At 70.8% G+C, this 115,343-nt stretch carries 99 protein-coding genes and 1 tRNA gene (1 of these 100 running past the window's edge); 18 read left to right on the forward strand and 82 right to left on the reverse strand.

Going from position 1 to position 115,343, the window contains the following annotated elements:
- Window positions 1–221: 221 nt before the first annotated feature.
- Entirely contained in the window at window positions 222–1,148 is a 927-nt protein-coding gene (locus ITJ69_RS08355) for a heme o synthase (protein ID WP_111083966.1), read from the reverse strand.
- A 445-nt stretch (window positions 1,149–1,593) separates the two neighbouring features.
- Between ITJ69_RS08355 and tkt the strand changes: the two genes are divergently transcribed.
- The 6 genes from tkt (at window position 1,594) to pgl (ending at window position 9,896) form a co-directional block, all read left to right on the forward strand.
- Window positions 1,594–3,687, forward strand: a complete 2,094-nt coding sequence (gene tkt, locus ITJ69_RS08360) for a transketolase (RefSeq protein WP_123671736.1) — start codon at window positions 1,594–1,596, stop codon at window positions 3,685–3,687.
- A 127-nt stretch (window positions 3,688–3,814) separates the two neighbouring features.
- On the forward strand, window positions 3,815–4,927 hold the full coding sequence (tal, locus tag ITJ69_RS08365; RefSeq protein WP_194672537.1) for a transaldolase: 1,113 nt from the start codon (window positions 3,815–3,817) through the stop codon (window positions 4,925–4,927).
- Window positions 4,927–6,525, forward strand: coding sequence for a glucose-6-phosphate isomerase (locus ITJ69_RS08370; protein ID WP_194672538.1), 1,599 nt, complete (start codon window positions 4,927–4,929; stop codon window positions 6,523–6,525). The genes tal and ITJ69_RS08370 overlap by 1 nt, the downstream gene beginning before the upstream one ends.
- A gap of 22 nt (window positions 6,526–6,547) precedes the next feature.
- Window positions 6,548–8,086: a glucose-6-phosphate dehydrogenase gene (gene zwf, locus ITJ69_RS08375; RefSeq protein WP_194672539.1), complete on the forward strand. Its 1,539-nt coding sequence runs from the start codon at window positions 6,548–6,550 to the stop codon at window positions 8,084–8,086.
- Window positions 8,083–9,027 (forward strand): glucose-6-phosphate dehydrogenase assembly protein OpcA, encoded by a 945-nt coding sequence (locus tag ITJ69_RS08380; RefSeq protein WP_111083961.1) that lies wholly within the window; start codon window positions 8,083–8,085, stop codon window positions 9,025–9,027. The genes zwf and ITJ69_RS08380 overlap by 4 nt, the downstream gene beginning before the upstream one ends.
- 98 nt (window positions 9,028–9,125) lie before the next feature.
- Window positions 9,126–9,896, forward strand: a complete 771-nt coding sequence (gene pgl, locus ITJ69_RS08385) for a 6-phosphogluconolactonase (protein WP_111083960.1) — start codon at window positions 9,126–9,128, stop codon at window positions 9,894–9,896.
- Window positions 9,897–10,348: 452 nt separating this feature from the next.
- Here the strand turns inward: pgl and ITJ69_RS08390 are convergent, their stop codons facing one another.
- The 11 genes from ITJ69_RS08390 to uvrB all read right to left on the reverse strand — a co-directional run bounded on the left by ITJ69_RS08390 (window position 10,349) and on the right by uvrB (window position 24,571).
- Window positions 10,349–10,717 (reverse strand): RNA polymerase-binding protein RbpA, encoded by a 369-nt coding sequence (locus ITJ69_RS08390; protein ID WP_027465686.1) that lies wholly within the window; start codon window positions 10,715–10,717, stop codon window positions 10,349–10,351.
- Window positions 10,718–10,720: 3 nt separating this feature from the next.
- Window positions 10,721–10,972 (reverse strand): preprotein translocase subunit SecG, encoded by a 252-nt coding sequence (secG, locus tag ITJ69_RS08395; RefSeq protein WP_017887256.1) that lies wholly within the window; start codon window positions 10,970–10,972, stop codon window positions 10,721–10,723.
- Window positions 10,973–11,080: 108 nt separating this feature from the next.
- Window positions 11,081–11,860: a triose-phosphate isomerase gene (tpiA, locus tag ITJ69_RS08400; protein WP_123294452.1), complete on the reverse strand. Its 780-nt coding sequence runs from the start codon at window positions 11,858–11,860 to the stop codon at window positions 11,081–11,083.
- A complete protein-coding gene (locus ITJ69_RS08405; RefSeq protein ID WP_123294371.1) occupies window positions 11,857–13,074 on the reverse strand; it encodes a phosphoglycerate kinase in 1,218 nt (405 codons plus the stop codon). Before ITJ69_RS08405 ends, tpiA begins: the two co-directional genes overlap by 4 nt.
- Before the next feature lie 3 nt (window positions 13,075–13,077).
- Window positions 13,078–14,082 (reverse strand): type I glyceraldehyde-3-phosphate dehydrogenase, encoded by a 1,005-nt coding sequence (gene gap / locus ITJ69_RS08410; protein WP_111083958.1) that lies wholly within the window; start codon window positions 14,080–14,082, stop codon window positions 13,078–13,080.
- Between the two features lie 280 nt (window positions 14,083–14,362).
- Window positions 14,363–15,343, reverse strand: a complete 981-nt coding sequence (whiA, locus tag ITJ69_RS08415; RefSeq protein WP_111083957.1) for a DNA-binding protein WhiA — start codon at window positions 15,341–15,343, stop codon at window positions 14,363–14,365.
- A 75-nt stretch (window positions 15,344–15,418) separates the two neighbouring features.
- Complete coding sequence (gene rapZ, locus ITJ69_RS08420; RefSeq protein ID WP_111083956.1) at window positions 15,419–16,318, reverse strand: RNase adapter RapZ; 900 nt, start codon at window positions 16,316–16,318, stop codon at window positions 15,419–15,421.
- 103 nt (window positions 16,319–16,421) lie between these two features.
- Entirely contained in the window at window positions 16,422–18,515 is a 2,094-nt protein-coding gene (gene uvrC, locus ITJ69_RS08425) for an excinuclease ABC subunit UvrC (RefSeq protein WP_194672540.1), read from the reverse strand.
- Window positions 18,516–21,542 carry an excinuclease ABC subunit UvrA gene (uvrA, locus tag ITJ69_RS08430; protein ID WP_228505224.1) on the reverse strand — a complete coding sequence of 1,009 codons (3,027 nt, stop codon included), beginning with the start codon at window positions 21,540–21,542 and terminating at the stop codon, window positions 18,516–18,518.
- A gap of 49 nt (window positions 21,543–21,591) precedes the next feature.
- A complete protein-coding gene (locus tag ITJ69_RS08435; RefSeq protein WP_194672541.1) occupies window positions 21,592–22,509 on the reverse strand; it encodes an SDR family NAD(P)-dependent oxidoreductase in 918 nt (305 codons plus the stop codon).
- Window positions 22,499–24,571: an excinuclease ABC subunit UvrB gene (gene uvrB / locus ITJ69_RS08440; protein ID WP_323743075.1), complete on the reverse strand. Its 2,073-nt coding sequence runs from the start codon at window positions 24,569–24,571 to the stop codon at window positions 22,499–22,501. The genes ITJ69_RS08435 and uvrB overlap by 11 nt, the downstream gene beginning before the upstream one ends.
- A 193-nt stretch (window positions 24,572–24,764) precedes the next feature.
- On the opposite strand from uvrB, the gene ITJ69_RS08445 reads away from it, so the two are divergent.
- A complete protein-coding gene (locus ITJ69_RS08445; protein ID WP_132100318.1) occupies window positions 24,765–26,093 on the forward strand; it encodes an MFS transporter in 1,329 nt (442 codons plus the stop codon).
- Window positions 26,094–26,383: 290 nt separating this feature from the next.
- Here ITJ69_RS08445 and ITJ69_RS08450 read toward each other — a convergent pair whose 3' ends face one another.
- From ITJ69_RS08450 to ITJ69_RS08475, 6 genes are all read right to left on the reverse strand, one after another.
- On the reverse strand, window positions 26,384–27,601 hold the full coding sequence (locus ITJ69_RS08450) for an acyltransferase (RefSeq protein WP_194672543.1): 1,218 nt from the start codon (window positions 27,599–27,601) through the stop codon (window positions 26,384–26,386).
- On the reverse strand, window positions 27,598–29,109 hold the full coding sequence (locus ITJ69_RS08455) for a class I adenylate-forming enzyme family protein (RefSeq protein ID WP_194672544.1): 1,512 nt from the start codon (window positions 29,107–29,109) through the stop codon (window positions 27,598–27,600). Before ITJ69_RS08455 ends, ITJ69_RS08450 begins: the two co-directional genes overlap by 4 nt.
- 22 nt (window positions 29,110–29,131) lie before the next feature.
- Window positions 29,132–30,175: a BPSS1187 family protein gene (locus ITJ69_RS08460; RefSeq protein WP_194672545.1), complete on the reverse strand. Its 1,044-nt coding sequence runs from the start codon at window positions 30,173–30,175 to the stop codon at window positions 29,132–29,134.
- Window positions 30,172–30,774 (reverse strand): dephospho-CoA kinase, encoded by a 603-nt coding sequence (gene coaE / locus ITJ69_RS08465; RefSeq protein ID WP_194672546.1) that lies wholly within the window; start codon window positions 30,772–30,774, stop codon window positions 30,172–30,174. Before coaE ends, ITJ69_RS08460 begins: the two co-directional genes overlap by 4 nt.
- Before the next feature lie 91 nt (window positions 30,775–30,865).
- Window positions 30,866–32,344, reverse strand: a complete 1,479-nt coding sequence (gene rpsA, locus ITJ69_RS08470) for a 30S ribosomal protein S1 (protein ID WP_111083948.1) — start codon at window positions 32,342–32,344, stop codon at window positions 30,866–30,868.
- 160 nt (window positions 32,345–32,504) lie between these two features.
- Complete coding sequence (locus tag ITJ69_RS08475; protein ID WP_194672547.1) at window positions 32,505–34,184, reverse strand: DUF885 domain-containing protein; 1,680 nt, start codon at window positions 34,182–34,184, stop codon at window positions 32,505–32,507.
- A gap of 89 nt (window positions 34,185–34,273) precedes the next feature.
- Between ITJ69_RS08475 and ITJ69_RS08480 the strand changes: the two genes are divergently transcribed.
- The gene (locus tag ITJ69_RS08480) at window positions 34,274–35,059 is read left to right on the forward strand and encodes a VOC family protein (RefSeq protein WP_194672548.1); all 786 of its coding nucleotides are present in this window, start codon (window positions 34,274–34,276) and stop codon (window positions 35,057–35,059) included.
- 37 nt (window positions 35,060–35,096) lie between these two features.
- On the opposite strand, the gene polA is transcribed toward ITJ69_RS08480, so the two are convergent.
- Window positions 35,097–37,739: a DNA polymerase I gene (gene polA / locus ITJ69_RS08485; RefSeq protein ID WP_228505226.1), complete on the reverse strand. Its 2,643-nt coding sequence runs from the start codon at window positions 37,737–37,739 to the stop codon at window positions 35,097–35,099.
- Between the two features lie 128 nt (window positions 37,740–37,867).
- Here polA and ITJ69_RS08490 point away from each other — a divergent pair, with 128 nt between their 5' ends.
- Window positions 37,868–38,236: a PaaI family thioesterase gene (locus ITJ69_RS08490; RefSeq protein WP_111084165.1), complete on the forward strand. Its 369-nt coding sequence runs from the start codon at window positions 37,868–37,870 to the stop codon at window positions 38,234–38,236.
- Between the two features lie 46 nt (window positions 38,237–38,282).
- Window positions 38,283–38,657, forward strand: a complete 375-nt coding sequence (locus tag ITJ69_RS08495) for a VOC family protein (RefSeq protein WP_194672549.1) — start codon at window positions 38,283–38,285, stop codon at window positions 38,655–38,657.
- Between the two features lie 12 nt (window positions 38,658–38,669).
- Here the strand turns inward: ITJ69_RS08495 and ITJ69_RS08500 are convergent, their stop codons facing one another.
- The 6 genes from ITJ69_RS08500 to ITJ69_RS08525 all read right to left on the reverse strand — a co-directional run bounded on the left by ITJ69_RS08500 (window position 38,670) and on the right by ITJ69_RS08525 (window position 43,292).
- Window positions 38,670–39,140: a GNAT family N-acetyltransferase gene (locus ITJ69_RS08500; RefSeq protein ID WP_185094185.1), complete on the reverse strand. Its 471-nt coding sequence runs from the start codon at window positions 39,138–39,140 to the stop codon at window positions 38,670–38,672.
- A gap of 205 nt (window positions 39,141–39,345) precedes the next feature.
- Complete coding sequence (locus ITJ69_RS08505; protein ID WP_071291723.1) at window positions 39,346–39,951, reverse strand: ANTAR domain-containing response regulator; 606 nt, start codon at window positions 39,949–39,951, stop codon at window positions 39,346–39,348.
- Between the two features lie 35 nt (window positions 39,952–39,986).
- Window positions 39,987–40,068, reverse strand: a tRNA-Leu gene (locus tag ITJ69_RS08510).
- A gap of 53 nt (window positions 40,069–40,121) precedes the next feature.
- On the reverse strand, window positions 40,122–41,300 hold the full coding sequence (locus ITJ69_RS08515) for a GAF domain-containing protein (RefSeq protein ID WP_194672550.1): 1,179 nt from the start codon (window positions 41,298–41,300) through the stop codon (window positions 40,122–40,124).
- Window positions 41,301–41,352: 52 nt separating this feature from the next.
- A complete protein-coding gene (locus ITJ69_RS08520; protein WP_194672551.1) occupies window positions 41,353–41,751 on the reverse strand; it encodes a DUF779 domain-containing protein in 399 nt (132 codons plus the stop codon).
- A complete protein-coding gene (locus tag ITJ69_RS08525; RefSeq protein WP_123294335.1) occupies window positions 41,751–43,292 on the reverse strand; it encodes an aldehyde dehydrogenase family protein in 1,542 nt (513 codons plus the stop codon). The genes ITJ69_RS08520 and ITJ69_RS08525 overlap by 1 nt, the downstream gene beginning before the upstream one ends.
- Before the next feature lie 182 nt (window positions 43,293–43,474).
- On the opposite strand from ITJ69_RS08525, the gene ITJ69_RS08530 reads away from it, so the two are divergent.
- Window positions 43,475–44,014: an HdeD family acid-resistance protein gene (locus ITJ69_RS08530; RefSeq protein WP_194672552.1), complete on the forward strand. Its 540-nt coding sequence runs from the start codon at window positions 43,475–43,477 to the stop codon at window positions 44,012–44,014.
- A gap of 3 nt (window positions 44,015–44,017) precedes the next feature.
- On the opposite strand, the gene ITJ69_RS08535 is transcribed toward ITJ69_RS08530, so the two are convergent.
- The 17 genes from ITJ69_RS08535 to ITJ69_RS08615 form a co-directional block, all read right to left on the reverse strand.
- Window positions 44,018–45,112, reverse strand: coding sequence for a VIT1/CCC1 transporter family protein (locus ITJ69_RS08535; RefSeq protein WP_194672553.1), 1,095 nt, complete (start codon window positions 45,110–45,112; stop codon window positions 44,018–44,020).
- Window positions 45,113–45,594: 482 nt separating this feature from the next.
- Window positions 45,595–47,040: a pyruvate kinase gene (gene pyk / locus ITJ69_RS08540; protein ID WP_123294333.1), complete on the reverse strand. Its 1,446-nt coding sequence runs from the start codon at window positions 47,038–47,040 to the stop codon at window positions 45,595–45,597.
- Between the two features lie 157 nt (window positions 47,041–47,197).
- Window positions 47,198–48,655, reverse strand: coding sequence for a glutamate synthase subunit beta (locus ITJ69_RS08545; protein WP_131846522.1), 1,458 nt, complete (start codon window positions 48,653–48,655; stop codon window positions 47,198–47,200).
- A gap of 53 nt (window positions 48,656–48,708) precedes the next feature.
- Window positions 48,709–53,226, reverse strand: coding sequence for a glutamate synthase large subunit (gene gltB / locus ITJ69_RS08550; RefSeq protein ID WP_194672618.1), 4,518 nt, complete (start codon window positions 53,224–53,226; stop codon window positions 48,709–48,711).
- 202 nt (window positions 53,227–53,428) lie between these two features.
- The gene (gene lgt / locus ITJ69_RS08555; RefSeq protein WP_123294331.1) at window positions 53,429–54,427 is read right to left on the reverse strand and encodes a prolipoprotein diacylglyceryl transferase; all 999 of its coding nucleotides are present in this window, start codon (window positions 54,425–54,427) and stop codon (window positions 53,429–53,431) included.
- A gap of 98 nt (window positions 54,428–54,525) precedes the next feature.
- Window positions 54,526–55,320 carry a tryptophan synthase subunit alpha gene (gene trpA, locus ITJ69_RS08560; RefSeq protein WP_194672554.1) on the reverse strand — a complete coding sequence of 265 codons (795 nt, stop codon included), beginning with the start codon at window positions 55,318–55,320 and terminating at the stop codon, window positions 54,526–54,528.
- Window positions 55,317–56,531 (reverse strand): tryptophan synthase subunit beta, encoded by a 1,215-nt coding sequence (gene trpB / locus ITJ69_RS08565; protein ID WP_123294329.1) that lies wholly within the window; start codon window positions 56,529–56,531, stop codon window positions 55,317–55,319. The genes trpA and trpB overlap by 4 nt, the downstream gene beginning before the upstream one ends.
- A 64-nt stretch (window positions 56,532–56,595) precedes the next feature.
- The gene (gene trpC, locus ITJ69_RS08570) at window positions 56,596–57,381 is read right to left on the reverse strand and encodes an indole-3-glycerol phosphate synthase TrpC (RefSeq protein ID WP_194672619.1); all 786 of its coding nucleotides are present in this window, start codon (window positions 57,379–57,381) and stop codon (window positions 56,596–56,598) included.
- Window positions 57,382–57,397: 16 nt separating this feature from the next.
- Window positions 57,398–57,637, reverse strand: coding sequence for an HGxxPAAW family protein (locus tag ITJ69_RS08575; RefSeq protein ID WP_159571188.1), 240 nt, complete (start codon window positions 57,635–57,637; stop codon window positions 57,398–57,400).
- The gene (locus tag ITJ69_RS08580; protein WP_123339700.1) at window positions 57,634–58,299 is read right to left on the reverse strand and encodes a Trp biosynthesis-associated membrane protein; all 666 of its coding nucleotides are present in this window, start codon (window positions 58,297–58,299) and stop codon (window positions 57,634–57,636) included. Before ITJ69_RS08580 ends, ITJ69_RS08575 begins: the two co-directional genes overlap by 4 nt.
- Window positions 58,296–59,840 carry an anthranilate synthase component I gene (locus ITJ69_RS08585; RefSeq protein ID WP_194672555.1) on the reverse strand — a complete coding sequence of 515 codons (1,545 nt, stop codon included), beginning with the start codon at window positions 59,838–59,840 and terminating at the stop codon, window positions 58,296–58,298. Before ITJ69_RS08585 ends, ITJ69_RS08580 begins: the two co-directional genes overlap by 4 nt.
- Window positions 59,837–60,283, reverse strand: a complete 447-nt coding sequence (hisI, locus tag ITJ69_RS08590) for a phosphoribosyl-AMP cyclohydrolase (RefSeq protein ID WP_131879622.1) — start codon at window positions 60,281–60,283, stop codon at window positions 59,837–59,839. The genes ITJ69_RS08585 and hisI overlap by 4 nt, the downstream gene beginning before the upstream one ends.
- Window positions 60,284–60,326: 43 nt before the next feature.
- Window positions 60,327–61,112: an imidazole glycerol phosphate synthase subunit HisF gene (gene hisF, locus ITJ69_RS08595; RefSeq protein WP_323743070.1), complete on the reverse strand. Its 786-nt coding sequence runs from the start codon at window positions 61,110–61,112 to the stop codon at window positions 60,327–60,329.
- Entirely contained in the window at window positions 61,109–61,948 is an 840-nt protein-coding gene (gene hisG, locus ITJ69_RS08600) for an ATP phosphoribosyltransferase (protein ID WP_194672556.1), read from the reverse strand. Before hisG ends, hisF begins: the two co-directional genes overlap by 4 nt.
- A 70-nt stretch (window positions 61,949–62,018) precedes the next feature.
- Window positions 62,019–62,282 (reverse strand): phosphoribosyl-ATP diphosphatase, encoded by a 264-nt coding sequence (locus ITJ69_RS08605; RefSeq protein ID WP_111084162.1) that lies wholly within the window; start codon window positions 62,280–62,282, stop codon window positions 62,019–62,021.
- 59 nt (window positions 62,283–62,341) lie between these two features.
- Complete coding sequence (gene rpe / locus ITJ69_RS08610) at window positions 62,342–63,001, reverse strand: ribulose-phosphate 3-epimerase (protein WP_194647834.1); 660 nt, start codon at window positions 62,999–63,001, stop codon at window positions 62,342–62,344.
- A gap of 47 nt (window positions 63,002–63,048) precedes the next feature.
- Entirely contained in the window at window positions 63,049–63,651 is a 603-nt protein-coding gene (locus tag ITJ69_RS08615; RefSeq protein ID WP_194672557.1) for a TetR/AcrR family transcriptional regulator, read from the reverse strand.
- Window positions 63,652–63,713: 62 nt separating this feature from the next.
- On the opposite strand from ITJ69_RS08615, the gene ITJ69_RS08620 reads away from it, so the two are divergent.
- Complete coding sequence (locus ITJ69_RS08620; protein WP_111083923.1) at window positions 63,714–64,367, forward strand: NAD(P)-dependent oxidoreductase; 654 nt, start codon at window positions 63,714–63,716, stop codon at window positions 64,365–64,367.
- Window positions 64,368–64,383: 16 nt separating this feature from the next.
- On the opposite strand, the gene ITJ69_RS08625 is transcribed toward ITJ69_RS08620, so the two are convergent.
- Together ITJ69_RS08625 and ITJ69_RS08630 are read right to left on the reverse strand one after the other, a co-directional pair.
- Window positions 64,384–65,961: an RsmB/NOP family class I SAM-dependent RNA methyltransferase gene (locus tag ITJ69_RS08625; RefSeq protein WP_228505232.1), complete on the reverse strand. Its 1,578-nt coding sequence runs from the start codon at window positions 65,959–65,961 to the stop codon at window positions 64,384–64,386.
- On the reverse strand, window positions 65,958–66,893 hold the full coding sequence (locus ITJ69_RS08630) for a methionyl-tRNA formyltransferase (protein WP_123937801.1): 936 nt from the start codon (window positions 66,891–66,893) through the stop codon (window positions 65,958–65,960). Before ITJ69_RS08630 ends, ITJ69_RS08625 begins: the two co-directional genes overlap by 4 nt.
- Before the next feature lie 96 nt (window positions 66,894–66,989).
- Here ITJ69_RS08630 and ITJ69_RS08635 point away from each other — a divergent pair, with 96 nt between their 5' ends.
- Window positions 66,990–67,445 carry a DUF4383 domain-containing protein gene (locus ITJ69_RS08635; protein WP_123339707.1) on the forward strand — a complete coding sequence of 152 codons (456 nt, stop codon included), beginning with the start codon at window positions 66,990–66,992 and terminating at the stop codon, window positions 67,443–67,445.
- Window positions 67,446–67,655: 210 nt separating this feature from the next.
- On the opposite strand, the gene ITJ69_RS08640 is transcribed toward ITJ69_RS08635, so the two are convergent.
- From ITJ69_RS08640 to ITJ69_RS08705, 14 genes are all read right to left on the reverse strand, one after another.
- Entirely contained in the window at window positions 67,656–69,662 is a 2,007-nt protein-coding gene (locus ITJ69_RS08640) for a primosomal protein N' (RefSeq protein WP_194672558.1), read from the reverse strand.
- Window positions 69,663–69,670: 8 nt separating this feature from the next.
- Window positions 69,671–70,882 (reverse strand): methionine adenosyltransferase, encoded by a 1,212-nt coding sequence (gene metK, locus ITJ69_RS08645; RefSeq protein ID WP_194672559.1) that lies wholly within the window; start codon window positions 70,880–70,882, stop codon window positions 69,671–69,673.
- Window positions 70,883–70,887: 5 nt separating this feature from the next.
- Window positions 70,888–71,151 carry a DNA-directed RNA polymerase subunit omega gene (rpoZ, locus tag ITJ69_RS08650; RefSeq protein WP_114849971.1) on the reverse strand — a complete coding sequence of 88 codons (264 nt, stop codon included), beginning with the start codon at window positions 71,149–71,151 and terminating at the stop codon, window positions 70,888–70,890.
- A gap of 27 nt (window positions 71,152–71,178) precedes the next feature.
- The gene (gmk, locus tag ITJ69_RS08655; RefSeq protein WP_416354928.1) at window positions 71,179–72,147 is read right to left on the reverse strand and encodes a guanylate kinase; all 969 of its coding nucleotides are present in this window, start codon (window positions 72,145–72,147) and stop codon (window positions 71,179–71,181) included.
- The gene (pyrF, locus tag ITJ69_RS08660) at window positions 72,144–73,028 is read right to left on the reverse strand and encodes an orotidine-5'-phosphate decarboxylase (protein ID WP_323743071.1); all 885 of its coding nucleotides are present in this window, start codon (window positions 73,026–73,028) and stop codon (window positions 72,144–72,146) included. The genes gmk and pyrF overlap by 4 nt, the downstream gene beginning before the upstream one ends.
- Window positions 73,025–76,318 (reverse strand): carbamoyl-phosphate synthase large subunit, encoded by a 3,294-nt coding sequence (gene carB, locus ITJ69_RS08665; protein WP_132100300.1) that lies wholly within the window; start codon window positions 76,316–76,318, stop codon window positions 73,025–73,027. Before carB ends, pyrF begins: the two co-directional genes overlap by 4 nt.
- Entirely contained in the window at window positions 76,318–77,517 is a 1,200-nt protein-coding gene (gene carA, locus ITJ69_RS08670) for a glutamine-hydrolyzing carbamoyl-phosphate synthase small subunit (RefSeq protein WP_123671707.1), read from the reverse strand. Before carA ends, carB begins: the two co-directional genes overlap by 1 nt.
- Window positions 77,514–78,077: a hypothetical protein gene (locus tag ITJ69_RS08675; RefSeq protein WP_131846507.1), complete on the reverse strand. Its 564-nt coding sequence runs from the start codon at window positions 78,075–78,077 to the stop codon at window positions 77,514–77,516. Before ITJ69_RS08675 ends, carA begins: the two co-directional genes overlap by 4 nt.
- Window positions 78,074–79,432, reverse strand: a complete 1,359-nt coding sequence (locus ITJ69_RS08680) for a dihydroorotase (protein ID WP_123294317.1) — start codon at window positions 79,430–79,432, stop codon at window positions 78,074–78,076. Before ITJ69_RS08680 ends, ITJ69_RS08675 begins: the two co-directional genes overlap by 4 nt.
- A complete protein-coding gene (locus tag ITJ69_RS08685; RefSeq protein ID WP_123294316.1) occupies window positions 79,429–80,388 on the reverse strand; it encodes an aspartate carbamoyltransferase catalytic subunit in 960 nt (319 codons plus the stop codon). The genes ITJ69_RS08680 and ITJ69_RS08685 overlap by 4 nt, the downstream gene beginning before the upstream one ends.
- Window positions 80,388–80,987: a bifunctional pyr operon transcriptional regulator/uracil phosphoribosyltransferase PyrR gene (gene pyrR, locus ITJ69_RS08690; protein ID WP_111083911.1), complete on the reverse strand. Its 600-nt coding sequence runs from the start codon at window positions 80,985–80,987 to the stop codon at window positions 80,388–80,390. Before pyrR ends, ITJ69_RS08685 begins: the two co-directional genes overlap by 1 nt.
- Window positions 80,988–81,011: 24 nt before the next feature.
- Window positions 81,012–81,464: a transcription antitermination factor NusB gene (nusB, locus tag ITJ69_RS08695; RefSeq protein ID WP_123294314.1), complete on the reverse strand. Its 453-nt coding sequence runs from the start codon at window positions 81,462–81,464 to the stop codon at window positions 81,012–81,014.
- A gap of 11 nt (window positions 81,465–81,475) precedes the next feature.
- Window positions 81,476–82,039 carry an elongation factor P gene (gene efp / locus ITJ69_RS08700; RefSeq protein WP_111083909.1) on the reverse strand — a complete coding sequence of 188 codons (564 nt, stop codon included), beginning with the start codon at window positions 82,037–82,039 and terminating at the stop codon, window positions 81,476–81,478.
- 90 nt (window positions 82,040–82,129) lie between these two features.
- Entirely contained in the window at window positions 82,130–83,821 is a 1,692-nt protein-coding gene (locus ITJ69_RS08705; RefSeq protein WP_134193843.1) for an ABC1 kinase family protein, read from the reverse strand.
- A 437-nt stretch (window positions 83,822–84,258) separates the two neighbouring features.
- Between ITJ69_RS08705 and ITJ69_RS08710 the strand changes: the two genes are divergently transcribed.
- Window positions 84,259–84,438, forward strand: a complete 180-nt coding sequence (locus ITJ69_RS08710; protein WP_123671703.1) for a hypothetical protein — start codon at window positions 84,259–84,261, stop codon at window positions 84,436–84,438.
- A 7-nt stretch (window positions 84,439–84,445) separates the two neighbouring features.
- Here ITJ69_RS08710 and ITJ69_RS08715 read toward each other — a convergent pair whose 3' ends face one another.
- On the reverse strand, window positions 84,446–85,060 hold the full coding sequence (locus ITJ69_RS08715; RefSeq protein WP_131920070.1) for a deaminase: 615 nt from the start codon (window positions 85,058–85,060) through the stop codon (window positions 84,446–84,448).
- 412 nt (window positions 85,061–85,472) lie between these two features.
- Here ITJ69_RS08715 and ITJ69_RS08720 point away from each other — a divergent pair, with 412 nt between their 5' ends.
- Window positions 85,473–86,786, forward strand: coding sequence for an LLM class flavin-dependent oxidoreductase (locus ITJ69_RS08720; RefSeq protein WP_207906699.1), 1,314 nt, complete (start codon window positions 85,473–85,475; stop codon window positions 86,784–86,786).
- On the opposite strand, the gene aroB is transcribed toward ITJ69_RS08720, so the two are convergent.
- The 9 genes from aroB to ITJ69_RS08765 form a co-directional block, all read right to left on the reverse strand.
- Entirely contained in the window at window positions 86,783–87,880 is a 1,098-nt protein-coding gene (aroB, locus tag ITJ69_RS08725; protein WP_194672560.1) for a 3-dehydroquinate synthase, read from the reverse strand. The two genes, ITJ69_RS08720 and aroB, sit on opposite strands and share 4 nt — an antisense overlap.
- Window positions 87,877–88,374 carry a shikimate kinase gene (locus ITJ69_RS08730; protein WP_194672623.1) on the reverse strand — a complete coding sequence of 166 codons (498 nt, stop codon included), beginning with the start codon at window positions 88,372–88,374 and terminating at the stop codon, window positions 87,877–87,879. The genes aroB and ITJ69_RS08730 overlap by 4 nt, the downstream gene beginning before the upstream one ends.
- A gap of 89 nt (window positions 88,375–88,463) precedes the next feature.
- On the reverse strand, window positions 88,464–89,684 hold the full coding sequence (aroC, locus tag ITJ69_RS08735) for a chorismate synthase (protein WP_123294309.1): 1,221 nt from the start codon (window positions 89,682–89,684) through the stop codon (window positions 88,464–88,466).
- A gap of 43 nt (window positions 89,685–89,727) precedes the next feature.
- Window positions 89,728–91,314: an endolytic transglycosylase MltG gene (mltG, locus tag ITJ69_RS08740; RefSeq protein ID WP_228505234.1), complete on the reverse strand. Its 1,587-nt coding sequence runs from the start codon at window positions 91,312–91,314 to the stop codon at window positions 89,728–89,730.
- 89 nt (window positions 91,315–91,403) lie between these two features.
- A complete protein-coding gene (gene ruvX / locus ITJ69_RS08745; RefSeq protein WP_173168791.1) occupies window positions 91,404–91,847 on the reverse strand; it encodes a Holliday junction resolvase RuvX in 444 nt (147 codons plus the stop codon).
- An 8-nt stretch (window positions 91,848–91,855) separates the two neighbouring features.
- Window positions 91,856–94,513, reverse strand: coding sequence for an alanine--tRNA ligase (alaS, locus tag ITJ69_RS08750; protein ID WP_194672561.1), 2,658 nt, complete (start codon window positions 94,511–94,513; stop codon window positions 91,856–91,858).
- 80 nt (window positions 94,514–94,593) lie between these two features.
- Window positions 94,594–94,776 carry a hypothetical protein gene (locus tag ITJ69_RS08755; RefSeq protein WP_111083901.1) on the reverse strand — a complete coding sequence of 61 codons (183 nt, stop codon included), beginning with the start codon at window positions 94,774–94,776 and terminating at the stop codon, window positions 94,594–94,596.
- A 132-nt stretch (window positions 94,777–94,908) separates the two neighbouring features.
- The gene (rpsD, locus tag ITJ69_RS08760; protein WP_111083900.1) at window positions 94,909–95,538 is read right to left on the reverse strand and encodes a 30S ribosomal protein S4; all 630 of its coding nucleotides are present in this window, start codon (window positions 95,536–95,538) and stop codon (window positions 94,909–94,911) included.
- 223 nt (window positions 95,539–95,761) lie between these two features.
- Entirely contained in the window at window positions 95,762–97,114 is a 1,353-nt protein-coding gene (locus ITJ69_RS08765; RefSeq protein ID WP_111084157.1) for a replication-associated recombination protein A, read from the reverse strand.
- Window positions 97,115–97,243: 129 nt separating this feature from the next.
- On the opposite strand from ITJ69_RS08765, the gene ITJ69_RS08770 reads away from it, so the two are divergent.
- Both ITJ69_RS08770 and ITJ69_RS08775 read left to right on the forward strand, forming a co-directional pair.
- A complete protein-coding gene (locus ITJ69_RS08770; protein ID WP_194672562.1) occupies window positions 97,244–98,062 on the forward strand; it encodes a peptidylprolyl isomerase in 819 nt (272 codons plus the stop codon).
- A gap of 113 nt (window positions 98,063–98,175) precedes the next feature.
- Window positions 98,176–99,408 carry a DUF349 domain-containing protein gene (locus ITJ69_RS08775; protein ID WP_194672563.1) on the forward strand — a complete coding sequence of 411 codons (1,233 nt, stop codon included), beginning with the start codon at window positions 98,176–98,178 and terminating at the stop codon, window positions 99,406–99,408.
- A 99-nt stretch (window positions 99,409–99,507) separates the two neighbouring features.
- Here the strand turns inward: ITJ69_RS08775 and ITJ69_RS08780 are convergent, their stop codons facing one another.
- The 5 genes from ITJ69_RS08780 to ITJ69_RS08800 are packed head-to-tail and all read right to left on the reverse strand — an operon-like array spanning window position 99,508 to window position 102,761.
- A complete protein-coding gene (locus ITJ69_RS08780; protein ID WP_123937788.1) occupies window positions 99,508–100,470 on the reverse strand; it encodes a bifunctional riboflavin kinase/FAD synthetase in 963 nt (320 codons plus the stop codon).
- 8 nt (window positions 100,471–100,478) lie between these two features.
- A complete protein-coding gene (locus ITJ69_RS08785) occupies window positions 100,479–100,925 on the reverse strand; it encodes a hypothetical protein (protein WP_123339724.1) in 447 nt (148 codons plus the stop codon).
- A gap of 45 nt (window positions 100,926–100,970) precedes the next feature.
- The gene (locus ITJ69_RS08790; RefSeq protein WP_123937787.1) at window positions 100,971–101,336 is read right to left on the reverse strand and encodes a hypothetical protein; all 366 of its coding nucleotides are present in this window, start codon (window positions 101,334–101,336) and stop codon (window positions 100,971–100,973) included.
- A complete protein-coding gene (gene truB / locus ITJ69_RS08795; protein ID WP_131920066.1) occupies window positions 101,333–102,292 on the reverse strand; it encodes a tRNA pseudouridine(55) synthase TruB in 960 nt (319 codons plus the stop codon). The genes ITJ69_RS08790 and truB overlap by 4 nt, the downstream gene beginning before the upstream one ends.
- Window positions 102,293–102,314: 22 nt before the next feature.
- Window positions 102,315–102,761 (reverse strand): hypothetical protein, encoded by a 447-nt coding sequence (locus ITJ69_RS08800; protein WP_159571142.1) that lies wholly within the window; start codon window positions 102,759–102,761, stop codon window positions 102,315–102,317.
- Between the two features lie 22 nt (window positions 102,762–102,783).
- Here ITJ69_RS08800 and ITJ69_RS08805 point away from each other — a divergent pair, with 22 nt between their 5' ends.
- Window positions 102,784–103,704, forward strand: coding sequence for an A/G-specific adenine glycosylase (locus tag ITJ69_RS08805; RefSeq protein ID WP_416354929.1), 921 nt, complete (start codon window positions 102,784–102,786; stop codon window positions 103,702–103,704).
- Window positions 103,705–103,776: 72 nt separating this feature from the next.
- Here the strand turns inward: ITJ69_RS08805 and rbfA are convergent, their stop codons facing one another.
- The 9 genes from rbfA to ITJ69_RS08850 all read right to left on the reverse strand — a co-directional run.
- The gene (gene rbfA / locus ITJ69_RS08810; RefSeq protein ID WP_123294301.1) at window positions 103,777–104,241 is read right to left on the reverse strand and encodes a 30S ribosome-binding factor RbfA; all 465 of its coding nucleotides are present in this window, start codon (window positions 104,239–104,241) and stop codon (window positions 103,777–103,779) included.
- A gap of 111 nt (window positions 104,242–104,352) precedes the next feature.
- Entirely contained in the window at window positions 104,353–107,205 is a 2,853-nt protein-coding gene (gene infB / locus ITJ69_RS08815; protein ID WP_123339727.1) for a translation initiation factor IF-2, read from the reverse strand.
- 73 nt (window positions 107,206–107,278) lie between these two features.
- On the reverse strand, window positions 107,279–107,590 hold the full coding sequence (locus ITJ69_RS08820) for a YlxR family protein (protein WP_111083891.1): 312 nt from the start codon (window positions 107,588–107,590) through the stop codon (window positions 107,279–107,281).
- A 66-nt stretch (window positions 107,591–107,656) separates the two neighbouring features.
- Entirely contained in the window at window positions 107,657–108,652 is a 996-nt protein-coding gene (nusA, locus tag ITJ69_RS08825) for a transcription termination factor NusA (RefSeq protein WP_111083890.1), read from the reverse strand.
- Between the two features lie 159 nt (window positions 108,653–108,811).
- Window positions 108,812–110,563, reverse strand: coding sequence for a proline--tRNA ligase (locus tag ITJ69_RS08830; RefSeq protein WP_123937785.1), 1,752 nt, complete (start codon window positions 110,561–110,563; stop codon window positions 108,812–108,814).
- Window positions 110,564–110,956: 393 nt separating this feature from the next.
- On the reverse strand, window positions 110,957–112,090 hold the full coding sequence (gene ispG, locus ITJ69_RS08835) for a flavodoxin-dependent (E)-4-hydroxy-3-methylbut-2-enyl-diphosphate synthase (RefSeq protein WP_123938104.1): 1,134 nt from the start codon (window positions 112,088–112,090) through the stop codon (window positions 110,957–110,959).
- A 74-nt stretch (window positions 112,091–112,164) separates the two neighbouring features.
- The gene (locus tag ITJ69_RS08840) at window positions 112,165–112,725 is read right to left on the reverse strand and encodes a cysteine hydrolase family protein (RefSeq protein ID WP_159571136.1); all 561 of its coding nucleotides are present in this window, start codon (window positions 112,723–112,725) and stop codon (window positions 112,165–112,167) included.
- Window positions 112,722–114,194, reverse strand: coding sequence for a purine-cytosine permease family protein (locus ITJ69_RS08845; RefSeq protein ID WP_194672564.1), 1,473 nt, complete (start codon window positions 114,192–114,194; stop codon window positions 112,722–112,724). The genes ITJ69_RS08840 and ITJ69_RS08845 overlap by 4 nt, the downstream gene beginning before the upstream one ends.
- 24 nt (window positions 114,195–114,218) lie before the next feature.
- Window positions 114,219–115,343 carry the 3' portion of a M50 family metallopeptidase gene (locus tag ITJ69_RS08850; protein ID WP_194672565.1) on the reverse strand. It continues 210 nt past the right edge of the window, so only the last 1,125 of its 1,335 coding nucleotides appear in the window; the start codon falls outside the window, past its right edge — the gene reads right to left on this strand; its stop codon occupies window positions 114,219–114,221.

Genomic DNA, 115,343 nt, shown 5'->3' on the forward strand with positions numbered 1-115,343 from the left:
CCCGTGGCGGCGCCGCCACGGGCCTCCCGGCCGCCTGGTGGGCACGTCCACGGCCGCGCCAGGTCCCGTACTGACCCGCAACGACGTCCTCGACGTCGTACGACGTCGAGGACGTCGCATCCCCGCGCGCGCAACCGTCGCGCACGCGCACCAACGACGAAGGCGACGCCGTACGACATCGAGTTCGTCGTACGACGTCGCCCAGTGGCGGCCCGCAGTGACTAGAAGGTGAAGACCTGCGGCAGCAGCGGGTCGATGCCCACGGCGATGAAGAGCAGCGTCAGGTACGTGATCGAGCTGTGGAACACACGCATCGGCTGCACGTGCTCGACGTGCTGGATCGCCCGCGAGTACAGCCGGTGCGACTCGACGACGAACCAGATGCCACCGGCCAGTGCGACCACGGTGTACAGCGGCCCCATGTGCGCAACGGGGATGAGCAGGAGCGAGCAGACGAGCGTCGCCCAGGCGTACAGCACGACCTGCAGGCCGACGACGGTGCGGCCACGGACCACAGCGAGCATCGGGACGTCGGCGGCGTCGTAGTCGTCGCGGTACTTCATCGACAGCGGCCAGTAGTGCGGCGGCGTCCACAGGAAGATCACCATGAAGAGGATGACCGGGGCCCACGTCAGCGACCCGGTGACGCCCGCCCAGCCGATGAGCACGGGCATGCAGCCGGCCGAGCCGCCCCACACGATGTTCTGCGGGGTGCGGCGCTTGAGCCACAGCGTGTAGACGAACACGTAGATGAGGATCGCGATGACGCTCAGGGCCGCGGCGAGCCAGTTCACCAGGAACCCGAGCACCGCCGTCGACAGGACGCCGAGGATCCACGAGAACACGAGGGCTTCGCGGTCCGAGAGCTCACCGGTCACCAGCGGGCGGGTGCTCGTCCGCTTCATCAGGCGGTCGATGTCACGGTCGATGTAGCAGTTGAAGGCCGACGCCGAGCCAGCGGACATCGCCCCGCCCAGCATCGTCCAGAACACGAGCCAGAGGTCCGGCACGCCACGCTCGGCCAGGAACATGGTCGGCGCGGTGGTCACGAGCAGCAGCTCCATGACCCGCGGCTTGGTCAACGAGACGTACGCACGGACCTTGCGGGACAGCGTCGATCGGGGTCGATCGGTGTCGGGCCTGGTCACGGTGGCAGTCGGCAAGGGAACCTCAGTCTGTTCGCATCAGCTCGCACACTCGGTGGACGACTGCGGCGGCGTCCGGGCATGCGCTGACCCGGAATGTCCACGGGTCGTCGACAGTTTACGTGATGGAAGCGCCGCGATGATGCCCCGCTCCCCCATCCCGTGCAGACATCCCGTGCAGAACGACGGGCGGCGGAGCACGACACGCCCGGCGGACGAGGGCCCGGGTGACCCGACTCGTGAACATCGGGCGTCACCTGAACCCCTTCTGAGTGGCTGGTCACTATGCTGGACCTGCCCTCCCGCAGTGCGCGCCCCGATGACGTCGGCCGCGATGAGCCGGTCGGCCGCCGCTAGACGGCGACACGACTCGGCCCCGGGATGGCCACATGTCCGTGCGATGGCACGAGCCCTCGCACATGTCGCATCAAGAAGGGTCAACATCCAAGTGGCTGAATTCACCTGGGACGCCATCGACCGGAAGGCCGTCGACACGGCCCGCGTTCTCGCCGCCGACTCGGTCGAGGCCGCCGGCAACGGTCACCCCGGCACCGCGATGAGCCTCGCGCCGCTCGCACACCTGCTCTTCCAGAAGGTGATGCGTCGCGACCCGAGCGACTCCACCTGGATCGGCCGCGACCGCTTCATCCTCTCCGCCGGTCACGCCTCGATCCTGCAGTACGTGCAGTTCTACCTGCACGGCTACGGCCTCGAGCTCGACGACCTGCAGCACCTGCGCAAGTGGGGCTCGAAGACCCCGGGTCACCCGGAGTACGGCCACACCGACGGTGTCGAGATCACCACCGGCCCGCTCGGCCAGGGCCTCGCGTCCTCGGTCGGCTTCGCCTACGCCCAGCGCTTCGAGCGCGGCCTGTTCGACCCGGAGACCCCGGCCGGCCAGTCGCCGTTCGACCACTTCACCTACGTGATCGCCGGTGACGGCGACATGCAGGAGGGCGTGACGAACGAGGCGGGCTCGCTCGCCGGCCGTCAGCAGCTCGGCAACCTGATCGCGTTCTACGACTCGAACCAGATCTCGATCGAGGACAACACCGACATCGCGTTCTCGGAGAGCGTCCCCGAGCGCTACGAGGCGCTCGGCTGGCACGTCCAGATCGTCGACTGGAAGAAGACCGGCGAGTACTCCGAGGACGCCGTGGAGCTCCACGCCGCGATCGAGGCCGCCCAGCAGGTCACCGACAAGCCGTCGCTCATCGTCCTCAAGACGATCATCGGCTGGCCGTCGCCGACCAAGCAGAACTCCGGCAAGATCCACGGTTCGGCGCTCGGCGCCGACGAGATCAAGGGCCTCAAGGAGGTCCTCGGCTTCGACACCGCGAAGACCTTCGAGGTCGCCCCCGAGGTCCTCGAGTACACCCGCGGCGCCGTCGCCAAGGGCCAGGCGCAGCACGCCGAGTGGCAGAAGACCTTCGACGCGTGGGCTGCTGCCAACGCCGACAAGAAGGCGCTGTTCGACCGCGTCAACGCCAAGGAGCTCCCCGCGGACCTCGAGGCAGCACTGCCGGTCTTCCCGACCGACAAGGCCGTCTCGACCCGTGCCGCCTCCGGCAAGGTCATCAACGCCATCGCGCCGCTGATGCCCGAGTTCTGGGGTGGCTCGGCCGACCTCGCCGAGTCGAACCTCACCACGATCGAGGGCGCCAAGTCCTTCGGTCCGGCCGAGGCCTCGACGTCGACGTGGAGCACCGACCCGTACGGCCGCGTGCTGCACTTCGGCATCCGCGAGCACGCCATGGGCTCGATCCTCAACGGCATCGTCCTGCACGGGAACACCCGCCCCTTCGGCGGCACGTTCCTGATCTTCAGCGACTACATGCGTCCGGCGGTCCGTCTCGCCGCGCTCATGGGCGCCCCGGCGATCTACGTCTGGACCCACGACTCCGTCGCCCTCGGCGAGGACGGCCCGACGCACCAGCCGATCGAGCAGGTCTCGTCGCTCCGTGCGATCCCGGGTCTCGACGTGGTCCGCCCCGCCGACGCCAACGAGGTCGCGTACGCCTGGCTCGAGATGCTCAAGCACACCGACCGCCCGGCCGGCATCGCGCTGAGCCGTCAGAACCTGCCGGTGTTCGAGCGTGGCGAAGGCGACGCCTCCGGTGAGGTCTTCGCCTCGGCGAAGAACGTCGCCAAGGGTGCGTACATCCTGGCCGAGGCGCCGAACGGCACCCCGGACGTGATCCTCATCGCGACCGGTTCCGAGGTCCAGATCGCCGTCGAGGCCCGTGAGCAGCTCAAGGGCGAGGGCATCAACGCCCGCGTCGTGAGCGCACCGTCCATCGAGTGGTTCCGCGCCCAGTCCGAGAACTACCAGGACCAGGTGCTCCCGAAGGACGTCACCGCTCGCGTGTCGGTCGAGGCCGGCATCGCCATGAGCTGGCGCGACATCGTCGGCGACAAGGGCCGCAGCGTCTCGATCGAGCACTTCGGTGCCTCGGCCGACTACCAGACGCTCTTCAAGGAGTTCGGCTTCACGACGGAACACGTCGTGGCCGCCGCGAAGGAATCCATCGCGGCTTCCTGACCCGCAGGGGCCGGGTCCGGTTCGCCGGATCCGGCCCTTCTGCCGGGAGGCGCGGTTCGGCTCCGCCACGCGCCCCCGGTCCCCCAGACCCCGGCCATCAGGCCGATGAAGGAAAGAAGAGAAACACATGGCTGAGAACACCCCCACTGCCGCCCTCTCCGCGGTCGGCGTGAGCATCTGGCTCGACGACCTGTCCCGCGAGCTCCTCGAGACCGGCAAGCTCACCGACCTCATCGCACAGAAGAACGTCGTCGGCGTGACCACCAACCCGACGATCTTCGCGTCGGCCCTTGCCAAGGGCGAGCGCTACGACGCCCAGGTCAAGGAGCTGGCCGCCGCCGGCACCGACGTGACCGAGGCGATCTTCGAGATCACCACGCAGGACGTCGCCAACGCGTCCGACGTCTTCAAGCCGATCTACGACGAGACCAAGGGCTTCGACGGCCGCGTCTCGATCGAGGTCGAGCCGGGCCTCGCCCACGAGACCGCCAAGACCATCGAGCAGGCCAAGTTCCTGTTCGACAAGGTCGGTCGCGAGAACGTCCTCATCAAGATCCCCGCAACGGTCGAGGGTCTCGAGGCCATCACCGAGGTCATCGGCGCGGGCATCTCGGTGAACGTCACCCTGATCTTCTCGCTCGAGCGCTACCGCGCCGTCATCGACGCCTACCTCGGTGGGCTCGAGAAGGCCAAGGCCGCCGGCCACGACCTGTCGAAGATCCACTCGGTCGCCTCGTTCTTCGTGTCGCGCGTCGACTCCGAGATCGACAAGCGCCTGGACGCCGTCGGCACCGACGAGGCCACGGCCCTGAAGTCGAAGGCCGGCATCGCCAACGCGCAGCTCGCCTACCAGGTCTGGACCGAGGCGTTCGCCTCCGAGCGCGCCCTCGGCCTGCTCGAGGCCGGTGCGAACACGCAGCGTCCGCTCTGGGCCTCGACCGGCGTCAAGGACCCGTCGCTGCCCGACACGCTCTACGTGACCGAGCTCGCCGCCCCGAACACCGTGAACACGATGCCGGGCAAGACGCTCGACGCCACGTTCGACCACGGTGAGATCCACGGCGACGCCATCGCCGGCACCTTCGACGCCGCGCAGCAGGTCCTCGACCAGCTCGCCGCGCAGGGCATCGACTACGACGACGTCGTGGCGCTGCTCGAGAAGGAGGGCGTGGACAAGTTCAACGTCTCGTGGGGCGAGCTCGTCGACACCGTGAAGACCGCGCTCGAGGGCGCCAAGTAGTGACGGTTTCCATCGCTGCCAGCGGCGATGCCGCGCGGGCCATCGACTCGGTGGTCCCGCGGCTCGTCGCTGACCTGGTGGCCTCGGGCATCACCGCCCAGGACCCCGAGCTGTGGGGACCGGACGCCGAGGCCGAGGCGTCCAAGCGCCTCGGCTGGGTGGAGGCCGTCTCGGTCTCCCGCCCGCTCGTCGCCCAGATCACCGCGCTGCGCGAGTCGCTCCGTGCCGAAGGGGTCGACCACGTCGTCCTCGCCGGCATGGGCGGCTCGTCGCTCGCGCCGGAGGTCATCACGCGCACCGCCGGCGTCCCGCTGACGGTGCTCGACTCGACCGACCCCGCGCAGGTCCGTGCCGCCGTCACGACGGACCTCGAGCGCACCGTGCTCGTCGTCTCGTCGAAGTCCGGCTCCACGCTCGAGACCGACTCCCAGCGCCGCGTCTACGAGCAGGCGTTCCGCGACGCGGGCATCGACCCCACCGGCCGCATCGTCGTCGTCACCGACCCGGGCTCCGCGCTCGAGGCCGCCGCGATCGACGCCGGCTACCGGGTCTTCACTGCCGACCCGACCGTCGGCGGCCGCTACTCAGCGCTCACCGCGTTCGGTCTGGTGCCCTCCGGTCTCGCCGGAGCGGACATCGCCGAGCTGCTGGACGAGGCCGACGCCATCTCCGCGCTGCTGTCGGTCGACCTCGACGAGAACCCCGGGCTCGTGCTCGGTGCGGTCCTCGCCGGCACCGACCCGCTGCGCGACAAGATCGCGATCGTGCCGGACGGCACCCACATCGTCGGGTTCGGCGACTGGGTGGAGCAGCTGATCGCGGAGTCGACCGGCAAGAGCGGACGCGGCCTGCTGCCCGTCGTGCTGCACGCCGACTCCCCCGAGGTCTCCGCAGCCCTGCCGGACGTCCAGGTCATCCGCCTGGTCGGTTCGCGCGAGGACGAGCGCCACGTCGCCGAGGGCGAGGTCGAGATCACCGGCACGCTCGGTGGTCAGATCCTCGTCTGGGAGTACGCCGTCGCGGTCGCCGGGCGGTTGCTCGGCATCGACCCGTTCGACCAGCCCGACGTCGAGGCCGCCAAGGTCGCGACCCGTGCGCTGCTCGACGACCGTCCCGCGCCTGCGGAACCCGCGTTCACCGAGGACGGCATCGCCGTCTCCGCGACGCCCGGACTGCCGGTCGGGACGACGCTCGCAGAAGCCGTGACGGGCCTCCTGTCCGAACTGGACGCCACCGGCTACGTGGCGGTGCAGGCGTACGTCGACCGCACCACGAACCGTGACCTCGAGACGCTCCGCGACGCCCTGGCGGCGCGCACGCGTCGGCCGGTCACCTTCGGGTACGGCCCGCGGTTCCTGCACTCGACCGGGCAGTACCACAAGGGCGGACCCGCCACGGGAGTGTTCCTGCAGATCGTGGCGGACGAACCGGACGACCTGGCGATCCCGGGTCGGCCGTTCACGTTCGGCCAGCTCCTCCAGGCCCAGGCAGCGGGTGACGCGAGTGTCCTCGCGCAGCACGGCCGCCCGGTCCTCACCCTCACGACGTCGGACGTGCGCGCCGCCACCGCGGCCATCGCCTCCGCCGTCTCCCACTGACTCGTAAGGAGTTCACCGACTCATGTCACCGGTGGCAATCACCCCGGAGCACAACCCGCTCCGGCTGCCGACGGATCGTCGACTGAACCGGATCGCGGGACCGAGCACGCTCATCATCTTCGGCGTGACGGGCGACCTGTCACGCAAGAAGCTGATGCCGGCGGTCTACGACCTGGCCAACCGGGGGCTCCTGCCCCCGGGGTTCGCGCTCGTCGGCTTCGCCCGTCGCGACTGGGAGGACCAAGACTTCTCCCAGCTCGTGCACGACGCCGTCAAGGAGCACTCCCGCACCCCGTTCGACGAGGACGTCTGGCGTCAGCTCGAACAGGGCATCCGCTTCGTCCAGGGCTCGTTCGACGACCCCGAGGCGTTCCTGCAGCTCAAGCAGACCGTCGACGACCTGGACGCCGAGCGCGGGACGCTGGGCAACCACGCATTCTACCTGTCCATCCCGCCGAAGATGTTCCCGGTGGTGACCGAGCAGCTGAAGCTGTCCGGCCTCACCACGAAGCGCGAGGGCTCGTGGAGCCGCGTGGTCGTCGAGAAGCCGTTCGGCTCCGACCTCCGCACCGCGCGTGAGCTGAACGCGATCGTCGAGAGCGTCTTCGCGCCCGACGACGTGTTCCGCATCGACCACTACCTCGGCAAGGAGACCGTCCAGAACCTGCTGACGCTCCGGTTCGCGAACCAGATGTACGAACCCATCTGGAACTCGAACTACGTCGACCACGTGCAGATCACGATGGCCGAGGACATCGGCGTCGCGGGACGTGCCGCGTACTACGACGGCATCGGCGCGGCGCGCGACGTCATCCAGAACCACCTGCTGCAGCTCCTCGCGCTCACCGCGATGGAGGAGCCCGTCTCGTTCAAGGCCGCCGACCTGCGCGCCGAGAAGGAGAAGGTGCTGTCCGCCGTGCGGCTGCCCGAGGACCTGTCGACCGCCACGGCGCGTGGACAGTACGCCGGCGGCTGGCAGGGCGGCGAGAAGGTGCTCGGATTCCTCGACGAGGCCGGGATGAACCCGGAGTCCGGCACCGAGACGTACGCCGCGATCAAGCTCGACATCGCGACCCGTCGCTGGCAGGGCGTCCCGTTCTACCTGCGCGCCGGCAAGCGGCTCGGGCGCCGTGTGACCGAGATCGCGATCGTCTTCAAGCGCGTCCCCGAGGACGTCTACGGCAACTCGCAGTCCCCCCTTGGTCAGAACGCGCTCGTGATCCGCGTCCAGCCGGACGAGGGCGTCACGCTCCGGTTCGGCTCGAAGGTCCCCGGCGTCGGCACCCAGGTGCGCGACGTGACGATGGACTTCGGCTACGGCCACGCCTTCACCGAGGCATCCCCCGAGGCGTACGAACGACTCATCCTCGACGTGCTGCTCGGTGACCCGCCGCTGTTCCCGCGGCACCAGGAGGTCGAGCTGTCCTGGAAGATCCTCGACCCGATCGAGGAGTTCTGGGCCACGCAGGGCCAGCCCGAGCAGTACCGTCCCGGCACGTGGGGTCCGGCGTCCGCCGATGCCCTGCTCGCCCGCGACGGCCGGACCTGGAGGCGTCCATGAAGATCGACCTGCCGAACACCACGGTCTCGAAGATCCAGAAGAAGCTGGTCCACATCCGCGAAGAGGGCGGCGCCGTCGCCCTCGGTCGTGTCCTGACGCTGATCATCTCGACGGCCCTCGGCCACGAGGAAGAGGCGATCGAGGCGGCGAACGAGGCGTCCCGCGAGCACCCGATGCGCGTGATCATCGTGTCGAAGAACGACGGCGACACGAAGTCGCCTGGCCGTCTCGACGCGCAGATCCGCGTGGGCAGCGACGCGGGCGCCAGTGAGGTCATCGTCCTCCGCGCCTACGGCGAGACCGCGACCGACGAGGAGAGCCTGGTCACGGGCCTGCTCCTGCCGGACGCCCCGGTCGTGGCCTGGTGGCCGCAGACCGCGCCGTCGCAGCCGTCGGCCTCGGCACTGGGCCGCATCGCCCAGCGCCGGATCACCGACGCCGCCGCGCAGAAGGACCCGAACGGGGCGATCGAGGCGCTCGGTGCCTCGTACGTTCCGGGCGACACCGACTTCGCGTGGACCCGACTGACCCTGTGGCGGAACCAGCTCGCCGCGGCGCTCGACCAGCCGCCGTACGAGCCCATCACGGGCGTCGAGGTGACGGGCGCGTCGGACAGCCCGTCGACGATCCTGCTCGCCGCGTGGCTGCAGCTCCAGCTCGAGGTGCCGGTGACGGTCACCACGTCGCCGCGTGCAACCGGGTCGAGCGGCATCCACGGCGTCAAGCTCGTGCGCGAGTCGGGCACCATCGATCTCGAGCGTTCCCTGGTGGACGTCGCGACGCTCTCGATGCCCGGTCAGCCCACGCACGACCTGTCGCTGCCACGCCGCAACCTGCGTGACTGCCTGGCCGAGGAACTCCGTAGACTCGACCCGGACGTCCTCTTCGGAGACGTCGTCAAGCACGGGGTTCCCCAGCTGCGCGAGACCATCGCCCGCTGAGCACCCCACAACGGTCGGGCCGCCTGTCTGGTGCAGGCGGCCCGACCGGACCGAAGGCGGTCGTACGACCGGTCGGCCGCCACGAACACGGGAGTCACGTGACCAACGAACGGCGGGTGCTCGTGCACCCGGACAAGCAGGCCCTCGGCGCTTCGGTCGCCGCACGCTTCATCACCAAGATCATCGACGTGCTCGACGAGCAGGAGCGTGCCGACATCGCGATCAGCGGTGGCTCGGTGTCGTCCCTCGTCCTCGCCGCGATCGGCCAGTCGCCGGCGCGCGAGAGCGTCGACTGGTCGAAGGTCCACGTCTGGTGGGTCGACGAGCGCTGGGTGCCGGCCGGTGACGCCGACCGCAACACCACGGGGACGCAGACCGACTTCTTCGACCACGTCGACATCCCGGAGTCGAACATCCACCCGATGCCCGCGTCCGACGCCGGCATCGACATCGAAGCGGCCGCGCTGCAGTACGAGCGCGAGCTGCAGGACGCCGCGTACGAGGGTGCCGTCGCTCCGCGCTTCGACATCACGCTGCTCGGTGTCGGCCCCGACGGGCACACCGCGTCGCTCTTCCCCGAGTTCCCGCAGCTCACGGTCACCGACCGCGCCGTCGTGTCGGTCGACGACTCCCCGAAGCCGCCGCCGCAGCGCCTGACGGTCACCTACCCGGTGATCAATGCCTCGCAGCGCGTGTGGGTCATCCTGTCCGGTGCCGAGAAGGCGTCGGTCCTCGGGCTCGCCCTGGCGGGCGCCTCCGTCGAGGACGTCCCCGTGGGCGGCGTCCAGGGTCGCAAGCGCACCGTGTTCTTCGTGGACCAGGACGCCGCGCGCGACGTCCCCGAGAACCTCATCGCGTCGACGTACTAGACGCGCGTCCTGCCTGACGGGAGGCCCGGTGCCAGCTGGCACCGGGCCTCCCGTCCGTCTGTGGTCGCTCCCACCGCTCCCGCCGCCGCCCCACACCCGCTGGCCGGCGCCGAGCGGTCAAGAAGTGTCGCCTGAACGCGCCCCGGGCGACAGAAACCGCCGCCGCAGCGAACCGCACGCGGCATGTCGTGACCACTCGGCGAGCCGGCTCTCCGCGCGGCACCCGGCAACCGAACGATTGCGACACCCCGCCGACACGACGCCGAGCGGTCAAGAGCTGTCGGCTGCGGGCGTCGCAGGCGACAGAACGTGCCACCACCGCGAGCCGCATACGGCGCGTCGTGACCACTCGGCGAGTAAGCCCCCGCGCGGTGAGCACTGCCACCCGCCCCCACGACGCACGAAGGCCCCCACACCATCGCGGTGTGGGGGCCTTCGTGCGTGTTTGGGCGCTACGCCTTCTTGGCCGCGGTACCGCGACGCTCGCGGAGCTGCTGGAGCGCGTCCTCGAGGAGCTGCGCTGCCTCTTCCTCAGTCCGACGCTCCTTCACGTACGCGAGGTGCGTCTTGTATGGCTCCGTCTTGGAGACCACGGGAGGGTTCTCCTTGTCGCGCCCGGCGGGGAGCCCGCTCGACGGCGAATCGACCGTCTCGGGGATCTCTTCGTCCGGGAGGTTGGCGGCGAAGTACCGCACGACCTCGTTGCCGAGGGCGTCCCAGTACGAGATCGCCACACGCTCGGCCTGGACCCCACGGTCCTGTTCGCCCATCGGTCCGGCGCCGACGCGGGACCCTCGGATTGCACTGCCTCCGCTAGCCATGGATCAGACCCCCGCCGTGAACTTGTTGATGAGACCGAGCACGATGATGGAGACGATCCAGACCAGACCGAGGATCACCGTGATGCGGTTGAGGTTGCGCTCGGCGACGCCGGACGCCCCGAGGTTGCTCGTCACGCCGCCACCGAACATGTCGGAGAGGCCGCCACCGCGGCCCTTGTGCAGGAGGATGAGGAGCGTGAGCAGGAGGCTCGTGATTGCGAGCAGGACCTGCAGCACGACGGAGAGTATCGCCACGACGTACCTTTCGTGTCAGTCAGCCGTACCAGTGTACCGGCCGCGCGGGGCACGGCCGGTACACGGACGGGAGTGGTGCGGACTACAGCCCGACGACAGCCGGTGTGGCTACAGCCCGACGTGCTGGCGGAACCGGGCGATCGCCGCGAACTCCTGCACGTCGAGGGATGCGCCGCCGACGAGGGCGCCGTCGATGTCGGGCTCACGGAGGAACCCGGCGATGTTGCCGGACTTGACCGAACCGCCGTACAGGACGCGCGTGTCGGCAGCGGCCTGGTCGCCCCAGGCAGCAGCGATGCCGCGACGGATCGCGGCGCACTCGTCCTGCGCCTGCTCGGCGGTGGCCGCCTGGCCGGAACCGATCGCCCAGACGGGCTCGTAGGCGACGACGATGTCGGACGGCTGCACGGCGTCGAGCACGACGCGGAGCTGCTCGACCGGCACGACGCCGGCGCCGCGCTGTTCGCGCTGCTCACCGGTCTCGCCGACGCAGACGACCGGCACGAGGCCGTGCTTGACTGCCGCGGCGGTCTTGGCCGCGACGACCTCGTCGGTCTCACCGTGCAGCGTGCGCCGCTCGGAGTGTCCGACGATGACGTACTGCGCGTCGAGCGCCGACAGGAACGCGCCGGAGACGTCGCCGGTGTAGGCACCGGAGTCGTACTGCGACAGGTCCTGCGCACCGAAGTGGATCGGCAGCTTGTCGGCCGAGATGAGCGTCTGCACGCTCCGCAGGTCGGTGAAGGGCGGGAACACCGCGACCTCGACGTCCTCGAAGTCGTGGCGGGCGTCCTTCAGGGTCCAGGCGAGCTTCTGGACCGTGGCGATGGCCTGGAGGTGGTCCAGGTTCATCTTCCAGTTGCCGGCGATCAACGGCGTGCGGGTCATGCGGACCACCCCAGTGCTTCGAGACCGGGAAGCGACTTGCCCTCGAGGAACTCGAGGCTCGCACCGCCACCGGTCGAGATGTGCCCGAACTGGTCGTCCGAGAAGCCGAGCGAGCGGACCGCAGCGGCGGAGTCGCCACCGCCGACCACACCGAGGCCGTCGACCTCGGTCAGGGCCTTGGCGACGGTCTTCGTGCCGGCGGCGAAGGCCGGGAACTCGAACACGCCCATCGGGCCGTTCCAGAACACCGTCTTCGAACCGGACACCGCCGACGCGAACCGCGCCGCCGTCTCCGGGCCGATGTCGAGGCCGATGCCGTCGGTGCCGAACGACGACGACTCGATCGCGTCGGCCGCCACCGTCTCGTGCGCCGCGTCGGCGGAGAACCCGGAGGCCACCACGACGTCGGTCGGCAGGTCGATCGTCACGCCGAGCTCCTTCGCCCGCGACAGGTACTCGCGGACGACGTCGAGCTGGTCGGCTTCGAGCAGCGACTTCGCCACCCCGTGGCCCTGGGCCGCGAGGAAGGTGAAGAGCATGCCGCCGCCGATGCACAGCGTGTCGACCTTGGGCAGGATGTGGTCGATGACGCCGAGCTTGTCGCTGACCTTCGAGCCACCGAGCACGACCGTGTACGGCCGTTCCGGCGAGGAGGTCAGGCGCTCGAGCACCCGCAGTTCGGTCTCGATGAGCGAACCGGCTGCGCTGGGCAGCGCGGACGCGAGTTCGTAGACCGAGGCCTGCTTGCGGTGCACGACACCGAAGCCGTCGGAGACGAAGGCGTCACCGAGAGCCGCGATGCGGTCCGCGAAGGCGGACCGCGCGGCAGCGTCCTTCGAGGTCTCCTCCGGGTTGAACCGGAGGTTCTCGAGCAGCAGGACGTCACCGTCCTCGAGGGCCTCGGCGGCTGCGGTCGCCTCGTCGCCGACGGTCTCGCCGACGAACGTGACCTCTTTGCCGAGCAGCTCGGAGAGCCGCTGGCCGACCGGCGCGAGCGAGAACTCCGGCTTGGGTTCCCCGTCGGGGCGGCCCAGGTGGGAGATCACGATGACGCGCGCGCCGGCGGTGATGAGGGTGTTGAGGGTCGTCAGGGACGCCCGCACGCGGCCGTCGTCCGTGATCGTGCCGTCCTTGAGCGGGACGTTCAGGTCACAACGGACGACGACGCGCTTGCCGGCAAGGTCGCCGAGGTCCTCGAGGGTGCGGAGGGCCATGTGTTACAGACGCTCGCCGACGTACTCGGTCAGGTCGACGAGACGGTTCGAGTAGCCCCACTCGTTGTCGTACCACGAGGTGATCTTCACGAGACCGCCGATGACCTTGGTCAGGCCGGAGTCGTAGATCGAGGAGTGCGGGTCCGTCGTGATGTCGGTCGACACCAGCGGGTCCTCGCTGTAGAGCAGGATGCCCTTGAGCGGGCCCTCTGCGGCCTCCTTGTACGCGGCGTTGATCTCGTCGACGGTGACCTCGGACTTGGTCTCGAGGGTGAGGTCGGTGATCGAGCCGGTCGGGACCGGGACGCGGAGCGCGAAGCCGTCGAGCTTGCCGGCGAGCTCCGGCATGACCTGGCCGATGGCCTTGGCGGCACCGGTCGAGGTCGGGACGATGTTCAGCGCGGCCGCACGGGCACGACGGGGGTCCTTGTGCGGTCCGTCCTGCAGGTTCTGGTCGGCGGTGTAGGCGTGGATCGTGGTCATGAGGCCACGCTCGATGCCGAACTTGTCGTTGAACACCTTGGCGAGCGGCGCGAGGCTGTTCGTGGTGCACGACGCGTTCGAGATGATGTTGTGGTTCGCCGGGTCGTACTGGTCCTCGTTCACGCCGAGGACGATGGTGACGTCGTCACCGGTGGCCGGGGCGGAGATGATGACCTTCTTGGCGCCCGCGTCGATGTGCTTCTGCGCATCGGCGGCCTTGGTGAAGAAGCCGGTCGACTCGATGACGATGTCGACGCCCAGCTCGCCCCAGGGGAGGTTGGCGGGGTCGCGCTCCGCGAGGACCTTGATGGCCTTGCCGTCGACGACGATGTTGTCGCCGTCGAGCTCGACGGAGACGCCGAGACGACCCGTGATGGAGTCGAACTTCAGCAGGTTCGCCAGCGCGGCGTTGTCGGTGAGGTCGTTCACCGCCACGATCTCGAGGTCGGAGCCCTTCGCGAGGGCGGCCCGGAAGAAGTTGCGGCCGATACGGCCGAAGCCGTTGATACCGATCTTGACGGTCAATGGATCTCCTGGTGGGTGTGGAGCGCCCGAGGGGCGCTGCTTTCGGAGGGCGCTGGCCCTGTCGGGCCCGCGTGTGGTGGACGATACGCCCCGTAACGTCGCCGTAACGACCCTAGCAGTCGGACCCTGCCAGGCAGTGCGGTGTGACGGTCCGTCCGGACGGTCGTCCGCAACGTCCGGAACGACGTCGGTGCGGCCCGTGGGCGCCCCCACAGAACGGACGGGAGGCGCGGTGCCAGCTGGCACCGCGCCTCCCGTCATGCAGGTCGGACGACCCGTCTCAGACGCCCTCGAGCTCCTCGGGGACGCTCGCTTCCGTCCCGGGGATGCCGAGGTCGGACGCGCGCTTGTCGGCCATGGCGAGGAGTCGGCGGATGCGACCGGCGATGGCGTCCTTCGTCATGGGCGGGTCGGCGTGCTGGCCGAGCTCGTCGAGCGACGCGTCGCGGTGCTGCAGGCGCAGCGCGCCGGCGTACTGCAGGTGGTCGGGGACCTCGTCGCCGAGGATCTCGAGCGCGCGCTCGACGCGGGCGCAGGCGGCGACGGCGGCCTGCGCCGAACGGCGGAGGTTGGCGTCGTCGAAGTTGACGAGGCGGTTCGCGGTCGCACGGACCTCGCGACGCTGCCGCATCTCCTCCCAGTCGGCGGTGGTGCGGGCGGCGCCCATCACCGTGAGCATCTGGCCGATGGCCTCGCCGTCGCGGATGACGACGCGGTGGACGCCACGGACCTCGCGGCCCTTCGCGGCGACGCCGAGACGCGACGCGGCGCCGACGAGGGCCATGGCGGCCTCGTTGCCGGGGCACGTGACCTCGAGCGCTGCGGCCCGGCCCGGGTCGGTCAGGGTGCCGGAGGCGAGGAACGCACCGCGCCAGATCGCGGCGAGGTCCTCGCGGTTGCCCGTGGTGAGCCGGTTCGGCAGCCCGCGGACGGGGCGACGACGGGCGTCCATCAGACCGGTCTGGCGTGCGAGGGTCTCCCCCGCCTCGAGCACGCGGACCAGGTAGCGGGTGCCACGACGGGACGACGCGGACGAGCCCACCGACGCCTCGCTGCGGACGCCGTACAGCTCGGCGAGGTCCTTGCGGACCCGGTGCACGATGATCCGGGTGTCGAGCTCCACCTCGACCGCGATGCGGCCCGAGATGACGTGCAGGCCACCCGCGAACCGGAGGATCGTGGCCAGTTCGGCGGCGCGGACCGTGTTGCGGTTCACGGCGACCCTGGCCAGTTCGTCCTTGACCTCGGCAGTCAACGGCACAGCATCATTCCTAACGTTCATCTGGTGGTCCCGCGATTCCGGCGGCACGTACGTGGGGAGCGGCCGGAGGGACGGTCACTCCCGGCCGAGATCTCGGTTCTTCACACGCACGGCGACGCCAGGCATCCCGCGGAGGAGGTTCGCCAACTCGGCGACGATGGCGACCGAGCGGTGCTTCCCGCCGGTACAGCCGATGGCGATCGTAGCGTGTCTTTTGTTCTCGCGCTGGTACCCCTCGAGCACCGGCTCGAGCACGGAGACGTACCGATCGACGAACGGACGGGCTCCGGCCTGGGCCAGGACGTAGTCCGAGACGGGCTGGTCGAGGCCCGTGTGGGCCCGGAGTTCCGGGACCCAGTAGGGGTTCGGCAGGAACCGGACGTCGGCCACCATGTCGGCGTCGGCGGGCAGTCCGTACTTGAACCCGAAGCTCATGAGCGTCACCTGAACACCCACGAAGTGATCGTCGGCGAACTGCTCGGTGACGGTGTTCGCGAGCTGGTGGATGTTGAGGTCCGAGGTGTCGATCACCATGTCGGACGCCTCGCGCAGACCGGCCAACCGGGTCCGCTCGCGCGCGATGCCGTCGAGCAGGGTGTCCTCGCCCTGGAGCGGGTGGGGTCGTCGGACCTGCTCGAAGCGCCGCACCAGGACGGCGTCGGTGGCTTCCAGGAACAGCACCCGGACCCGTGCGGACGTGGTCGACCGCACCTGTTCGACCGCGTGCTCCGGGTCCGTGAAGAACCGTCCGCCGCGGACGTCGACGACCGTCGCGATCTTCGGGATCTTCTCGCCGGCGCGGTCGGCCAGTTCGGTGAGCGGTGCCAGCATCTGCGTCGGCAGGTTGTCGACGACGTACCAGCCGAGGTCTTCGAGGGCCTTGCCGACCGTCGAACGCCCGGCCCCGGACATGCCGGTGACGATGAGGATGTCGTGCTGCGACGCGTGCGCGGTCGCTGTGGCGCTGTCGGTCATCTGGGAGTGGGCTCCGTCGTGGCGGCCCGGGCGCGTCGCCCGGGGAGGTCTCGGCTGCGGGACCAGGGTATCGCCCGACAGGTGTCGGGAGGCACGGGATGCGTCACGTGGGCAGCTGCGGACCGTCGTGGGTCACGTCGGGGACCCGCACCGGGCCTCCTGGGAGCGGCGCAGCGTCCGCAGGGTCCGTGGGGTCCGTGGAGTCCGCGGGGTCCGTCGGGTCCGTCTCGGCGTCCGGCGGGCTCGTCGGGCTCGCCGTACTGGTGGCCGGCGCGCTCGTCGGGGTCTGCTGCAGCTTCGTGACGACCGCCGCGGCGGTCGCCGGACCGACGCCGTTGACCTCGCTGATCTCGTCGGCCGTGGCCTCGCGCAGCCGTGCCACGGACCCGAAGTGCTTGAGCAGCGCGTTCACCCGCGACGGCCCGAGCCCGGGGATCTCCGACAGCCGGGACCGCACGTCGCGCTTGCGGCGGGTGCGCTGGTGCGTGATCGCGAACCGGTGCGCCTCGTCGCGGATGCGCTGGATGAGGAAGAGTGCCTCGGAGTTGCGCGGCATGATCACCGGGAAGTCATCGTCGGGCAGCCAGAGCTCCTCGAGACGCTTCGCGATGCCGACCAACGCGATGTCACGCACCCCGGCTTCGTCCAGCGCACGCTTGGCGGCCTGCACCTGGGGTTGTCCACCGTCGACGATGAGGAGTTGCGGCCGGTACGCGAACCGCTTCGAGGGTTTGGAGCCCTCGACCACCTCGGCGCTCGTCACGTCGGGGACGTCCGGCAGGTCCGCGTCCTCGTCGAGGCGCGCCAGGCGCCGGGTGAGCACCTGGTACATGCTGTCGGTGTCGTCGGTGGTCTCGGCGATCGTGTAGCGGCGGTACTGGTCCTTGCGGGGCAGGCCGTCCTCGAACACCACCATCGACGCCACGACGTTCGTGCCCTGCAGGTGCGAGATGTCGTAGCACTCCATGCGGAGCGGGGCCTCGGTCATGCCGAGGGCGTCCTGGATGTCGGCCAGCGCGGCGGAGCGGGTCGTGTAGTCGGCGGACCGCTTCGTCTTGTAGAGCATCAGCGCCTGAGCAGCGTTCTGCGCGGCCGTGCGGGCCAGACCGGCACGGTCACCGCGCTGCGCCGTGCTGAGCTTCGTGCCGCGGCCGCCCCGCCGTTCGCTGAGCCACTGCTGCAGCGCGTCGGCGTCCTCGGGCAGGGTCGGCACCACGACCTCGCGCGGGGGTTCCTCGGCGACGGCGGCCGGCGTGAGCTCATTGTCGGCGTAGACGCCCTGCACGATCTGCTCGACCAGGTCACCGGTCGAGATGTCGAGCTCCTTGTCGACGACCCACCCGCGGACACCGCGGATGCGCCCGCCACGAACCGAGAACAGCTGGACGGCGGCGGCGAGTTCGTCCTCGGCGATGCCGAACAGGTCGAGGTCCACCGAGTCGCGGAGCACCACGGCGGACTTCTCGAGCACAGCCTCGAGCGCCTCGACCTGGTCGCGGAACTTCGCGGCCTGTTCGTACTGCATGGCGTCGGCCGAGGCGCCCATGCGCTGACGCAGCTCGGTGATCACCCGGCGGTCGTAGCTGTTCATGAACCGCACGAACTCCTCGACGAGCGCACGGTGCTCCTCGATGGTGACGCGCTGCGAGCAGGGACCGCCGCACTTGCCGATCTGCCCGGGGAAGCAGGGCTTGCCCGTCTGCATCGCGCGCTTGTACGAGGAGTCCGAGCAGGTGCGGATCGGGAACACCTTGATCATCAGGTCGATGGTGTCGTGCACCGCCCAGATCTTCGGGTACGGCCCGAAGTACTTCGCGCCCTTGATCTTCCGGTTCCGCGTGACCATCACCCGTGGGGCTTCGTCCGCCATGGTGATCGCCATGTACGGGTACGACTTGTCGTCACGGAACTTGACGTTGAACGGCGGGTCGAACTCCTTGATCCAGGTGTACTCGAGCTGCAGTGCCTCGATCTCGGAGCCGACCGTCGTCCACTCCACGCTGCGGGCCGTCAGCACCATGCGCCGGGTGCGTTCGTGCAGCGTCGGCAGCGGTGCGAAGTAGTTGCTCAGCCGGGCGCGGAGGTTCTTCGCCTTGCCGACGTAGAGCACCCGCCCGGCCTCGTCACGCCAGCGGTAGACGCCCGGGTCGGTCGGGATCTCCCCCGCCTTCGGGCGCCACGGAACGGTGTCCGCCACCTACCGTGCACCCGCCTTCTGCTTGGTCGACTTGCCCGGTCGGCTCGCCGTGCGGGCCTCCACCGCCTGCTGCTTGCCGACCCGGGCGTCCTGTGCGTCGAAGATCTCCCGCAGGAAGACGCCCGTGAAGCTCTCCGGCACGTCGGCCACGTGCTCAGGGGTGCCGGTCGCGAGCACCGTACCGCCGCCGGCGCCACCCTCTGGGCCCATGTCGATGACCCAGTCGGCCGACTTGATCACGTCGAGGTTGTGCTCGATCGTGATGACGGTGTTGCCCTTGTCGACCAGGCTCTGCAGCACGATGAGCAGCTTGCGGACGTCCTCGAAGTGCAGACCCGTCGTCGGCTCGTCGAGCACGTAGACGGTCCGGCCGTTCGAGCGGCGCTGCAGCTCGGTGGCGAGCTTGACGCGCTGTGCCTCGCCGCCGGAGAGCGTGGTCGCGCTCTGGCCGAGACGGACGTACCCGAGGCCCACGTCGACGAGCGTCGCCATGTACCGGTGGATCGCGGAGATCGGTTCGAAGAACTCGGCCGCCTCGCTGATCGGCATGTCCAGGACCTCGGAGATGCTCTTGCCCTTGTAGTGGACCTGGAGCGTCTCGCGGTTGTACCGCGCGCCGCCGCAGACCTCGCACGCGACGTAGACGTCGGGCAGGAAGTTCATCTCGATCTTGATCGTGCCGTCGCCGGAGCAGTTCTCGCACCGGCCGCCCTTGACGTTGAAGCTGAACCGACCGGGCTGGTAGCCACGGGTCTTCGCCTCGGGTGTCTCGGCGAACAGCTGACGGATCCGGTCGAACACGCCCGTGTAGGTCGCCGGGTTCGACCGCGGCGTGCGGCCGATCGGGGCCTGGTCGACGTGCACGACCTTGTCCAGCTGGTCGAGGCCCTTGACGCGGGTGTGCTTGCCGGCGATGTGCCGGGCGCCGTTGAGCTGGTTCGCGAGCACCTTGTACAGGATGTCGTTGACCAGGGTGGACTTGCCCGACCCGCTCACGCCGGTGACCGCGGTGAACACCCCGAGCGGGAAGTCGGCGTCGATCGTCTTGAGGTTGTTCGCCCGCGCGCCCTGCACGCTGATGGTGCGCTTCAGGTTGACCTTGCGACGCTCGGCCGGGACCTCGATCGCACGACGGCCAGCGAGGTAGTCCCCCGTCACCGACTCGCGGTTCGCGATGATGCCCTCGTACGAGCCCGAGTGCACGACGTTGCCGCCGTTGACGCCGGCCCCGGGGCCGATGTCGACGACCCAGTCGGCCGTGCGGATGGTGTCCTCGTCGTGCTCGACGACGATCAGGGTGTTGCCGAGGTCCTTGAGCTTGACCAGGGTGTCGATGAGGCGGCGGTTGTCGCGCTGGTGCAGCCCGATGCTCGGCTCGTCGAGCACGTACAGCACCCCGGTCAGGCCGGAGCCGATCTGCGTCGCGAGACGGATGCGCTGTGCTTCGCCACCGGAGAGCCCGCCGGCGCCGCGCGCCAGGGTCAAGTAGTTCAGCCCGACCTCGAGCAGGAACTCGAGGCGCGCCCGGATCTCGCGCAGGACCGCCGCGGCGATGTGCGCTTCGCGGTCGGTGAGCGTCAGGGTGTCCATGAACGCGTACGCGTTGTCGAGGGACATGTCGGTGACGTCGGCGATGCTGCGGCCGTCGACCGTGACCGCCAGGACCTCGGGCTTGAGGCGCGTGCCCTCGCACACCGGGCACGGGACCTCGCGCAGGTAGCCCTGGAAGCGCTGGCGCTGCGAGTCCGACTCGGCCTCGGCGAACTTGCGCTCGATGTAGGGCATGACGCCCTCGAACCCGCTGGTGTAGCGCATCTCGCGGCCGAACCGGTTGCGCCAGGAGACCGACACCTGGAAGTCCTTGCCCGTCAGGATCGCGGCCTGCACCGACGCGTCGAGCTGGCTCCACGGGGTGTCGAGCGTGAACCCGAGGTCCTTGCCGAGGCCGGCGAGGAGCTTCTCGAAGTACGAGTACAGCCCGCTCGCTCCGGTCCAGGGCAGCAGGACGCCGTCGCGCAGCGAGGCATCGGGGTCGCCGAGCACCAGGTCCGGGTCCACCGACATGCGCGTGCCGAGCCCGGAGCACTCCGGGCAGGCACCGAACGGCGCGTTGAACGAGAACGTGCGGGGCTCGATCTCGGTCAGCGCGAGCGGGTGGTTGTTCGGGCACGACAGGTTCTCGGAGTAGGTGCGCACCGCACCGGGACCGTCGTGGTCGACCAGGTCGATGCCGACGGTGCCACCGGTCAGGCGCAGTGCTGTCTCGAGCGAGTCGGTGAGCCGACCGAGGATGTCCTCGTTCGACACCAGACGGTCGACGATCACCGAGATGTCGTGCTTGACCTGCTTCTTGAGCTTCGGCGGGTCGCTGAGCTGGATGCGCTCACCGTCGACGATCGCGCGGGCGTAGCCGGACGCCGCGAGTTCCTGGAAGAGGTCGACGAACTCGCCCTTCTTCTTGGAGATGACCGGGGCGAGCACCTGGAAGCGCGTGCCGGACTCGAACTCCATGAGCTGGTCGGCGATCTGCTGCACCGTCTGCTTGCTGATGACCTCGCCGCACGTCGGGCAGTGCGGCACCCCGATGCGCGCCCAGAGCAGACGCATGTAGTCGTAGACCTCGGTGATCGTGCCCACCGTCGACCGCGGGTTGCGGTTCGTCGACTTCTGGTCGATCGACACCGCGGGCGACAGCCCTTCGATGAAGTCGACGTCGGGCCGGTCGACCTGGCCGAGGAACTGCCTGGCGTACGCGGACAGGGACTCGACGTAGCGTCGCTGGCCCTCGGCGAAGATCGTGTCGAAGGCCAGCGACGACTTGCCGGATCCGGACAGGCCGGTGAACACCACGAGGGAGTCACGGGGGATCTCGAGGTCGACGTTCCGGAGGTTGTGCACCCGGGCCCCGCGGACGCTGAGCGTCGAGGAGCCGGTCGGGACGGTCACGCCGGGGAGGTGGGGGTCGGTCGGCTCGCCGAAGGCGTTCCGGCCCGAGGTCGCGGTGCCGCGGTCAGAGGTGATTGTCATCGCCGTCGATTCTACGAAAAGGGTCCGACATCCGCCCGCGAGTCGGTGGTCAGACGAGTGCGTCGAGAGCGAACGCGACCCCGGAACGACGCTCGCTGGCCGTCCAGAGCCGCGCGGCGGCGGTCCGGTCGTGGGCGCGCGGCTCGGCACGGACCACGGCTGCGGGTCCGCGCAGCTGCATCCACCCGGCCGGGCCCCAGTACTCCCCCGAGCGCACGTCCGCGGCGATCGCAGCGTGCACGAGGGGTTCGGCACCGGCGTCCTTGCCCTGGGCGTACAGCCGCTGCGCCGGCCGGGTCCACGCGGGTTCCGGGCGCGACGGTGCGACGTCCGGGCGCTCCGGCGAGAGCGCGTCGAGCGACAGCCCGGGGTGCGCGACCACGCTGGCGACGGACGAACCCGCATCCGCCAACCGCTGGGCGAGTTCGAAGCCGAACAGCATCACCGCGAGCTTGCTGCGGCCGTACTGCCGGTAACTGGAGTAGTGGCCGACGCGGAACGGGTCGCCCGTGTCGAGACGGGCCCACCGGTGCGCGATCGACCCGAGGTGCACGACGCGGCCGCTGCGCCGTTCGAGCAGCGGCATCGTCAGCGCCGTCCAGGCGAAGTGCCCCAGGTGGTTCGTGCCGATCTGCAGCTCGGTGCCCTGTGCGGTGGTGCTCGGGGTCGAGGCCCCGACGACGCCGGCGTTGTTCACGATCGCGTCGACGCCGTCCGGTTCGAGGGCCGCGAGCTCGTCGGCGGCGGCACGGACGGAGTCGAGGTCGGCGAGGTCGAGGTGCACGTGCGCCAACGAGGCTCCGTCCACGTGCCGGCGGATGCTCTGTTCCGCCGCTGCGGCCCGACCGCGGTCGCGGGTGGCGAGCACGACCCGGTGCCCCGACGCGGCGAGCTGCTCGGCCGCGTGGTACCCGAGGCCCGCGCTCGCCCCGGTGACGACGACCGTGCGGCGACCGTCAGCTGACATGCCCGGCCGACTCCATCTGCCGCAGCGCCTTCTTCAGGTCCTGCACCTCGTCGCGGAGTCGCGCGGCGAGCTCGAACTTCAGCTCCGCCGCCGCCTGCAGCATCTGGTCGTTGAGGTCGCCGATCGTCGCCTCGAGCTGGGTCGCGCCCTCGCCCGCGATGCCGCCGCGCTTCAGGTTGGGCGTGGGCGAGCGGCGACCGTCGGCACCGGGACGACCCTGCAGCAGCGCCTTGGTGTCGTCGTTCTCGCGCTGCAGCACCTCGGTGATGTCGGCGATCTTCTTGCGGAGCGGCTGCGGGTCGATGCCGCGCTCCAGGTTGTACGCGACCTGCTTCTCGCGACGACGATCGGTCTCCTCGATCGCGGTCTTCATCGAGTCGGTCATCTTGTCGGCGTACATGAGCACCTGGCCCGACACGTTGCGGGCCGCGCGACCGATCGTCTGGATGAGCGACGTGGACGACCGCAGGAAGCCTTCCTTGTCGGCGTCGAGGATGGCCACCAGGGACACCTCGGGCAGGTCGAGGCCTTCTCGCAACAGGTTGATGCCGACGAGCACGTCGTAGACGCCCTGTCGCAGCTCGGTCAGGAGCTCGACGCGCTTGAGCGTGTCGACGTCGGAGTGCAGGTACCGCACCCGCACGCCGGCGTTGCCGAGGAAGTCGGTCAACTCTTCCGCCATGCGCTTCGTCAGGGTCGTGACGAGCACGCGCTCGTCCTTGTCGACGCGCTGCTTGATCTCCTCGAGCAGGTCGTCGATCTGGCCGTCGCTCGGCTTCACGACGATCTCGGGGTCGACCAGACCGGTCGGGCGGATGATCTGCTCGACGACGCTGTCCGTGATGCCGAGCTCGTACCGACCGGGCGTCGCCGACAGGAAGACCTTCTGCCCGACGCGGTCGAGGAACTCCTCGAACCGCAGCGGACGGTTGTCGAGCGCACTCGGCAGCCGGAACCCGTGGTCGACGAGGGTGCGCTTGCGCGAGGCGTCGCCTTCGTACATCGCACCGATCTGCGGCACGGTGACGTGCGACTCGTCGATGACGATGAGGAAGTCGTCTGGGAAGTAGTCGATGAGGCAGTGCGGTGCCTCGCCCGCGACGCGGCCGTCCATGTGCCGCGAGTAGTTCTCGATGCCCGAGCAGAAGCCGATCTGCTCCATCATCTCGATGTCGAACGTGGTGCGCATGCGGAGCCGCTGGGCCTCGAGCAGCTTGCCCTGTCCCTCGAGCTCGGCCAGGCGCTCCGCGAGCTCCGCCTTGATGTCGACGATGGCGCGGTGCATGACGTCGGTGTCGGCGACGTAGTGCGACGCCGGGAAGATCGACACGGCGGGCAGGTCGTCGATCACGTTGCCGGTCAGCGGGTGCAGGGAGGAGAGCGCTTCGACCTCGTCGCCGAACATCTCGATCCGGATGGCGTGCTCTTCGTACATCGGGATGATCTCGATGGTGTCGCCGCGCACGCGGAAGGTGCCGCGGGCGAAGTCGACGTCGTTGCGCTGGTACTGCATCGAGACGAACTTGCGCACGAGCTGGTCGCGCGAGATCGTCTGCCCGACGTACAGTGCCACCGAGGCGTTCATGTACTGCTCGGGTGTGCCGAGGCCGTAGATGCAGGACACCGTCGACACCACGACGACGTCGCGCCGGCTGAGCAGCGAGTTGGTCGTCGAGTGCCGGAGCCGCTCGACCTCGGCGTTGACCGAGGAGTCCTTCTCGATGAAGGTGTCCGTCTGCGGGACGTACGCCTCGGGCTGGTAGTAGTCGTAGTACGACACGAAGTACTCGACCGCGTTGTTCGGCATCAGACTGCGGAACTCGTTCGCCAACTGCGCGGCGAGGGTCTTGTTGTGCGCGAGCACGAGCGTCGGCCGCTGCACCTGCTCGATGAGCCACGCGGTCGTCGCCGACTTGCCCGTACCGGTCGCACCGAGCAGCACGACGTCGGTCTCACCGGCGTTGATGCGCCCGGCGAGCTCGGCGATGGCCGCGGGCTGGTCGCCACTCGGCGTGTACTCGCTGATGACCTCGAACGGACGTACCGCTCGGGTCGGTTCGATCGCAACACCCATGCCTGCAACGGTAGTCGGCACCCCTGACACCGGCGCCCGTGCTCGCCCTCGGCGTATCGTCCTCGCCAAGCAGCCTCCAAGTCCACTGATAACCAGCGGGCATAGCGTCCGGTCCGTTCAGCAACCCGATCGCTCCGCACGTCCCCGACGAGCCAGCACGAGCCACACCCGAAGAGGCCCCATGACGACGGCGACCCCCGCCGCACCGACGAAGGGCACCCCGTTCCGCGGTCGCATCCGCGGACGAGTGCTCCTCCTGCTCTGCTGCATGTACGCGATCTCGTACATCGACCGGACGAACATCTCGACGGCGCTGCCGCACATCACCGAGGAGTTCGGCTTCAACGAGGCCACCGCGGGCCTGATCGTGTCCGCGTTCTCGCTGCCCTACGCGCTGCTGCAGGTCTTCGGTGGCACGATCAGCGAGAAGTTCGGACCGCGCAAGGCCCTCTTCGTCATCACCGTCGTGTGGGGTGTCGCAACGCTCTGGACCGGCTTCGCCGTCGGCTTCTGGACCCTGTTCGCGGCCCGGGCGCTCCTCGGGCTCAGCGAGGCCGCGGCGTTCCCGACCGCGACCCAGGCCATGACCCGCTGGATCCCCCGCGACCGCAACGGCTTCGCGCAGGGCGTCGTGCACTCCGCGGCCCGGCTCGGCAACGCGCTGGCCCCGCTGCTCGTCGCCTGGGTGATCGGTTCGACGGGCAGCTGGCGGTGGGCGTTCTTCGCCACGGCGGTCCTGTCCTTCGCCTGGGGCATCGTCTGGTTCGTCTGGTTCCGCGACAAGCCCGAGTCCACGAAGGGCATCACACAGGTCGAGATCGACGAGCTCCCGCCCGTCGAGACGCGTGCGACCCGTCCGCCGGTGCCGTGGCGGCAGATGGCGCGGCAGATCCTGCCGGTGACCTTCGTCGACTTCGGCTACGGCTGGACCCTCTGGGTGTTCCTCACGTGGCTGCCGACGTTCCTCAGCTCGACCTACGGGCTCGAGATCGGCGACTTCGCGCTGTTCACCACGCTCATCCTGCTCGCCGGCGTCGTCGGGGACACGGTCGGTGGCATGCTCAGCGACCGGATCATCCACCGCGGCGGCAACACCCGGAACGCCCGACGGACCGTCCTGGTGATCGGACTCGGCGGGTCGCTCGTCTGCCTCATCCCGCTCGTCATCGGGCAGGGCCTGCTCGTCGCGACGATCTCGCTCGCGCTGTCGTTCTTCTTCCTGGAGCTCTGCAACGCGAACCTCTGGGCGATCCCGATGGACGTCGCCCCGCAGTGGTCCGGCACCGCGTCCGGCTTCATGAACACCGGCTTCGGCATCGCCGGCGTGGTCTCCCCGATCGTCTTCGGGCTGCTCATCGACGCGTCCGGCTGGCAGCTGCCGTTCGCCCTGTCGTGCGTGCTGCTCGGCGCCGCGGCGGTCGTCGCGTGGTTCATGAAGCCGCAGCGGCTCACGTCGACGAACGGCGTCCTCGAGGTCGGCACCCCCGCCGCCGAGCAGCGAGCCGCCTGACCCGCGACGCGCGCCGTCAGCGGCACGCCGTGCCGAATCGGGCGTACCTGGTCGAGAGGAACGACCAGGTACGCCCGATTCCGCTGGCCGCAACGGGACCCGCCGGGCGCGTGCGCGGCCCTGGTGGTCCCCGACCGCCGGACGGGAGGCCCGGGTCCGGCCCGACCCGCGCCTCCCGTCCGCCGCGCAGCGCGTCCACCGCCGCGCAGCGCTTCCGCCGCCGCGCACAGCGAGCAGGAACGGGCGTACCTGGTTGGAAGAACCGACCAGGTACGCCCGGAACGGACAGGTCAGCGCCGGGTGGCGCGCGCCTGACGCTGGGCGCGGGACGCGAGCGACGGCCGGCCGGTGAGCGGCACGCTCAGCGGAGTCCACCGGAACGCCTCGGTGACCGCCACGGAGAGCACCACCACGAGCAGGTACGTGACGAGCGTCAGCCACGGCCGCGGCACCACGGCCTCGAGCCAGCTGTCGCCGTACAGCAGGATCCAGATGAGGAACGGGTGGCTCAGGAAGATCCCGAACGACCGGTCCGAGGCGTAGTCGACGAAGCGCGCGACCGGGCTGCCGGGGCGCCGACGATCCGCCCAGCGCGCACCGATCGCCAGGAAGCCGACGAAGACCGCGGTGCTCCACACGGCCTGGATCGGTTGCAGTGGCGTTCCGGCGGCGTAGAGCGACTGGCCGAGGGCGACCTGGAGCGCCCAGACGCCGAGCGTCAGCGCGCCGACGCCGGCGAACGCCCAGAGCACGGCCCGGCGGTGCACCCGGATGAACCGGAGGAACGCGTCGGCGTGGTCGGCGGCGATCGCCCCGGAGACGATGAAGAACACGTACGAGAAGAAGAACTGCTTCTGGTACCCGTGCAGCCAGGCGTCGCTCGCCGGGAAGTACTTGTACCCGGCGAACACGACGAGCTGCACCACCAGCGCCACGACGAGCGTCGTGACGTGGTGCCCGCGGGTCTTCCGGACCAGCCACACGATGACCGGCAGCAGCAGGTACACCTGCATGGTCACGAGCAGGAAGTACAGGTGGTACCAGGACGAGCCGGTGACGATGCCCTCGGCGAGCGTGCGCACCAGGTCGGGCACGTCGCCCCGACGGGTGCTGCTGAGGAGCCAGCTCGAACCGACGTACACGAACGACCACGCCAGGTACGGCACCCCGACGAGCAGGAACCGCTTCGGCCAGAACTGCGCCATCGGCCGCGGTCGCAACGTGTAGCTGTAGACGAGCACGAACGCCGTCAGCGAGAAGAAGACGAGCCGGGTGAAGTGCAGCAGGGCGAGCAGCGCGTTCAGGCCGACGTCGTCGGACGCGGCGGTGTGGCTCGTGGTGTGCACGCCGATGACGCAGGCGAAGGTGAGGATCCGGAGGACGTCGACCTCGTACAGGTGGCGAGGCTTGCCCGCCGCGGTGCGGGTCGGGGTCTGGACCTGTGGCTGTGGCTGCGGCTGGGCCTGCGGCTGCGGCTGCGACTGCGACTGCGGCTGGGCGCCGGTCACGACGGCTGCGCCATCGTCCGCACCTTCGCCCGCTGCACCTTGCCGGTGGGCGCGCGCGGCAGGTCGGGGACCACGATGATCTCGACGGGGCGGCGGAAGCGGGTCAGGTGGGCCTCGGCGCGCGCGGTCAGGTCGGCGACGAGCACGGCGGCGTCGGCTTCGTCGGCTTCGTCGGCTTCGCCCTGCTGCAGGATCACGTACGCCACCGGGACGGCCCCGAGCACGTCGTCCGGCCGCCCGACCACGACGGCCTCGAGCACCCGGGGGTCGCCGAGCAGGACGTCCTCGACCTCGGAGGGGTAGACCTTCTCGCCGCCACGGTTGATGACGTCGTCGGAGCGTCCGGCGAGCGAGACCCAGCCGTCCGCAGCGACGGACCCCACATCTCCCGTGCTCAGCCAGCCGTCGGCGTCGAAGCGGTCGGATGCGCGCCCGAACAGGTAGCGCCCGACGATCCCCGGGCCGCGCACCCACAGTGCACCGACCTCGTCGGCGGGCAGGGCGGCGCCGTCCTCGTCGCGTGCCTGCACCTCGGACCCGACGGGCACGCCGACGGTCCCGGGGCGAGCAGGCGCGTCCAGCGGTGTCGCGGTGATCTGCGACGCACCTTCGGTCATCCCCCAGCTCACGACGAGCGGGACGTCCCCGAGTGCCGTGCGCACCGGGTCCGGCAGCGGTGCCGAAGCACTCCGGACGAACCGGAGGCCCTCCGGGAAGTCCAGCGGCCCGGTCTTCGCGAGCACGGCGAGGATCGCCGGCACCGCGTTCAGCCAGGTGATGCGCCGCTCGGCGAGCAGTTCCCAGAACCCGGTCCGCCGGAAGCGCACGTCGAGCACGAGCGTCGCCCCGGCGACGAGCGTCGCCAACAGGCCGACGACCTCGGCGTTGACGTGGAACAGCGGCAGCGAGTTGAACCCGCGGTCGCGGCCGGTCAACCCGTTGTGCCGCGCGACCGCCCGCGCGACGAACAGCAGTTGCGACTCCGGCAGCTCGACGCCCTTCGGAGCGCCGGTCGACCCGGAGGTGAAGAGCACCACGGACCCCTCGCCCGGTGCGTCCGGGCTCTGCGTGGGCACGTCACCGTCACGGACGGCGGCCGGGAGGAACGTGGCCGCGTCGATCCCGCTGGCGGGCACCCCGGGGACGGTCCCGTCCACGGCGCGGTCCGACACCACGATCGAGGCCCCGCCGATCAGGTCGGCGAGACGGGCCGGCTCGGTCGCCGGCTGTCCGGTGTCCACCGGGACGGCACGGCGCCCGGTCGCCACGGCGGTCAGGTGCACCACGGCGAACGCGAGGGGGTCGCCGACGTCGACGAGGACGGCTCCGGACGCGGGGACGCCGATCGCGTCGAACGTCGCGGACCAGGCGGTCACGGCGTCCTCGAGCGCTCGGTAGGTCAGGACGCGCGCGGAACGGGCGTCCTCCAGGTAGGGGCGCTCGGGGCTCTCCGCCGCGCGGTCGCGGATGAGCGAGCGCAGGTCGGGTTCTCCGTCGACGGGCTGCACCAGCAGAGGCTATTGCGCGAGCCTATGAGCCGTCAGAGGGGAACCGGTGCAGCATCCACTGCCAGAGCGCGGTCATCCGGGGTTCCCCATCCGGTCCGAGCGGCGTGGAGTCCTTGATGATGAACGAGTGCGCCTTCCCCCGGCCCCGGACGTCGGTCAGGATCGCGTGCGGGTCCGCGCCGGCGAGCGGTGGATCGGTGTCCGTCCGGAACGGGCCGTCGACGCCGTCGAGCCCGAGGACCCGCCACGACCCGGTGATCCGCGGGCCGAAGGTGTCGCGGACGTCGTCGACGGCGTACATCCGGGCCACGGGGGTCTTGCCGGGACGGTTCATCCACGCCGCGTGCGACGGCCCCCGTGACTCGACGGGCGACGAGAACATCAGCGCGCCGCGCACCGACCGGATGTGCGCGATGTACGCCGCCTCGCCGCCGCCCTGGGAGTGCCCGGCCACGACGATGTCCTGCCAGGCGATGTCGTCGTCGCCCTGCACGAAGCGGCCCCACCCGCCGTCGGGGTCGTGGTCGTCGAGGTAGGCCACCGCGTCACGGAAGCGCGACACGATCGACCCGGCGGGCGTCACCGAACTGAACTCGGACTGACGGGTGCCGTCGAACCGGTTGCGCTGCACCATGCCGTAGCAGCGGGCGTCGGCCTCGCACGTGCCGGACAGGGTGCGACCGAGGTTCCAGTAGTCCAGCCCGAGCACGTGGTACCCGTCCGCCAGGGCCTGCCCGAGGAACCGCTGGTACTCCGCCGGGCGGGACCTCGTCGCGGGCAGGAACAGCAGCAGGGGGCCGTCGGCCGAGGTGCGGGCGGCGAAGTCGTCGCGGTTCGGGGTGAGCCGCTCGCCGCCCACGGTACCGAGCCGGAATCGGTGGAACTCCCCCTCGGGTCCGCGCTCGTCGCCCGACGGTGGCTCGTCGGCGTGCGAGCGGTCGATCGTGGGGACGCGGCCCTCGTCCTCGATGCGCTGCGCACCGAGCAGGTTCGCTGCCACCAGCGCACCGCCGCCGATCGCGACGAGCACGATCGCGGCGAGGACGAGCAGCAGACGGTGCTTCACGAGGTGATCCGCGACCACACCTCGTCGGCCGATCGGATCGTCTGGTCGAGGGTGCCCGTCGCGTCGACGACGTGGTCGGCGAGTGCGAGTCGGTCGGCGTCGCTCGCCTGTGCGGCCACCCGGCGCTCGGCCTCGTCGCGTTCCATGGCACGGTGCTCCACCAGCCGCTCGATGCGCTGCGCAGCGAGAGCGTCGACGACCACGACCGCATCGAACCGGAGCGGGCGGGATCCGCGGGCCTCGGCAAGCAGGGGCACGTCGTACACGACGACCGCGTCCGGGTCGGCGGCCTCGGCCGCGTCGAAGGCACGCTGGGCGAGCCGCCAGACCTCGGGGTGGGTGATCGCCTCGAGGTCCTTGCGTGCCGCCGGGTCGGAGAACACGATCGCTCCGAGCGCGGGACGGTCGAGCGAGCCGTCGGCCGCGATCACCGAATGACCGAAGCGCTCGGCGACCTGCGCGAGCCCGGGGCTGCCGGGTGCGACGGCGTCCCGTGCCAGCCGGTCGGCATCGACGACGATGCCGCCGTGCTCCGCCCACCGCTTGGAGACCGTCGACTTGCCCGCGGCGATGCCGCCCGTGAGACCGATGATGCGCACTGCGACAGGCTAACGACCCGCAGCGTGGAAACGCCGGAAGCCCGGCACCCCCTGGGGGATGCCGGGCTTCCGGTCAGTGCGACTCGCTCGATCAGTTGGTCGAGCTGAGCTTCTCGCGGAGCGCCGCCAGCGAAGCGTCGTCGGCGAGGGGGCTTGCACCACCGGTCTCGCTCGAGAACGACGACGAAGAGGAAGCGGACGACGTCGATGCGCCGGCCGGGAGGTCGAAGCCACCCTTTTCCTCGTCGGCGATGGTCTTCGCGACCTGCGCCTTGTGGGCTTCCCAACGACCCTGGGCGGCCGCGTACTGGCCCTCCCACTCGGTGCGCTGGGTGTCGTAGCCCTCGAGCCACTCGTTCGTCTCCGGGTCGAAGCCGTCCGGGTACTTGTAGTCACCCTTGTCGTCGTACTCGGTCGGCATGCCGTAGAGCGCCGGGTCGAACTCGGTGCCCTCGGGGTCCACGCCCTCGTTCGCCTGCTTGAGGCTGAGCGAGATGCGGCGACGGTCGAGGTCGATGTCGATGATCTTGACGAAGACCTCGTCGTTGACCGAGACGACCTGCTCGGCGAGCTCGACGTGCTTGTTCGAGAGCTCGGAGATGTGCACCAGGCCCTCGATGCCGTCGGCAACGCGGACGAAGGCACCGAACGGGACGAGCTTCGTGACCTTGCCCGGTGCGATCTGACCGATCGCGTGGGTGCGGGCGAAGACCTGCCACGGGTCCTCCTGCGTCGCCTTGAGCGAGAGCGACACGCGCTCACGGTCCAGGTCGACCTCGAGGATCTCGACGGTGACTTCCTGACCGACCTCGACGACCTCGCTGGCGTGCTCGATGTGCTTCCAGCTGAGCTCGGAGACGTGGACGAGACCGTCGACGCCACCGAGGTCCACGAACGCACCGAAGTTGACGATCGAGGACACGATGCCCTTGCGGACCTGGCCCTTGTGCAGGTTGTTGAGGAACGTGGTCCGGGACTCGGACTGCGTCTGCTCGAGGAGCGCACGGCGCGACAGGACCACGTTGTTGCGGTTCTTGTCGAGCTCGAGGATCTTCGCCTCGATCTCCTGGCCGAGGTACGGCGTGAGGTCGCGGACGCGACGGAGCTCGATGAGCGAGGCGGGGAGGAAGCCGCGGAGACCGATGTCGACGATCAGGCCACCCTTGACGACCTCGATGACCGTGCCGGTCACGACGCCGTCGGACTCCTTGATCTTCTCGACGTCGCCCCATGCGCGCTCGTACTGCGCACGCTTCTTGGACAGGATGAGGCGGCCTTCCTTGTCCTCCTTCTGGAGGACCAGGGCCTCGACCTCGTCGCCGACCTTGACGACCTCGTTGGGGTCGACGTCGTGTTTGATCGAGAGCTCGCGCGAGGGGATGACGCCCTCGGTCTTGTAACCGACGTCGAGGAGGACCTCGTCGCGGTCGATCTTCACGACGGTGCCGGAGATGAGATCACCGTCGTTGAAGAACTTCAGGGTCTTCTCGACCTCGGCCAGGAAGTCATCAGCCGAACCGATGTCGTTGATGGCGACCTGCTTAGGAGCCTTGGTCGTAGTGGTTGTCATGTAGAGATTGCTCCGAACGGACATGAGTCGGGCCGTGGCGTGCGGGGAGTCGAGACCCCCGGGGTGCTCCGCCGTGGCGATTGATTGAGTGGCGCGGATTGCGCCGCACAAGTCTAACCGCACCGGCGGAGCCCCCACAACCGGGCGTGTCACCCGCGCGTCAGCCGAGCAGCGCGCTCCGCAGCGTGTCGAGACCGATGCTGCCGAGGGCGAGCGCACGACGGTGGAACGACTTCAGGTCGAAGTCGGCGCCTTCGCGGGCGGCGACCTCGTCGCGGATCGACTCCCACACGCGCTGGCCCACCTTGTACGACGGCGCTTGTCCGGGCCACCCGAAGTACCGCGCGACCTCGAACTGCACGAACGCGTCGTCCATGTTCACGTTCTCGCGCATGAAGTCGAGGGCGTACTCCCACGTCCAGCCGCCGCCGTCCGGGTTGGTCTTCTGCAGGTGCACGCCGATGTCGAGCACCACGCGCGCGGCACGCATGCGCTGGCCGTCGAGCATGCCCAGCCGGTCGCCGTCGTCGTCGAGGAACCCGAGCTGCTCCATCAGGCGCTCGGCGTAGAGCGCCCAGCCCTCGACGTGCCCGGACGAGCCGGACAGCTGGCGGCGCCACGTGTTCAGCTCGCCGCGGTTGTAGACGCCCTGGCTGATCTGCAGGTGGTGCCCGGGGACGCCCTCGTGGTAGACCGTCGTCTTCTCGCGCCAGGTGCCGAACTCGGTGACGCCCTCGGGCACCGACCACCACATCCGGCCCGCGCGCGAGAAGTCGTCGGACGGCCCGCTGTAGTAGATCCCGCCCTCTTGCGTCGGGGCGATGCGGCACTCCAGCCGGCGGATCGGGTCCGGGATGTCGAAGTACGTGCCGGCCATCGCCGCGACGGAGGCGTCGCTCGTCTCCTGCATCCAGCGCTGCAGGGCGTCCGTGCCGTGCAGGATCCGCGACGGGTCGGTGTCGAGCACCTCGATCGCCCGGGCCACGCTCGCACCCGGCTCGATCCGGTCCGCGATCCGCTCCTGCTCGTCGCGCATGCGGGCGAGTTCCTCGAGGCCCCACTCGTACGTCTCGTCGAGGTCGACGACGGCACCGAGGAACCGGCGGGAGTGCAGCTCGTAGGCCTCGCGCCCGACGGCGTCGACCGGGGTGGCGAGCGGCAGCAGCTCGTGCTCGAGGAACTGCCCGAGGCTCCGGTACGCGGCCGACGCGACCTCGGCCCCGCGGGTCAGCTCGGCACGGAGCGAGTCCGGCACGGGAGAGCCGTCGTCGAACGCCGCACCCTCGGCGAGCCGACGGAAGAAGCCGTCCTCGGCACCGTTGCGGGCGGCCTGCTCCGCGACCAGGGCGACCTGCCGCTTCGCCGGGGTGACGTCCTCGCGCGTGCCCTCGAGCAGGGTCTCGCGGATGCCCTCGAGCGCGTCCGGCAACGCGTGCAGTCGGCTGGCGACGTCGTGCCAGTCCGACTCGGTCGCCGTCGGCATCAGGTCGATGATCTCGCGGACCGACTGGGCCGGGCTCGCGATCACGTTGAGGTCGCGGAGGTGCAGCTTCCGCGCGTACGACTCCTGCACCAGGTCGAGTTCGGCGCCGAGGTCCGCCTTCGTGACCTCGTCGACGGGGTCCACCGCGGCCGCGGCGTCGAGCGTGCGCTTCGCGGCCCGTGCCGCGTCGGCCAGGGCGGCCGCGCCGGCGGGCGAGGTGTCGCCGTACTCCCCCGTGCTACCCGGCACACCGATGTACGTGGCCGTCGTCGGGTCGAGGTCGACGAGGGTGGCGACCCATCCCTCTGCCACGTGGTCGACGGCGGTCTGCTGGCGGACGGGACGCTCTTCGCTCATGCTCCGACCCTATCGACCGGCTCGGACGACGGACAGCGGTCCTAGGATCGTGGCCACCGGGACCGTCCGGTCAGAGGAAAGGATGTTGCATGTCCGAACACGATGGTCGCTGGACCGAGGGCACGCCCTGCTGGTCCGACCTGGGTGTGCCCGACGTGGACGCGGCCCGCACCTTCTACACGGACGTGTTCGGGTGGCACGTCGAGGACGGCCCCGCCGAGGCCGGTGGGTACGTCACGGCGCTCCTCGGTGGCCGCCCGGTCGCCGGGATCGGTCCGCTCACGGGCGAGGGACAGCCACCGAGCTGGACGGCGCACCTCGCCACCGACGACGTCGATGCCATCACCGCTCGCGTCATCACCGCAGGCGGCAGCGTCCTGACACCCGCGTTCGACGTGCTCGATACCGGTCGGATGGCGATCGCCGCCGACCCGACGGGTGCGGTCGTGGGACTCTGGCAGGCAGGGGCGCACGACGGCTCCGGTCGGGTCAACGAGCCCGGTGCTCCGTGCTGGGCCGAGGTGCACACGCGCGACGCCGAGGCGGCGAAGGCCTTCTACACGGCCCTGTTCGGCTGGTCGTACGACGTGTTCGGCGATCCGTCGGAGCCCTACGCCTCGGCGAAGCTGCCCGGAGCGCCCGCCGAGGCCGACCCGGTCGCCGGCGTCTTCGCGCCACCAGGCGGCCTGCCGGAGGGCGTCCCGGCGTACTGGTTGACGTGGTTCGGCTCGGACGACACCGACGGGACCGTCGACTTGGCCGTCCAGCGGGGCGGGACCGCCCTGATGGAACCGTTCGACAGCCCGTTCGGGCGCTCGGCGATCGTGCTCGGCCCCCAGGGCGAGGTGTTCGGCGTCGTCGCGATGCCGGCCTGAGGTCCCGTCCGTTCTGTGGTCGCGTCGCGACCCGCGGTCAGTGCGCCGCGCTCTCCCAGTTCGCGCCGAGACCGACCGAGACGTCGAGCGGCACGGTGAGTTCGGCGGCGTTGCCCATCCGGGTTCGCAGGATCTCCTCGACGCGGTCCTGCTCGCCGGGCGCGACCTCGAGGATGAGCTCGTCGTGCACCTGGAGCAGCAGGTGCGACTCGAGTCCGCCGTCGCGCAGGTCCTGGTCGACGCCGAGCATCGCGATCTTCATGATGTCCGCCGCCGAGCCCTGGATCGGCGCGTTCAGCGCAGCACGCTCAGCGTTCTCGCGCAGGACGCGGTTCGGGCTCTTCAGGTCCGGGAACGGCCGGCGACGACCGAAGATCGTCTCGGTGTAGCCGTCCTCGCGCGCCTGCTCGACGACGTTGCGCAGGTAGTCGCGCACGGCGCCGAAGCGGGCGAAGTACTCGGTCATGAGCGTCCGGGCCTCGGACTGCTCGATGCGGAGCTGCTTCGACAGCCCGAACGCGCTCAGCCCGTAGGCCAGGCCGTACGACATCGCCTTGACCTTGGTGCGCATCTCGGCGGAGACCTCGGCCGGCTCGACGCCGAACACCCGGGCGCCGACGAAGCGGTGCAGGTCCTCGCCCTCGTTGAAGGCCTGGATGAGACCGGGGTCGCCGGACAGGTGCGCCATGATGCGCATCTCGATCTGCGAGTAGTCGGCCGTGATGAGCGTCGTGTAGGGCTCCGCCACGGCGAACGCCGACCGGACCCGGCGTCCGACCGCGGTCTTCACCGGGATGTTCTGCAGGTTCGGGTCGGTCGACGAGATGCGGCCGGTGCTGCTGCCGGTCTGCTCGTACCGGGTGTGGATGCGCCCGTCGACGATCGCCGCGTCGAGCGTGTCGACGATCTGGCGGAGCTTCGTGGCGTCGCGGTGCTGCAGGAGCAAGCCGAGGAACGGGTGCGGGTGCTGCTCCTGCAGGTCGGCCAGGCTCGCGGCGTCGGTCGAGAACCCGGTCTTCGTCTTGCGGGTCTTCGGCATCGCGAGCTCGGTGAACAGCACTTCCTGCAGCTGCTTCGGCGACCCGAGGTTCACCTCGTGCCCGATCTCGGCGAACGCCTGCTGCGCCAGGTCGGCGGCACGCTCCCCCAGTTCCTTCGACAGCCCCGTGAGCACCGGGCGATCGATGCCGACACCGATCGTCTCCATGCTCGCGAGCACCGACACCAGCGGGAGCTCGATGTCGTCGAGGACCTTGAGCGACGACTCATCGATCCGGGCACGGAGCGCCGTGGTGACCCGGAGGACGAACCAGGCGTGCACGCCGACGTTCACCGGGTCGGTCTCCGGCACGAGCTGGTTCGGGTCGGCGGTGGGGAGCTCTTCGCCGAGCTCCTGGTAGACGAGGTCGGCCAGCGGCTGCCCCTGCTTGCCGGGCTGGGCGAGCCACCCCGTGATGCGGGCGTCGCCGGCGATGCCGTTCACGACGAAGCCCGCGGTCGCGAGCACCTTGATCGCGGTCTTGGCGTCGTGGAAGTGCTTCGGGGCGTCGGAGGCGAACCACGCCGACAGCTGCTCGTAGTCCTTCGCGCCGCTGCCACCGGGCACCTGGACGGCGTCGTCGTGCGTGGCGATGCCGATGGTGCTGAGTCGGCCGTCGATGACCTCGACCGCGACGCCGTAGCCGTTCGCCGCCTCGGACGCGTTGCGGCGCTCGAGCCAGTACCCGAGTTCTTCGTCGATCAGGGTCTTCACCGACGGCGGGGTCGCGGCACCGTCCGTCACCCCGCCCTCGGCCGGCTGCTCGGACGGCTCACCGGAGCCGGCGACCTTGAAGACGCGGTCGAGCAGCGTCCGGAACTGCAGCTTGGCGAACAGCTCGCGCACGGCGGTCTCGTCGAGGGGCCGGAGCGCGACGTCGGCCGGACCGACGGGCAGTTCGACGTCGGTGACCAGGCGGTTCAGCCGGCGGTTGCGGACGGCACGGTCCTGCTGCTCGCGCAGGTTGTTGCCGACGACGCCCTTGATCTCGTCCGCGTGTTCGAGGACCCCCTCGAGCGAGCCGTACTGCGTGACCCACTTCACCGCGGTCTTCTCGCCGACCTTGTCGATGCCGATCAGGTTGTCGCTGGTCTCGCCGACGAGCGCGGCGATGTCCGGGTACTGGTGCGGCTCGATGCCGTAGCGCTCGTACACCTTGTCGCGGTCGTACCGGGTGAGCTCGGAGACGCCACGGACCGACGGGTACAGCAGCGTCACGTCGTCGTTGACGAGCTGGATGGCGTCGCGGTCGCCGGAGACGACGTACACCTGGTACCCCTGCGCAGCACCCTGGGACGACAGGGTCGCGAGGATGTCGTCGGCCTCGTAGTCCTCCTTCGTCACCGTCGTGATGCCCATCGCCTCGAGCGCCTGCTGCAGCAGCGGGATCTGCCCCTTGAACTCGGCCGGGGTCTCGGAGCGGGTGCCCTTGTACGCCTCGTACTCACGGGTGCGGAACGAGAACCGGGAGATGTCGAACGCCACCGCCAGGTGCGTCGGCTTCTCGCGCTGCAGGAGCATGAGCAGCATCGAGATGAAGCCGTGGATGGCGTTCGTGTGCTGCCCGTCGCGGTTCACGAAACTGTCGACCGGCAGGGCGTAGAAGGCCCGGAAGGCGAGCGAGTGGCCGTCGATGACCATGAGGGTAGGCTTTGCGGAGTCCGACACCCGGACAGCCTACCGACGCCATCCGACACGGGAGTTTCGAGCGCGTGACCGACGAAGCCACCATCACCGGGAACGTCGACGAGCGGCTCGCTGCCCGCGGGATGGGCGAGCTCGCCGACAAGATGGGCATGGTCATCACCGAGATGTCGGCCGACCGCGCCGTCGGCAGCATCCCGGTCGAGGGCAACCGTCAACCGGTCGGCCTGCTGCACGGGGGCGCCTACGTCGTCCTCGCCGAGAGCCTCGGTTCGATGGCCGCCAACGTGCACGCCGGCGAGGGCCGCTACGCCGTCGGCATCGAGCTGAACGCCTCGCACACCCGGAGCGCCACGTCCGGCACCGTCACCGGTGTCTGCACCGCGATCCACCTCGGCAACACGCTCACCACGCACGAGATCGTGCTCACCGACGACCAGGGGCGCCGCTGCTCCACCGTCCGCATCACCAACCTCATCCGCGAGGCACGCTGAACTGCGAACAGCACTGAACCCCTCGCACGCACGCAGGGAGTCCGTCATGGACTGGAAGATCGAACTCGTCATGGTCCCCGTCAGCGACGTCGACCGGGCCCGCGATTTCTACGAACGCATCGGATTCACGATCGACCACGACCAGCGCGTGTCCGACGACGTGCGGTTCGTGCAGGCCACCCCACCCGGGTCGGCGTGCTCGATCGCGTTCGGCGAGGGCATCATGTCCCCGGACGTCCAGCCCGGGTCGCTGAAGTCCGTCCAGGTGGTGGTCCCCGACGCCGACGAGGCCCTCGCCCACCTGCAGGGGCTCGGCGTGAACGCGATCGGTGTCGACGAACTGGCCTGGGGTCGCTTCGTCTTCTTCACCGACCCGGACGGCAACGCTTGGACACTCCAGCAGCTCCCCGCGCGCGGCTGAGGCACCGAGCGTTCAGTCCTCGGGCGGACGCTGCAGTAGCAACCGTGCGTCGCCGAAGCCGAGCCGCCGGTAGAGCCGCTCCCCGTCGACGCTCGAGTGCACCGAGGTCCGCTCGACGCCGAGGTCGTCCGCGATGTCGAGCAGCGCGGTGACGAGTCGTCCGGCGACGCCGAGCCCGCGCAGGTCGGGGTGCACGTAGACGGTCTGCACGTCGGCGGTCAGGCGTCGCCCCGGCCGGTCCGGGGTCGGCGGCCGGGCGACGAGTCCGAGCCACGCCATGCCGAGCACCGCACCGTCACGCTCTGCGACGACACACCGGTGCGTGTCCGGGTGTTCGCGGGCGAAGGCCGTCATGGCCGCGCGGTAGTCGTCCGGCGTCGCGGCCGGCTCGGCGCCGCCCTCGCCGATACTCCACCGCCACCGCAGGTCGGCCACCGCCGGCATGTCGTCAGGCCGGGAGGCCCGGATCACCACGTCGTCCACGGCTCCAGCCTGCCAGGTGGTCGCCTCCACTGCCCCGCGCGCCCGTGGCCGCGAGTGCATGCGTCCGCACACTCCGACAGAACACGCGTCGATCGACCGGTGTCGTGTCGGAACATGCACACGCACCGAGCGCCCCACGCGCCCGGGAACGCAGCAGCGCCGCCGGACCGGGGTCCGACGGCGCTGGTGTGAGCGACGGGTGGTGCTACTTCTTGGCGCTGAGCTGCTCGATGATCGCCTTGGCGACGTCGTGCATCGTCAGGCGGCGGTCCATCGAGGCCTTCTGGATCCAGCGGAACGCCTCGGGCTCGGTGAGGCCCATCTTCTCGTTGAGCAGGCCCTTGGCGCGGTCGACGAGCTTGCGGGTCTCGAAGCGCTCGACCAGGTCGGCGACCTCGGCCTCGAGCGTGATGATCTGCTGGTACCGAGAGAGGGCGATCTCGATCGCGGGGAGCAGGTCGTTCGGGGTGAACGGCTTGACCACGTAGGCCAGCGCGCCGGCTTCGGTCGCACGCTCGACGAGGTCCTTCTGGCTGAACGCCGTGAGGAGGACTACCGGAGCGATGTGGTTCTTGGACAGCTTCTCGGCTGCGGAGATGCCGTCGAGCTGGGGCATCTTGACGTCCATCACGACGAGGTCGGGACGAAGGTCGGTGGCGAGCTGCACGGCGGTCTCGCCGTCGCCGGCCTCGCCCACCACGTCGAACCCGTTGTCGCGGAGGATCTCGACGATGTCGAGGCGGATGAGCGACTCGTCCTCGGCGACGACGACGCGACGGGGTGCTGTTGCAGTTGCTTCTGTGTCACTCACAGCCGCAAGCCTACTAGACGCCGGATGTTGCGTTGTACGAGTGGCGGGACTTGAACCCGCACGCCGTGAGGCAGAGCATTTTGAGTGCCCCGTGTCTGCCGATTCCACCACACTCGCGAGGAGGCCAACACTACCAGCCCGCCCCGCGCCTCCCGGCCCCGCCGACCGACTCAGGGACCCTCGAGCGCCTCGATCGCCGCCACGAGACCGGCTCGTCGCGGCGACCGCCGCGGCAGGACCGCGAGCAGCGCGCGGAGCACGCGCGCGTCCGCCGCCCCGTCCGGCGTCCGCGCCCACGCGAGCAGCGCCTCGACGCTGCCGTCCGCGACGACCGACTCGCGGAACCGACCGCGCACCAGGTCGCGCACGGCGTCCACGCCCGGCGCGGCCGACCCCGGCAGGACCGGTCCGGTGTACCGGTCGACGGCCTGGAGGCGCGCCCCGCGGTCGAGCGCGGACAGCACGGTGTCGACGTCGGTCGCCACCCCGGTCACCCGGTACGGTCGCGACGTCACGGTCACGCCCGACGCGTGCTCCGCGAGGACCCGTCGGAGCCGCACCACCTCGGCGCGCAGCGTCACGACGGCGCCGGCGTCGCCGTACACGGCGTGCGCGAGGTCGGCGGCCGCCAACCCGTCGGGGTGGGCGGCGAGGACGACCAGGAGCTCGGAGTGCCGCGCGGACAGGTGGACCCGGCGGTCGTGGACGCGCAGGACGGCGGTGTCGGTGCCGAGGACCGTCAGCTCTGCGCCGGGCGCGCGCGGCGTCGACGCGTCGGGCCCCGGGAACCGGCTCGCGGCCAGGGCGAGCTGCGCCTCGGCGGCGGCGACCGTGGCCGCGAGGAGCGAGAGGGTGTGCCGTTCGACGGCCCGGTCGTCGCCCGTCAGGTCGAGCACGCCGACGGTGGCACCGTGAGCGTCGTGCACGGGCACGGCGCTGCAGGACCACCGCTTGACGGCGTTGGCGTAGTGCTCGTCGGAGCGGATCTGCACCGGCCGGTCGAGCCGCAGGGCGGTACCGGGCGCGCTCGTGCCGACGCGGTCCTCGGCCCAGTCGGCCCCGGGCACGAAGCCCATGTCCTCGGCCGCACGTCGGGCCGTCCGCGCTCCGTCGACCCACACCAACCGGCCGGAGGCGTCGCCGACGGCGAGGACGCAGACGGCGGACCGGGTGTCGTCGAGCAGCAGGTGCCGGACCACGGGCAGCAGGGTGGCGAGCGGGCCGTCCCGGCGGGCGGCGTCGAGCTCGTCGTCACCGAGTGCGAGCGATGGCACGCCGTCCGGGTCGACCGCCGCGGACCGCCGCCAGGACGCGGCAACGAGCGGGCGGAGCCGGTCGGGTGCGCGCATGCGTCCTCCGATCGACCCCACCCGCCGCACCGTCGCGACGAGTACGGCCAGCCTACGTCCGGTGCGTGACCGGGACCAGGCCGAGATCCGCCAGCTCGGCGTCGTCGAACATCCGCGACCGGGTCAGGAACCGCTTGCCCTCGGGGCTCTCGACCGAGAACCCGCCGCCGCGACCGTCGACGACGTCGATCGTCAGGTGCGTGTACTTCCAGTACGCGAACTGCGACACCGACATGTACACCTCGACGGGGTCGATGCCGTCGACCTCGAGCGCCCCGAGCAGCACGTCGCCGGAACCGGTCCGGAACATGCCGACGGGGTAGCACATCGGGCTCGATCCGTCGCAGCAGCCGCCCGACTGGTGGAACATCAGCGGGCCGTGCCGGGCGGCGAGGGTGCGCAGGAGCTCCCCCGCCGCCGGCGTGACCGCCACGCGTGCGGTGTCGGGCATCAGAAGAAGCCCATCGGACCATCGGCGTAGGACACGAGCAGGTTCTTCGTCTGCTGGTAGTGGTCGAGCATCATCTTGTGGTTCTCGCGCCCGATGCCGGACTGCTTGTACCCACCGAACGCCGCACCGGCCGGGTACTGGTGGTACGTGTTCGACCACACCCGTCCGGCCTGGATGTCACGGCCGGCGCGGTACAGCGTGGTGGCCTCGCGGCTCCACACCCCGGCACCGAGTCCGTAGAGGGTGTCGTTGGCCGTGGCGATCGCGTCGTCGTAGCCGCTGAAGGACGTCAGCGCGAGGACCGGACCGAAGATCTCCTCCTGGAAGATCCGCATCGAGTTGACGCCCTCGAACACCGTCGGCGTGACGTAGTACCCGCCGGACAGCTCCCCGCCGAGGTCCGCGCGCTCCCCGCCGGTGAGCAGCTTCGCGCCCTCCTGCTTGCCGATGTCGATGTAGCTCAGGATCTTCTCGAGCTGGTCGTTCGACGCCTGGGCGCCGATCATCGTGGACAGGTCGAGCGGGTGGCCCTGCTTGACGGCGCGCACCCGGTCGAGGCCGTCGGCGACGAACCCGTCGTAGATCTCCTTCGCCACGAGCGCCCGGGACGGACACGTGCAGACCTCGCCCTGGTTGAGGTTGAAGAAGGTGAAGCCCTCGAGTGCCTTGTCGTAGAACGAGTCCTTCTCTGCAGCGACGTCGGGGAAGAACACGTTCGGGCTCTTGCCGCCGAGCTCGAGCGTCACCGGGATGAGGCTCTGCGAGGCGTACTGCATGATCAGCCGACCGGTGGTGGTCTCGCCGGTGAACGCGATCTTCCGGATGTCCGGGTGCTGGGCGAGTGGTGCGCCGACCTCGATGCCGAAGCCGTTGACGACGTTGAGCACCCCGGCGGGCAAGAGGTCGCGGATGAGCTCGACGAGCACGTGGATCGACGCCGGGGTCTGCTCGGCGGGCTTCAGCACGACGCAGTTGCCCGCAGCCAGGGCCGGTGCGAGCTTCCACACCGCCATCAGGATCGGGAAGTTCCACGGGATGATCTGTCCGACGACGCCGAGCGGTTCGTGGAAGTGGTACGCCACGGTGTCGTGGTCGATCTCGCCGGCCGAGCCCTCCTGCGCGCGGATCGCTCCGGCGAAGTAGCGGAAGTGGTCGATCGCGAGCGGGATGTCGGCGCCGAGGGTCTCGCGGATCGGCTTGCCGTTCTCCCACGTCTCGGCGACGGCGAGCATCTCGAGGTGCTCCTCCATCCGGTCGGCGATCTTGTTGAGGATGACCGCGCGCTCGGCGGCGCTCGTCCGCCCCCAGGTCGGGAACGCCTTCCAGCCCGCCGCCACCGCACGGTCGACGTCGGTGGAGTCACCGCGCGCGACCTCGGTGAAGACCTTGCCGGTGACGGGGGTGGGGTTCTCGAAGTACTGCCCGCTCGCTGACGGGACGTACTCGCCGCCGATGAAGTGGTCGTACCGCGATCGGTACTGCACGAGGGAGCCCGGTTCGCCGGGTGCGGCGTAGCTGGTGGGCGATGGTGCGATGGTCATGGTGGTGGCCTTTCGACGACGCTGTCGGGGCACGCACGGTTCGCGTGCTGCTCGCACCGTACGACCGCGGGGGTTGCATCCGGTTGCACGGGCTCACGCCCGCTCGGGTCCGAGGACTGCACGGGCTCGCCGTCGGCCGGGTAGCGTTCGGGACTCCAGCGGTCCGATCAGGAGGAGTGTCCGTGGATTCTCGTGCCGTCCGCACGTTCCGGGTGTTCGTCGTCGTCACGGCGGTCGTCGCGATCACCCTGGGGATCGTCGCCATCGTGTGGCCCCGGCCGTCGCTCGTCCTCGTGGCGCTGCTGTTCGGCGTGTACCTCGTCGTCGCTGGCGCCCTGCGGGTCGTGGCTGCGGCGCGCGGGCACGGGACGCCGACGGTGTGGCGGTGGACCTCCGGGATCGTCGGTGCGCTCGTCGCGGTCGCCGGACTCGTCGCGCTGCTCGACCCCGCGATCCCCCTGGTCGTCTACGCCGTGCTCGCCGGGGTCGGCTTCGTGATCGAGGGCATCGTGTCGATCGTGGGCGGCTTCGTCGGCCACCCCGGGTCGTCCCGGGTGCCGACGCTGGTGAGCGGCGTGCTGTCGATCCTCGGCGGCGTCGTCGTGCTCGTCGCGCCCGGCCTCGCGCTCACCGTGTTCATGGTCTTCGCCGGCATCGCCCTCATCGTCGTCGGTGCCGCGGCCCTGCTGCTGCTCCCGCCGCGAGCCGCCGTCCGCCGGTAGGCGTCAGGCGGAACCGGTGCCGAACAGCAGCCCGAGCGCGTAGGTCACGACGGCGGCGCCGACCCCGATCGCCAGCTGCCGGAACGCCCGCTTTCCCGGCGACGCACCGCTCAGCACGCCGACGACCGCACCGGTGCCGAGCAGGGCGAGTCCGACGAGCGTGCCGGCGACCGCGATGGCCGCCCACCCCTGCATGCCGAACAGGAACGGCAGCACCGGGATGATCGCGCCCGACGCGAAGAACAGGAAGCTCGACACCGCAGCACTCAGGCCGTTGCCCACCGCCTCGTGGTCGTCGGTGACGGCGATCGGACCGGTCGACGGGTGTCGCTCACCGATGCCGGACAGCACCTGCGCCGCGTGCTCGGTCGCCTCGGCCTCGGACATCCCGCGGGCGCGGTACACCAGAGCGAGCTCGTTCGCGTCGACGTCGAGGTCCGCCACGGCGCGCCCGGCCTCGGGGTGCGGTGCGGACGCCTCGAGCAGTTCGCGCTGCGACCGGACCGACACGTACTCCCCCGCACCCATCGACAGGGCTCCGGCGAGCAGGCCCGCGATGCCGCTCAGCAGCACGAAGTGCCGGTCGGCGCCCGACGCGCTGATGCCGATGATGAGGGCCAGGTTCGACACGAGTCCGTCGTTGGCGCCGAAGACCGCCGCACGGAAGGTGCCCGACAACCGCATCCGACCGCGGTTCGCGAGCCCGCGCACCACTTCGCCGTGGATGCGCTCGTCGGCGGCCATGCTCGCGGTCGCGTCGTCGTCGTCGGCGTACGGCGAGCGGTCCTCGGCGCGCTGCATCAACGCGAGGACGAACACCGACCCGAAGCGCTTCGCCAGCGTCGCGAGGACCCGGGTGCGCAGACTGCCCCGCTGCGGACGTCCGACGTCGTCACCGAGCAGGTCGAGCCAGTGCTGCTCGTGCCGTCCCTCGGCCTCGGCCAGCGCGGCCAGGATCTCGCGTTCCTCGCCGGACCGCCGCGCGGCCAGGTTGCGGTAGACCGCGCCCTCGGCGCGTTCGTCGGCCAGGTAGCGGCGCCAACGGCGAACGTCGGCGCGCGGCGTCGGGTGTTCGGTCTGGAGGCTCACAGCAGCCATCCTGCCGCCTGCGGCCGATCGGTGGTCACCACCAGGGCCGTGGAGACGCGGCAGGGCGCGGACCGGAGGCGACGCGTGTTCGTGCGCCGTGCCTCCTGTCCGCGCCCCGCGGACGCCGTCGCGCCCCGGTGTGTGGGGGCGCGACGACCACGGCGGGGCGCACCACGGGTACGTTGGCGGCGGGACGCGACAGGGCGCGGACCGGAGGCTGCGCGCACCACGTGCCCCGTGCCTTCCGTCCACGCCCGGATGGGACGCGACGGGCGTCGGTGTCGGGCCGGGCTGTCGCGCCCCGCAGACGCCGTCGCGCCCCGGTGTGCGGGGGCGCGACGACCACGGCGGGGCGCAGCCGCGGCGCGTCCAGCGTCCGGCGTCCGGCGTCCGGCGTCCGGGCGGAACGCGGCAGGGCGCGGACCGGAGGCGACGCGTGTTCGTGCGCCGGGCCTCCTGTCCGCGCCCTGTCGGCGTCGGGATCCTGCGGATCAGTCCCGCACGTAGGCCGGAGCGGCCTCGGCGTGGGCGTCGCCCACCCGATGCACGCGCAGGTCGTTCGTCGAGCCCTCGATCCCGGGAGGCGAACCGGCCGTCACGATGACGCGGTCGCCGGGGGCGGCCAGGCCGTTCTCGAGCAGGACGTCGTCCACCTGCGAGAAGAGCTCGTCGGTGTGGGTCTTGCGCTCGACCAGGAAGGACCGGACGCCCCAGGTGAGCGCCATGCGGCGACGCGTGGCCTCGTTCGGGGTGAAGGCGATGATCGGCAGGCCGTGGCGCAGACGCGACATGCGGCGCGCCGAGTCGCCGGACTCGGTGAACACGCAGAGGTACGAGGCCTCGGTGAACTCCGCGATCTCGACCGCGGCGAGGGTGATCGCACCGCCGAGGGTGCGCGGCTTCGTGCCGAGCGGCGCGATGCGCTCGAGGCCGTGGTCCTCGGTCGACTCGACGATGCGGGCCATCGTGCGGACGGTCTGCACCGGGTACTCGCCGACGCTGGTCTCGCCCGAGAGCATGACCGCGTCCGCACCGTCGAGGACGGCGTTCGCGACGTCGGAGGTCTCGGCGCGGGTCGGGATCGGCGACGAGATCATCGACTCGAGCATCTGGGTCGCGACGATGACCGGCTTCGCCATGCGGCGCGCGAGCTCGACGGCGCGCTTCTGCACGATCGGGACGGCCTCGAGCGGCAGCTCGACGCCGAGGTCACCGCGGGCGACCATGATGCTGTCGAAGGCGTCGATGATCTCCTCGAGCGCGTCGACGGCCTGCGGCTTCTCGATCTTCGCGATGACGGGGAGGCGCTTGCCCTCTTCGTCCATGATCTCGTGCGCGCGGACGACGTCCGAGGCGTTGCGGACGAACGAGAGCGCGATGAGGTCGGCGCCCTGGCGGATGCCCCAGCGGAGGTCGGCCTCGTCCTTCTCGCTCAGCGCGGGGACGTTCACGGCGACGCCGGGCAGGTTGATGCCCTTGTTGTTCGACACGGTGCCGCCGACGACGACCTCGGTGCGGACACGGACGCCGTCGGTGTCGAGCACGCGCAGGCGGACCCGACCGTCGTCGATGAGCAGCGGGTCGCCGGGCTTGACGTCCTGGGGCAGGCCCTTGAACGTCGTGCCGCAGATCTCCTTGGAGCCGGGGACGTCCTCGGTCGTGATCGTGAACACGTCGCCGACCGCCAGGTCGTGCGGGCCGTCGGCGAACTTGGCCAGACGGATCTTCGGACCCTGCAGGTCGACGAGGATCGCGACCGGCTTGCCGAGCTCCTCGGCAGCGCGACGGACGTTCACGTAGTTGGCCTCGTGGACGCTGTAGTCACCGTGGCTGAGGTTGAGTCGGGCGACGTCGACGCCCGCTTCGATGATCTCCTTGACGGTCTCGTAGTCCGACGTTGCCGGTCCGAGCGTCGAAACGATCTTTGCGCGTCTCAATGGATTCCTTCGTGGTGGTGGGTGATGCTCTGGTTTCCGCGCTGTGGGGCCGCGCGGAACGAAGCGAGGCCACCAGCACCTTATCGAGTGCTGGTGGCCCCTCGCTCACCGGGGGGTGAGCATCTGGTGGTGGTTGGTCATGCGGCGATCCGTCATCTCAGACCGACATCGCGCGGTCGGTCGCCTTCACCGGCGCCGGCAGGATCGTCGAGCCCTCGAGGTACTCGTCGACCTTCGCCGCCGCGGCACGGCCCTCGGCGATCGCCCAGACGATCAGGGACTGCCCGCGGCCGGCGTCACCGGCGACGAACACGCCCGCCTCGTTCGTCGTGTAGTCGGCGCGGCGGTCGAGCGCACCGGACACCGTCGTCGGCAGACCGAGCTGCGGCTCGATCGTGTCGGATTCCGGACCCGTGAAGCCCATCGCGACGAGCACGAGGTCTGCGGGGATCTCACGCTCGGAGCCGGCCTTCGGCACGCGACGACCGTCGAGGTACTCGGTCTCGGCGACCCGGAGCGCCCGGACCTCGCCGGCCTCGTTCGCCAGGAACTCGACGGTCGAGGCGAGGAAGTGCCGCTCGCCGCCCTCTTCGTGGGCGCTCGTCACCTCGAAGACGGTCGGGAACATCGGCCACGGCTGCTCGGACGGACGCTCCAGCGGCGGCTGCTTGCCGATCGCCAGGTTCGTCACGCTCAGGGCGCCCTGCCGGTGCGCGGTGCCGATGCAGTCCGCACCGGTGTCACCGCCGCCGATCACGACGACGTGCTTGCCCTCGGCGGTCAGCTGGTTGTCGACCCGGGTGCCGGCGTTCGCCTTGTTCTGCTGGACCAGGTAGTCCATCGCGAAGTGCACGCCCTCGAGGTCGCGCCCCGGGATCGGCAGGTCGCGCGGCACCGTGGCGCCGGTGGCGACGACGACCGCGTCGTAGCGCGACTTCAGGTCGTCCCAGGTGATGTCGCGGCCGATCTCGACGCCCGCGCGGAAGCGGGTGCCCTCGGCCTGCATCTGGGACAGGCGCGCGTCGATCTGGCGCTTCTCCATCTTGAAGTCCGGGATCCCGTAGCGGAGCAGCCCGCCGATGCGGTCGTCGCGCTCGTAGACGGCGACGGTGTGCCCGGCGCGCGTGAGCTGCTGCGCGGCGGCCAGCCCGGCGGGGCCGGAACCCACGACGGCGACGGTCTTGCCCGTCAGGCGCTCCGGCGGGTGCGGGGTGACCCAGCCGTTCTGGAACGCCTCGTCGATGATCGAGACCTCGACCTGCTTGATCGTCACGGGCGGCTGGTTGATGCCGAGCACGCACGACGACTCGCACGGAGCGGGGCACAGCCGGCCCGTGAACTCCGGGAAGTTGTTCGTCGCGTGCAGTCGCTCGATCGCCTGACGGCCCTCACCGCGCCACGTCAGGTCGTTCCACTCCGGGATCAGGTTGCCGAGGGGGCAGCCCTGGTGGCAGAACGGCACGCCGCAGTCCATGCAGCGGCCGGCCTGGCGCTTGAGGGCACCGGACTCCTGCTGCTCGTAGACCTCTTTCCAGTCCATGAGCCGGACGGGCACGGGGCGCCGTGCGGGCAGTTCGCGTTCCTGGACCTTGAGGAATCCCTTGGGGTCAGCCACCGGTCACCTCCGTGGTCGTGTCGGGCGCTGCCGGTTCCAGACGTGCGGGACGCTCAGCCACCGGTCACCTCCATGATTCTGTTCCAGACGACGTCGCCGTCGGGGTCGAGCCCCTCGTCGACGGCGCGCTGACGGGTCTCGAGCACCGCCGCGTAGTCACGCGGCAGCACCTTGACGAAGTCGCTCAGGTCGCCGGACTCGAGCAGGTCGGACGCGAGCGTCGAACCGGTCTCCTCGGCGTGCCGGGTGAGCAGGTCGGTGACGATCTCGACGTCGGCGCTGTCGAGCGCCTCGAGTCGGAGTTCACCGGTCGCGAGGGCGTCGGTGTTGACGTGCTCCTCGCGCAGACCACGGACGTACGCGGTGCCGCCGGACATGCCGGCCCCGAGGTTCCGACCGGTCTCGCCCAGGATGAGCGCGAGCCCGCCCGTCATGTACTCGAGCGCGTGGTCGCCAACGCCCTCGACCACCGCGGTCGCCCCCGAGTTGCGCACCAGGAAGCGCTCGCCCACGATGCCACGGATGAACATGCTGCCCTGGGTCGCGCCGTAGCCGATCACGTTGCCGGCGATGACGTTCTCCGCCGGGTCGAAGCCCGAACCGGCGTCCGGCCGCACGATGATCTCGCCACCGGACAGGCCCTTGCCGACGTAGTCGTTGCTGTCGCCGATGAGGCGCAGGGTGATGCCGGCGGGCATGAACGCGCCGAGCGACTGTCCGGCGGAGCCGCGCAGCGTGACGTCGATCGAGCCGCTGGGCAGCCCGTGCTCGCCGTGCCGTTTGGTGACCTCGTGGCCGAGCATCGTGCCGACCGCGCGTTCGGTGTTGCGGATGGGCAGGTCGAGCGCGATCGAGCCGCCGTGGTCGAGCACGTCGGCGGTCTGCTGGATCAGCCCCACGTCGAAGTGCTGCTCGAGCTCGTGGTCCTGCTCGCGCTGGTGGCGACGCGGCTCGGCGTCCTCGAAGTGCGGACCCGCGAGGACCGGTGCGAGGTCGAGCCCTGACGCCTTCCAGTGCTCGAGGGCACGGTCGACGTCGAGGGCGTCGGACCGGCCGATCGCCTCGTCGAGGGTGCGGAAGCCGAGCTCGGCGAGGAGCTCGCGCACTTCCTGCGCGATGAACTCGAAGAAGTTCACGACGAACTCGGGCTTGCCGGAGAAGCGCTTGCGGAGCTCGGGGTTCTGCGTCGCGACCCCCACCGGACACGTGTCGAGGTGGCACACGCGCATCAGGATGCAGCCCTCGACGACGAGCGGAGCGGTGGCGAAGCCGTACTCCTCGGCGCCGAGCAGGGCTGCCACGACGACGTCGCGCCCGGTCTTCATCTGACCGTCGACCTGCACGACGACGCGGTCGCGCATGCCGTTCAGCATGAGCGTCTGCTGCGTCTCGGCGAGGCCGATCTCCCACGGGGTGCCGGCGTGCTTGAGCGAGTTGAGCGGGGACGCACCCGTGCCACCGTCGTGTCCGGACACGAGCACGACGTCGGCCAGGGCCTTCGTCACACCGGCCGCGACCGCGCCGATGCCGGACTGGCTCACGAGCTTCACGTGGACGCGTGCGGCCGGGTTGGCGCGCTTCACGTCGAAGATCAGCTGTTTGAGGTCCTCGATCGAGTAGATGTCGTGGTGCGGCGGCGGCGAGATGAGGCCGACGCCGGCGGTGGCGTGCCGGGTGCGGGCGACCCACGGGTACACCTTCTGCGGGGGCAGCTGGCCGCCCTCGCCGGGCTTCGCACCCTGCGCCATCTTCAGCTGGATGTCGGTGGCGTGGGTGAGGTACATGCTCGTCACGCCGAACCGCCCGGAGGCGACCTGCTTGATCGCGCTGCGGCGCTCGGGGTCGAGCAGCCGGTCGACGTCCTCGCCGCCCTCGCCCGTGTTCGAGCGACCACCGAGGCGGTTCATCGCGATCGCGAGCGTCTCGTGGGCTTCCTTCGAGATGGAGCCGTACGACATCGCGCCGGTGTTGAAGCGCTTGACGATCGACTCGATCGACTCGACCTCGTCGAGCGCGACGGGCTTCCGCGCCCCGTGCTTGAAGCGGAACAGCCCACGGAGCGTCATGAGCTCCTCGGACTGGTCGTCCACGGCGCTCGAGTACTCACGGAAGATGTCGTAGCGGCGGGCACGGGTGGCGTGCTGCAGCCGGAAGACGGTGTCCGGGTTGAACAGGTGCGGGGGGCCTTCGCGACGCCACTGGTACTCGCCGCCGGTCTGCAGCCGCTCGTGCGACAGGACCGCGCCGTCCTGCGGGTACGCCTGGGCGTGCCGCTCGGCGTTCTCCTTCGCGATGACGTCGATGTCGACCCCGCCGAGGATCGACGACGTGCCGGTGAAGTACTTGTCGACGAACTCCTGGCTGAGCCCCACGGCTTCGAACGCCTGGGCACCGGCGTAGCTCGAGACCGTCGAGATGCCCATCTTCGACATGATCTTCAGGACGCCCTTGCCGAGTGCCTTGATCACGTTCTTGACGGCCTGCTCCGGGGTGATCCCGGTGATCATGCCGGCACGGACCAGGTTCTCGCAGGTCTCCATCGCGAGGTACGGGTTGATCGCCGACGCGCCGTACCCGATGAGCGACGCCACGTGGTGGACCTCGCGCACGTCGCCGGCCTCGACGATCAGGCCGACCTTCATGCGCTGCTCGGTGCGGATCAGGTGGTGGTGCACGGCGGCGAGCAGCAACAGGCTCGGCACGGGCGCCTGCTCGGCGTTGCCGTCGCGGTCCGACAGCACGATGAACTGCTTGCCCGACTCGATCGCGGCGTCGACCTCGTCGCACACGGCGGCGATGCGCTTCTGCATCGCCTTCTTGCCGGCGTCGACGCGGTACAGGCCCTTGATCGTGACCGTCAGGTGCCGACCCGACTCCGTCTCGAAGTGCTGCACCTTGGCGAGCTGGTCGTTGTCGATCACCGGGAAGTCGAGCGTGATCTGCTTCGCGTGCTCGGGACCGGCCGACAGCAGGTTCCGCTCCGGACCGAGGCCCATGCCCATCGAGGTGATGACCTGCTCGCGGATCGAGTCGAGCGGCGGGTTCGTCACCTGGGCGAACTGCTGGGTGAAGTAGTCGAACAGCAGCCGGGGGCGCTGCGAGAGCACCGCGATCGGGGTGTCGGACCCCATCGCACCGAGGGGCTCCGCGCCCACCTGCGCCATCGGGCGGAGCAGGATGCGGACTTCCTCCTCGGTGTAGCCGAACGCACGCTGGCGGCGGGTGACCGATGCCGGGGTGTGCACGATGTGCTCGCGGTCGGGCAGGTCGTTGAGGTTGATGCGCCCCTCGTCGAGCCATTCGCCCCAGGGGCCGGAGGACGCCAGGCCCTGCTTGACCTCGTCGTCCTCGATGATGCGGCCGGCCTCGGTGTCCACCAGGAACATCCGGCCGGGGCGCAGACGGCCCTTGCGGACGACCTTCGCGGCGGGCACGTCGATGACACCGGTCTCCGACCCCATGACGATGAGCCCGTCGTCGGTGACGAGGAAGCGCCCGGGACGCAGCCCGTTGCGGTCGAGGGTCGCGCCGACGAGCGAGCCGTCGGTGAAGGTGATGGCGGCCGGACCGTCCCACGGCTCCATGAGCATCGAGTGGTACTCGTAGAACGCCCGCAGCTCCGGGTCCATCCCGACCTGGTTCTCCCAGGCCTCCGGCACCATCATCGACACCGCGTGCGGCAGCGTCCGGCCGGTCAGGGTCAGGAGCTCGAGCACCTCGTCGAACGACGCCGAGTCGCTCGCACCGGGGCTGACGATCGGCAGCAGCGGCGCGACGTCGCCGAGCAGTTCGCTCTCGAGCTGCGACTGGCGTGCGCGCATCCAGTTGCGGTTGCCGCGCACCGTGTTGATCTCACCGTTGTGCGCGATCGTCCGGAAGGGCTGCGCGAGCGGCCACGACGGGAACGTGTTGGTCGAGTAGCGCGAGTGCACGATCGCGAGCTTCGACGCGAAGCGCTCGTCGCTGAGGTCCGGGTAGAACGGCTCGAGCTGCAGCGTCGTGACCATGCCCTTGTAGACCATGGTGCGGCTCGACAGCGACATGAAGTACAGGTCGTTCGCGTGCTCGGCGCGCTTGCGCAGCCGGTAGGTCTGGCGGTCCAGGGCGATGCCGCTCCAGGACGCGCCGTGCACGTCGTGGCGCACCGAGGCGACGAACAGCTGCTCGAATGCGGGCATGGCCGCACGCGCCAGGGTGCCGAGCACCTCGGGGCGCACCGGGACCTCGCGCCAGCCGAGGACCTTGAGGCCCTCTTCGCGCGCCAGTCGTTCGACGGCGCCCTTGACGGCGTGCCGGTCGCCCTCGTCGGTCGGCAGGTAGGCCGTGCCGACCGCGTACTCCCCCGCCGCCGGCAGGTCGAACGGCACCACGGCGCGCAGGAACTCGTCCGGCACCTGGCACAGGATGCCCGCGCCGTCGCCCGTGCCGGCGTCCGAACCGACGGCACCGCGGTGCTCGAGGTTGCGGAGGGCGCCGAGTGCAGCGTCGACGATGTCGTGGCCGGGCGTCCCGCGCAGCGTCGCGACCATCGCGAGACCGCAGGCGTCCTTCTCGTTCGCCGGGTCGTACATGCCGGTGGCGTCGGGGACCGCCGAGAACCGACGGTGCGGCGGCACGAGGGACTTCGGTGCCGAGGGCTGGAGTGGCTGGAGCGCCATGGGGGAACCGTCCTCACGAGGAAGTGGAACAGGGACAGCGGTGGCCCGGTGGTGCGTTCCGCCCAGACGGGCGGGACTGGTGCCCGTGCCCCGCTTGTGGCGGGGAGGAGTGCTCCTAGGCGCGGTCAGTGGGAGTCGTGACCGCTCCGGAGCCCTGGGCGACGAGGCGTTCGTCGTCGTCCTCGTGCTCCGAGAAGGTGTCGTCGGAGTCTACATCGGACTTCGGACGCGGCTCGCGACCGGGCAGGTACGGGCTCGGCTCCTTGCCGGTGTGCCGACGGGTCTGCACGATGAAGATGACGATCCCGAGCAGGATGGCCGCGAACGACATCCAGACGTTCGTGCGGATGCCCGCGAAGGTCTCGCTGGTGTCGACGCGGATCGACTCGAGGAAGGACCGGCCGACGCCGTACCAGATCAGGTACAGGGCGAGGACCTTGCCCCACTGGAGCGTGAACTTGCGGTCGAGCAGCAGGATGACGACGACGCCCAGGACGTTCCAGATGATCTCGTAGAGGAACGTCGGGTGGAAGAGCGTGCCCTCGGGCAGGCCCTTCGGGAACGCGGCGTTCGTCGACTCGATCTGCAGGCCCCACGGCAGGCTGGTCGGCATGCCGAAGAGCTCGTGGTTGAAGTAGTTGCCGAGCCGACCGAACGCCTGTGCGAGCAGCACCCCGGGCACCACCGCATCGATGAACGACGTGAACCGCAGGCCGACCTGGCGGCAGCCGATCCAGGCGCCGACGGACCCGAGGATCAGGGCGCCGAAGATGGCGAGCCCGCCCTCCCAGATGTACAGGAAGGACAGCGGGTCGATGCCGGGGCCGAAGTAGTCCGACACGTGCGTGAACACGTGGAAGAGCCGGCCGCCGATGATGCCGGCGGGCACCGCCCAGATCGCGATGTCGATGATGATCCAACGCTCGACGCCGCGCGCGTTGAGGCGGCGGTTCGCGAGCAGGACCGCGGCGACGATCCCGAGCAGGATGCAGATCGCGTACGCGTGGATGCGGAAGTCGAGCGGCAGCGACCAACCGAACACGTCGCGCAGCCAGGCGGTCAGGTCGAAGTACTGCCAGGCGGTGCTCGGGCTCGGGATGCTCAGGAGGGGCATGGAGGAACGGTCGCCTTTCGGAACTGACGGGGCGCGGTGTCGACGTGTCGTCGGCCCCGCTCACTGTAGCGCGGGTCGTGGGCCCGCCAGGAACTGGACTAGGAGCGGCGGGCGCCGGTGGTGAGGTCGGCCGCGCGGTCGGCGACCCCCTGCACCCCGAGGTCGGCCAGTGCGCGGACGAACGCCGAGCCGACGATCGCGCCGTCGGCGTACTCCAGGACCTCGGCGACCTGCTCGGCCGTCGAGATGCCGAGGCCCACGCAGGTGCGCGCGACGCCGGCGCCACGGAGCCGCGACACCACGGTGCGTGCAGCGACGTCGACGCCGGCCCGTGCTCCGGTGACGCCCATCGTCGAGACGGCGTAGACGAACCCGCGGCTCGCCTGCACCGCCTGCTGCATCCGGGCGTCGGACGAGGACGGTGCCGCGAGGAACACGCGGTCCAGGCCGGTCCGTTCCGACGAGGCCATCCACTCGGCGGCTTCGTCCGGGATCAGGTCGGGCGTGATGAGGCCCGCGGCTCCGGCGGCGACGAGGTCGTCGGCGAAGCGGTCCACGCCGTAGCGGAGGACCGGGTTCCAGTACGTCATCACGAGCACCGGCACGTCGGCGCGCTCGGTGATCTGGTGCACGGCGTCGAAGACCTGCGCGACCCGGAAGCCGTTCGCCAGGCTCTCCTCGGCCGCACGCTGGATGACCGGGCCGTCCATGACGGGGTCGGAGTACGGCAGGCCGAGCTCGATGACGTCCACGCCGTTCTCGGCGAGGGCGACGGCAGCGTCGACGCTGGTCTGCACGTCGGGGTACCCGGCGGGCAGGTAGCCGACGACGGCCCCGGCACGCTCGGCGTTGGCGGTGTCGATCGTCGTGGCGACGGTCTGGTTCGTGGTCACAGCTGCACCGCATTCTCGTCGAGGATGCCGAAGTAGCGACTGGCGGACGCCACGTCCTTGTCACCACGGCCGGACAGGTTCACGAGCACGACCCCCTCGGGGCCGAGCTCCTTGCCGAGCTTCATCGCACCCGCGAGCGCGTGCGCCGACTCGATCGCCGGGATGATGCCCTCGGTCTGGCTGAGCAGCCGGAACGCCTCCATCGCCTCGGTGTCGGTGATCGGCGCGTACTGTGCGCGACCGATCGACGCCAGGTAGGCGTGCTCCGGCCCGACGCTCGGGTAGTCGAGCCCGGCGGAGATGCTGTGGCTCTCGATGGTCTGGCCGTCCTCGTCCTGCATCAGGTAGGACTTCGCGCCCTGCAGGACGCCCTCGCGACCGAGCGTGATGCTCGCAGCGTGCCGACCGGTCTCGACGCCGTCGCCACCGGCCTCGAAGCCGTGCAGCGCGACGGACTCGTCGTCGAGGAACGCCTCGAAGATGCCCATCGCGTTCGAGCCGCCACCGACGCACGCGGCGACGGCGTCGGGGAGACGCCCGACGCGGTCGAGGACCTGCTGGCGCGCCTCTTCACCGATCACCTTGTGGAACTCGCGCACCATCTCGGGGAACGGGTGCGGGCCGGCGACCGTGCCGAGCAGGTAGTGGGTCGAGTCGACGTTCGCCACCCAGTCACGCAGGGCCTCGTTGATGGCGTCCTTCAGCGTGCGCGACCCGGTCTCGACCGGGATCACCTCGGCGCCGAGCAGGCGCATCCGGGCGACGTTGAGCGCCTGCCGCTCGGTGTCGACGGCGCCCATGTACACGACGCAGTCCATGCCGAACAGCGCCGCGGCGGTCGCCGTGGCCACGCCGTGCTGGCCGGCACCGGTCTCCGCGATGAGGCGGGTCTTGCCGAGCCGACGGGCCACGAGCGCCTGACCGAGCACGTTGTTGATCTTGTGCGACCCGGTGTGGTTCAGGTCCTCGCGCTTCAGGATCACGCGGGCACCACCGGCGTGCTTCGCGAACCGCGGCACCTCGGTGATGATCGACGGACGACCGGTGTAGTCGCGCTGGAGCTCGTCGAGCTCGGCACGGAAGGCCGGGTCCGCCCAGGCCGTGCGGAAGGCTGCCTCGAGCTCGTCGAGCGCCAGGACGAGCGACTCGGGGACGAAGCGTCCGCCGAAGTCACCGAAGTACGGGCCGTGCAGGTCGCGGAGTGAGGTCACGATGGGTCTTCCCGGGACGAGTCCGACGCGACCGGCGGTGCCGATGGTCGGACGGGTGGAACGTTCAGCCGCGGTCGGCGGCCTCGATGAACGACGCGAGGGTGGTGGCGGGGTCGGCACCCGTGACGAGCGCTTCCCCGACCAGGACGACGTCGGCACCCGCTGCGCGGTAGTGGGCGACGTCGGCGGGACCTGCGACGGCGGACTCGGCGACGCGCACGACCCCGTCGGGGATGCGGTCGGCGAGCGACCCGAAGAGGTCGCGATCGAGCGAGAAGTCGGTGAGGTCGCGCGCGTTGACGCCGAGGATCCGCGCACCGGCGTCGAGGCCACGGGAGACCTCGTCGGCGGAGTGCGCCTCGACCAGCACGCGCATGTGGAGCTCTTCGGCCAGCGTGTGGAGCTCGACCAGCTGCTGCTGCTCGAGCGCGGCCACGATGAGCAGCACGACGTCGGCGCCGGCAGCTCGGGCCTCGACGACCTGGTACGGGTCGGCGATGAAGTCCTTGCGCAGCACGGGGATGCCCACGCGGGCCTTGACGGCTTCGAGGTCGGCGAGACTGCCGAGGAACTTGCGCCCCTCGGTCAGGACGCTGATCGTCGACGCGCCACCGCGCTCGTAGTCGGCAGCGAGGGCGGCCGGGTCCTCGATGGGGGCCATCGAGCCACGGGACGGGCTGGCGCGCTTGACCTCGGCGAGGATCTTCACCCGGTCGCCCGGGGCGAGGAACGCGAGGGCGTCGAGCGGCGACGCCACCCGGTCGAGGTCGCGTTCGACGTCCGAGTACGGGCGGTCGACACGACGGGCGGCGGCGTCCTCGAGCGCGCCCGCGACGAGGGTCTCGAGCACGTTCGGCATGCGAGTCCTACTCGGCGTGGTGCTTGGCGACGTACTTCGGGCCGTTCACGCCGTAGCCGGCCTTGGCCATGACCGCGCCGATGACCAGACCGATGACGACGACGGCAGCGGAGACCCAGACGCCCCACGGCTGGTCGAACCAGAAGAACAGCGTGCCTGCCGCGAATCCGATCAGCATGATCACGACGGCGGTCCAGGCGGCCGGCGAGTGGCCTTCGCCGAGTTCTGCGGGCTCAGTGTTGCTCACGGTGCTCCTCGTTCTGCTCCGGCGTCGTCGGTCGACCGACGCCCATCCGATCCTACCGTGCCGTCGGTCGGGTCGACCCCAGCACTGAGGTCGTCCCAGTCCACGACGGCGTCGCGCACGACCGGGGCTGCGGCGCGGGCGTCGGCGGCGGCTCCCGCGGTCGCCGCGCCGTACTTCCGGCTCGGACCGGGCCACGCACGCTGCACCACGATGACGACGACACCGAGCAGGACGGCCAGGACCCCACCGGCGATGCCGACGGCCGGCCAGAGCGACACGTCGACGCCGGACACGACGCGGCGCACGGCGGTCAGGTCGCTGACCCCGGCCACCGCGCCGACGGCACCCTTCGCCGCGGCGACCGGGTCACCGAGTGCGGTGATGCCGCTGACCACGACGCCGAGTCCGAGCAGGATCTCGACGCACGCGAGCACGATGCGCAGCACCCGGCCGGCGATGGTCATCGCGAGGAACAGGGCCAGGCTCGCGATCGCCAGGGCGGTGTACTGCGGCACGACCGCGGCCCCGTCGGCGTCGACCGTCGAGGTGACTGCCGCACCGGCGTGCAGGTCCACGGTGAACCAGGTCTGCGTCCACGCGAGCATGATGATGCCGGCGACGAGCAGTCCGGCGACGACGACGATCGGGCGCGAGCGCTTCACGAGCGCACCTCGCGCATCCGGTTCGCCGTGGCCACGGCCCGCAGGGGTGCCGCCGCCTTGTTGATGGTCTCCTCGTGCTCGGTGGCCGGGTCGGAGTCCGCCACCAGGCCGGCACCGGCCTGCACCCGTGCCACGCCGTCCTTGATCAGGGCGGTGCGGATCGCGATCGCGATGTCCGCGTCACCGGCGAAGTCGAAGTAGCCGACGACACCGGCGTAGGCACCGCGCTTCGCCGGCTCGAGCTCGTCGATGATCTCCAGCGCGCGGGGCTTCGGCGCACCGGACAGGGTGCCGGCCGGGAACGTCGCCCGGAACACGTCGATGGCGGACATCCCCGGACGCACCGCACCCTCGACGCTCGACACCAGGTGCATGATGTGACTGAAGCGCTCGACCGTCATGAACTCGGTGACCGCGACGGTACCGGGCTCGCAGACCTTCTGCAGGTCGTTGCGGGCCAGGTCGACGAGCATCAGGTGCTCGGCGCGTTCCTTCGGGTCGTCGAGCAGGTCGTCGCCGAAGCGGACGTCCTCTTCCGGGGTCGCACCACGTGGACGCGACCCGGCGATCGGGTGCGTGATGGCGCGGCCGGACTGCACCTTCACCAGGGCCTCCGGCGAGGCGCCGACGATCCAGTACCGCTCGTCGGCGGTGTCCGCCAGGGCCAGGAAGTACATGTACGGACTCGGGTTCAACGTCCGGAGGACCCGGTACACGTCGAGCGGGTCGGCGGTCACCTCGTGGTCGAAGCGCTGCGAGATCACGACCTGGAACACGTCGCCGTCGCGGATGAACTCCTTCGAGCGCTCCACCGCGGCCATGTACTCGTCCGGCGTGGAACGGTGCGTCGGCGTCGGCTCGGCGATCTCGAACGCCTCGGCGACGGTCGCGTCGCTCGGCTGGACGAGGTCGGCCTGCAGGCGGTCGAGGCGGCGCTGCGCGTCGGACCAGAGCGTGTCGGCGTCGTCGGTGCCGTCGTTCAGCACGCTCGCGACGAGCAGGACGAGCCCCGTGCGGTGGTCGAGCGCGACGAGCTCGGAGACGAAGGACAGTGCCTGTCCGGGCACGTCGAAGTCGGCCGGCGGCACGTTCGGCAGGTGCTCGAGCTGGCGCACGGCCTCCCACCCGATGAACCCGACCGTCCCGCCGACGAGCGGCGGGGAGCCGGGCACCCGCGGGGTGGCCCAGCGCTCGTGCAGGCGTGCCAGGACCTCGAGCGGTTCGCCGTCGAGTGAGCCGACCGCACGTTCGGCGTCGATGCCGGTGTCGATCCAGGCGGCACGGTCGCCCTCCTGCGTGAGGACGCCGAAGCTGCGCACACCGACGAACGACCAGCGCGACCAGAGGCCGCCCTGGCCCGCGGACTCCAGCAGGAACGACCCGGGCCGGCCGTCGGCGAGCTTCCGGTAGACACCCACCGGCGTCTCGCTGTCGGCGTAGAGCGCGCGCACCACCGGGACGACGCGGTGGTCGCTCAGCAGGGCGTCGAACTCCGGCCGGGAGGTCGTGTGCGGCGCATCGGAGATCGTCGCGGTCGTCATCGGGTCGCCTCCACTGCCGTGTCGGCCGGGGCAGACATGGTCGCGTCCGTCGGCGCCGACGCCGCTGTGCCGGTCGGGGCTGACGCCGTCGTGGGCGCGAGCGGATCGACGTCGAAGCAGCGGTGCGCCCCGGTGTGGCACGCGGCACCGACCTGCTGCACGGTGACGAGCAGGGTGTCGGCGTCGCAGTCGAACGCCGCGTCGCGCACGTACTGCGCGTGCCCCGACGTGTCGCCCTTCCGCCAGTACTCGTTCCGCGACCGCGACCAGAAGGTCACGCGCCCCTCGGTGAGGGTGCGGCGGAGCGCTTCCCGGTCCATGTACCCGAGCATGAGGACGTCCTTCGACGACTCCTCTTGCACGATGGCGGGGAGCAGCCCGTCCGCACCGAAACGTGCGCGGTCGAGGACCGCGTCGGTGTCGGTGCTGGTGCTGTCGGTCATGAGACTCCTAGCCTACGGCGGCGGATCAGCGGGCGGCGGCGGTTCAGCGGACGGCGTGGCCGGTCGCGCGCAGCGCGGCCTTGACGTCGCCCACCGTCATCTCGCCACGGTGGAAGACGGACGCGGCGAGGAGGGCATCCGCACCCGCGTCGACGGCGGGGGCGAAGTGGTCGACCCGACCCGCGCCTCCCGAGGCGATGACCGGGACCCGCGCGACCGACCGCACCGCGGCGACGAGCTCGAGGTCGAACCCGTTCTTCGTACCGTCCGCGTCGATGGAGTTGACGAGCAGCTCCCCCGCACCCCGCTCGACGGCGTCGCGCGCCCACGCGATCGCGTCGATGTCGGTCTCCGTGCGGCCGCCGTGCGTGGTGACCACGAAGCCGGACGCGGTCCGGTCGGAGCGCTTGACGTCGAGCGACAGCACCACGGCCTGCGCGCCGAACCGGTCGGCGATCTCGCCGACGAGGTCGGGCCGGGCGATCGCGGCGCTGTTCACGCCGATCTTGTCCGCGCCGCACTGCTGCAGGCGGGACACGTCGTCGACGGAACGGACGCCACCACCCACCGTGAGCGGGATGAAGACCTGCTCGGCGGTGCGGGTGACCGTGTCGTACATCGTGGCGCGGTTCTCGACCGTGGCACCGACGTCGAGGAAGGTCAGCTCGTCGGCGCCCTGCTCGTAGTAGCGCGCGGCGAGCTCGACCGGGTCACCGGCGTCCTGCAGGTCGAGGAAGTTCACGCCCTTGACGACCCGGCCGGCCTTGACGTCGAGGCACGGGATGACGCGGACGGCCACGCCGCCCGGCGCCGTGGCTGCCGCGGTCACAGCCGGGCCGCGTGGATCGGGCTGACGAGGATGGCGCGGGCACCGAGGTCGTACAGGGCGTCCATGATGAGGTTCGCGTCGTCGCGCGGGATCATCACGCGCACCGCGGACCAGTCGCGGCCGTGCAGCGGCGAGACCGTCGGCGACTCGATGCCGGAGGCGACGGCCGTCGCCTGCTCGAGCAGCGCGGTGGGGATGTCGTAGTCGAGCATGACGTAGCCGCGGGCGACGAGCACGCCCTGCAGTCGACGGCGGAGCACGTCGATGCCCGGGATCGTCTCGTCGGTCGACACCAGCAGCGCGGTCGACTCGAGGATGACCGGACCGAAGATCTCGAGGCCGGCCTGCCGCAGCGTGCTGCCCGTCGACACCACGTCGGCCACGGCGTCGGCGACACCGAGACGCACCGCGCTCTCGACCGCCCCGTCGAGCTTGACGAGCGTCGCCGTCACCCCGTGGCGGGCGAGGAAGTCGCCGACCAGGCCCGGGTAGCTCGTGGCGACGCGGACGCCGTCGAGGTCCTGCAGGGTGCTGTACCTGCCGGGCGCGCCGGCGAAGCGGAAGGTGGAGTCGGCGAAGCCGAGCGCGTCGACCTCGTGCGCCTCGGAACCGGAGTCGAGCAGCAGGTCGCGGCCGGTGATCCCGACGTCGAGTGCGCCGGAGCCGACGTAGGTCGCGATGTCCCGCGGGCGGAGGAAGAAGAACTCGACGCCGTTGCGCTCGTCGAGCAGGTGCAGCGCCTTCGGGTCGCGGCGACCGGCGTACCCGGCCTCGCGCAGCATGTCGGACGCGGTCTCGGACAGGGAACCCTTGTTGGGCACGGCGATGCGGAGCATCAGGGAGTCTGCTTTCTGGTCGGGGTCGTGGCGGATCGAGGTCGGTGCACGGGCAGTGCCCGAGCGCGCCCTACAGATGTCGCCAGATGTCCGCCGGGGACAGCCCCTTCGCCACCATGAGGACCTGCAGGTGGTACACGAGCTGCGAGATCTCCTCCGAGGTGCGCTCGTCGCCCTCGTACTCGGCCGCCATCCAGACCTCGGCCGCTTCTTCCACGATCTTCTTGCCGATCTGGTGCACGCCGGCGTCCAGTTCGGCGACGGTGCCGGAGCCCTCGGGGCGCGTGCGCGCCTTCTCGGTGAGCTCCTGGAACAGGTCGTCGAACGTCTTCACGCGGTCCAGGCTACCGGTCTCCGCTGACGCTGCCGACGTACCGTCCGGACGGGTCGCGCTCATGCCCGCGCCCGCGCGGCCGCTTCGCGCAGGTCCGTGATCCGCGCGGCGGGCTCACCGCCGTACACGGCCGACCCGGCGACGAGCGTGTCGGCGCCGCTGCGCACGGCCTCGGGCACGGTGTCCACCGAGATGCCGCCGTCGACCTCGAGCCACACGTCGAGTCCCGAGGCGTCGACCGCCGCACGGGCGTCGGCGAGCTTCGGCATCACGGACGGCATGAACGACTGCCCGCCGAAGCCGGGCTCGACGGTCATGAGCAGGATCATGTCGTAGGCGTCGAGATGGTGCAGCACCTGCGTGATCGGGGTGCCCGGCTTCACCGCGACGGCCGCGCGGGCGCCGTTCGAGCGGATCGCGGCGGCCGTGGCCACGGGGTCGTCCGCGGCCTCGAAGTGGAACGTCACGCTCGACGCACCGGTCTCGGCGTACTTCGGTGCGTTGACGTCGGCGTCGGTGAGCATGAGATGGACGTCGAGCGGCACCGGGGAGACCTGCTGCAGGCGCTCGACGATCGGCAGCCCGAGCGTCAGGTTCGGCACGAAGTGGTTGTCCATCACGTCGACGTGCACCAGGTCGGCGGTCTCGATGCGGTGGAGTTCACGCTCGAGGTTCGCGAAGTCGGCGGACAGGATGCTCGGCGAGATGCGGATCGTCACCGGGCAAGCCTACCGGCGCGTGTGCGCCGGACCGCTCCGCGGCGACGTCAGCGGGCGCCGACGACCCGGGTGCCGAGCTCCGAGCCGAGCATCGTCCCGAGCGCGGCGTCGACGAGCCGCTCGCCCTGCGCCCGGTCGATCCGGCGCGAGACGACCAGCGTGGCGATCCCCTGCATGGTCGCCGCGAACAGGAGCTTGAAGAGGAGTCGGGCGTCTGCACCGTCGTCGCCTGCCGCCGCGGTTCCCACGGCACCCTCGAGCACCGCGAACAGCGACTCCGCGGCCGCCTGCACCGGCCCGGGGCGGCCGGTCGTCTTCGCCTGGAACATGAGGTCCATCAGCGCGGCGTCGTCGATCGCGAAGTCCACGTACGCCAGGGCGACCCGGCGGAACCGGTCCTCCAGCCCGTCGGCACCGGACAACGCCCGGCGCACGGCAGCGGTCAGGCGGTCGAAGCCGAGTTCGGCGAGGGCGTCGAGGAGTGCCTGACGATCGACGAAGTGACTCCGGGGGGCGCCGTGACTGACCCCGGCACGCCGGGCGAGGTCGCGGAGCGAGAGTCCGTCGACCCCGGACTCCCGCAGCACCGCGACGGCCTCGTCGAGCAGCACCGCCCGCAGGTTCCCGTGGTGGAAGGGCCGCTCGGTCATGAGGACATCTTAAACCCGAACTAGGCATTGACTATTTTATAGGCGACGCCTACTTTGACCAGATGCCTGCAGATCAGACCCTCCTCGTGTTCGGCGCGACCGGCCAGACCGGCCAGCACTTCACCCGGCTCGCGCTCGACGCCGGTCATCGCGTCCGCGCCGTCGTCCGGACGCCGTCGAAGCTGGCCGTCCAGCACGACGACCTGCAGGTCGTGCAGGGCTCGGTCACCGACGACCTCGACCTCGACGCACTGCTCGACGGCGTGACGGGCGTGGTCGTGATGCTCGGGGACGTCGCCGCGCAACGCGAGCGACCTGTCAACACGCAGTTCGTCCGCGCCCTCGTGCCGGCCATGCGCCGGAACGGCACCCGGCGCCTGCTGTACCAGGCCGGCGGGCTGAGCGCCCCGCCCGGCAAGCGGCTCGCCCCCGTGCTCCGCGTCGTCCGGTCGACGCTCGCGCGGGACTACCTCGGCCAGCACGCGGACAACGAGGCGGTCATGCGCTACCTCGACGCCGAAGCGCAGGACATCGCCTGGACCGTCCACCGGGCCGGTATCGGCTCGGACGGTCCCACGAAGGGCGAGCTCCGCCGGTCGGCGCGGTGGATCAGCATCGGCACGTTCCGGGACTGCGCCGCGTACAACCTGCGGGCGCTGTTCGACGACACGGCCGTGCACACGTGCGACGGCAGCGCCTACCGGCGCGCGGCTTGAACGCCGGGCGACCCGCTCAGCCGACGCGACGGAACAACGCGATGAACATCGCATCCGTGCCGACCCGGTGCGGCCACAGCTGCGCCGTGTTGCCGTCCGCGATCTGCGGGTCGCGCGCGGCGACCCCCCGGACGATCGTCGCGGTGTCGAGCTGCTCGAGGACTCCCCCGTGCCGCCCCATCAGCGCGTCGACCTGCCCGCGCGTCTCGGCCAGGTGCGGCGAGCACGTGACGTACGCGAGCGTCCCGCCCGGTGCGAGCACCCGGACCGCGGCGTCGAGCAGCTCGGTCTGCAGGGCCGCGAGCTCCTGGACGTCCTCGGGGGTCTTCCGCCAGCGTGCTTCCGGACGCCGGCGCAGGGCGCCGAGGCCGGTGCACGGCGCGTCGAGCAGGATGCGGTCGAAGGTCATCCCGGTGCCGTCGCGGCCGTAGCGCCGGGCGTCGCCCTCGACGACGCGGACGTGGTCGCCGAACACCCCGAGGGCGTTCCGAACGAGTCCGGCACGCGCCGGCACGAGTTCGTTCGCGACGAGGGTCGCGCCGCCCTGCTGCGCCTCGGCGGCGAGCAGCGCGGCCTTGCCGCCGGGGCCGGCGCACATGTCGAGCCAGCGCTCGCCCTCGCGGACCTCGGACGACCGGCTCAGCGCGAGGGCGGCGAGCTGCGAGCCCTCGTCCTGCACGCGCAGGCGCCCGGCAGCGACGCCCGGCACGCGCGCGGGGTCACCGGAGATGCCCCGGATCCCGACGGGCGAGACCGGCAGGGCGTCGGCGGCCGGCACGGGGTCGGCGGTCCGGACGGGAGGCACGGTGCCGGTCGCGCCGTCGGCCTCCGGTTCGTCGTCGGCGGGCACCAGGGTCGCCGGCACGTCCGCCGCGCCGGTCGCGTCGGCGAACGCGGCATCGGCGTCTGCGTCGTCGTCGTCGGGCACCGTGCGCGTGGTCGCGGTGGCGATGTCCTCGTCGGTGGCGAGCCCGGGCAGCGCCGCGAGCTGCACCCGGGGCGCGGCGTTGTCGGCGGCGAGCAGGGCGGCGAGCTCGTCGCGGGAGCGTTCGGCGGCGAGGGCGTCGCGCAGTGCCGAGACGACCCAGACCGGGTGCGACCACCGCGTGGCGAGCAGGGCGTCGCCACCACGGCCCTCGGTGATCTGCGCGTCCCACTCGTCGTCGGTGCGCGCGGCGATCTTGCGCATCACGGCGTTCACGAAGCCGGTGGCACGGCGGGCACCGACCTCGCGGGCGAGCTCGACCGTGGCGTCGACCGCGGCGTGCGTCGGGGTGCGCATGGCGAGCAGCTGGTGGGCGCCGAGCCGCATCACGTCGAGGACGTCGGCCTCGATGTTCTCCGGCCGACGACCCGACGCCAGCGCGATGATGACGTCGTAGCGACCGAGCATCCGGATCGAGCCGTAGGTGAGCTCGGTGGCGAACGCGGCGTCGCGCGCGGTGAGGCCGGCACGACGGATGCGTGTCGGCAGCAGCAGGTTCGCGTACGCGTCGTCGACCTGCACGGCGCGGAGCACGTCGAACGCGACACGACGGGCGTTCGCGGGACGGGGACCGCGGCGGGCGCCCCGGGTGTTCGTCGGCTGGCTCATGCGAGGACCTTCCCGTCCAGTTCGCCCAGGCCACGGGCCCAGGCTGCGGCGTCCATCGCCTTCTTGCCGGCCGGCTGCACCTCGAGCAGCGCCAGCGGAGTGTCACCGGTCCCGACCAGCAGCCGACCGCCGTGGAGTGCCAGCGCACCGGGCGCGAGCTGCGGGGCGGGGTCCGCGGGGCCTCCTGTCAGACGGTTGCTGCGGAGCAGCTTCACGCGGGTCTCGCCGAGGTGGGCGTACGCGCCGGGCTCGGGGGTGACCCCGCGCAGACGGGCGTGCACGACCGCCGCCGGAGCGTCGAAGTCGATGCGCCCGTCGTCGATGGTCGTCTTCGGCGCGAGCGTCGGCTCGCCGGTCTGCTCGGTCGCGACGGCCGTGCCGGCGGCGATGGCGTCGACCACCCGGGCGACGGTCTCGGCACCGGACTCCGCCATGGCGGCGAGGACCTCGCCGGCGGTCGCCTCCGGGTCGATCTCGAACGGGTCCGCCGCGAACACCGGGCCGGCGTCGAGCGCCTCGACGAGCTGGAAGACCGACGCGGCGGTGCGGGTGTCCCCCGCCATCACGGCCCGCTGGACCGGCGCGGCGCCGCGGTACGCCGGCAGGTCGGAGAAGTGCAGGTTGACCCAGCCGAGGCGCGGGGCGTCGAGCGCGGGACGGCGGAGCAACGCGCCGTAGGCGACGATGACACCGAGGTCGACGTCGAGCGCAGCGATGCGCGCGGTGACGTCGTCGTCGACGCGGCTCGCCTCGATGACGGGCAGCCCGAGCTCCGCGGCGACCTGCGCGACCGGCGTCGGCGTCAGCACGCGCTTCCGGCCCTGCGGTGTCGGCGGACGCGTGAGGACCGCGGCGATCTCGTGGTCGGACGCCGCCAGACGGCGGAGGGTGGGGACGGCCGCAGCGGGGCTGCCGGCGACGACGAGACGCATGGGTTCGATCCTCCCACGCGCGCGCTCGGTGGACTGACCCGAACCGGGCCCGCGCCGGGTGGGTACGGTCTGCGGCACAGTACGAGAGGGGTTCCCATGTCCGACGTCACCACGTCCACCGACCGCTTCGCAGGGTCCAGCATCCAGAAGGTCGCGCTGCTCGTCGGCGTCGTGTTCCTGCTCGTCGGCATCGCCGGGTTCGTGCCCGGGCTGACGTCCGGCTCGCTCGCGGGTGCCGGCCACGGGTCGATGGCGATGCTGCTCGGGGTCTTCCAGGTGTCGGTGCTGCACAACGTCGTGCACCTGCTGTTCGGGGTCGTCGGGGTGCTCGCGGCGGGGTACGCCACCGGGTCGCGGATGTACCTGGTGCTCGGCGGGGTCGTCTACTTCGTGCTCTGGGTCTACGGGCTGTTCACCGCCGGGCACTCGTTCGGCGCGAACTTCGTGCCGCTGAACTGGGCGGACAACTGGCTGCACCTCGTGCTCGCGGTCGGGATGGTCGCGCTCGGCGTGGTGTTCCCGCGCGTCGGCGGGCGGGCCGTGCGCGCCTGACGCTGCTGCGCGGCGGACTCGTTTCGCGACGAACCACTCGTTGATCGACGCGTGGTTCGTCGGAAGGTGCACACGCATCGGGTGCGTGCGCATCGGCCGACAGAACACGAGGTGATCGACGCGTGGAACGTCGCAAGGTGCGAACGCACACGGCCCGGGAGGCGCGGCGCAACTCCGCCACGGAGGCCCCGCCCCGACGGCCGGTGCGGGTCAGACCTCGCTGAAGGGTTCGGCGTCGTCGAGCCGGACCCGCAGCGTCGGTGCCGCCCGACGCCGGTTGCCGCCCTTCAGCACCCGCCGGGTCGACGACCGCCGGATGACCTCGGCCTTCAGGGTCGCCGCGACCTCGGCACCGTGGGCGTACGGGAACCGCACGATCGCCCGGACCGTGCCCGGCAGGGCGTCGTCCTCGACGGGGACCGGGCCGAGCACCGGGCCCGCGGTCGCCCCCTCGAGGGCCCCGACCGCGGCGGTGACGGCCTCGTCGGTGCCGGTCATCGTCGCGACGCGGACCGCCGGCGGGAAGTGCAGTTCGCGCCGGTCGGTGAGTTCGTCGTGCGCGGGACCGTCGAGCCGCCAGAGCGCCATCGCCGTCGCGAGCTTACCGCCGATGCCGACCAGGTACGCCTCGGCCCCGGGAGCACCCTTCGCGGCGGCGTTCGTCCAGAACCGGAGCACGTCCTCCTGCACGCGCAGTCCTTCGCGCGCGAGCATCTTCTCGCCGTCGAGCAGCAGGACGCACGCGTAGCCCCCGGGCACGCTCGGCTCGGCGCCACGGGTCGCGACGACGACGGAGGGCCGCGCGGGGACCTCGTCGAGCGGGCGTGAGCCGTCGGCCACCACGATCCGGGTGCCGGGGAACGCCCGCCCGAGTTCGTCCGCGGTGCGTTGGGCGCCCTGTCCCACGGGCTTCACGGTGCCGTTGCCGCACGTCGGGCAGCGGAACCCCACCGCGAGGGCACCGCAGAACCGGCACTGCGGCGTGGCACCGCGGTGCGGACTGCCGAGCGGACCGCCGCAGATCCGGCAGTGCGCCCGCTCACCGCACTCCGCGCAGACGAGTCCGGTGCCGAACCCGGGGCTCGCGACCTGCACGAGCACCGGGCCGTGCTGGCTGGCCTCGCGCGCGGCACGCCAGGCAGAGCTCGGGATGCGTGCCTGCGCGGCGTACCCCTCGGCCGAGGTCTGCTGCACGGTCGGGATGACCTTCGGGGTCTTCACCCGGAACGGCGTGACGTCCTGCAGCCAGTGCAGTTCGACGAGCCGCTGCACGTCGGTGCTGCGGGCGTGCGAGACGAACAGCAGTGCGGCGCCCGACTGCGCCGCCCGCACGAGGGCGACGTCACGCGTGTGCACGTACGGCGCGCGCTGCTCGATGAACGAGGCGTCGCCGTCGTCCCACATCGCGATGAGCCCGAGATCCGTGGCCGGTGCGTACACCGCCGTCCGGTTGCCGATCGCGACGACGGGGTGCGTCCGCGCCCGCAGGAGTGCCTTGGCCCGCTGTCCGTTCGTCTGCTTGGCGTCGAAGCGCACGACCCGTTCCGGCGGCAGCACTGCAAGCAGCGCGCGCTCGAGGTCGATCACGTCGCGGAAGTCGGGGACGGCGATGACGGCGGACTGCTCGCTCGCCAGCGTGTGGGCGGCGGCCTGGGCGAGGGTGGCGGCCCAGCCGGGCACCCAGATCGGATCGGAGTCGCCGTCGCTCTCGTCGCTGGTGGGCCCGGCCAGCGCCACGGGGTGGGGAACGGCCGCGACCGCAGCGCGATCGTGCTCGGCGATCACGCCTTCGAGCATGCCCGGGGTGTAGCCGGTCACCGGCGGTGCGGACACCGGGGGCGGGGACCACGAGGTGTCCCGCGCGAGCCAGGCCTTCTCGGCGCGGACCTGGCGGGTCGGCACGGCCAGGCGCAGGACGTCGGACGCCACACCGGCGGCACGGTCGGCCACGGCGCGGGCGAGCTTCCAGATCTCCGGCGCCAGGACCGGGACGGGTGACACCAGGGTCTCGATCGCGCTGAGCTCACCCGGGTAGTCGCCCTCGTCGACGATCTCGACGACGTAGCCGTCGGACATCCGGGCCCCGGTGCGGAGCGGGACCTTCACGCGGACGCCCGGCACGCAGTCGTCCTCGAGCTCGGCCGGCACCCGGTAGTCGAACAGACGGTCCAACTGCGGGAGCGGCGAGTCGAGGACGACGCGCGCGACGGTGGTCACGCGGTGCCTCAGACGGCGGCGGTGACGAGCCCTGCGGCGGCGCGGAGTTCCTCGACGCGGTCGAGTTGCTCCCAGGTGAACCCGGGGAGCTCGCGGCCGAAGTGTCCGTACGTCGCGGTCTGCGCGTAGATCGGACGGAGCAGGTCGAGGTCGCGGATGATCGCGGCCGGACGCAGGTCGAAGACCTGGCGGATCGCGGCTTCGATGGTGGCGTCGTCGACGTGTCCGGTGCCGAAGGTCTCGACGTAGAGTCCGACGGGCTTCGCGCGGCCGATCGCGTAGGCGACCTGCACCTCGATCCGGTCGGCGAGGCCCGCGGCGACCGCGTTCTTCGCGACCCAGCGCAGCGCGTACGCCGCCGAGCGGTCGACCTTCGACGGGTCCTTGCCGCTGAACGCGCCGCCACCGTGACGGGAGGCCCCGCCGTACGTGTCGACGATGACCTTGCGGCCGGTGAGTCCGGCGTCGCCCTGGGGGCCACCGATCTCGAAGCGACCCGTCGGGTTGACGATGACGTCGACGTGCGAGGAGTCGAGGTCGACGAGGTCGAGCACCGGACGGATCACGTGCTCGGTGATCTCGGCGGTGAGCTGCTCCAGCGTGACGCTCGGCGAGTGCTGCGTCGACAGGACGACGGTCTCGACGGTCTTCGGCACGACGCCGTCGTAACCGACGGTGACCTGCGTCTTGCCGTCCGGGCGCAGGAACGCCAGCTCGCCGGACTTGCGCACGGCGGCCAGACGCTCGGCCAGGCGGTGCGCCAGCCAGATCGCGACCGGCATGTACTCGGGGGTCTCGTTCGTCGCGAAGCCGAACATGATGCCCTGGTCGCCGGCACCCTGACGGTCGAGCGGGTCGACCGCGCCGGTGCGGGAGTCGAGCGACTCGTCGACGCCCTGCGCGATGTCCGGCGACTGCGCACCGATCGACACCTCGACGCCGCACGTGGCGCCGTCGAAGGAGACGTCCGACGAGTTGTAGCCGATGCCCGTGATGACGTCACGGACGAGCTTGGGGATCTCGACGTAGCCCGAGGTCGTGACCTCGCCGGCGACGTGCACGAGGCCGGTCGTCACCATCGTCTCGACGGCGACCCGAGCGTGCGGGTCCACCGTGAGCAGTGCGTCGAGGATGCTGTCCGAGATCTGGTCGCAGATCTTGTCGGGGTGCCCCTCGGTCACCGACTCGGACGTGAAGAGGCGCAGAGCAGCTGCAGTCACCGGGATCAGTCGGAGGGCTGCTGCTGCTTGGTGACGGTGAGCTTGTCCTCGTTGATCTCGTGGAGAGCCACGGACAGCGGCTTGTCGTCGATCGTCGAGTCGACGAGCGGGCCGACGTTGTCGAAGAGCGAGCCCTCGTGCAGGTCGGCGTAGTAGTCGTTGATCTGACGCGCGCGCTTGGAAGCGAAGATGACGAGCGCGTACTTCGACTCGACCTTGCTGAGCAGGTCGTCGATGGGCGGGTCGATGATGCCCTGGGGGTTGGCCATGGAGTCTCCTCGTCGTCGGTGCACCCGTCAGGGCGCAGAGAACAAGTCTACGACCTGTCGTGCCGCGGTGCCGACATCGGAGTTCACGATGCGGACGTCGAACTCGTCCTGGGCGGCCAGTTCGACCTTCGCGGTGTCGAGTCGACGCGCCTGTTCCTCGGGCGACTCGGTGCCGCGGCCGATGAGTCGACGCACCAGTTCTTCCCACGTCGGGGGCAGCAGGAACACGAGCACGGCCTCGGGCATGGCGTCACGGACCTGGCGAGCACCCTGCAGGTCGATCTCGAGCATGACCCGCTCGCCGGCGTCGAGCGCTCGGTCGATCGGCGGCCGCGGGGTGCCGTACCGGTACGAGTTGTGCACCGTGGCCCACTCGAGCAGTTCGCGCTCGCGGATCATCCGGTCGAACTCGGCGTCGTCCACGAAGTAGTAGTGCACGCCGTCGACCTCGCCCGGGCGGGGCTTCCGGGTCGTGGCGGAGACGCTGAGGTTCACGTCCGGGTACTGCTCGCGGATGTACGCGCTCACCGTTCCCTTGCCGACGGCGGTCGGCCCGGCGAGGACGACGAGCTTCGAGGCACCGCGCTTGCGACCGCGCGCGGCGAGCCAGTCGGCCAGGGCCGTGCGCTGCCGGGTGCCGAGGCCCCCGAGGCGCTTCGACGGCGCGATGCGCAGGGTGCCCATGATCGACTCGGCACGCGCCGGACCGATGCCGGACAGGCTGACGAGCAGGTCGCGCACCCGGAGCGAGCGCTCCGCCGAGGTCGTGTCGACGAGGGCGTCGTCCCATGCCGATCGAGCGACCTCGAGTGCCGAGCGCTCCCCCGACGCGACCTGGGACTTCACCGCGGCCCGGGCGCGTCGCGCGGCGACCGCTGCCTGGGCCGCCGCGACGCGGTCGACCTCCGGTGGCGTGCGGTGGGCCGGCAGTTCGGTGCCGTCGGTGCGGTCGCCTTCGGTGCGGTCGCCGTCGGTGCGGTCACCGTCGGTGGTCATGCTGCGGCCCCGAGTGCCGCGCGGATCCGGTCGGCGCGGTCGGACACGAGTGCCGTGACCCCGTCCGGACCGTCGGTCAGCAGACCGCGCGACTCGCTGACGAGCACCTGCTCGGCGCGCGCACCGTACAGCGCACGGAGGTCCTCGATCCGGGCGCCCTGGGCACCGAAGCCCGGGGCGAGCACCGGCGCGGTGCCGATCGCGTCCGCGTCGATGCCGAAGTCGTCGAGGTGAAGGGTCGCGCCGAGCACGAGCCCGACGTCGCCGAGGGCCTGGTCGCCCGCGGCCCGGTTGTCGTCTGCCACGTCCAAGACGATACCGGCAGCCACGGACCGCCCGGCACGCGGGCCCTCCGCCAGGACCGCGGTCTGCAGCACCCGCGCCTCCGGGTTGCTCGTCGCGGCGAGCACGAAGACCCCGGCACCGTTCCGCCGAGCGACGTCGACCGTCCCGCTGAGCGAGCCGTAGCCCAGGTACGGCGACACCGTCATCGCGTCGGCCGCGAACGGCCCGTCACGGTCGAGCCACGCGAGTGCGTAGTCGTCACCGGTCGACCCGATGTCGCCCCGCTTCACGTCGGCGACGACCAGGAGGCCCGCATCACGTGCACGACGGATCGTCGCGTCGAGCGCGCGGTAACCCGCCACCCCCGCCGCCTCGAAGAACGCGATCTGCGGCTTCACGATCGCCGCGCGGCCGGCGGCCGCGTCGACCAGGGCCGCGCCGAAGGCCGTCAGGCCCTGCTCGTCGCGGCCGAGCCCCCACGCCGCCAGGGTGGTGGCGTGGGGGTCGATGCCGACGCAGAGCGGTGAACGCTCGCGCATCGCGGACGCGAGCCGATCACCGAAGGAGGCCGGGCCTCCCGTCTGCCCCTCGCTCACCAGGTGGCGCGCTCCCGCGCGTAGTCCTGCAGGCTCCGGACGTTGAGCGGCGTGCCGATCGTCTCGATCGCCGCGACCGCCGCACCGATCTGCGCGATCGTCGTGAACAGCGGCTTGTCCGCTGCGACCGTGGCCGCACGGATCTCGTACCCGTCCGCACGACCGGCGGCACCCGACGGCGTGTTGATGACGATGTCGACCTCGTTGCGCGTCAGCAGGTCGACGACGCTCTCGCCGCCCTGGCTGTACTTGCCGACGATGCCGACCTCGATGCCGTTGCGGCGGAGGATCTCCGCCGTACCCTCGGTCGCGATGATCGTGAAGCCCAGCTGCTGCAGGCGGTGCACCGGCAGCACGATGGCGCGCTTGTCGGTGTCCGCGACGCTCACGAAGACCGTGCCGCTGGTCGGCAGGCCGCCGTACGCGGCGTCCTGCGACTTGAGGAACGCCCGTGGGAAGTCGCGGTCGATGCCCATGACCTCGCCGGTGGAGCGCATCTCGGGGCTGAGCACCGAGTCGACGACCTGGCCCTCGCGGGTGCGGAAGCGGCGGAAGGGCAGGACGGCCTCCTTGACGGCGACCGGGGCCTCCATCGGGACGAACGCCCCGTCGCGGGCCGGCAGCATGCCCTCGGCGACGAGCTCGTCGACGCTCGTGCCGGTCATGATGCGCGACGCGGCCTTGGCCAGCGCGATGCCGAGCGCCTTCGAGACGAACGGGACCGTGCGGCTGGCGCGCGGGTTCGCCTCGAGGACGTAGAGCACGCCGGCGCCGATGGCGAACTGGACGTTGAGCAGGCCCTGCACGCCGATGCCGCGGGCGATCTTCTCGGTCGCGTCGACGACGCCCTGGATCTCGGCGCGGCCGAGGCCGACCGGGGGCAGGGTGCACGCGGAGTCACCGGAGTGGATGCCGGCCTCTTCCAGGTGCTCCATGATGCCGCCGATGTAGAGCCGCTCACCGTCGAAGAGCGCGTCGACGTCGATCTCCACCGCGTCGTCCAGGAACCGGTCGACGAGCAGCGGGAGCTCCGGGCCGATGATCGCCTGGTCGGCCATCCGGTCGAAGTAGTCGGCGAGCGACGGGGAGTCGTACAGGATCTCCATGCCGCGGCCGCCGAGCACGAAGGACGGGCGGACGAGCACCGGGTAGCCGATCTCCTCGGCCACGGCGGTCGCGCTCGCCAGGTCGTGGGCGGTGCCGTTGCGCGGCGCGAGCAGCCCCGCGGCGTCGAGGATGGCGGAGAACTGGCCGCGCTCCTCGGCGGAGTCGATCGCCGTCGGGCTGGTGCCGAGGATCGGGATCCCCGCCGCCTCGAGCGGCTTCGCCAGGCCCAGGGCGGTCTGCCCGCCGAGCTGCACGACGACGCCGACGAGCTCGCCCGACGCCGCCTCGGCCTCGATGACCTCGAGGACGTCCTCGGCCGTGAGCGGCTCGAAGTACAGGCGGTCCGAGGTGTCGTAGTCGGTGGAGACCGTCTCGGGGTTGCAGTTGATCATGATCGTCTCGAACCCGGCGTCGCTCAGCGCGAAGGACGCGTGTACGCAGGAGTAGTCGAACTCGACGCCCTGACCGATGCGGTTCGGGCCGGAGCCCAGGATGACGACCTTCTTGCGGTCGCTCGCGACCACCTCGGTCTCGGCGTCGTACGACGAGTAGTGGTACGGCGTCAGGGCAGGGAACTCGCCGGCGCAGGTGTCGACGGTCTTGAAGACGGGACGGATGCCGAGGGCGTGCCGGTCGTCGCGGACCTGCTGCTCGCTGACCGGGTGCTCCGGGGTGCTGCGCAGCGCCGCGATCTGGGTGTCGCTGAAGCCGTGCTCCTTGGCCCAGCGGATGGTGTCCGCGTCGAGCTCGTCGGCAGCCGCGACCTCGGCGGCGACCTCGTTGATGAGCACGATCTGGTCGATGAACCACGGGTCGATCTTCGTGGCTTCGAAGACCTCGGCAGCGGTGGCGCCGGCGACCAGGGCCTGCTGCACCGTGACGATCCGGCCGTCGGTGGGGATGGACGACTTCGCGAGCAGGGCGTCCTTGTCGAGCTCCGCCGCCGGGGTGTCCCAGTGGAAGCTCGAGCCGCGCTTCTCGAGCGAGCGCAGCGACTTCTGCAGCGCCGTCGCGTAGTTGCGGCCGATGGCCATCGCCTCGCCGACGCTCTTCATCGTCGTGGTGAGCGTGGCGTCCGCCGCGGGGAACTTCTCGAACGCGAAGCGCGGGGTCTTCACGACCACGTAGTCGAGCGTCGGCTCGAAGCTGGCCGGGGTCACCTTCGTGATGTCGTTCTGGATCTCGTCCAGGCGGTACCCGATGGCGAGCTTCGCGGCGATCTTCGCGATCGGGAAGCCCGTGGCCTTCGAGGCCAGCGCCGACGAGCGGGAGACGCGCGGGTTCATCTCGATGACGATCAGGCGGCCGTTCGACGGGTCGACGGCGAACTGGATGTTGCAACCACCGGTGTCGACACCGACGCGACGGATGATGTCGATGCCGATGTTGCGCATGTTCTGGTACTCGCGGTCGGTGAGCGTGAGCGCCGGGGCGACGGTGATCGAGTCGCCGGTGTGCACGCCGACCGGGTCGACGTTCTCGATGGAGCAGATGACGACGGTGTTGTCGTAGTTGTCGCGCATCAGCTCGAGCTCGTACTCCTTCCAGCCGAGGATCGATTCCTCGAGCAGGACCTCGGTCGTCGGGCTGGACTGCAGCCCGTCGCCGACGAAGCGGACGAGCTCGGCTTCGTCGTACGCGAAGCCCGAGCCGAGACCACCCATGGTGAAGGACGGGCGGACGACGAGCGGGTAGCCGAGGTCCTTCGCGAACTCCTTCGCCTCTTCCAGCGTGTGGGCGATGTGGCTCCGGGCCACGTCGGCGCCGGACTCGAGCACGAGCTCCTTGAAGAGCTGGCGGTCCTCACCGCGCTGGATGGCGTCCACCTTGGCACCGATGAGCTCGACGCCGTGCTTCTCGAGGATGCCGGCCTCGTCGAGCGCGATCGCCGCGTTCAGGGCGGTCTGGCCGCCCAGCGTCGGCAGGACGGCGTCCGGCTTCTCGATGCGGATGATCTCCTCGAGGCACGCGTTCGTGATCGGCTCGATGTAGGTCGCGTCGGCGAAGTCGGGGTCGGTCATGATCGTCGCCGGGTTCGGGTTGACGAGGATGACCCGGACGCCCTCGGCGCGGAGGACACGGCACGCCTGGGTGCCGGAGTAGTCGAACTCGGCGGCCTGACCGATGACGATCGGGCCGGAACCGATGACGAGGACGGAGTTGATGTCTGCGCGCTTGGGCATCAGTTCGCTTCCTTGGTGATGTCTGCTGCGGGAGTGGTCGCGTCGGCGGTGGCCGCGTCGAGCGGCTCCCCGTCACGTCGCGCGCGCACCAGGTCCGCGAACCGGTCGAAGAGGTACATGCTGTCGTGCGGACCAGCGGCGGCCTCGGGGTGGTACTGCACGCTGAACGCGGGCACGTCGAGCGCCCGCAGGCCCTCGACCACGTCGTCGTTCAGCGAGTAGTGCGAGACCTCGACGCGGCCGAACCCGGCCGGCGACTCGAGGACCTGCCCCAGGGGAGCGTCGACCGCGAAGCCGTGGTTCTGGCTCGTGATCTCGACCTTGCCCGTGGTGGTGTCGAGCACCGGCTGGTTGATGCCGCGGTGACCGAAGGGCAGCTTGTAGGTGCCGAAGCCGAGCGCGCGGCCGAGCAGCTGGTTGCCGAAGCAGATGCCGAAGAACGGGCGCCCGGTCCGCAGGCTGCCCTGCAGCAGTTCGACCTGGGCGTCCGACGCGGCGGGGTCGCCGGGGCCGTTCGAGTAGAACAGGGCGTCCGGTGCGAGCTCCTCGAGCGCCGCCGCGGAGATGTCCTGCGGGACGACGTGCACCTCGAACCCGCGCTGGGCGAGGTAGCGGGTGGTCGACGCCTTCACGCCCAGGTCGAGCACGGCCAGCCGGCCGATCTGCTCGCCCTCGGCGGGCACCACGTAGGTCTCCGGGGTGGACACGATCGCCGAGAAGCTCGCGCCGGCCATCGTGGCCTGCGACCGGACGGCGTCCAGCTGCTCCGACTCCGACAGCTGCGCATCGGCGCCGCTGAACACGCCGCCCTTCATGGCGCCGGCGTCGCGGATCCGGCGCGTGAGGGCGCGGGTGTCGATGCCGGAGATCCCGACGATGCCGTCGCGCACCAGGTGGTCGTCGAGCGACGCATTCGCGCGGTGGTTCGACACCACGCGGCTGGGGTCGCGCACCACGTACCCGGCGACCCAGATGCGACGGGACTCGGGGTCCTCGTCGTTGACCCCGGTGTTGCCGATGTGCGGCGCGGTCTGCACCACGATCTGCCCGGCGTAGGACGGATCGGTCAGCGTCTCCTGGTAGCCGGTCATGCCGGTCGCGAAGACCACCTCGCCGAGCGTGCGCCCGCGGGCGCCGTAGGCCCAGCCGTCGTACCGGGTGCCGTCTTCGAGGACCAGGACGGCCCGTTCGCGTGTCATGCTTTCTTCCCTTCGCCCGCGGTTCGCGGGGCATCGGCCGCAGTCGCCTGCGGCCCGGTCTCGGTCAGTCCCTGCAGGGCGAGCAGCGCGGCTGCGTCGCCCTCCGGGAACCGGAAGTACGTGTCGAGGTCCGTCGCACCTGCGGCGCCGGTCGCCGTCCATCGCAGACGGACCAGTCCCCCGGGCTCGACCACCCGGTCGATCGCCCACGTCGAGCGGTCGGCACCGCGGACCGCAGCACGTGCGATCCAGCGGTCGTCCGCGCCGGCGAGTCGCAGGACCACACCGGTCGCGTGGACGCGCACGCCGCCGCGACCCCGGAACCCGAGTCCGCCGGCGGTGATGCGTTCCAGCGGCTGGTCGGCACGGGTCGTCGCGACGGAGAAACCGTCCCAGGACCCGACTGCCGGTCCGATCGTGGTCGGGACGGGGACGGGAGGCACGGATTCCGCTTGCTTCCTGGTCCGCGTCCGCCAGGTGCGCGCCATGGCGACGAACAGCGCGGCCACCGCGAGCAGGATCACCCCGCCGAGCAACCAGCGCGCGGCGTCGCCGCTCATGCGCGCGCCCCCGTCCGGAGCGCCGCGGCGTGCGCGGCGACGGTGTCGGCGTCGACGAGGCGGCCGTCGAGCACCGTCGGCGCGCCCAGGTGGAACGTGGCGACGACCCGGCCGGGCAGCGTCATGCCGAGGTACGGCGAGTTCTGCGACTGTCCGGCGAGGTCGGCGACCGCGAACTCGCGGCTGGCCGTCGGGTCGTAGAGCGTGATCTCGGCGGGCGCGCCCTCGGTGATGCGCTGACCGTGGCCCTCGACCTGGCCGATGCGTGCCGGCGCCTCGGACAGGACCCGGGCGACGTCGGCCCAGTCGAGCTGGCCCGACGCGACGACGGCGGACTGCACGACGCTGAGCGCCGACTCGAGGCCGACCATGCCGTTCGCCGCCGCGGGCCACTCGCAGCACTTCGCCTCGGCGGTGTGCGGTGCGTGGTCGGTCGCGACGATGTCGATGGTGCCGTCGGCGAGGGCTGCGCGCAGGGCGTCGACGTCCTCGCGGGCCCGGAGCGGCGGGTTCACCTTGTAGCGGGCGTCGTACCCGGGGGCGCCGTCGTGCCCGGCGATGAGATCCTCGGTGAGCACGAGGTGGTGCGGGGTGACCTCGGCGGTGACGTCGATGCCGCGGGACTTGGCCCAGCGGATCACCTCGACGCTGCCGGCGGTCGACACGTGGCAGACGTGCAGCCGCGCGCCCACGTGGTCGGCGAGCAGGACGTCGCGGGCGATGATCGCCTCTTCCGCCACGGCCGGCCAGCCCGCCAGCCCGAGCTCCGACGACAGGCGGCCCTCGTTCATCTGCGCGCCGATGGTGAGTCGGGGTTCCTGCGCGTGCTGCGCGAGCACCCCACCGAAGCCCTTGATGTACTCGAGTGCGCGACGCATGAGGAGCGGGTCGGACACGCACGAGCCGTCGTCCGAGAAGACCCGGACCTTCGCCCTGCTCGTCGCCATGGCACCGATCTCGGACAGGTGCGTGCCCTGCAGCCCCTGCGACACCGCGCCGATCGGGCGGACCGTGACGTAGCCGGCGTCGTCGCCGAGTGCCTGCACCTGCTCGACGACCCCGGCGGTGTCGGCGACCGGGCTCGAGTTCGCCATCGCGTTGACGGCGGTGAAGCCTCCGGCCGCCGCGGCGCGCGAGCCGGTGAGGACCGTCTCGGATTCCTCGTGGCCGGGCTCGCGCAGGTGGGTGTGCAGGTCGACGAGACCCGGCAGGGCGATGAGCCCGTCGGCGTCGACGACCGTGGCACCGCTCGCGTCCACACCGGACCCGATCGCCGTGATGCGGCCGTCCTGCAGTCGGATGTCGGCGCGCGAGCCGTCGACCAGCTGCGCGCCGCGGATCAGGTGAGCGGTCATGCTGCGGACTCCTTCGGTTCGGTGCCGGTCAGGGCCAGGTAGAGGACCGCCATGCGGACCGAGACGCCGTTCTCGACCTGCTCGACCACGGTGGAACGGGGGTCGTCGGCAGCGACGCCGGCGATCTCCAGCCCGCGGTTCATCGGACCGGGGTGCATGATCAGTGTGCGCTCGGACAGTCGCGCGAACCGCGCAGCCGTCAGGCCCCAGTGCCGCGTGTACTCGCGCGGGTTCGGGAAGAACGCGTCGTCCATCCGCTCCTGCTGGATCCGGAGCGTCATGACGACGTCCGGGTCCTCGGCCAGGGCGGCGTCGAGGTCGTGGTGCACCGCGGCCCCGAACGGGGTCGTGGTGGCGGGCAGGAGCGTCGGCGGTGCGGCGAAGGTCACGCTCGCGCCGAGGGTCCGGAGCAGCCACGCGTTCGACCGGGCGACGCGGCTGTGCAGCACGTCGCCGACGATCAGGACCCGGACCCCGTCGAGGCCCTGTCCACGTGAGCCGGCACCGTGCAGGCGACGGCGCATGGTGAAGGCGTCGAGCAGCGCCTGCGTCGGGTGCTCGTGCGTGCCGTCGCCGGCGTTCACCACGGGGACGTCGATCCAGTCGGCGTCGGCGAGCACGCGCGGCGCACCGGACGAGCCGTGCCGCATCACGATGCCGTCGATGCCCATCGCGCCGAGGGTCTGCACGGTGTCCTTGAGGGACTCACCCTTGGAGACGCTCGAGCCCTTGGCCGCGAAGTTGATGACGTCGGCCGACAGGCGCTTCGCCGCGGCCTCGAACGAGATGCGCGTGCGGGTCGAGTCCTCGAAGAACAGGTTCACGACGGTCTTGCCGCGCAGGGCCGGGAGCTTCCGGACCTCGCGCGTGTTGACCTCGGCCATCTCCTCGGCGACGTCGAGGATGTGCACGGCCTGGTCGCGTGACAGGTCGGCGGTGGAGAGCAGGTGCCGCATCACGCCACCCCCTGCTCGATGAACACGGTGTCGTCGCCGTCGGTCTCGGACAGGTGCAGGGTGACCCGCTCGTCCGAGGCGGTCGGCAGGTTCTTGCCCACGTGGTCCGCGCGGATCGGCAGCTCGCGGTGGCCGCGGTCGACGAGCACGGCGAGCCGGACGGCGCGCGGCCGGCCGATCCCCTGCAGGGCGTCGAGCGCTGCCCGGACCGTGCGACCGGAGTACAGGACGTCGTCGACGAGCACGACGACCTTGCCGTCGATGCCACCGGCGGGGATGACCGTGCGGTGCGGGGCACGACCGATGCCGTGCCCGAGGTCGTCCCGGTGCATGGTCACGTCGAGCGTGCCGACCCGTTCGGATCCGATGCCCGCCCGCGCGGACTGCCACTCGGGCTCGATGTCCGCCAGGACGCGGCCCAGCCGTTCGGCGAGCACGGCGCCCCGGGTCGGGATGCCCAGGAGGACGAGGTCCGAGCCGCCGTGGTTGGCCTCGAGGATCTCGTGTGCGATGCGCGTCAGAGCGCGCGTGATGTCGGGTTGCTGCAGGACCGTTCTGGTACCCACGTCGACCCCCTTCCCCGCCTCACTGGACGGCATTAAAGGATGCTGACGTGCACAAGCCTAGCGGGACTCCTGGTCCCCTGCGACCGTCCGACCGGACGGTGCACGACCGCCGGCGACGGCTCCGAGGACACCGTTCACGAAGCCCGCGGAGTCCTCGGTCGAGAGCGACTGGGCGAGCTCGACGGCCTCGGCGATCGCGACGGCGTCCGGCACCTCCGGGTTGAACCGGAGCTCCCAGACGGCCATCCGCAGGATGCAGCGGTCGAGGACCGGCATCCGGGCGATCGACCACCCCTGGGCGTGGTCGATGATGACGGAGTCGATCTCGTGGCGGGCGTCATCGACGCCCGTCACGATCTGCCGTGCGTAGTCCCAGCTCGAGGCACGCTCGGGCTGGTCCAGGTGACGGACGGTCTCGGTCGCCAGGACGTCCGTGATCGGGAGCTCACGCACCTCGGCCACGTACAGCATGTCGAGGGCGCGCTTGCGGGCCTTCGAACGAGCACTCATACGGACGTCGCCTAGGAGTTGACGCGGCCGAGGAAGCTGCCGTCGCGCGTGTCGATCTTCACCGTGGTGCCGCTCTCGAGGTAGAGCGGGACCTGGATGCGGTGGCCGGTCGCGATGATGGTCGCGTCCTTGGTGCCACCGGAGGAGCGGTCGCCCTGCAGGCCCGGCTCGGTCTCGACCTCGGTCACGATCGACGTCGGGAGCTCGACGTAGAGCGGGTTGCCCTCGTTCATCGCGATGGTGACCATCGCGGACTCGAGCAGGTAGTTCTTCGCGTCGCCGACGACCGTCGCCGAGACCGGGATCTGGTCGTAGGTGTCGGTGTCCATGAACACGTACGAGTCGCCGTCCTCGTAGAGGAACTGGTAGTCGCGGCGGTCGACCACGGCGGTGTCGATCTTCGCACCGGCGTTGAAGGTGCGGTCGACGACCTTGCCGGAGACGACGTTCTTCAGCTTGGTGCGGACGAACGCGCCACCCTTGCCGGGCTTGACGTGCTGGAACTCCACGACCGACCACAGCTGGCCGTCGATGATGAGAACGGCGCCGTTCTTGATGTCAGTGGTACTGGCCATGAGTCTTCGGTGTCCCGTTCGGTCGTGTTGTGAAAGGTCTTCGGGCCGCGCTGGCCCCGGACGAGTGTAGCGGACGCCCGCCCGTCGCCATCAGCGCCGTCGCCGGGCGCGCCAGGAGTCGATCGCCGCCCAGCCGAGCAGCACCACGGCCGCTCCCCCGAGCAGTACCCCGGCCACCGCGGTCGAGATCGCCGCGTCCGGTCGGGCGGGCAGTGCCAGGTAGACGATCGCCAGGATGCCGGCACCGGCGCCGAGCAGCACGAGCAGGATGCGCCGGATCATGCCGGACACGAGCTCGCGGTCGCGGCGGTCCGCGAAGAGCCGGATGTTGACGGTGAACTTGCCCGTCTCGATCGCCTCGCCGATCCGGTCGACCCGGCGGGGCAGTCGTCGGGCCGCGGAGACGACGCCGATCAGCTCCTTCGCCGCCAGGTCGCGCAGCTTGCCGGGGCGCAGCTGGTCGGTGATCTGCTCACGGGCGAGCCCGCGGGACTCCTCGAGCAGGTCGAACGACGGCGCGAGCGTGCGGAGCGTGCCCTCGAAGATCGCCAGCGCCCGCGCGGCCGCGACGAAGTCCGGCGGCGCCTTGAGCCGGTACCGCCCGAACACCTCGACGGCGTCGTCGACCGTCTCGACGCCGATGCGCGCGCCCGGTCCGAGCTCGTCCGCGACGAAGCGCGCGATGTCCCGACGGAAGTCGGGCTCGTCGTGCGCGTCGCGCACCGGTGCCATCCGCAGGACCGCATCGGCGATCCGCGAGGTGTCGTCCTGCAGGTAGGCGACCAGTAGGTCCTGGACCGTGTCCCGGAGGGTCGGGTCGAGCCTCCCGACCGATCCGAAGTCGATCAACGCGGGCCGCCCGTCGGGCAGCACCAGGACGTTCCCCGGGTGCAGGTCGGCGTGGTACAGGCCGTCGAAGACGACCTGTCGCAGGAACGCGCGGAGGATCGCGCGCATCGGGCCGTCGAGGTCGCGGTCCGCGCGCTCGGCGCGGATCGCGCTGAGCGTGTCGCCCTCCAGGAACTCCATCACGAGCACGCGGCGCCCGGACAGGTCCGGGTACGGGTCCGGGAACCGGACCTCGTCCGGACGGGCACTGCGGGCCTGTGCGGCACGCAGGGCGGTGAGGTTCCGCAGCTCCGAGACGAAGTCGACCTGGCGGACCAGGTCGTCGGCGTACTGCGCGGCCACGTCCTGCACGCCGACCTGCCGGGCCTCGGTCGACCAGCGCGCCATGAAGCGGACGACACGGAGCGCGATGTCGACGTCACGGCGGACGGCGGCGTCGATGCCGGGACGCTGCACCTTGACCGCGACCGCGGTGCCGTCGGGCAGGCGGGCGCGGTGGACCTGGGCGATCGAGGCCGCGGCGACGGGCACCGGGTCGAAGGACGCGAAGACCTGGTCGACCGGTGCGCCGAGTTCCTGTTCGAGCAGGGCGAGCACCTGGTCGGCGGGGGCGGCGGTGACGTTGCGCTGCAGGTGGGCGAGTCCCTCGGTCCACTCCTCCGGCAGCAGGTCGTCACGGGTGGAGAGCAGCTGGCCCATCTTCACGAACCCGCCGCCCGCTTCCTCGAGCGCACGGCGCAGGTGCTCGGCCTGGCTGCGGCGCAGGTCGGAGGTGGCCGGGTCGTGCGAGAAGTCGAGGCGACGGAACGGGACGAGTCGGTGGCGTCGCGCGATCGACAGCAGTTCGGTGAACCGGCGGCCGCGGGACCGGAGGGTGCCGGTGTCGGCCTCCTGCGAGCCGGACAGGTCGCTCAGTCGGGGTGGGTTGGGCACGTCGTCAGTCTGCTCCCCGCTGCTGGGTCCGCCGGGTGCGCCCGTTGTCCTGCACAGGCCGGGAGGCGCGGTCCGGCATCCACAGGTCGCCTCGCGTGTCGCGTCGGGTCGCGCCCACTGCCGCAGGCTTGCCCCGTGGAGACAGCACTGGTCGCGGCGTGCATCGCTGCCGGCGCGGCGATCGTGGCGGCGGTCGTCAGCTGGTTCGGGGCGTTCCAGAGCCGGCGGACGACCGATCGAGAGCACGCCTGGAAGCGGTTCACCTGGTCGCTCGCCCAGCCACGAGGCGGCCCTGCATACGACATTTCGAGAACTGTGCTCCGGGAACTCGAGACCGTACGGTGGTGGTCGAAGGCGGACCGACGGCTCGCCACTCGTGCACTCCGGAGGCGAACCGCCGCCGATCACGTCCACCCTGAGGAAGAGGAGTCCACCTGATGCCGATCTTGCGACCCTTGCCGGATGCGCCCGACGTGGATGCGGACGACGACGTGCTCTTCGCGTGGGACAACGGAGCCACCGTCGCGGAGTTCCGGGAATGGCAGCGGACCGGCGTCCTCACCGTCTCGATGCACGTCAAGTGGTGGTGGCGACGGACGCGGCGGGTGTTGCGCTGACGCCGGGTCAGGCACCGCTGCCGTTGTAGCGCGCGGTGGCGCCCGACTCGACCAGGTCGCGGTAGCGCTCGAGCGCCGTCTCGGCACCGGTGCTGTGCTCCTGGTGCACGTCGATCCCCCGAGCAACGAGCTGCTCGCGCCAGTCCCCCGGCACCGGACCCTCGTCGAAGCCCGTGATCCGCTCGACCGTGGCTCCGTCGGCGGCGAACTCCAGCGCGGAGACCCCCGACCACAGCAGGGCGCCGAGGCACATCACGCACGGTTGGGCGTTCACCACGAGCACACGCCGGTGGCCGACGTCACGGCCGAGGTTCCAGGCCCCCGTCCGAGCCTGTGCGAGTCCGAGGGTGACGACCTCGGCGTGCATCGACGACAGGTTGGTGTGCAGCACCAGGTTCACCCCGAGGGCGACGACCGCGCCGGTGTCCTCGTCGACGACGGCCGCCGCGAACGGACCGCCGGTGCCCTCCTCGACGTTCCGTTCGGCGAGGGCGTTCACGAGCGCGAACCGCTCCGCACGGGTGCCGAGGTGTTCCGGAGCAGCGGCCTGCGCGTCGCGGAGCCAGTCGGGGACGCCGACACGGAGCTCGGTCGGGAACGGGGCGAGGGCTGCTGCAGACATGCGGCGACGCTAACGGCGCATCGTTTCGACGGTGTTTCCCGATCGAAACGATGCCGAAACACCGCGCCCGTAACGTCGTCCACCACCGGCTCGAGCCGGTGGGAGAACGCGACACGAGCACGGGCGACAGGGGGCGACGATGACGGCACACCACGCGACCGCCGCGTCCCGCTGCTGGCCCCGCGGCGCCATCGCGCACGGACACTGACGTCCGTCCGACCGACCGTTCGTCCGTCCGTCTGACCGCCGCGCGCCGATCCGCCGGGCGGTCCAGGTGCTCTGGAGCGCGCCGTCTCGCCGAGCCGCGCCGATCCGCGCACCCTGCTCCGTGCCTCCCGTCCGCCCGCCGGAGGCACCCACCCACCTGCTGCACCGTCCCACCTGCTGCACCGTCCCCTCCGAGAGGACCACCGTGACCACGATCCACCTCGCAATGTTCCTGTTCCCCGGCTACCACCTCGGCGCCTGGCGCCTGCCGGACGCCGTCCCCGAGCTCGACCTCGGCATCGACCACTACGTCCGCGCCGCCGAACTCGCCGAGGCGGCGAAGCTCGACGCCCTGTTCTTCGAGGACCAAGCGGCAGTCCGGCGCAGCAACGACATCCTGGCCGGCGACACCTACGGTGCCGCGAACCCCCGCTCGATCCACTTCGACCCGACGATGCTCCTGCCCGCCCTGGCGATGCGGACCACGCACTTGGGTCTCGCGGCGACGTCGACCACGACCTTCAACGACCCCTACAACCTCGCGCGGCGGTTCTCGACCCTCGACCACATCAGCAAGGGCCGCGCGGGGTGGAACCTCGTGACGTCCTTCAACGAGGACGAAGCCCAGAACTTCGGACTCGACGCCCACGTGCAGCACGCCGCCCGGTACGAGCGGGCGAGCGAGTTCGTCGACGTCGTCACCGGGCTCTGGGACTCGTGGGACCCGGACGCGATCGTGCGCGACAAGGAGTCCGGCACTTACTTCGACATCGAGAAGATGCGGTTCCTGCAGCACGACGGCGAGCACTTCCGCGTGCGAGGACCGCTGACGACGGGTCGGAGTCCGCAGGGCCGGCCCGTCGTGTTCCAGGCGGGTGCCTCGGAGCCGGGCCGCGCACTCGCGGCGCGCACCGCCGACGTGGTCTTCACCCTGCAGTCCGACCCGGACGAGAGTCGTGCGTTCCGCGACGACATCCGAGCGCGCGCCGAACGGTTCGGCCGCGACCCCGACCACGTCAAGGTGCTCGTCGGGATGACCCCGATCGTCGGCGACACCGACCAGGACGCACGCGACCTCGCCGACCGGATGATGGCGTTGATCCCGGACGACCTGGCACTGAGCAACCTGAAGCCCCTCGCCGGTGGCGTCGACTTCCGGCAGTTCGACCTCGACGCGCCCGTGCCGGAGCTGCCAGAGTCGAACGCCGGCAAGTCGCACCGGGCAGCGATCATGGCGGTGTCACGGCAACAGGGGCTGTCCGTCATCGAGACCGCCCGGTACTTCGCCGAGGGCAGCTACCGGAAGATGATCGGGTCGCCGTCGACGATCGCCGACACCATGCAGGCGTGGTCGGAGGCCGGGGCGTGCGACGGGTTCCTGGCGGTGCCGACGCACTTCCCGGCCGGGGTCGAGGACTTCACCCAGAAGGTCGTGCCGGAGCTGCAGCGCCGCGGACTGCACCGGACCGAGTACACCGGACCGCACCTGCGCGACCACCTGGGCGTGCAGAAGTACTAGACGCCGACCTCTTGGTAGGCGGTGAACAGCAGGTGGTCTTCGGTGCCCTCGAGGATGACCGGCTTGCCGACACCGTCGAGGATGATGAACCGGAGCATGCCGGCCCGGGCCTTCTTGTCGCGACGCATCGCGGCGAGGAGGCCCTGCCACCGGCCGAGACCGTACGACGTCGGCAGGTCAAGGGAGTCCAGGATCGCCCGGTGCCGGTCCACGGTCGCGTCGTCGAGGTGGCCCGTCAGGCGGGCGAGCTCGGCGGCGAACACCATGCCGACCGACACCGCAGCACCGTGCCGCCACTGGTACCGCTCCGCGTGCTCGATGGCGTGCCCGAGCGTGTGACCGTAGTTCAGGATCTCGCGTCGTCCCTGCTCGGTGAAGTCGTCGGACACGACCTCGGCCTTCAGGGCGATGGCGAGCTCGACCACGCGGCGGAACTCCGGCGACGTCGGGTCGGTGACGCGGGCGACGTCGGACTCGATGATGTCCAGGATCTCCGGCACGGCGATGAACCCGGCCTTCACGATCTCGGCGAAGCCGGTGAGGATCTCGTTGCGCGGCAGGGTGCGGACGAGGTCGAGGTCGGCAACCACCGCGCGCGGGGCGGAGAAGGAACCGACGAGGTTCTTGCCCTCGTTCGTGTTGATGCCGGTCTTCCCGCCCACGCTGGCGTCCACCATGCCGAGCACGCTCGTCGGCACCGACACGTACGGCACCCCGCGCAGCCACGTCGCCGCGACGAAGCCCGCCAGGTCGGTGACGGCACCGCCGCCGAGACCGATGACGGCGTCGGTGCGGGTGAAGTCGGACTGGCCCATGATCTGCCAGCAGAACGACGCGACCTCGATGCGCTTGGCGGCCTCGGCGTCGGGCACCTCGGCGATGAGGGCTTCGAGGCCGGCGTCGACGAGCAGGTCGCGCAGGTCGTTCGCCCGCGCACCGAGGGTCGGGGCGTGCACGATGAGGACCTTGGCGACGCGGGGGCCGAGGATCGCGGGCAGCGAGCCGAGCAGGCCCGAGCCGACCGCCACCACGTAGCCGTCGTCACCGCCGACGCGGATCTCGGTGGTGCCTGCGGGCAGGATCGGGTCGGTCACGGTGCTCCTTCGGTGGTGGGGGCGTTGCTGTCGCTCCGCAGCCAGGTGACGACCTCGTCGACCACCCGGGACATCGGACGGCGCGAGGTGTCGACGACGACGTGCGCGAGCTCGGCGTAGGTCGCCGCACGCTCGTCCATGATCGTCTGCCAGGCGTCGATGCCGCCGTTCGCGAGCAGGGGCCGGTCCGAGCCGGCGATCCGCTCGGCGACGGCCTCGGGCGAGACGGTGAGCAGGACGATGCGGGCGCAAGACAGTGCCTCGCGGGTGGCGGCGTGCGTCACCGCTCCGCCGCCGACGGCGATCACGCCCCCGGTGCCGAGGGCGGTCCGGACGGCGTCGGCTTCGAGGGCACGGAAGGCCGGCTCACCACGGTCGGAGAAGATGCCGGGGATCGGTCCGTGCTCGCGGACGATGACCCGGTCGGTGTCGGTGAACGGCACGCCCAGCGCCTTCGCGACGCGCTTGCCGACGCTGGACTTGCCGGCGCCCATCGGGCCGATCACGACGACGGGCGCAGCCAGAGCTCGCGCGGCGCCGCCGGACGGGAGGTCGCCGGTCGCGGCGCCGCCGCCGTTCGTGCTCACGACGCGTCGGCCGGTGCCGCCGGCTCCGTCCGACGGGTGCGGAGCGTCTCCGGGATCGACGCGAGGTAGGCGTCGAGGTTGCGCTTGGTCTCGACGACGTTGTCGCCGCCGAACTTCTCGAGCACGGCGTCGGCGAGCACGAGCGCCACCATCGCCTCGGCCACGACCCCGGCGGCCGGGACCGCGCAGACGTCGGACCGCTGGTGGTGCGCCGAGGCGTCCTCGCCCGAGACGACGTCGACGGTGTGCAGCGCGTGCGGCACGGTCGCGATCGGCTTCATGCCGGCACGGACGCGCAGGACGGTGCCCGTGGACATGCCGCCCTCGGTGCCACCGGCACGGTCGCTCGTGCGGTAGATCTCGCCGTCCTCGCGGTAGAGCTCGTCGTGGGCCGCGGAGCCGCGACGGCCAGCGGTCGCGAAGCCGTCGCCGACCTCGACGCCCTTGATCGCCTGGATGCCCATGATCGCCGCGGCCAGACGGGCGTCGAGCCGACGGTCCCACTGCACGTGCGAGCCGAGCCCCGGCGGGACGCCGTAGAACAGCACCTCGACGACGCCACCAAGGGTGTCGCCGTCCTTCTTCGCGGCCTCGACCTCGGTCACCATGCGCGCCGAGGTGTCGGCGTCGAAGCAGCGCAGCTGGTCGTCGTCGAGACGGTCGACGTCGTCGGGGAGCGGCAGGTCGGTGCCGTCCGGCACGCGGACCGTGCCGACCTGCAGGGTGTGCGCGACCGACCGCATGCCGAGTTCGGCGAGGAAGGACTTCGCGACGGCGCCGAGCGCGACGCGGGCCGCGGTCTCACGGGCGCTCGCGCGCTCGAGGATCGGGCGGGCCTCGTCGAAGCCGTACTTCTGCATGCCGACCAGGTCGGCGTGGCCCGGACGCGGGCGGGTCAACGGGGCGCTGCGGCCACGCGACATCTCGGTGGACTCGACCGGCTCGGGGTTCATGACCTCGACCCACTTCGGCCACTCGGTGTTGCCGATCCGGATCGCGATCGGGCTGCCGAGCGAGAACCCGTGCCGGACACCGCCGGACACGTGCAGCTCGTCCTGTTCGAACTTCATGCGCGAGCCGCGACCGTAGCCGAGCTTGCGGCGCGCGAGATCGGTACGGATGGACTCGAACGACACCGGGACACCCGCGGGCAGGCCCTCGAGCATCGCGATCAGTTCGGGTCCGTGGGACTCACCAGCAGTCAACCAACGAAGCATGCTGCAATCCTCCCACAGCGCACCGCTGTGCGACGTCGTCGCCCTACTGGTAGTCGGGGTGCGCCCGGAGCCACGCCTGGAACTGCTTCACGGCGACGAGGTGCTCGTCGTAGGTGTTCGAGAACACCGTCTCGCCGGTCTCCAGGTTCACCGTCACGAAGTACAGCCACTTGCCCGGGGCCTCGTTCGTCACGGCCTTGATGGCGATGTCCCCGGGGTTCGAGATCGGTGCCGGCGGCAGCCCCTCGTGCACGTACGTGTTGTACGCGTTCGACTCGTCGGCGCGTTCTGCGTCGGTCGTCGTGACGGTGTGGGTGTTGCCGGTGCCGTAGGCGACGGTGGCGTCGGACTGCAGGCGCATGCCCTGGTCGAGCCGGTTCTGGAACACCCGCGCGACCTTCGGGTAGTCGGCGGCGAGGCCGGCTTCCTTCTGCACGAGCGATGCGAACACGATGACGTGCTCCTGGTCGGCCTCCTTGACGCCGGCGGCGGCCAGGTGCTCCTTCATCGTGTCGACCATCGACCCGAAGTACTGCTCCGCGGTCCACCCCGGGTTGATCGGGTACGTCGCGGGGAACAGCCAGCCCTCGAGCGTGGTGACGCCGGACGGCAGGTCGTACGCGGACACGTCCTTCGCGGCCTTGGCGACCTCGGTCTTGGTGAGCCCGGCCTTGGAGACCATGCCGGCCTCGATGTCCGCCAGCGCGGTACCCTCGGGGATCACGATCGAGGCCTGCACGCGGTTCTTCTCGTCCTGCAGCGCGGCCAGGGCCGACTTCGAGCTCATCTGCTTCTTCAGCGAGTACGAACCCGGCTGGAACTGCACGTCGGGCGACGCCAGCAGCAGCTTGTAGAAGACCTTCGAGTCCTTCACGACCCCGCTGCGCTGCAGCGTCGCGGCGACGTTCTCGCCGATGTCGCCCTGCTTGATCGTGATGGTGACCTTGGCCTTGCCGGAGCCGGTGTAGTCGTCCGGTTCGGTCGAGCCGCTGACCGCGGCGACGATCTGCTGGATCTTCGGGGCGGCGAACGCGTACGCGCTCACCCCGCCGGCCACGACCACGGCGACGATCACGATGCCGGCGATGAGCGGCCCGCGACGGCGCTTCGGGCGCGGTTCGCGCGGCGGCCTGGAGGCTCCCCCGCGTCCGCCACGGCCACCACGTCCGCCGCCTCCCGCGGCTCCACCGCCACCGGTGCGCCCGGCGTCGTCGGTACCGTCGGGCCCGTCGGACCCGGCTCCGCCGACGGCGGGCGCCGAGGGCACCACCTCGCCGGTCAGCAGCGCGGCGACCTCGGGATGGAGTTCAGGGGCCGCCTGCTGCGGTCGCACGGGCTCCGGTGCCGGCTGCTCGCGCGGAGCGGTCGAGTCGGGGTCCATGCGGTCGGCAGCGACAGCGGGCTCCTCGGGTGCCGGCTCGGAGTCGGGCCCGGGAACGGCGTCGCGACGAGCGCGTTCCGCTTCGAGCGCCCGAGCCTCGCGACGGGACAACGGACGGTCCGGCTGCGGGGTCACCCGCGCGGAGTCATCACGGTCATCGGTACCTGCTGCGCGGTCGGAAGTGGTCTTCCGCCGCTCGGCTTCGTTGCCGGGCGCGATGATCGCGTTCCAGTCCAGATCGTCTGCCAACGGTTCTCGGTCTCTCGGTCGGGAACTCCGCCTGGGCACCGTCGTCCTCGGGTGACGGAAGGGCAGCCGGGTCGCGGCGGGTTGCCCTGTCAGGGAAGCGTGGTACCCGGAGGGGCACCGGCACTGCGTTCGTGGTCGAGCGCGTGTTGCAGAATGATAACAGCGGCCGCTTGGTCGATCACGGACCGCGACTTCTTCGTGTTCTTGCCGGCCTGGTGCAGTCCGCGTTGCGCGGTCACCGTGGACAGTCGTTCGTCGACCAGCCGGACCGGGCGGCGCTCGGCGATCCGGGCCGCGAACGCCCGCGCGTCGTCCGTCGACGGGGTGTCGCCGCCGGACATCGACAGGGGCAGTCCGACGACGAGCTCGAGCACGTCGTACTCGTCCGCGATCTCGAGGATCCGACGCAGGTCGGTCGAGTCGTCGCGGCGCACGGTCTCGACCGGCGTCGCCAGCAACCCGTCGCGGTCGCACACGGCGATCCCGATCCGGGCACGGCCGACGTCCACGCCGAGCCGCCGCCCGGACCGGATCGCCACGATCAGCCCGCGATCCGAGCGGTCACGGCGCGGAGCGCAGCCGGGAGCGCAGCCGGGTCGGTGCCGCCGCCCTGGGCCAGGTCCGGCTTGCCGCCGCCACCACCACCGAGCACACCGGCGGCCTCCTTGGCGAGCGGACCCGCCTGGACGCCCGCGGAACGCGCCGCGTCGTTCGTCGCGACGATCACGATCGGCTTCCCGCTCACCACGGCACCGAGCACGACGACGGCAGCGCCGTCACCGAGCTGCGCACGGACACCGGTCGCCAGCGAGCGCAGGTCGTCGCCGGACTGCAGGCCGTCGACGGTCTCGGCCACGACGGTGGTCGTGCCGACGGTCGTCGCGGTCCGGGCCATCGACGGGACCCGTTGCTGCAGGTTCGCCGACTCGAACTCGGCGATCCGCTTCTGCGCGGTGCGGAGGTCCTCCATGAGCGACTGCACACGCGTGGGCAGGTCGGCACGGGGGGCCTTCAGCGCGCTGGAGAGCTGCGAGACGATCGTCCGCTCGACCGCGAGGTCACGGAAGCCCTCGAGCCCGACGAGCGCCTCGACACGACGGTTGGTCGACCCGACGCTCGACTCCCCCACCAGGTTGACGAGTCCGATCTGGGCACTCGACGCGACGTGCGTCCCACCGCAGAGCTCGCGCGACCACGGACCACCGATGTCGACCATGCGGACCTCGGCGCCGTACTTCTCACCGAAGAGCGCCTGCGCACCGAGCGCCTTGGCCTCGTCGATGGGCATGATGCGGGTCGAGACCTCGAGGTCGGTGCGGATCGCGGTGTTGACGACCTCCTCGATCTCGGAACGGGTCGCGAGCGAGATCGGCTGCGACCACGAGAAGTCGAGGCGCATGTAGCCGGACTTGTTGTACGAACCCGCCTGCAGCGCCTCGGGGCCGAGGATGTCGCGGAGCGCGGCGTTCACCAGGTGCGTCGCGGAGTGCGCCTGCGTGGCGCCGCGACGGTACTCGGCGTCGACCACGGTGCTCGCCGCGTCGCCCACGCCGACCTCGCCCGAGCGGACCTGGACGGTGTGGCTCCAGAGGCCAGCGACGGGACGCTGGACGTCGAGGACCTCGAGGTCGAAGCCGTTGCCGACGATCGATCCCTGGTCGGCGTCCTGGCCACCCGACTCGGCGTACAGCGACGTCTCGCCGAGGACGACCTCGGCGATGTCGCCCGCCACGGCCCGGTCGACGCTGACGCCGCCGACGATGATGCCGAGCACGTTCGTCTCGGCCTCGAGCGCGTCGTAGCCGAGGAAGACGGTCTCGCCCTTCGCCCGGAACGCGCTGTACACGCTCAGGTCGGCGATCGCGGTCTTCTTGCTCTTCGCATCGGCCTTCGCCCGGGCACGCTGCTCGGACATCAGGGTCTCGAACGCGGTCCGGTCGACGTGGACCCCGGCCTCTTCGGCCATCTCCATCGTCAGGTCGATCGGGAACCCGAAGGTGTCGTGCAGCAGGAACGCGGTGTCCCCGCCGATGGACGGCGCACCGTCCTGCTTCGCGCGCTCGACGGCGACGTCGAGGATCGTCGTGCCCTGCGCGAGCGTGCGGAGGAACGTCTCCTCTTCCGCGTAGGCGATCCGCGCGATGCGGTCGTAGTCGGAGGCGACCTCGGGGTAGGCGTCGCGCATCGCGTCGCGGGACGCCGGGAACAGCTCCGGGAACGTCGCGGTCTCGACCCCGAGCAGGCGCATCGCACGGACCGTGCGGCGCAGCAGCCGACGCAGGATGTACCCGCGGCCCTCGTTCGATGGGCTCACACCATCGGCGATGAGCATGAGCGCGGAGCGCACGTGGTCCGCGATGACCCGCATGCGGACGTCGTCCTCGTGCACGGCGCCGTAGCGGCGGCCGGAGATCTCGGACGCGCGGTCGAGGACCGGGCGGACCTGGTCGATCTCGTACATGTTGTCGACGCCCTGCTTGATGAAGGCGACGCGCTCGAGCCCCATGCCGGTGTCGATGTTCTTGTTCGGCAGCTCGCCGGTGATCTCGAAGTCGTACTTCGAGCGGACGTCCGCGATCTGGTACTGCATGAACACGAGGTTCCAGATCTCGACGTACCGGTCGTCGTCGGTGGCCGGGCCGCCGTCGATGCCGTACTCGGGCCCGCGGTCGAAGAAGATCTCGGAGCAGGGACCTGCGGGTCCGGGCTGGCCGGTGGACCAGTAGTTCGTGTCCTTGCCGAGTCGCTGGATGCGCTCCTCGGGCAGGGAGGAGTGCTGCTTCCAGAACGCGATCGCCTCGTCGTCGTCCTCGTAGACCGTCACCCAGAGGTCGTCGGGCGAGAAGCCGAGCCCGCCGTCGGACTCCGGGTTCGTCAGGAACTCCCAGGCGAACTGGATCGCCTGCTCCTTGAAGTAGTCGCCGAACGAGAAGTTGCCGTTCATCTGGAAGAACGTGCCGTGGCGAGGGGTCTTGCCGACCTCTTCGATGTCGTTCGTGCGGATGCACTTCTGCACGCTCGTGGCACGGGGGTACGGCGCGGGGACGAGCCCGGTCAGGTACGGGATGAACGGCACCATGCCGGCGACCGTGAAGAGGAGCGACGGGTCGTCGGAGACGAGGGACGCGGACGGGACGACGGTGTGGCCGCGGTCACCGAAGTACTGGAGCCAACGGCGGCGGATCTCTGCGGTCTGCATGGTGCTTCCTGGGTTCAGGTCGGGGGTGGGAGGTGGAGGCGGGACGACGGTGCGGCCGGACCGCGGTGGAGCTCGACGACTCAGACGTCGGTGCGGAGCTCGGCCCCGCGGGACCGGTACCCGTCGGCGACCGCGCCTGTGAAGGCCTTCGTGCTCGCGTCGACGACGGCGAAGAGCCGTGCGCCTCCGGGGGTCCTGGCGACCTGGTGCGCCACGGCGAACCCGATGACGACGCCGACCGCGACGAAGAACAGCTGCTTCACGGTGCCTCTCCCTCTGTGCACCCTGGCGGTGCATGCCCGGACAAGCTTAGCCGCCGGGCACTTCGGGGCCGGAACGCCGAACGGCGGGCCGTCCTCGAGAGGACGACCCGCCGTTCGGGTGTGATCAGTGGATCAGCGAGCTGCGTAGTACTCGACGACGAGCTGCACTTCACAGGTCACGGGGACCTCGGCGCGCTTCGGGCGACGCACGAGGCGGGCCTGGAGCTTGTCGATCTCGACCTCGAGGTAACCCGGGACCTTCGGCAGGACTTCCTGGTGGCCACCGGCAGCGGCGACCTGGAAGGGCTCCATCGACTCGGACTTCGGCTTGACGTGGATCAGCTGGCCCTCCTTGACGCGGAAGGAGGGGCGGTCCACGAGCTTGCCGTCGACCAGCAGGTGACGGTGCACGATCAGCTGACGGGCCTGCGCGGTGGTGCGGGCGAAGCCGGCACGGACCACGAGGGCGTCGAGGCGCTGCTCGAGGAGCTCGACCAGGTTCTCACCGGTCAGGCCCTTCGTCTTGCGGGCCTCTTCGAAGACGATGCGGAGCTGCTTCTCGCGGATGCCGTACTGGGCGCGCAGACGCTGCTTCTCACGGAGGCGGACGGCGTAGTCGCTGTCCGCACGACGGCGCGTACGGCCGTGCTCACCGGGGCCGTAGGGGCGCTTCTCGAGGTAACGGGCCGCCTTCGGCGTCAGCGGGATGCCGAGTGCGCGCGACAGGCGGGTCTTGCTGCGGGTACGTGACTTGGTAGACACAGGGTCCTTTTCTCTGTTCGAACTGAATACTCACCGGAGGCCGGGCACACGAGTGCCCGTGGCCCCGACGACGGGATCCAGAGGGATGAGCCTGTGGGATCGGACGGCTACAGTCCGAACCTCTGCCCCCGTACCACCGGAGTGGCACTCTGTCCTCAACGCAGCCGTGCTCGAGGACCAGGACGTAGGCCCGGCAATGCTAGCAGGAAGTCGACGCGCCGTCCTACTGCCCGCGGGTGATCTTCCGGAGTCGTTCGAGCCGCGGACCGACCTCGCGCTCGTAGCCGTTCGCCGTCGGGGTGTAGTACTCGGTGCCCTCGAGCGCATCGGGCAGGTACTGCTGCTCGGCGACCCCGTGCTCGGCATCGTGCGAGTAGACGTAGCCCTTGCCGTGGCCGAGTCGCTTCGCCCCGGCGTAGTGCGCGTCGCGCAGGTGCATCGGCACGGTTCCCATCCGGCCGGCCTTGACGTCCGCCATCGCCGCGTTCACACCGTTGTAGGCGGCGTTCGACTTCGGCGCGGTCGCCAGGTACACGACGGCCTCGGCCAAGGGGATGCGGCCCTCGGGCATACCGATGAGCTGCACGGCCTGGGCCGCCGCGACGGCGATGGGCAGCGCCTGCGGGTCCGCCATGCCGATGTCCTCGGACGCCGAGATGATGATCCGGCGCGCGATGAACCGGGAGTCCTCGCCCGCCTCGATCATCCGCGCGAGGTAGTGCAGCGCGGCGTCGACGTCGCTCCCCCGCACCGACTTGATGAACGCGCTGATGACGTCGTAGTGCTCGTCGCCCTGCCGGTCGTACCGCAGGAGTGCACGGTCGACGGCCGCGGCGACGGTGTCCGCGTCGACCACCGGCACGGTGTCGTCGTCGTCGTCCTGGGCCGCGGTGGCCGAGGCCGCAGCGGCCTCGAGCGCCGTGAGGGCGCGTCGGGCGTCACCCGAGGCCAACCGGACGATGGCCCCACGTGCCTCGTCACCGAGGACGACCGCGCCACCGAGGCCGCGGGGGTCCTCCACCGCACGGTCGACCAGCATGCCGAGGTCGGCGTCGGTGAGCGGCTTGAGCGTCAGGAGCAGGGACCGGGACAGCAGCGGGGAGATGACCGAGAACGACGGGTTCTCGGTGGTGGCCGCGATGAGGATCACCCACCCGTTCTCGACACCGGGAAGCAGGGCGTCCTGCTGGGCCTTGCTGAACCGGTGGATCTCGTCGAGGAACAGCACCGTCGTGGACCCGTAGAGGTCGCGGTGGGTGAGGGCCTTCTCCATGACCTCGCGCACGTCCTTGACGCCGGCGGTGACCGCGGAGAGCTCGACGAACTCGCGCCCGGACTGCCGCGCGATGGCCTGCGCCAACGTGGTCTTGCCCGTGCCGGGAGGACCCCAGAGGATGACCGACACACCGCCCGGGTTGTCGCGGGTGCCGGTGGCGAGCTGCACGAGCGGCGACCCGCGGCCGAGCAGGTGCTGCTGGCCGGCGACCTCGTCGAGGCTGGTCGGGCGCATCCGGACCGCGAGCGGGACGGAGCCCTGCGCGAGACCGGCGCGACCGCCCGTCGTGGGCGCACGCATGCTCGAACGGTCCGCTGCCATGCACCAATCGTAGGCCGACCCACTGACAGCCCCGCGCCTCCCAGGCCGTTGATGGTGACGACTCGGATACGCTCGTTCCACACTGCGACGAGAGGGCAGAACAGCACCGTGGCACCGAAGAACCCAGCGCGCGACAACCGCGAGGCGCGCGAGCGCCTCCGTCTCTACCAGGCCCGCCAGGGACTCCACGACCGGCAGCGCCGCCGGCGGGTGCGCGACAACCTGGTCGGCGCCGGTGTCCTCGTGCTGGTCGCCGCCCTGGCCACCGGGTCGCAGCTCGCCTTCGCGGGCTCGCGGGGGAACGGGTCGGCGGACGCCAGCGCGAGCGCCACGGCCACGCCGACACCGACGCCCTCGGCGAGTGCCACGGCGGCGAACACGGGCGACGTGCCGAGCAAGGAGATCGCGAAGGGCGCGACCTGGACGGGCTCACTGACGCTCAACAAGTCGATCGACCTCGGCATCGAACTGGACGGCGCGAAGGCCCCGCAGGCCGCGAGCGTCGAGATCTCGTTGATCAAGGAGCAGTTCTACAACGGCACCACCTGCCACCGGCTGGCCGACAGCGACGGGCTGAAGTTCCTGCAGTGCGGTTCGGCGAACGGCGACGGCACGGGCGACGCCGGGTTCGAGTACGGCCCGCTCGAGAACGTCCCGAGCGACGGCGTCTACGACGAGGGCACCATCGCGATCGCGCGGTCGACGTCGCCGTACTCGCAGTCGACCCAGTTCTTCATCGTCTACGGCGACACCACGCTCGACGGCTCCACAGGCGGCTACACGGTCGTCGGGAAGGTCACGAGCGGCCTGTCCGAACTCGAGTCGAAGATCGCCGCGAAGGGCATCTCGTCACCTGGTGACGACGGCACCGGTGAGCCGAAGGTGGCGACGACGATCACCGCCGCGACCATCGCCCAGGAGAAGTAGTCCACAAGCCGTCGCGTCCGGCGGGCCGCGGAGCCCGTCCGTGCAATAGGCTGACGACCTGACCGTGCCGACGGTGACGTCGGCGATGCACGACCACGATCGAGGCGAGACCTGTGGGATCTGACGAAGCAACGACCTGGGGGCGGGTCGACGAGAACGGGACCGTGTACGTCCGGTACGAAGAGACCGAACGTGCTGTCGGTGAGTACCCGGACGCCACCCCCGAAGAAGCCCTCGCCTACTTCGCGCGGAAGTACGCCGACCTCGAGGGGCAGGTGAAGATCGCCGAGCAGCGCGTCCAGCGTGGTGCGTCGGCGAACGACGTCGCCCGGACGGTCGAGCACCTGACGACCCTGGTGGCCGAAGCCCGCGTGGTCGGTGACATCAAGTCGCTCGAGACCCGAGTGGGCGCGCTCACCGAGCAGCTCGGCTCGCTCACCAAGGAGCAGGCCGAGCAGGCGCAGCAGGCGCTGAACGACGCCCTGGCGCACCGTGCGGCCCTGGTCGAAGAGGCCGAGGCGCTCGCGGGGGTCGACCCGGCACGCGCGCAGTGGAAGCAGATCACGGCGCAGCTCGACGACGTGTTCGCCCGCTGGCAGCAGCACCAGCACGACGGCCCGCGCATCCCCAAGAACGAGGCCAACGAGCTCTGGAAGCGGTTCCGCGCAGCGCGGTCCACCGTCGACCAGCACCGTCGCGCGTTCTACTCCGAGCTCGACGCGCAGCACCGCGACGCCCGCACCCGCAAGCAGGAACTCGTGACCCAGGCCGAGGCACTCGCCTCGCGCGGGTCCGACGCGATCCCGGACTACCGCCAGCTGCTCGACGACTGGAAGAACGCCGGGCGCGCCGGCAAGCGCCACGACGATGCCCTCTGGGCGCGGTTCAAGGCCGCCGGTGACGTGCTGTTCGAGCAGCGCCACGCCGAGAGCGCGGCCGAGGACGAGGAGTTCTCCGGCAATCTCGAGGCCAAGCAGGCGCTGCTCACCGAGGCCGAGCCGCTGCTCAAGGCGACCGACCGGGTGGCGGCGCGCAAGACCCTGACCGGCATCCAGCGCCGCTGGGACGAGGTCGGCAAGGTCCCCCGCGCGGATGTCCGTCGCATCGAGGACCGCCTGCGTGCGATCGAGGACCACGTGCGTGGGCTCGAGGACGCGCACTGGAAGGAGTCCAACCCGGAGCGCAAGGCCCGGCAGACCGGACTCGCCAGCCAGCTCGAGGACGCCATCGGCAAGCTCGAGTCCGAGCTCGCCGACGCGCAGGCCTCCGGCGACGCCCGCAAGATCAAGGACGCCCAGGAAGCGCTCGACGCCCGCAAGATCTGGCTCGACGCCCTCGGCAGCTAGTCACCACACGACGACGCCCCCGTGACCGATCGGTCGCGGGGGCGTCGTCGTGTGGTGCCGTGTGGCGCCGTCTGCTGGCGTCCGGTGTGGCGCCGCCGTTCAGACCGGCGTGGGCAGGCCCAGCAGCAACCGGATGTCGAGGTCGTCCTGCCGCATCTGCGTGGCGAGCTCGTCCATCGAGTCGAACTTCACCATGCCGCGGACGTACGAGACGAACAGCACCGAGATGCGGTCGCCGTACAGGTCGAGGTCGACGTCGAGCAGGTGCGCCTCGATCTGCTTGGCGGGCACGCCCTCGAACGTCGGGTTGTTGCCGACCGAGACGGCCGCCGGGTACACCGTGCCGTCGTGCAGCACGCGCGCGGCGTAGACGCCGTCGGCCGGTGCGAACCCCTCGAACGCCGGGTCGAGGTTCGCCGTCGGGTACCCCATGGCGCGCCCGCGCTGGTTGCCGTGCACGACCGTGCTGCGGACCGCGTGCTCACGCCCGAGCAGCCGGGCGGCCTCGGCCACCCGGCCGTCGCCGAGCAGTTCGCGGATCCAGGTCGACGAGACGCGTCGCTCGCCGTCGGGGCGGACGTCGTCCACCAGGTCGACGTCGTCGATGAGCTCGACCGTGAAGCCGTGCTGCTCCCCCAGGGTGCGGAGCAGGGCGACGTCGCCGGCACCCTTCGCCCCGAAGCGGAAGTCGCTGCCGACGAAGACGAGCCGGGCGTGCAGGGTGTCGACGAGGATCTCGGACACGAACGCCTCGGGCGACTTCGACTGCAGTTCCTCGTCGAAGCGGAGCAGCAGGGTGGCGTCGACCCCGGCGTCGTCGAGGAGCTCGCGCCGCTGCGCCGTGCTCGTGAGTGCCGGCGGGACGTGCTGCGGGTCGATGACGTTGAGGGGGTGCCGGTCGAACGTCACCACGGTGGCGACCAGGCCCTGTTCGTGGGCGGCGCGCTCCAGGTGCGCGATCACCGCGCGGTGTCCGACGTGCACGCCGTCGAACTTGCCGATCGTGACGGCGCTCGGACCGAAGCCCTCGGCCACGTCGGCGATGTCGTCGTAGAACTGCACGGCTGCTCCTACTCGCCCACGGGGGCGGTGGTCGATGCGGGCACCGGTTCGACCGTCGCGGTGCGGTGGTGCTTGCGGAGCCACCAGAGTCCGGCGATCGGCAGCACCAGCGGCGCGAAGGCGTACCCCATGCCGTAGTACGACCAGATCGTGTCGTCGGGGAAGAGCTGCCGGTCGAACAGCGAGAGCGTGCCGATGACGAGCACACCGGTCATCTCGAACACGATCGTGACGCACGCGACGCGGTACCAGAAGCGTCCGGGCACGATCAGGGCGATCATCGCCACGATGTACACGACGGCGGCGATGGCGCTCACCGTGTACGCGAACGGCGCGAAGGAGAACTTCTCGATGATCTGCACGACGCTCCGGCCCGTCGCCGCCAGGGCGAGGATGCCGTACACGGCGATGAGGACGCGGCCGATGCCGGTCGCGAGTGAGGATCTGGTCGCCATTGCACCGATTCTACCGACGTGCGCGGACCACCATGACGCTCGGCGTCAGTTCAGGGCGAACCAGATCTGGTACATCCGGTAGATCATGACCGCGACGGTGAAGGCGCCGGCGCCGAGGACGACGGTGCTCCACTTCGTGCGGTCCACGAGCGCCCAGACGATGGTCGCCGGCGGCACCAGGAGCACCGACACGGCGTAGACCCCGAACTCGAGGGCGTTGCCGTCCGGCGGGCTGCCCGTCGCGGGCAGCACGATCGAGATGACGCCCTGCACCAGGAGCAGGACCTCGATGAGCGCGAGGGACCCCACGGTGTAGTCGTTCGGCTTCCAGCCGATGAAGCCGACCACGACGGCGAACAGCCCGGCCAGGACCGCGACGACGAGCTGGACCCACATGAACCACTCGATCACGCGTGCGCCCCGTTCTGCGACGCCGGAGCAGCCGGCGCCGGGAAGTTCGTGATGACCCGGAGCAGTCCGCGCCGGACCGAGACCAGGCCGACGAGGCGGTCGTCGTCGACGGCCACGGCAGCCACCGGTTCGTCCGAGTCGGGGTGGTCGGCTGCGACGCGCTTGCCGTCGGTCAGGTCCTTCGCCGCGGCCGCGTCGAGCGACACCGACGAGAACAACCGGCGTGCCACGTCAGCGGGACGAGCGAGCGCCGCGCGGACGTCGACGGCGTCGTCCTCGAGGTCGATCGCGTCGGCCACGTCGAACGGACCGACCTGGGTGCGGCGGAGCGCGGTGAGGTGCGCGCCGGTGCCGAGGGCAGCGCCGACGTCGCGTGCGAGAGCCCGGACGTACGTGCCGGACGAGCAGGTCACGACGACGTCGAGGTCGACGACCGCCACCTCGGCACCGTCGACCGTGACGGTGCGGTCGTTCCGGCCGGTGACGTCGAACCGCGAGACGGTGACCGTGCGGGACTTCAGCTCGACGGTCTCACCCTTGCGCGCCAGGTCGTACGCGCGGCGCCCGTCGACCTTGATCGCGCTGACGGTGGACGGGACCTGGTCGATCGTGCCGCGCTGCAGGGCGACGGCACGTTCGACGGACTCGTCCGAGACGTCCGCTGCGGCGATGCCGGTCGCGGCGGTCGGGGTGCCGTCGGCGTCGTCGGAGTCCGTGGACACGCCGAGCCGGATGGTGGCGGTGTAGGTCTTGCCGAGGCCCACCAGGTGGGTGAGCAACCGGGTGGAGTGCCCGATCCCCAGGAGCAGCAGCCCGGTCGCCATCGGGTCGAGGGTCCCCGCGTGGCCGACCTTCTTCAGACCGAGGCGGCGGCGGGCGATCGACACGACGCGGTGGCTGGAGATCCCCTGCGGTTTGTCGACGAGGAGGATGCCGTCCGGCACGGTTTCGAGCACCAGAGGAGATTACCAGCGCCGGTCAGCAGGCGTCGTTCCACTCGCGACGAGGGTGCTCGGGATCGGTGACGTCGAGGACGGCGGAGGCGGCGATCTTGACGTCCGCCCGACGTTCGAGCCGGCCGGCTTCCTGCTCGACCCACAGCGACCAGCGCCAGAGCCCACGGACACCCGGAGCCAGCAGCCCGTGCCCGTGCACGACCAACACGCCGTCACCGGCGCCGGTGGTGCGGAACGGCGCGACCACTTCGTCGCGCAGCGTGTCGGGATCGGTGGACGGCGCCGTCGCGGCCATCGCGGACACCCCGTGCTGCTCGAAGCCGGCCACCAGCGTGGCGGCGACGTGTTCGAGATCGGTGCCGTCCTGCCCGTCGATGCCGATCACGGTCCGGTTCGTGCCGACCTGCGCGATCACCTCAGCAGCGATCGCGGCCATCGTGTCGGTCTCTTCGGGTGCCCAGCGTGCCATGCGTCCACCGTAGGCTGTCGTGGTGAACGCGAGCAGTGCCTCCCAGCCGGATGTGGAGAACGCGAGCGTCCCCGACATCGCGACCCCGTTGACCACCTGGTTCCGACAGGAGGCCCGCGACCTGCCGTGGCGTCGCCCCGGCTTCCCCGCGTGGGGCACCCTGGTCAGCGAGATCATGCTGCAGCAGACGCAGGTCTCGCGCGTGATCCCCCGGCTGGAGGCGTGGCTCACCCGGTGGCCGACGCCTGCGGACCTGGCGGCGTCGCCCCCGGCGGACGCGGTGCGTGCCTGGGACCGGCTCGGCTACCCGAGACGCGCGCTCGCGCTGCACGCGGCGGCCACGGTGATCGCCACCGAGCACGGCAACGTCGTCCCACGGGACGTCGAGGCGCTGCTCGCGCTGCCGGGGATCGGCGACTACACGGCACGGGCCGTCGCCGTGTTCGCGTACGGCGACCGGCACCCGGTCGTCGACGTCAACGTGCGGCGGGTCCTGAAGCGCGCGCTCCTCGGCCAGGGCGAGCCCGGGCCGGCGAAGGCCAAGGACGACCTGCCCCTGATGGAGTCCGTGCTGCCAGCCGACCGCGACGACGCCGCTGCGACGAACGCGGCGGTGATGGAGCTCGGAGCGCTCGTGTGCGTCGCCCGCTCCCCCGCGTGCGACGCGTGCCCGATCGCGGACCGCTGCGCCTGGCGTGCGGCCGGGTACCCCGAACACGACGGGCCACGCGCCCCGAAGCAGGCGAAGTTCGCCGGCAGCGACCGGCAGGTGCGCGGGCTGATCATGGCCGAGCTGCGCGCGAGCGACGTGCCGGTCGCCCGGTCGGAGATCGAACCGGTCTGGCCGGACGCCGAGCAGCGGGACCGAGCACTCGCGTCGCTCCTGCGCGACGGGCTGGCCGTCGGCGACGACACCACCGGGTACCGGCTGCCGGACGCCTGACGTCTCCGCCAGGCACGACGCACGAGCGCCCCGCCGCACACGGTGCAGCGGGGCGCTCGGACGCTCGTCGGGCTACGCCCGCGCCACGTCCTGCTCGTCGTCGGACTCGTCGTCCTCGTCCTCGTCGTGCTTGTACGGGTCGGCGTCGCCGGCGAACGTCGCACCGACCGACGCAGCTCGCACCTGCTCGTCACGCACCTGGGCCTGCACGAGCAGGTCCTCCATGTGCGCCGAGGTCTCCGGCAGTGCGTCGGCGATGAACTCGAGCGACGGGGTGAGCCGCGCCGTGATGTTCTTGCCGACCTCGGAGCGGAGCATGCCGGTCGCGGCCTTGAGTGCCGCGGCGGAGTCGGCGCGCTCCTCGTCGGTGCCGTACACGGTGTAGAAGACCGATGCGTGCTGCAGGTCTCCGGTCACGCGGACGTCGGTGATCGTCACGAACCCGAGACGCGGGTCGCGCAGACCCTTGTCGAGACGGCGTGCGACGACTTCCTTGATGCGGTCCGCCATCTTGCGTGCGCGCTGCGGATCGGCCATGGGTGCCTCCTGAGGCAGTGGCGGGACGTTTCCCGCCGGTGGTTCTGCGTGGAAAGGGGTCGGGCCCCGACCTCCCGCGAAGGGAGGCCGGGGCCCAGGGTAGTCACACGATCAGTCGCGCGGCTTCTCGACGAGCTCGGTGGTCTCGATCTCGTCACCGATCTGGAGATCGTTGAACTTGCCGAGACCGATACCGGCCTCGAAGTCCGTGCGGACCTCGGTGACGTCGTCCTTGAAGCGACGGAGCGACTCGATCGCCAGTCCGTCGGCCAGGACCACACCGTCACGGATGACGCGCGCCTTGGCGTTGCGCGTGATCGTGCCGGAGCGGACGATGACACCCGCGATGTTGCCGAACTTCGAGGAGCTGAAGACCTCGCGGATCTCGGCGACACCGGACTGGACCTCTTCGTACTCGGGCTTGAGCATGCCCTTGAGGGACTGCTCGATGTCGTCGAGTGCGTTGTAGATGACCGAGTAGAAGCGCACGTCGATGCCTTCGCGCGCCGCACGCTCACGGGCCTTGACGTCCGGACGGACGTTGAAGCCGACCACGATGGCGTTGTCGATCGTGGCGAGGTCGATGTCCGACTCCGTGATCGCACCGACACCGCGGTGGAGGATGCGGAGCTGGACGCTGTCGTCGACCTCGATGTCCAGGAGCGACTGCTCGAGTGCCTCGACGGCACCGGAGACGTCACCCTTGATGATGAGGTTGAGCGAGTCGACCTTGCCCTCTTCGAGTGCACGGGTGAAGTCCTCGAGCGAGATGCGCTTGCGGGCCTTGGCCAGCTGGGCGTTGCGCTCGGCGGCTTCACGCTTCTCGGCGATCTGACGTGCCGTGCGGTCCTCTTCGGTGACGAGGAACGTGTCACCGGCGCGGGGCACCGAGGACAGACCCTGCACCTGGACCGGGCGGCTCGGCGTGGCGGCCTTGACCGCGACACCGTTCTCGTCGGTCATCGCACGGACGCGGCCGTAGGCCGTGCCCGCCACGATGGCGTCGCCGACGTGCAGCGTTCCGGACTGGATGAGGACGGTCGCCACCGCACCACGGCCCTTGTCGAGCCGTGCTTCGATCGCGACGCCGCGGGCGTCCTTGTCGGGGTTCGCACGCAGGTCGAGCCCGGCGTCAGCGGTGAGCAGCACGGCGTCCAGGAGGTCCTGGATGCCAATGTTCTGCCGAGCCGAGACGTCGACGAACATGACGTCTCCGCCGTACTCCTCCGCCACCAGGTTGTACTCGGTGAGCTGCTGGCGGACCTTGGCCGGGTTCGCGCCTTCCTTGTCGATCTTGTTCACCGCGACCACGATCGGCACGTTGGCCGACTGCGCGTGGTTCAGCGCCTCGATCGTCTGGGGCATGATGCCGTCGTCCGCCGCGACCACGAGGATCGCGATGTCGGTGACCTGCGCACCACGAGCACGCATGGCCGTGAAGGCCTCGTGACCCGGGGTGTCGATGAACGTGATCGGACGCTCGATGCCCTCGTGCTCGGTGACGATCTGGTACGCACCGATGTGCTGGGTGATGCCACCGGCTTCACCCTCGACGACCTTCGAGTTCCGGATCGCGTCGAGCAGTCGCGTCTTACCGTGGTCGACGTGACCCATGACGGTCACGACGGGGGGACGGACCTGCAGGACGGAGTCGTCCTCGTCGGCGTACTCGGCATCGATGTCGATGTCGAAGCCCTCGAGGAGCTCCTTGTCCTCGTCCTCGGGCGAGACGATCTGGATCTTGTAGCCCAGCTCGTCACCGAGGACCTCGAACGTGGCCTCGTCCAGCGACTCGGTCGCGGTCGCCATCTCACCGAGGTGGAACAGCACCGTGACCAGGTTGCCGGGCATGGCGTCGATCTTGTCCGCGAAGTCCGAGATGCTCGCACCACGACGGAGTCGGACGACCGTGTTGCCGTCGCCACGAGGGACCTGCACACCGCCGAGCGACGGGGCCTGACGCATCTCGTACTCGGCGCGCTTCGTCCGCTTCGACTTGCGGGCACGGCTCTTGCCGCCACCGCGACCGAACGCACCGGCGGTACCACCACCGGGGCCACGACCACGGCCACCGCCACCGGCGGGACGCGGGCCGCTGAAGGCCGGACGCGGGAAGCCGCCACCGGCACCGCCGCCGGCACCCGGACGGGCGCCACCGGGGCCGCCACGACCGCCACCCTGGCCCGGGCGCTGCCCGAAGCCGTTGGGACGGTTCGCCTGACCGGGTCCACCCGGACGCGGTGCACCCGGACGCGGGACGCCGGGACGCGGGGGCTGCGGACGCGGGATGCCCGCTCCACCGGCACCAGCGGCGGGGCGCTGGCCCATGCCCTGGTTCGAGGCGAAGGGGTTGTTGCCGGGGCGCGGCGGGCGCGAGCCCATGCCCTGGTTCGACGCGTAGGGGTTGTTGCCCGGACGTGCGCCGGGCTTCGGGCCACCGGGCTTCGGGCCGGCAGCGGCGGGCTTGGCACTCGAGCCAGGCTTCACCGCGTCGGTCTTCGGCTCGTCACCGGTCGAGTCGGCCGGCTGCGTGGCAGCCTGCTGCTCGGCGGCGGCCTTCTCGGCACGGGCCTTCTGTGCGGCCTCGGCCTCGGCCTGTCGCTGGGCGACGGACTTCGGTGCGGCCGGCGCCGGGACGTCCTCGGCAGCAGGTGCTGCCTGGACCTCGGGCTCCGGTGCGGGTGCCGGACGGACCGGGCCGGGGCGCGGGCCACCGGGCTTCGGCGCGCCGGACGCGGGCGTGCTGCTCTTGGCCGGCGTGCTCGGCGCGGGGGCCGAGGCTGCGGGCTTGGATGCCGGGACACCGTCCGCCTGCAGGGCGGCACGGAGCTTCCGGGCAACGGGGGGCTCGATGCTCGAGCTGGCACCCCGGACGAACTCGCCGAGCTCCTTGAGCTTCTCGAGTGCGGTCTTGCTGTCGACGCCGAGTTCGCTTGCGATCTCGTGTACGCGTGGTTTAGCCACTGTTCTCCTTCACGGGTCCCACCCCGTAAAGGGCAGGACTCAATGGATGACGGGTCTCATTTCGAGCCGCTCATCAGTTGTCCATAAGCCGTTCAGCCTGTTCTGTCATGTCCGGGCGCTCGGTCGACGCTCGTGAGAGGCCGACGATGTGGTCGAGCACCGCGGACGTGTCGGGATCGCGATCCAACCGGAGCGCACGGCGGAAAGCCCTGCGCTTGACGGCCAGATCGTAGGCATCGACGGTCGGTGTGAGCCATGCTCCCCGGCCCGGCATGACTGCCTTCGGATCCGCCACGACGCGGCCATCGCTCAGGGCGACGACTCGGAGGAGTGAGGATCGGGAAGCGCGACGACGACTGCCGATGCACGTTCTGACGGGAACCACTCTACTCCTTGCCTCGGACGTCCGCGATCCGGCGCGCCCTTCTGGGCACGCCGGCGGCGAAATCGCCTAGTCGTCGCCGTCCAGGATGGAGTCCGGCTGGATGTCGATCCGGGCCCCGGTGAGCTTGGCAGCCAGTCGGGCGTTCTGCCCTTCCTTGCCGATCGCGAGCGACAGCTGGTAGTCCGGCACGAGTGCGCGGACGGCCTTGGTCGACGCGTCGAGCACGAAGGCGCTGGTCACCTTGGCCGGCGACAGGGCGCTCGCGACGAACGCCGACAGGTCCGGGGACCAGTCCACGATGTCGACCTTCTCGGCACCCAGCTCGTTGGTGACCGCACGCACGCGCGCGCCCAGCTCGCCGATGCAGGCACCCTTCGCGTTGACGCCGGGCTCGTTCGCCTTGACCGCGATCTTCGTGCGGTGACCGGCTTCGCGCGCGAGCGACGTGATCTCGACGACGCCCGAGGCGATCTCCGGCACCTCGAGGGCGAAGAGCTTCCGGACCAGGCCCGGGTGCGTGCGCGACACCGTGATCTGCGGACCCTTGTTGCCGCGGGCGACGCTCGTCACGTACACGCGGATGCGCGAACCGTGCGCGTAGGACTCGCCCGGCACCTGCTCCTCGGGCGGCAGGATCGCCTCGACCGTGCCGAGGTCGACCATCACCATGCGCGGGTTCGGGCCCTGCTGGACCACACCGGCGACGATGTCGCCTTCCTTGCCGCGGAACTCGCCGAGGATCTTGTCGTCACCGATGTCGCGCAGGCGCTGGTTGATGACCTGCTTCGCCGCGAAGGCCGCGATGCGACCGAAGTCGCTCGGCTGGTCGACGGCTTCACCGATGACGGTGCCCTCGTCGTCGAGCTCGGGGACGTAGACACTGACCTCGCCGGACTTGCGGTCGAGCTCGACACGCGACTGCGCGTGGGCCGGCTCGCCGTTCTCTTCGGCGTGCTTCTGGTAGGCGGTCAGGATGGCAGATTCGATGATCTGGACCAGTTCGTCGAACGGGATCTCCCGCTCGCGCTCCATGAGTCGCAGGACTGCGAGATCGATCTTCACCGAGGTGCCTCCGTATTCAGATGAGTCGCTCCTGCGGATGGAACCGTCGCAGAAGTCGGCCACAAGCGTACCGCACTGCGGCTCGCAGACCCGAGTCGAGACGGACGGGAGGCCCGGTGCCAGCTGGCACCGGGCCTCCCGTCCGTCTCCTGGTGGCGTCTAGATCGCGCGGACCGCGTCGAGCAGCTCGGCGACCGGCACGTCGCGGCGTTCGCCGCTGGCACGGTTCCACAGCTCGACGACGCCGTCGGCGGCGCCGCGGCCGGCGACGACCACGATCGGCATGCCGAGCAGCTCGGCGTCGCGGAGCTTGACGCCGGGCGACACCTTCGGACGGTCGTCGTAGAGCACGTCGAACCGCTCACCCTCGAGCTCGGCGACGATCGACGTCGCCAGCTCGTAGGCGACCTGGTCACGGCCGGTGGCGACGATGTGCACGTCGAACGGTGCGACGTTCTTCGGCCAGGCCAGGCCCTTGTCGTCGTTGTGCGCCTCGGCCAGGATCGCCAGGATGCGCGTCACGCCGATGCCGTACGAGCCCATCGTGACGGTCGCGAGCTTGCCGTTCTCGTCCTGCACCTTGAGGCCCAGGGCCTCGGCGTACTTGCGGCCGAGCTGGAAGACGTGCCCGATCTCCATGCCGCGGGCGGTCTCGAGCGGACCCGAGCCGTCGGGCGACGGGTCCCCCGCGCGGACGTCCGAGACCTCGGCGACACCGTCGGCCACGAAGTCACGGCCGGCGACCAGGCCGGAGACGTGCACGCCGCGCTCGTTGGCGCCGGTGACCCAGGCGGTGCCGTCGACCACGCGCGGGTCGACGAAGTACCGGATGCCCGTGGCGCTCTCTGCGCCGAGGACCTGCGGACCGATGTAGCCCTTGACCAGGCCCTTGTGCTTCTTGAAGTCGTCGTCGCCTGCGGCTTCGACCTCGGCCGGGGCGAACGCCACCTCGGCGCGCTTCAGGTCGACGTCGCGGTCACCGGGGAGCCCGACGACCACGACCTCGCGCGTGCCGTCCAGGTGCGTGAGGGCGAGGACGACGTTCTTCAGCGTGTCCGCGGCGGTCCACGGCGCGCCGTCGCGCGGGGCGACCTCGTTCGCGTGGGCGACGAGCGTGTCGATCGTCGGGGTGTCCGACGACGGCAGGAGCACCGCGTCGGGCTGGCCCTCGATCGGCAGGGACGCGGGCACGGGCGTGACGTAGGCCTCGACGTTCGCCGCGTAGCCGTTGGCGCTGCGGACGAAGGTGTCCTCGCCCACGGCGATCGGGTGCAGGAACTCCTCCGACTTGGAGCCGCCCATCGCGCCGGCGTCCGCCTTGACGATGACGTACTCGAGGCCGAGGCGGGCGAAGATCTTCTCGTACGCGTCGCGCATGACCTGGTAGCTGCGCTCGAGGCCCTCGTCGGTGAGGTCGAACGAGTACGCGTCCTTCATGGTGAACTCGCGACCGCGCAGCAGACCCGCGCGCGGGCGTGCTTCGTCGCGGTACTTGTCCTGGATCTGGAACAGCGTGACGGGGAGGTCCTTGTACGACGAGTACAGGTCCTTCACCAGCAGCGCGAACATCTCTTCGTGCGTGGGGGCGAGCAGGTAGTCGGAGCCCTTGCGGTCCTGCAGGCGGAACATGCCGTCGCCGTACTCGGTCCAGCGGTTCGTCGCCTCGTACGGCTCGCGCGGCAGCAGCGCCGGCAGCAGCACTTCCTGCGCACCGGCAGCGACCATCTCGTCGCGGATGATCCCCTCGATCTTGGCGCGCACCCGGAGACCGAGCGGCAGCCAGGCGAAGATCCCCGGGGACTGGCGACGGACGTACCCGGCGCGGACGAGCAGCTTGTGGCTCGTCACCTCGGCGTCGGAGGGGTCGTCGCGGAGCGTACGGAGGAACAGATGCGAAAGCCGTGTGACCACGGGGCCAGCCTAGCGGCGTGCGCCGACGGCGCGGCACGGGAGGGGGCACACCGTGCGAGGTTCGCCGCACGGTGCGAGGTCAGGGCGGGCGCGCACCGTGCGCGGTTCGCCGAACGGTGCGGCGCAGGCCGCATCGTGCGGTGTCACAAGCGCGCACCGGACTGCTTTCCCGTCACGGGTTCGCGAAGTCCGCACAGTGCGGACGGGACGCTCGCTGCGAGGCCGCCACGGGCCTCCCGTCCGGCACGCCGCGATGCTCGTCGTGCGCGGACGCGCACCGTGCGAGGTTCGCCGACCGGTGCGGCCTCAGCCGCACCGTGCCGCCCGCTGACCCCGCACCGAGCCGTCAACCCGGCACACAGTGGCGGAATCCGCACCGTGCCGGAGCGCGCGCTACGGGGTGGTGATGACCTCGGGGGTGCCGAGCGCGGCCTCCGGCCCCATCTCGTCGGCGATGCGGTTCGCCTCGGCGATGAGGGTCTGCACGATCTCGTGCTCCGGCACCGTCTTGACGACCTTGCCCTTGACGAAGATCTGGCCCTTGCCGTTGCCCGACGCCACGCCGAGGTCGGCCTCGCGGGCTTCGCCGGGGCCGTTCACGACGCAGCCCATGACGGCGACGCGCAGGGGGACGGACATGCCCTCGAGGCCCTTGGTGACGTCGTTCGCCAGCTGGTAGACGTCGACCTGGGCCCGGCCGCAGCTCGGGCACGAGACGATCTCGAGCTTGCGTTCGCGCAGGTTGAGCGACTGCAGGATCTGCAGGCCGACCTTGACCTCTTGCGCGGGCGGCGCGGACAGGGACACGCGGATGGTGTCGCCGATGCCCTCGGCCAGCAGGATGCCGAACGCGGTGGCGCTCTTGATGGTGCCCTGGAACTCGGGGCCGGCCTCGGTCACACCGAGGTGCAACGGCCAGTCACCGGCGGCGGCGAGCTGGCGGTAGGCCTTGACCATGACGATCGGGTCGTTGTGCTTGACCGAGATCTTGAAGTCGTGGAAGTCGTGCTCCTCGAACAGGCTGGCTTCCCACACGGCGGACTCGACGAGCGCCTCGGGTGTGGCCTTGCCGTACTTCTGCAGCAGGCTCGGTTCGAGCGACCCGGCGTTGACGCCGATGCGGAGCGACACGCCTGCGGCCTTCGCCGCGGCGGCGATCGCACCGACCTGGTCGTCGAACTTGCGGATGTTGCCCGGGTTCACGCGGACCGCGGCGCAGCCGGCGTCGATCGCCTGGAACACGTACTTCGGCTGGAAGTGGATGTCGGCGATGACCGGGATCTGCGACTTCTTCGCGATGATCGGCAGCGCGTCGGCGTCTTCCTGCGTCGGCACGGCGACCCGGACGATGTCGCAGCCCGAGGCCGTGAGCTCGGCGATCTGCTGCAGCGTCGCGTTGATGTTCGTCGTCGGGGTCGTGGTCATCGACTGCACGGACACCGGAGCGTCGCCGCCCACGAGCACCTTGCCGACCCGGATCTGGCGCGACTTGCGTCGGGGGGCGAGGGTTTCGGGCGACTTGGGCATACCGAGGTTCACAGCGGGCACGTGAGCACTCTACGCGCTCGCTCCGAGCGTCCCGGCCCGGTCACACCGGACGCTCAGAGCCGAGCGGCGCTGTCCACCACGGTGATGAGCGGCGCGTACAGCCGCATCGCGTCGAGCGCCCGCTCGTGGTCCGCGTCGCTCGCCCCGGCGCAGGCGTCCGCGACGACCGTCACGGTCGCTCCGGCGTCCGCCGCCGCCAGGGCGGTCGACAGCACGCAGCAGTCGGTCGACACGCCCGTGAGCACCAGGTGCGGGTGGCCGCCGACGACGGCCTGGAGGCCCGTCCCCCACTTGCCGAACGTCGGCTCGGTCACGACGGGGTCGTTGCGGTCCCCTGCCGCACTCGCGAAGGGCTCGGTCAGCGCGTACAGCGGGGCGGCGTCCGGCACGAGGGCGAAGGGCCACTCGCGGTAGTACGGCACCCAGGCGCCCTGCGGGCGCTGGGGCGCGACGAACCGGGTGAACACCGTGCGTCCGGTGAACCGGGGCAGCAGACGCTCGATGCCGACTCCGGCGTGGTCGTACCGCGGCGCCGCCCACGGGGACTCCCCCGTGAAGACCTGCTGCATGTCGATGACGACGAGCCAAGCGTCGTCGGGGACGCCCGTGCTCACCGCTGTGCTTCCTGGCGCCGGACGGAGCCCCGGGCGAACAGCAGGGTGCCGAGGAACCCGACGACGAGCGCGACCAGCACACCGAGGTTCGCGTAGGCCCAGGCGCCGTCGCGTCCGCCGAGGCCGAACGGCCCGAGCAGGTAGCCCTGCCACGACAGCCACGCCGGTGACGCCAGCGTGACGAGACCCCACCCGAGTGCCGTGCCGACCGCGACCAGGGCGATCGCGCCCCACCGGACGTCGCCGTAGCGGCCGCGACGGTCGTCGAGCTCGCCTTCGGCGTAGGCCGTGCGCCGCAGCAGGACGTCGGCGACGAAGATGCCGGCCCAGGCGGCGATCGGGACGCCGAGGGTGATGAGGAACGCCTGGAACGGGCCGACGAAGTCCGTCGCGAAGAACGCGATGTAGATCGCACCCGCCACCATGAACACGCCGTCCACCCCGGCGGCGACCGGCCGTGGGATCTTCACGCCGACGCTCAGCAGCGCGAGGCCCGACGAGTAGATGTCGAGCACCGCGCCGCCGACGAGCCCGAGGATCGCGACGAGGGCGAACGGGATGAGGAACCACACCGGCAGGATCGTGGTGAGCGCGCCGATCGGGTCGGCACCGATCGCCGCGCTCAGGTCCGGCGAGGAACCGGCGAGCAGGACACCGAAGACCACGAGGATCGCCGGTGCGAGGGCACCGCCGAAGGTCGTCCACCCGACGACTCCCCCGGTCGACGCCGAGCGCGGCAGGTACCGCGAGTAGTCGGCAGCGGCGTTCACCCAGCCCAGCCCGAAGCCGGTCATCACGAGCACGAGCGCACCGATGAACTGCTGGGCACTGCCCGTCGGCATCGCGGCGATCGCGGCGAAGTCGATGGACGGCACCGCGAGCACGACGTAGACGACCGTCAGCACAGCGGTGATCACCGTGATCCAGGTCTGCAGGCGCATGATGACGTCGAAGCCCGCGACGCCGGCCCCGACCACGAGCGCGGCGACCACGACGAGGGCGACGACCTTCGTCAGCACCCCGCCGTCCCAGCCGAGCTCGGTGAACACCGTCGAGGTCGCGAGGACCGCGAGTGCGGCGAGGGCGGTCTCCCACCCGACGGTGAGGATCCAGCTGAGGAACGAGGGCACCCGGTTGCCGCGGACCCCGAAGGCCGCGCGGCTCAACACCATCGTCGGCGCCGACCCCCGCTTGCCGGCGATCGCGACGACGCCGCACAGCAGGAACGAGAACACCACCCCGATGACCGAGACGACGGTGGCCTGCCAGAACGAGATGCCGAAGCCGACCACGAAGGACCCGTAGGCGATGCCGAGGACGGAGATGTTCGCCGCGAACCACGGCCAGAAGAGTCCCCGCGGGGTGCCCTTGCGGTCGGACTCGGCGATGACGTCGAGGCCCTGCCGTTCGACGGTGCGGACCTCGGGCGCGGCGGTGGTGGGCCCGGAGTTCGTGGGCGCTGTGCTCATCCGCTGAGCGTAGCGCCGCAGCGACTACCCGAACAGGTTCACAGGCCGCACGATGTCGGCGTAGATCAGCAGCGCGCTCATCCCCGCCAGCAGCACCACGACGACCATCGTGAGCGGCATCGTCTTCGCCAGGTCGATGGGGCCCGGGTCCGCCTTGCCGACGAGTTTGAAGGACCGTCGCTTGATCGCCTCCCACAGGGCGCCGGCGATGTGCCCGCCGTCGAGCGGCAGCAGCGGCACCATGTTCAGCACGAACAGGCCGATGTTCAGCGAGGCCAGCAGCCCGAGGATCGTGTACGCCTTGTCGACCACCGGCACACCGCTCATCGACGAGACCTCGCCGATCGCGCGGCCGACGCCGACGACCGACACGGGGCTGTCCTGCGACCGCTCCTGCGCGCCGAACGCCGCGTTCCAGACGGCGACCAGGCGCTGCGGCAGGTCGATGATGAGGTGCGCCGACGCGGCGATCTGCGCACCCGTCGCGGGCAGGACCTCGGCCGGCGACTGCCGCACGAGCGACTGCCCGATGCTGACGCCGACGACACCGACCCGCTGGGTCTTCGTCGTGCCGTCTTCGTTCGTGACGACCTTGCCCTCGGCGTCGTAGACGTCGCGGGTGGCGGTCGTCGGGGTGATCTCGAGCGTCTTCCGGGCACCGTCACGCTCGACGACGACCGTCACCTGCTCGCCGGCCGACTTCTGGAACACCTCGGAGACGCGCGCGATGGTCGGGTCCTGCTCACCGTTCACCGAGAGCACGACGTCGCCCGACGCGATGCCGGCCTGCTTCGCCGGCGACTCCGCATCGCCCGAGGTGCACTCGGTCGTCTGGCTGGTCGGCAGGACGCAGTCGACGCTCGACGTGAACGTCGTGGTCGGCGACCCGAAGCCACACAACAGCACGCCGAACAGGACGATCCCGATCACCAGGTTCATCGCGGGGCCAGCGACCATCACGATGATGCGCTTCCACGGGGTCAGCCGGTAGAAGGCGCGGGAGTCGTCGCCGCCGGAGTCCGCGATCTGCTCCGCGCTGGCCTGACGGGCGTCCTGCACGAACGCGCCGTACATGCCGGTGTTCGTGATCGCACTCGGGCGGCCGGAGGCGCGCGGCTTGAGCATGCCGACCATCGAGATGTAGCCGCC

The sequence above is a fragment of the Curtobacterium sp. VKM Ac-2887 genome (assembly GCF_015350935.1).
GTDB lineage: Bacteria > Actinomycetota > Actinomycetes > Actinomycetales > Microbacteriaceae > Curtobacterium.

Bases quoted from the DNA above. Each gene is read 5' to 3' on its own strand.
- ITJ69_RS08765 (WP_111084157.1), bottom strand. From the start codon at position 97,114: ATGCGTGCGCCCACGACGGGCGGTCGCGCCGGTCTCGCGCAGGGCTCC.
- ITJ69_RS08515 (WP_194672550.1), bottom strand. From the start codon at position 41,300: ATGCGCGCACCCGACCGGCTCCGCCCGCTCGTTGCCGCGTCCTGGCGG.
- ITJ69_RS08405 (WP_123294371.1), bottom strand. From the start codon at position 13,074: ATGGCCCTCCGCACCCTCGAGGACCTCGGCGACCTTGCCGGCAAGCGC.
- aroC (WP_123294309.1), bottom strand. From the start codon at position 89,684: ATGCTTCGTTGGTTGACTGCTGGTGAGTCCCACGGACCCGAACTGATC.
- hisI (WP_131879622.1), bottom strand. From the start codon at position 60,283: ATGACCGACAGCACCAGCACCGACACCGACGCGGTCCTCGACCGCGCA.
- ITJ69_RS08845 (WP_194672564.1), bottom strand. From the start codon at position 114,194: ATGAGCACAGCGCCCACGAACTCCGGGCCCACCACCGCCGCGCCCGAG.
- ITJ69_RS08380 (WP_111083961.1), top strand. From the start codon at position 8,083: ATGAAGATCGACCTGCCGAACACCACGGTCTCGAAGATCCAGAAGAAG.
- ITJ69_RS08495 (WP_194672549.1), top strand. From the start codon at position 38,283: ATGGACTGGAAGATCGAACTCGTCATGGTCCCCGTCAGCGACGTCGAC.
- gltB (WP_194672618.1), bottom strand. From the start codon at position 53,226: ATGTACGACCCGGCGAACGAGAAGGACGCCTGCGGTCTCGCGATGGTC.
- ITJ69_RS08730 (WP_194672623.1), bottom strand. From the start codon at position 88,374: ATGGGCGCCGGCAAGTCCAGCGTCGGCAAGCGCGTCGCGAAGGCGCTG.
- ITJ69_RS08680 (WP_123294317.1), bottom strand. From the start codon at position 79,432: ATGACCGCTCACCTGATCCGCGGCGCGCAGCTGGTCGACGGCTCGCGC.
- ITJ69_RS08715 (WP_131920070.1), bottom strand. From the start codon at position 85,060: ATGTCTGCAGCAGCCCTCGCCCCGTTCCCGACCGAGCTCCGTGTCGGC.
- ITJ69_RS08625 (WP_228505232.1), bottom strand. From the start codon at position 65,961: ATGAGCCAGCCGACGAACACCCGGGGCGCCCGCCGCGGTCCCCGTCCC.
- ITJ69_RS08800 (WP_159571142.1), bottom strand. From the start codon at position 102,761: ATGGCACGCTGGGCACCCGAAGAGACCGACACGATGGCCGCGATCGCT.
- ITJ69_RS08525 (WP_123294335.1), bottom strand. From the start codon at position 43,292: ATGACCATCGCACCATCGCCCACCAGCTACGCCGCACCCGGCGAACCG.
- zwf (WP_194672539.1), top strand. From the start codon at position 6,548: ATGTCACCGGTGGCAATCACCCCGGAGCACAACCCGCTCCGGCTGCCG.
- uvrA (WP_228505224.1), bottom strand. From the start codon at position 21,542: ATGACAATCACCTCTGACCGCGGCACCGCGACCTCGGGCCGGAACGCC.
- ITJ69_RS08520 (WP_194672551.1), bottom strand. From the start codon at position 41,751: ATGCCCGACACCGCACGCGTGGCGGTCACGCCGGCGGCGGGGGAGCTC.
- tal (WP_194672537.1), top strand. From the start codon at position 3,815: ATGGCTGAGAACACCCCCACTGCCGCCCTCTCCGCGGTCGGCGTGAGC.
- ITJ69_RS08585 (WP_194672555.1), bottom strand. From the start codon at position 59,840: ATGACGACCGCGACGATCTCCGATGCGCCGCACACGACCTCCCGGCCG.
- ITJ69_RS08635 (WP_123339707.1), top strand. From the start codon at position 66,990: ATGTCCGACGTCACCACGTCCACCGACCGCTTCGCAGGGTCCAGCATC.
- hisG (WP_194672556.1), bottom strand. From the start codon at position 61,948: ATGCTCCGCATCGCCGTGCCCAACAAGGGTTCCCTGTCCGAGACCGCG.
- ITJ69_RS08785 (WP_123339724.1), bottom strand. From the start codon at position 100,925: ATGGCGACCAGATCCTCACTCGCGACCGGCATCGGCCGCGTCCTCATC.
- ITJ69_RS08620 (WP_111083923.1), top strand. From the start codon at position 63,714: ATGCCTGCAGATCAGACCCTCCTCGTGTTCGGCGCGACCGGCCAGACC.
- rpoZ (WP_114849971.1), bottom strand. From the start codon at position 71,151: ATGGCCAACCCCCAGGGCATCATCGACCCGCCCATCGACGACCTGCTC.
- carB (WP_132100300.1), bottom strand. From the start codon at position 76,318: ATGCCCAAGCGCGCAGACATCAACTCCGTCCTCGTCATCGGTTCCGGC.
- pyrR (WP_111083911.1), bottom strand. From the start codon at position 80,987: ATGCCGTCCAGTGAGGCGGGGAAGGGGGTCGACGTGGGTACCAGAACG.
- ITJ69_RS08490 (WP_111084165.1), top strand. From the start codon at position 37,868: ATGGGCGAGCTCGCCGACAAGATGGGCATGGTCATCACCGAGATGTCG.
- rbfA (WP_123294301.1), bottom strand. From the start codon at position 104,241: ATGGCCGATCCGCAGCGCGCACGCAAGATGGCGGACCGCATCAAGGAA.
- ITJ69_RS08480 (WP_194672548.1), top strand. From the start codon at position 34,274: ATGTCCGAACACGATGGTCGCTGGACCGAGGGCACGCCCTGCTGGTCC.
- polA (WP_228505226.1), bottom strand. From the start codon at position 37,739: ATGGTCATCGACGGCCACTCGCTCGCCTTCCGGGCCTTCTACGCCCTG.
- carA (WP_123671707.1), bottom strand. From the start codon at position 77,517: ATGACACGCGAACGGGCCGTCCTGGTCCTCGAAGACGGCACCCGGTAC.
- ITJ69_RS08710 (WP_123671703.1), top strand. From the start codon at position 84,259: ATGCCGATCTTGCGACCCTTGCCGGATGCGCCCGACGTGGATGCGGAC.
- ITJ69_RS08630 (WP_123937801.1), bottom strand. From the start codon at position 66,893: ATGCGTCTCGTCGTCGCCGGCAGCCCCGCTGCGGCCGTCCCCACCCTC.
- ITJ69_RS08535 (WP_194672553.1), bottom strand. From the start codon at position 45,112: ATGGCTGCTGTGAGCCTCCAGACCGAACACCCGACGCCGCGCGCCGAC.
- ITJ69_RS08685 (WP_123294316.1), bottom strand. From the start codon at position 80,388: ATGCGGCACCTGCTCTCCACCGCCGACCTGTCACGCGACCAGGCCGTG.
- alaS (WP_194672561.1), bottom strand. From the start codon at position 94,513: ATGCAGACCGCAGAGATCCGCCGCCGTTGGCTCCAGTACTTCGGTGAC.
- ITJ69_RS08615 (WP_194672557.1), bottom strand. From the start codon at position 63,651: ATGACCGAGCGGCCCTTCCACCACGGGAACCTGCGGGCGGTGCTGCTC.
- nusB (WP_123294314.1), bottom strand. From the start codon at position 81,464: ATGAGTGCTCGTTCGAAGGCCCGCAAGCGCGCCCTCGACATGCTGTAC.
- ITJ69_RS08435 (WP_194672541.1), bottom strand. From the start codon at position 22,509: ATGTCAGCTGACGGTCGCCGCACGGTCGTCGTCACCGGGGCGAGCGCG.
- ITJ69_RS08390 (WP_027465686.1), bottom strand. From the start codon at position 10,717: ATGGCTAGCGGAGGCAGTGCAATCCGAGGGTCCCGCGTCGGCGCCGGA.
- ITJ69_RS08445 (WP_132100318.1), top strand. From the start codon at position 24,765: ATGACGACGGCGACCCCCGCCGCACCGACGAAGGGCACCCCGTTCCGC.
- ITJ69_RS08675 (WP_131846507.1), bottom strand. From the start codon at position 78,077: ATGAGCGGCGACGCCGCGCGCTGGTTGCTCGGCGGGGTGATCCTGCTC.
- lgt (WP_123294331.1), bottom strand. From the start codon at position 54,427: ATGCCCCTCCTGAGCATCCCGAGCCCGAGCACCGCCTGGCAGTACTTC.
- ITJ69_RS08475 (WP_194672547.1), bottom strand. From the start codon at position 34,184: ATGAGCGAAGAGCGTCCCGTCCGCCAGCAGACCGCCGTCGACCACGTG.
- ispG (WP_123938104.1), bottom strand. From the start codon at position 112,090: ATGCCCAAGTCGCCCGAAACCCTCGCCCCCCGACGCAAGTCGCGCCAG.
- tpiA (WP_123294452.1), bottom strand. From the start codon at position 11,860: ATGACCCGCACGCCGTTGATCGCCGGCAACTGGAAGATGAACCTGGAC.
- rapZ (WP_111083956.1), bottom strand. From the start codon at position 16,318: ATGACCGACAGCGCCACAGCGACCGCGCACGCGTCGCAGCACGACATC.
- gmk (WP_416354928.1), bottom strand. From the start codon at position 72,147: ATGACCACCGACGGTGACCGCACCGACGGCGACCGCACCGAAGGCGAC.
- rpsA (WP_111083948.1), bottom strand. From the start codon at position 32,344: ATGACAACCACTACGACCAAGGCTCCTAAGCAGGTCGCCATCAACGAC.
- efp (WP_111083909.1), bottom strand. From the start codon at position 82,039: ATGGCCAGTACCACTGACATCAAGAACGGCGCCGTTCTCATCATCGAC.